This is a genomic window from Roseivirga sp. (assembly GCF_965216855.1).
In the GTDB taxonomy this organism is placed as follows: domain Bacteria; phylum Bacteroidota; class Bacteroidia; order Cytophagales; family Cyclobacteriaceae; genus Roseivirga.
The window spans coordinates 2176640-2291982 of the sequence record NZ_OZ244204.1 but is presented as its reverse complement, the minus strand read 5'-3'; the positions used below and the strand labels follow the sequence as shown (position 1 = coordinate 2291982).

The 115343-nt window shown below is 43.3% G+C and carries 85 protein-coding genes and 2 tRNA genes (2 of these 87 running past the window's edge); 40 read left to right on the top strand and 47 right to left on the bottom strand.

What is annotated here, in order from left to right; genetic code table 11:
* The 3 genes in view from ACOOEY_RS10250 to ACOOEY_RS10240 are tightly spaced (each overlapping or abutting the next) and all read left to right on the top strand, a layout consistent with a single transcriptional unit that may run on beyond the window.
* Positions 1-170, top strand: partial view of a DUF6702 family protein gene (locus ACOOEY_RS10250; RefSeq protein WP_420388584.1) — the 3' end only. It extends 322 nt beyond the left edge of the window; 170 of the gene's 492 nt are visible here — the last part of the coding sequence; its start codon lies off the left edge, out of view; the stop codon is at positions 168-170.
* Complete coding sequence (locus ACOOEY_RS10245; protein WP_420388583.1) at positions 170-1009, top strand: DUF3298 and DUF4163 domain-containing protein; 840 nt, start codon at positions 170-172, stop codon at positions 1007-1009. The genes ACOOEY_RS10250 and ACOOEY_RS10245 overlap by 1 nt, the downstream gene beginning before the upstream one ends.
* Positions 993-1505, top strand: a complete 513-nt coding sequence (locus ACOOEY_RS10240; RefSeq protein ID WP_420388582.1) for a YceI family protein — start codon at positions 993-995, stop codon at positions 1503-1505. The genes ACOOEY_RS10245 and ACOOEY_RS10240 overlap by 17 nt, the downstream gene beginning before the upstream one ends.
* Here ACOOEY_RS10240 and ACOOEY_RS10235 read toward each other — a convergent pair.
* Positions 1502-2053, bottom strand: coding sequence for a 2'-5' RNA ligase family protein (locus ACOOEY_RS10235; protein ID WP_420388581.1), 552 nt, complete (start codon positions 2051-2053; stop codon positions 1502-1504). The two genes, ACOOEY_RS10240 and ACOOEY_RS10235, sit on opposite strands and share 4 nt — an antisense overlap.
* Before the next feature lie 64 nt (positions 2054-2117).
* Here ACOOEY_RS10235 and ACOOEY_RS10230 point away from each other — a divergent pair, with 64 nt between their 5' ends.
* Positions 2118-3302, top strand: a complete 1185-nt coding sequence (locus ACOOEY_RS10230) for a hypothetical protein (protein WP_420388580.1) — start codon at positions 2118-2120, stop codon at positions 3300-3302.
* An 82-nt stretch (positions 3303-3384) separates the two neighbouring features.
* The gene (locus ACOOEY_RS10225; RefSeq protein ID WP_420388579.1) at positions 3385-5916 is read left to right on the top strand and encodes a M14 family metallopeptidase; all 2532 of its coding nucleotides are present in this window, start codon (positions 3385-3387) and stop codon (positions 5914-5916) included.
* Between the two features lie 83 nt (positions 5917-5999).
* Here the strand turns inward: ACOOEY_RS10225 and ACOOEY_RS10220 are convergent, their stop codons facing one another.
* From ACOOEY_RS10220 to ACOOEY_RS10185, 8 genes are all read right to left on the bottom strand, one after another.
* A complete protein-coding gene (locus ACOOEY_RS10220) occupies positions 6000-7922 on the bottom strand; it encodes an ATP-binding protein (RefSeq protein ID WP_420388578.1) in 1923 nt (640 codons plus the stop codon).
* Positions 7919-8401: a Rab family GTPase gene (locus ACOOEY_RS10215; protein WP_420388577.1), complete on the bottom strand. Its 483-nt coding sequence runs from the start codon at positions 8399-8401 to the stop codon at positions 7919-7921. The genes ACOOEY_RS10220 and ACOOEY_RS10215 overlap by 4 nt, the downstream gene beginning before the upstream one ends.
* Positions 8394-9236 carry a hypothetical protein gene (locus ACOOEY_RS10210; protein ID WP_420388576.1) on the bottom strand — a complete coding sequence of 281 codons (843 nt, stop codon included), beginning with the start codon at positions 9234-9236 and terminating at the stop codon, positions 8394-8396. Before ACOOEY_RS10210 ends, ACOOEY_RS10215 begins: the two co-directional genes overlap by 8 nt.
* A gap of 8 nt (positions 9237-9244) precedes the next feature.
* Complete coding sequence (locus ACOOEY_RS10205; RefSeq protein WP_420388575.1) at positions 9245-9628, bottom strand: hypothetical protein; 384 nt, start codon at positions 9626-9628, stop codon at positions 9245-9247.
* Positions 9629-9633: 5 nt separating this feature from the next.
* Complete coding sequence (locus ACOOEY_RS10200) at positions 9634-10263, bottom strand: peptidoglycan-binding domain-containing protein (protein ID WP_420388574.1); 630 nt, start codon at positions 10261-10263, stop codon at positions 9634-9636.
* 141 nt (positions 10264-10404) lie between these two features.
* Positions 10405-13251 carry a TonB-dependent receptor domain-containing protein gene (locus ACOOEY_RS10195; RefSeq protein ID WP_420388573.1) on the bottom strand — a complete coding sequence of 949 codons (2847 nt, stop codon included), beginning with the start codon at positions 13249-13251 and terminating at the stop codon, positions 10405-10407.
* Positions 13252-13334: 83 nt separating this feature from the next.
* On the bottom strand, positions 13335-15056 hold the full coding sequence (locus tag ACOOEY_RS10190; protein WP_420388572.1) for a hypothetical protein: 1722 nt from the start codon (positions 15054-15056) through the stop codon (positions 13335-13337).
* Positions 15057-15189: 133 nt separating this feature from the next.
* Positions 15190-16179 carry an AAA family ATPase gene (locus ACOOEY_RS10185; protein WP_420388571.1) on the bottom strand — a complete coding sequence of 330 codons (990 nt, stop codon included), beginning with the start codon at positions 16177-16179 and terminating at the stop codon, positions 15190-15192.
* Positions 16180-16628: 449 nt separating this feature from the next.
* Between ACOOEY_RS10185 and ACOOEY_RS10180 the strand changes: the two genes are divergently transcribed.
* From ACOOEY_RS10180 to ACOOEY_RS10160, 5 genes are read left to right on the top strand one after another with little or no spacing between them, the layout of a single operon-like run.
* A complete protein-coding gene (locus ACOOEY_RS10180) occupies positions 16629-25511 on the top strand; it encodes a PKD domain-containing protein (RefSeq protein WP_420388570.1) in 8883 nt (2960 codons plus the stop codon).
* 6 nt (positions 25512-25517) lie between these two features.
* The gene (locus ACOOEY_RS10175) at positions 25518-26546 is read left to right on the top strand and encodes a type IX secretion system membrane protein PorP/SprF (protein WP_420388569.1); all 1029 of its coding nucleotides are present in this window, start codon (positions 25518-25520) and stop codon (positions 26544-26546) included.
* 26 nt (positions 26547-26572) lie between these two features.
* Entirely contained in the window at positions 26573-27922 is a 1350-nt protein-coding gene (locus ACOOEY_RS10170) for a TlpA family protein disulfide reductase (protein WP_420388568.1), read from the top strand.
* Positions 27923-27948: 26 nt separating this feature from the next.
* Complete coding sequence (locus ACOOEY_RS10165; protein WP_420388567.1) at positions 27949-28437, top strand: asparaginase domain-containing protein; 489 nt, start codon at positions 27949-27951, stop codon at positions 28435-28437.
* 6 nt (positions 28438-28443) lie between these two features.
* The gene (locus ACOOEY_RS10160; protein ID WP_420388566.1) at positions 28444-30054 is read left to right on the top strand and encodes a S8 family serine peptidase; all 1611 of its coding nucleotides are present in this window, start codon (positions 28444-28446) and stop codon (positions 30052-30054) included.
* 156 nt (positions 30055-30210) lie between these two features.
* Here the strand turns inward: ACOOEY_RS10160 and ACOOEY_RS10155 are convergent, their stop codons facing one another.
* The 5 genes from ACOOEY_RS10155 to ACOOEY_RS10135 form a co-directional block, all read right to left on the bottom strand.
* Positions 30211-32382, bottom strand: coding sequence for a TonB-dependent receptor (locus ACOOEY_RS10155; protein WP_420388565.1), 2172 nt, complete (start codon positions 32380-32382; stop codon positions 30211-30213).
* A gap of 65 nt (positions 32383-32447) precedes the next feature.
* On the bottom strand, positions 32448-32756 hold the full coding sequence (locus ACOOEY_RS10150; protein ID WP_420388564.1) for a hypothetical protein: 309 nt from the start codon (positions 32754-32756) through the stop codon (positions 32448-32450).
* Between the two features lie 48 nt (positions 32757-32804).
* On the bottom strand, positions 32805-35192 hold the full coding sequence (locus ACOOEY_RS10145; protein WP_420388563.1) for an ABC transporter permease: 2388 nt from the start codon (positions 35190-35192) through the stop codon (positions 32805-32807).
* A 349-nt stretch (positions 35193-35541) separates the two neighbouring features.
* Complete coding sequence (locus tag ACOOEY_RS10140) at positions 35542-36597, bottom strand: WD40/YVTN/BNR-like repeat-containing protein (protein ID WP_420388562.1); 1056 nt, start codon at positions 36595-36597, stop codon at positions 35542-35544.
* The gene (locus tag ACOOEY_RS10135) at positions 36594-37397 is read right to left on the bottom strand and encodes a hypothetical protein (protein WP_420388561.1); all 804 of its coding nucleotides are present in this window, start codon (positions 37395-37397) and stop codon (positions 36594-36596) included. The genes ACOOEY_RS10140 and ACOOEY_RS10135 overlap by 4 nt, the downstream gene beginning before the upstream one ends.
* 178 nt (positions 37398-37575) lie before the next feature.
* Between ACOOEY_RS10135 and ACOOEY_RS10130 the strand changes: the two genes are divergently transcribed.
* The 6 genes from ACOOEY_RS10130 (at position 37576) to ACOOEY_RS10105 (ending at position 47527) form a co-directional block, all read left to right on the top strand.
* The gene (locus tag ACOOEY_RS10130; protein WP_420388560.1) at positions 37576-39951 is read left to right on the top strand and encodes an ABC transporter permease; all 2376 of its coding nucleotides are present in this window, start codon (positions 37576-37578) and stop codon (positions 39949-39951) included.
* A gap of 204 nt (positions 39952-40155) precedes the next feature.
* On the top strand, positions 40156-42615 hold the full coding sequence (locus ACOOEY_RS10125; protein ID WP_420388559.1) for an ABC transporter permease: 2460 nt from the start codon (positions 40156-40158) through the stop codon (positions 42613-42615).
* A gap of 327 nt (positions 42616-42942) precedes the next feature.
* Positions 42943-44514 (top strand): hypothetical protein, encoded by a 1572-nt coding sequence (locus ACOOEY_RS10120; RefSeq protein ID WP_420388558.1) that lies wholly within the window; start codon positions 42943-42945, stop codon positions 44512-44514.
* Positions 44515-44676: 162 nt separating this feature from the next.
* Positions 44677-45705 carry a sensor histidine kinase gene (locus tag ACOOEY_RS10115; RefSeq protein ID WP_420388557.1) on the top strand — a complete coding sequence of 343 codons (1029 nt, stop codon included), beginning with the start codon at positions 44677-44679 and terminating at the stop codon, positions 45703-45705.
* The gene (locus ACOOEY_RS10110; protein ID WP_420388556.1) at positions 45702-46748 is read left to right on the top strand and encodes a histidine kinase; all 1047 of its coding nucleotides are present in this window, start codon (positions 45702-45704) and stop codon (positions 46746-46748) included. The genes ACOOEY_RS10115 and ACOOEY_RS10110 overlap by 4 nt, the downstream gene beginning before the upstream one ends.
* Complete coding sequence (locus ACOOEY_RS10105; protein ID WP_420388555.1) at positions 46745-47527, top strand: LytR/AlgR family response regulator transcription factor; 783 nt, start codon at positions 46745-46747, stop codon at positions 47525-47527. Before ACOOEY_RS10110 ends, ACOOEY_RS10105 begins: the two co-directional genes overlap by 4 nt.
* A gap of 15 nt (positions 47528-47542) precedes the next feature.
* Here ACOOEY_RS10105 and ACOOEY_RS10100 read toward each other — a convergent pair whose 3' ends face one another.
* Positions 47543-48364: an MBL fold metallo-hydrolase gene (locus ACOOEY_RS10100; RefSeq protein WP_420388554.1), complete on the bottom strand. Its 822-nt coding sequence runs from the start codon at positions 48362-48364 to the stop codon at positions 47543-47545.
* 92 nt (positions 48365-48456) lie between these two features.
* Here ACOOEY_RS10100 and ACOOEY_RS10095 point away from each other — a divergent pair, with 92 nt between their 5' ends.
* The gene (locus tag ACOOEY_RS10095; RefSeq protein ID WP_420388553.1) at positions 48457-50613 is read left to right on the top strand and encodes a DUF5916 domain-containing protein; all 2157 of its coding nucleotides are present in this window, start codon (positions 48457-48459) and stop codon (positions 50611-50613) included.
* A gap of 16 nt (positions 50614-50629) precedes the next feature.
* Here ACOOEY_RS10095 and ACOOEY_RS10090 read toward each other — a convergent pair whose 3' ends face one another.
* The 6 genes from ACOOEY_RS10090 to mutY form a co-directional block, all read right to left on the bottom strand.
* Positions 50630-51172: a hypothetical protein gene (locus tag ACOOEY_RS10090; RefSeq protein ID WP_420388552.1), complete on the bottom strand. Its 543-nt coding sequence runs from the start codon at positions 51170-51172 to the stop codon at positions 50630-50632.
* Positions 51173-51283: 111 nt separating this feature from the next.
* Positions 51284-53377 carry an ATP-dependent DNA helicase RecG gene (recG, locus tag ACOOEY_RS10085; RefSeq protein ID WP_420388551.1) on the bottom strand — a complete coding sequence of 698 codons (2094 nt, stop codon included), beginning with the start codon at positions 53375-53377 and terminating at the stop codon, positions 51284-51286.
* A gap of 150 nt (positions 53378-53527) precedes the next feature.
* Positions 53528-54115, bottom strand: coding sequence for a gliding motility lipoprotein GldD (gene gldD / locus ACOOEY_RS10080; protein WP_420388550.1), 588 nt, complete (start codon positions 54113-54115; stop codon positions 53528-53530).
* Complete coding sequence (gene gldE / locus ACOOEY_RS10075) at positions 54112-55443, bottom strand: gliding motility-associated protein GldE (RefSeq protein ID WP_420388649.1); 1332 nt, start codon at positions 55441-55443, stop codon at positions 54112-54114. Before gldE ends, gldD begins: the two co-directional genes overlap by 4 nt.
* A gap of 27 nt (positions 55444-55470) precedes the next feature.
* Positions 55471-55896, bottom strand: coding sequence for a single-stranded DNA-binding protein (locus tag ACOOEY_RS10070; RefSeq protein WP_420388549.1), 426 nt, complete (start codon positions 55894-55896; stop codon positions 55471-55473).
* A gap of 38 nt (positions 55897-55934) precedes the next feature.
* Positions 55935-56993 carry an A/G-specific adenine glycosylase gene (gene mutY, locus ACOOEY_RS10065; protein WP_420388548.1) on the bottom strand — a complete coding sequence of 353 codons (1059 nt, stop codon included), beginning with the start codon at positions 56991-56993 and terminating at the stop codon, positions 55935-55937.
* A gap of 144 nt (positions 56994-57137) precedes the next feature.
* On the opposite strand from mutY, the gene ACOOEY_RS10060 reads away from it, so the two are divergent.
* The 3 genes from ACOOEY_RS10060 to ACOOEY_RS10050 all read left to right on the top strand — a co-directional run bounded on the left by ACOOEY_RS10060 (position 57138) and on the right by ACOOEY_RS10050 (position 60001).
* A complete protein-coding gene (locus ACOOEY_RS10060) occupies positions 57138-57440 on the top strand; it encodes an HU family DNA-binding protein (RefSeq protein WP_420388547.1) in 303 nt (100 codons plus the stop codon).
* A 17-nt stretch (positions 57441-57457) separates the two neighbouring features.
* Positions 57458-58273, top strand: coding sequence for a tetratricopeptide repeat protein (locus ACOOEY_RS10055; RefSeq protein WP_420388546.1), 816 nt, complete (start codon positions 57458-57460; stop codon positions 58271-58273).
* A gap of 171 nt (positions 58274-58444) precedes the next feature.
* Positions 58445-60001, top strand: a complete 1557-nt coding sequence (locus ACOOEY_RS10050; protein WP_420388545.1) for an Rne/Rng family ribonuclease — start codon at positions 58445-58447, stop codon at positions 59999-60001.
* A gap of 54 nt (positions 60002-60055) precedes the next feature.
* Here the strand turns inward: ACOOEY_RS10050 and ACOOEY_RS10045 are convergent, their stop codons facing one another.
* Positions 60056-60709 (bottom strand): outer membrane beta-barrel protein, encoded by a 654-nt coding sequence (locus tag ACOOEY_RS10045; protein ID WP_420388544.1) that lies wholly within the window; start codon positions 60707-60709, stop codon positions 60056-60058.
* Between the two features lie 44 nt (positions 60710-60753).
* Between ACOOEY_RS10045 and ACOOEY_RS10040 the strand changes: the two genes are divergently transcribed.
* Positions 60754-62040, top strand: a complete 1287-nt coding sequence (locus ACOOEY_RS10040) for a hypothetical protein (protein ID WP_420388543.1) — start codon at positions 60754-60756, stop codon at positions 62038-62040.
* On the opposite strand, the gene ACOOEY_RS10035 is transcribed toward ACOOEY_RS10040, so the two are convergent.
* The 4 genes from ACOOEY_RS10035 to ACOOEY_RS10020 all read right to left on the bottom strand — a co-directional run bounded on the left by ACOOEY_RS10035 (position 62006) and on the right by ACOOEY_RS10020 (position 64809).
* Entirely contained in the window at positions 62006-63235 is a 1230-nt protein-coding gene (locus ACOOEY_RS10035; RefSeq protein WP_420388542.1) for a glycosyltransferase family 4 protein, read from the bottom strand. The two genes, ACOOEY_RS10040 and ACOOEY_RS10035, sit on opposite strands and share 35 nt — an antisense overlap.
* A gap of 95 nt (positions 63236-63330) precedes the next feature.
* Entirely contained in the window at positions 63331-63984 is a 654-nt protein-coding gene (nth, locus tag ACOOEY_RS10030) for an endonuclease III (protein WP_420388541.1), read from the bottom strand.
* Between the two features lie 14 nt (positions 63985-63998).
* The gene (locus tag ACOOEY_RS10025) at positions 63999-64235 is read right to left on the bottom strand and encodes a hypothetical protein (protein ID WP_420388540.1); all 237 of its coding nucleotides are present in this window, start codon (positions 64233-64235) and stop codon (positions 63999-64001) included.
* Positions 64210-64809, bottom strand: coding sequence for an RNA polymerase sigma factor (locus ACOOEY_RS10020; protein ID WP_420388539.1), 600 nt, complete (start codon positions 64807-64809; stop codon positions 64210-64212). The genes ACOOEY_RS10025 and ACOOEY_RS10020 overlap by 26 nt, the downstream gene beginning before the upstream one ends.
* A 273-nt stretch (positions 64810-65082) precedes the next feature.
* Here ACOOEY_RS10020 and uvrA point away from each other — a divergent pair, with 273 nt between their 5' ends.
* Both uvrA and ACOOEY_RS10010 read left to right on the top strand, forming a co-directional pair.
* Entirely contained in the window at positions 65083-67899 is a 2817-nt protein-coding gene (gene uvrA / locus ACOOEY_RS10015) for an excinuclease ABC subunit UvrA (RefSeq protein WP_420388538.1), read from the top strand.
* Positions 67900-68103: 204 nt separating this feature from the next.
* Positions 68104-68217 (top strand): GIY-YIG nuclease family protein, encoded by a 114-nt coding sequence (locus ACOOEY_RS10010; protein WP_420388537.1) that lies wholly within the window; start codon positions 68104-68106, stop codon positions 68215-68217.
* A 412-nt stretch (positions 68218-68629) separates the two neighbouring features.
* Here the strand turns inward: ACOOEY_RS10010 and ACOOEY_RS10005 are convergent, their stop codons facing one another.
* The 4 genes from ACOOEY_RS10005 to ACOOEY_RS09990 all read right to left on the bottom strand — a co-directional run bounded on the left by ACOOEY_RS10005 (position 68630) and on the right by ACOOEY_RS09990 (position 75213).
* Entirely contained in the window at positions 68630-69751 is a 1122-nt protein-coding gene (locus ACOOEY_RS10005; RefSeq protein WP_420388536.1) for an ATP-binding protein, read from the bottom strand.
* Between the two features lie 134 nt (positions 69752-69885).
* Positions 69886-70830, bottom strand: a complete 945-nt coding sequence (locus ACOOEY_RS10000) for a threonine ammonia-lyase (protein WP_420388535.1) — start codon at positions 70828-70830, stop codon at positions 69886-69888.
* Between the two features lie 3 nt (positions 70831-70833).
* Positions 70834-73641, bottom strand: a complete 2808-nt coding sequence (polA, locus tag ACOOEY_RS09995) for a DNA polymerase I (protein WP_420388534.1) — start codon at positions 73639-73641, stop codon at positions 70834-70836.
* A 51-nt stretch (positions 73642-73692) separates the two neighbouring features.
* Entirely contained in the window at positions 73693-75213 is a 1521-nt protein-coding gene (locus ACOOEY_RS09990) for a S41 family peptidase (protein ID WP_420388533.1), read from the bottom strand.
* 605 nt (positions 75214-75818) lie between these two features.
* On the opposite strand from ACOOEY_RS09990, the gene ACOOEY_RS09985 reads away from it, so the two are divergent.
* Positions 75819-77258 carry a DUF5723 family protein gene (locus ACOOEY_RS09985; protein WP_420388532.1) on the top strand — a complete coding sequence of 480 codons (1440 nt, stop codon included), beginning with the start codon at positions 75819-75821 and terminating at the stop codon, positions 77256-77258.
* On the opposite strand, the gene ACOOEY_RS09980 is transcribed toward ACOOEY_RS09985, so the two are convergent.
* Positions 77255-77701: a DinB family protein gene (locus ACOOEY_RS09980; RefSeq protein WP_420388531.1), complete on the bottom strand. Its 447-nt coding sequence runs from the start codon at positions 77699-77701 to the stop codon at positions 77255-77257. The two genes, ACOOEY_RS09985 and ACOOEY_RS09980, sit on opposite strands and share 4 nt — an antisense overlap.
* A complete protein-coding gene (locus ACOOEY_RS09975) occupies positions 77698-78111 on the bottom strand; it encodes a hypothetical protein (RefSeq protein WP_420388530.1) in 414 nt (137 codons plus the stop codon). Before ACOOEY_RS09975 ends, ACOOEY_RS09980 begins: the two co-directional genes overlap by 4 nt.
* A 77-nt stretch (positions 78112-78188) precedes the next feature.
* On the opposite strand from ACOOEY_RS09975, the gene ACOOEY_RS09970 reads away from it, so the two are divergent.
* The 3 genes from ACOOEY_RS09970 (at position 78189) to ACOOEY_RS09960 (ending at position 80949) form a co-directional block, all read left to right on the top strand.
* On the top strand, positions 78189-79880 hold the full coding sequence (locus tag ACOOEY_RS09970; protein WP_420388529.1) for an amidase: 1692 nt from the start codon (positions 78189-78191) through the stop codon (positions 79878-79880).
* 87 nt (positions 79881-79967) lie between these two features.
* Complete coding sequence (locus ACOOEY_RS09965) at positions 79968-80738, top strand: type III pantothenate kinase (RefSeq protein WP_420388528.1); 771 nt, start codon at positions 79968-79970, stop codon at positions 80736-80738.
* Positions 80731-80949, top strand: coding sequence for a hypothetical protein (locus ACOOEY_RS09960; protein WP_420388527.1), 219 nt, complete (start codon positions 80731-80733; stop codon positions 80947-80949). The genes ACOOEY_RS09965 and ACOOEY_RS09960 overlap by 8 nt, the downstream gene beginning before the upstream one ends.
* Positions 80950-81161: 212 nt before the next feature.
* Here ACOOEY_RS09960 and ACOOEY_RS09955 read toward each other — a convergent pair whose 3' ends face one another.
* Positions 81162-82658, bottom strand: coding sequence for a M28 family peptidase (locus ACOOEY_RS09955; protein ID WP_420388526.1), 1497 nt, complete (start codon positions 82656-82658; stop codon positions 81162-81164).
* Positions 82659-82660: 2 nt separating this feature from the next.
* Positions 82661-84286 carry a M14 family metallopeptidase gene (locus ACOOEY_RS09950; protein ID WP_420388525.1) on the bottom strand — a complete coding sequence of 542 codons (1626 nt, stop codon included), beginning with the start codon at positions 84284-84286 and terminating at the stop codon, positions 82661-82663.
* A 123-nt stretch (positions 84287-84409) separates the two neighbouring features.
* On the opposite strand from ACOOEY_RS09950, the gene ACOOEY_RS09945 reads away from it, so the two are divergent.
* Positions 84410-85306, top strand: coding sequence for an MBL fold metallo-hydrolase (locus tag ACOOEY_RS09945; protein ID WP_420388524.1), 897 nt, complete (start codon positions 84410-84412; stop codon positions 85304-85306).
* Between the two features lie 292 nt (positions 85307-85598).
* Here the strand turns inward: ACOOEY_RS09945 and ACOOEY_RS09940 are convergent, their stop codons facing one another.
* The 10 genes from ACOOEY_RS09940 to ACOOEY_RS09895 form a co-directional block, all read right to left on the bottom strand.
* The gene (locus ACOOEY_RS09940; RefSeq protein ID WP_420388523.1) at positions 85599-86048 is read right to left on the bottom strand and encodes a hypothetical protein; all 450 of its coding nucleotides are present in this window, start codon (positions 86046-86048) and stop codon (positions 85599-85601) included.
* Between the two features lie 33 nt (positions 86049-86081).
* A complete protein-coding gene (locus ACOOEY_RS09935; RefSeq protein WP_420388522.1) occupies positions 86082-86624 on the bottom strand; it encodes an RNA methyltransferase in 543 nt (180 codons plus the stop codon).
* A gap of 1 nt (position 86625) precedes the next feature.
* Positions 86626-87753: an ATP-binding protein gene (locus tag ACOOEY_RS09930; RefSeq protein WP_420388521.1), complete on the bottom strand. Its 1128-nt coding sequence runs from the start codon at positions 87751-87753 to the stop codon at positions 86626-86628.
* Between the two features lie 165 nt (positions 87754-87918).
* Positions 87919-88830 carry a hypothetical protein gene (locus ACOOEY_RS09925; protein WP_420388520.1) on the bottom strand — a complete coding sequence of 304 codons (912 nt, stop codon included), beginning with the start codon at positions 88828-88830 and terminating at the stop codon, positions 87919-87921.
* A gap of 192 nt (positions 88831-89022) precedes the next feature.
* A complete protein-coding gene (locus tag ACOOEY_RS09920; protein ID WP_420388519.1) occupies positions 89023-89640 on the bottom strand; it encodes a porin family protein in 618 nt (205 codons plus the stop codon).
* 70 nt (positions 89641-89710) lie between these two features.
* Positions 89711-90628, bottom strand: coding sequence for a hypothetical protein (locus ACOOEY_RS09915; protein ID WP_420388518.1), 918 nt, complete (start codon positions 90626-90628; stop codon positions 89711-89713).
* A gap of 36 nt (positions 90629-90664) precedes the next feature.
* A complete protein-coding gene (locus ACOOEY_RS09910; protein WP_420388517.1) occupies positions 90665-91240 on the bottom strand; it encodes a hypothetical protein in 576 nt (191 codons plus the stop codon).
* 350 nt (positions 91241-91590) lie between these two features.
* Positions 91591-92937, bottom strand: a complete 1347-nt coding sequence (locus tag ACOOEY_RS09905) for a sigma-54-dependent transcriptional regulator (RefSeq protein WP_420388516.1) — start codon at positions 92935-92937, stop codon at positions 91591-91593.
* A 32-nt stretch (positions 92938-92969) separates the two neighbouring features.
* Positions 92970-95354 (bottom strand): hybrid sensor histidine kinase/response regulator, encoded by a 2385-nt coding sequence (locus ACOOEY_RS09900; RefSeq protein ID WP_420388515.1) that lies wholly within the window; start codon positions 95352-95354, stop codon positions 92970-92972.
* A gap of 126 nt (positions 95355-95480) precedes the next feature.
* Positions 95481-96395 (bottom strand): DUF4382 domain-containing protein, encoded by a 915-nt coding sequence (locus ACOOEY_RS09895; RefSeq protein WP_420388514.1) that lies wholly within the window; start codon positions 96393-96395, stop codon positions 95481-95483.
* A gap of 273 nt (positions 96396-96668) precedes the next feature.
* Between ACOOEY_RS09895 and mutS the strand changes: the two genes are divergently transcribed.
* From mutS to ACOOEY_RS09860, 7 genes are all read left to right on the top strand, one after another.
* Positions 96669-99275, top strand: a complete 2607-nt coding sequence (gene mutS, locus ACOOEY_RS09890; protein WP_420388513.1) for a DNA mismatch repair protein MutS — start codon at positions 96669-96671, stop codon at positions 99273-99275.
* A 92-nt stretch (positions 99276-99367) separates the two neighbouring features.
* Positions 99368-99440: transfer RNA gene (locus tag ACOOEY_RS09885), tRNA-Gly, on the top strand.
* Between the two features lie 175 nt (positions 99441-99615).
* Positions 99616-99699, top strand: a tRNA-Leu gene (locus ACOOEY_RS09880).
* Between the two features lie 187 nt (positions 99700-99886).
* On the top strand, positions 99887-101011 hold the full coding sequence (locus ACOOEY_RS09875; protein ID WP_420388512.1) for a helix-turn-helix domain-containing protein: 1125 nt from the start codon (positions 99887-99889) through the stop codon (positions 101009-101011).
* A 132-nt stretch (positions 101012-101143) separates the two neighbouring features.
* Positions 101144-102232, top strand: a complete 1089-nt coding sequence (locus ACOOEY_RS09870; RefSeq protein WP_420388511.1) for a serine hydrolase domain-containing protein — start codon at positions 101144-101146, stop codon at positions 102230-102232.
* Positions 102233-102342: 110 nt separating this feature from the next.
* Positions 102343-102873, top strand: coding sequence for a hypothetical protein (locus ACOOEY_RS09865; protein ID WP_420388510.1), 531 nt, complete (start codon positions 102343-102345; stop codon positions 102871-102873).
* A gap of 15 nt (positions 102874-102888) precedes the next feature.
* Entirely contained in the window at positions 102889-103884 is a 996-nt protein-coding gene (locus ACOOEY_RS09860; protein WP_420388509.1) for a family 43 glycosylhydrolase, read from the top strand.
* A 165-nt stretch (positions 103885-104049) separates the two neighbouring features.
* Here the strand turns inward: ACOOEY_RS09860 and ACOOEY_RS09855 are convergent, their stop codons facing one another.
* A complete protein-coding gene (locus ACOOEY_RS09855; protein ID WP_420388508.1) occupies positions 104050-105729 on the bottom strand; it encodes a serine hydrolase domain-containing protein in 1680 nt (559 codons plus the stop codon).
* A gap of 164 nt (positions 105730-105893) precedes the next feature.
* Positions 105894-107213: an alpha-L-fucosidase gene (locus ACOOEY_RS09850; protein WP_420388507.1), complete on the bottom strand. Its 1320-nt coding sequence runs from the start codon at positions 107211-107213 to the stop codon at positions 105894-105896.
* 141 nt (positions 107214-107354) lie between these two features.
* Here ACOOEY_RS09850 and ACOOEY_RS09845 point away from each other — a divergent pair, with 141 nt between their 5' ends.
* Both ACOOEY_RS09845 and ACOOEY_RS09840 read left to right on the top strand, forming a co-directional pair.
* Positions 107355-107945 carry a DUF4956 domain-containing protein gene (locus ACOOEY_RS09845; protein ID WP_420388506.1) on the top strand — a complete coding sequence of 197 codons (591 nt, stop codon included), beginning with the start codon at positions 107355-107357 and terminating at the stop codon, positions 107943-107945.
* On the top strand, positions 107942-108625 hold the full coding sequence (locus ACOOEY_RS09840; protein ID WP_420388505.1) for a DUF2490 domain-containing protein: 684 nt from the start codon (positions 107942-107944) through the stop codon (positions 108623-108625). Before ACOOEY_RS09845 ends, ACOOEY_RS09840 begins: the two co-directional genes overlap by 4 nt.
* A gap of 1 nt (position 108626) precedes the next feature.
* Here the strand turns inward: ACOOEY_RS09840 and ACOOEY_RS09835 are convergent, their stop codons facing one another.
* Positions 108627-110042: a CotH kinase family protein gene (locus ACOOEY_RS09835; protein WP_420388504.1), complete on the bottom strand. Its 1416-nt coding sequence runs from the start codon at positions 110040-110042 to the stop codon at positions 108627-108629.
* A 158-nt stretch (positions 110043-110200) separates the two neighbouring features.
* Here ACOOEY_RS09835 and tpiA point away from each other — a divergent pair, with 158 nt between their 5' ends.
* The 3 genes in view from tpiA to ACOOEY_RS09820 are tightly spaced (at most 59 nt apart) and all read left to right on the top strand, a layout consistent with a single transcriptional unit that may run on beyond the window.
* Positions 110201-110962 carry a triose-phosphate isomerase gene (gene tpiA / locus ACOOEY_RS09830; RefSeq protein ID WP_420388503.1) on the top strand — a complete coding sequence of 254 codons (762 nt, stop codon included), beginning with the start codon at positions 110201-110203 and terminating at the stop codon, positions 110960-110962.
* Entirely contained in the window at positions 110962-111792 is an 831-nt protein-coding gene (prmA, locus tag ACOOEY_RS09825; protein WP_420388502.1) for a 50S ribosomal protein L11 methyltransferase, read from the top strand. Before tpiA ends, prmA begins: the two co-directional genes overlap by 1 nt.
* Before the next feature lie 59 nt (positions 111793-111851).
* Positions 111852-115343 carry the 5' portion of a hypothetical protein gene (locus tag ACOOEY_RS09820; RefSeq protein WP_420388501.1) on the top strand. 1182 nt of this gene lie beyond the right edge of the window, so only the first 3492 of its 4674 coding nucleotides appear in the window; the start codon lies at positions 111852-111854; its stop codon lies off the right edge, out of view.

The following is a 115343-nucleotide window of genomic DNA, read 5'->3' as shown; positions in this document are numbered from 1 at the left end:
GTTACTATGAAATTGATTCACTGGCACAGTTGAAGGAAATAGAGGTCACCAATGTGGCGTTAATGGATGTGTTTGAAGACCAGCAGAACATAGTACACATTAAGGCCAATGATAAAATTCTGAGCTATAAGCTCGATAAGAGTATCAAGGTTAAAACATTTACATTTTAATGATCAGGCAAACTTACCTATTCCTACTCCTTTCAGTTTTGGTCATGAGCTGCTCTTTTGGCAGTAAAAAGGAAGAGAAAGCGACTATTCCCGAACCAGCAGCGATACCCCGTTATGTGGAATATGAGGTAGAAACCATCAATGAATACCTTGGCCCTTGTGCCAATGATTCAACTTCTAAGAAGTGCCTGATTATCCAGATAGAATATCCACAGATAACAGGAAAGGTAAGCCAGCCTGTGGCAGAATGCCTGAATGAAAACATTAAGAGGGACATCCTTGCGACAACTTTCCTTTCTGACCAGACTGAATCATTTCTCGATCTGAAAACGGAACTGGAAACAGACTATGAGAGTGTAATTGAGGAGTTTCCGGATTATGCCAATTCATGGACAGTTGAAATCACTTCAGATATCCTCTATCAGGATAGTCTGTTTATCAGTGTGGCCAGTACCGTTTATTCCTATACCGGAGGAGCACACCCGAACTCGGGACAGGTATACCGAAGCTATGACTTGAGAACAGGTGAGCCTATTGGGCTGGATGATTTACTGAAAGAAGGCTATGAGAGTAGCCTGAATGAAGCGGCTGAAATAGAGTTTAGAATGACGAAGGAAATTCCTCCGAATCAGTCATTGCAAGACCGGGGCTATTCATTTGAAAACGATCGGTTTGAGCTGAATAAGAATTTCGCCATTATTAATAAAAGCCTTGTATTCTACTTCAATCCTTATGAAATAGCTCCTTATTCTCTGGGGCCTACGGAACTGGAATTGAGACTAACAGATTATATTAACCTGATAAAAGAGGGAAGTGTCATCGATGATTATAAGAACTAGTCTTCTTGGTTTATTCTTTTTGATTCAGGCAGCTGCTTTTGGTCAGGTGCTCGAAGCAAGGTTTGAGGTGCTGTATTCAGGGGCTTCAGTAACAGGTATTTTTTCAGACACCTCTGTTGAATACCATTTCGATACAGATGACCTGGAGAATTCTTATTTCAATGCTACTATACAGGTGGTTTCTATGGACACAGAAATGCCTGCCCGCGATACGCAACTGATGAAGAAGAAATACTTTCACGCTGACAAGTATCCGACCATGACTTTCAAGTCAAACCGAATTTACAGACAGGGAGTAAGCTATTTTGTTGAAGGGGATTTGACAATTAAGGATGTCACTACCAAGATGCAGCTCCCGCTTCAGGTAAGCTTCAATCAGAGTGGTATATCAGTTCTCAAGACTGAATTCACCATAGACCGCAGAGACTACCATGTAGGGAAGAGCCATTTCCTCCTGGAAGATGAGGTCTCTATCTGGATAGAGTTGAAGCCCTAGTCTTTCTGAAACGTAAACTCCCTGTAAGCCATCCACTGTTTTCCATTATGCTTCAACAGCCAGAAGCTGTTGACTTCAAAAGAGCCCTGAAATGATCTGTGTTCGAACTCCGACCAGGCTTCATAAAAGAGGGGCTTTCTTAAATCCCGAAAGGCAACAGTAATATGTGGATTATACCCATTCTGATGAATGGCATGAAATAGATTGAGCTGTCTTTTAGTAGCCAGCAACAACTCCTGATTCATTTGCTCTAATTCTTCGTTGGCTTCAGGCTGAATAAAGATGGTTCTGGGAGCAAATGCCCCAAAGCCATTTAGCTCAACCAGAAACGATTTGAATTTAGTTGTTTGTGCAAGGACATGAAATAACCTTTCCTCTTTTGCCTCCTTCCATTGAAAGGGCATGTGTAAAGTAATGTGAGGGGGAGACCGAAAAGCAGCTTTTGAATTGAAGCGCTCTACAAACTCTTCCTTGATGGCATTGATTTCAGTAGTCAGTGGCTCAGGAGGAATGATCGCCAGAAAATATCTTTGTTCGCCTTTTTTCAATTTGTGCCCCTTGCTTTTGAAATAAGTGACTATCTGATTAGTTTGATCCTTAAGCTATAATCACATGCAATTATTCAAAAGTACTGTCTTCTTTTCAATATCCGCGTTCATTGTTTTTTCCTGCTCCGGTAACTCATCTGAAACAGTCTCTGACGGGGTAATGGCTAATTACAGACTGGAGATATTCGATTCGCTGCAGTTCGACATTTTGACCAGAAGCTTAATCGTGGCTGATGTTGATGAGAAAACGGGGAATCGGTTAATCATTCAATCTGGAACTCCAAAAGTCTGGATTTACAATGCAAATGGTGAAGTTCTGGCAGAGAAGGAGTTTCTTAAATCTGATCCTGAAGGCCCGGGTGATTATTTGATGTCCGGTACTTTTTTCGGAGATGGTGTGGCCTTACTGGGGAAATTTGCTGTGGTATTATTGGATGAAGAACTTCAGTTTGAGAAGGTATTGAGACCGCAATACTCTCCATCCCAAATGCACTTCATAGGCAAGAAACACATCTATCAATTTACAAAGAATGATAACCAACCTGCACTGATCACCTATTTTGGTGAAGCTCAAACGGATTTGTGGGGAGGGATAGAAGGCTACTTCGATGAATTCAATCTTGTAGATGTTGTTGAGCCAGAGCTTTATACCAATCCCCGGGACTCGGTCTTTTTACCATTTGGAGATCTTACACCGGACAGCAGATATCGGAATGGAAAAGCTCATTACTTTTTAAGACCTGTTTTCGACCTGAAGGATAACCTGCTGCATTATGTACTCAATACAGACACTACTTTTTTTAGAAGAAACCTTCCAGATGGTGACATAGTCGACAGTTACACCATACCCTATGATGAATTCGTGTTTTTTGATGGTTACTCTATGGGGTCGGCAGGAGAAGCAGAACAGTATAAACCTAGAAACCGAGAGGGGCGCGTTGAATCTGTCTTTCGAGTAGGCGAATTCGATCTAATTCTATACTATTCCGGAATGGAGTTATCTGCCATGGAGAAGTATAGAAATAGTCCTGATGCTTATGAACAAATAGAACGGTCAGACTATTTGAAATACCTGATAGTTAAGGATGGAAAACGGGTGAACAAAGAGTTGAAAATGAACCCCAAGGTTAATTACCTCGAGTATGCAGACCACAATGAAATAATCTATGGTATGCAAAACATCAGTATGCTAGATGAAGAACCTGAGCGATATACTATATACATGATGAGAATTGTTGCTGATGAATAAGCTGTTCATTACGCCAATCAACAATTTGACCTTTGCCTGCAATTCATTTTGAAGTATCTTCCACACCTTAAAGAAATTTGGAATGAAAAGACTCGCAATTGTCAATTTGTTGCTGTTGATGGCAGCTTCCCTGTTTGGTCAATCTCTGAAAAGTCCCGATGAGTTTCTGGGCTATGAGTTAGGCTCTCGTTTTACCCCCAACTATAAGGTGGTAGACTACTATGAATATGTAGCCTCCCAACTCTCCAATGTGACACATCATAAGTATGGAGAAACCAATGAGTTGAGACCCCTTATCGCTAATATGGTCTCTTCTCAGGAAAACATTGATAACTGGGAGCAAATCAGAACGGATAACCTGAAGAGAGCCAAATTGATGGAGGGCACTCCATCGGGCAATAAAATCGGTATCGTTTGGCTGAGCTACAACGTGCATGGCAATGAGGCGAATTCGACTGAAACAGCTATGAAAACGCTCTATGAGCTGGCCAGACCAGGAAATGCAGAAGCCAAAGAATGGTTGAAAAATACAGTAGTGGTCCTCGATCCATGTATTAACCCTGACGGTCGTGACAGGTATTCAAACTGGATCAACCAGGTGGCTGGTACTACCCCGAACCCACATCCCGAAGCCGCTGAGCACAATGAGCCCTGGCCCGGAGGAAGAGCAAACCACTACCTGTTCGACCTAAACAGAGACTGGGCCTGGCAAAAGCAGATAGAGTCGCAACAGCGCATCAAGTTCTATAACACCATTATGCCTCATATTCATGTAGATTTTCATGAGCAAGGCAGCAACAGTCCATATTACTTTGCTCCGGCCGCTGAGCCTATTCATGAGCAGGTAACTGACTGGCAAAGACAGTTTCAGGAAATTATTGGTAGAAACCATGCCAAGTACTTCGACAAGAATGGCTGGTTATTCTTTACCAAAGAAAGCTTTGATATTCTTTATCCGAGTTATGGAGACTCTTATCCGATGTACAATGGTGCTATAGGAATGACTTACGAGCAGGGAAGCTCTGACCTCGCCATTCTGACTGATGAAGGGGATACTCTGAAATTATCTGATGCTATCGCTCACCACTTCACCACGGGAATGTCTACCGTAGAAACAGCTTCCTCTTACAATGAGCGAATGGTTGATGAATTTACGGCTTACTTCGAGAAGGCGGTGAGCAACCCGAAGGCTAAGTACAAAACCTATATTGTGAAGGGCACTAACCACCCCGATAAGTTAAAGATGCTGGAGGCTTTTCTTCAGAAAAACATGATCGATTATGGTAAGTCTTCCACCAGAAAACCAATAAATGCTTTCAATTACATGACTGGAGAAAGCCAGAATGTATCAGTTCAGGAATCTGACATTGTGGTATCGGCCTATCAGCCTAAAGCAGTGATGGTTCAGGCACTTTTTGAACCAGAAACTTATGCCAGCATTAACGACACTTATGACATTACCGCCTGGGCCATTCCTTATATGATGGGTCTTGATGCTTATGCTACTACTGAAAGACTTTCTGTTTCAGAGGGTCAGCCGACTTATGCGGCTCGTGAAGTAAAAGTTGAGCAGGCACCAGCGGCCTATCTGGCCAAGTGGGAAACCCTGGAAGACGCAAAGTTCCTTGCAGAGATATTGAAATCAGGAATTAAGTTAAGATTTGCCACAGAACCCTTCTCTGTGAATGGAAAGTCTTATGAAAGAGGGTCACTTATCATTACCCGAAAAGGAAATATGCACATGGGTAGTGGTTTCGATCAAACCGTAAAGGCGGCTGCAGAGAAGTATGGCAGAAACCTCTATTCAACACCAACTACTTTTGTAGATAGCGGGAAAGACTTCGGTTCTAATAACATTCCTTTTCTGAAAGCTCCCAGAATTCTGGTGCTGAGAGGCGATGGTGTTTCATCTCTCGGCTTCGGTGAGTTCTGGTACTTTATGGAGCAGGAGCTTAATTACCCAATCACCATGGTAAATACTGACGATTTCGGTCGCGTAAACCTCGATGATTACGATGTAGTGGTGATGCCTTCCGGTTCTTATGGAAGTATGCTTACTGAAAGTAGAATGGAAGACTTCAATAGCTGGATCAGAAGTGGAGGTCGCGTTCTGGCGATTGAAAGAGCTATGAATACATTTATGGGTAAAGGCGGTTTCAGTCTGAAGCGATATGCCAGCGATGGAGATCAGAAAGAAGCGAACAAACAATCTGACGAAGAGAAAGAGGCTATTGCTCTGACACCATATGCTGAGCGTGGTGCCCGTTTCGAAAGCTCAAGATTACCGGGGGCTATCTTTAAACTCAAAGTAGACAATACACATCCACTAGGTTATGGATATTCAAATCACTACTTCACTATTAAAAATAATGGGTCGAGATATGCCTATTTACCAAATGGCTGGAATGTGGGAATCATAGAGTCTGAGGCTGCCTACATCAGTGGTGTTGCGGGTGAAGATGCTAAGAAGAACCTCGCAAAATCAATGGTGTTCGGTGTAGATAATGTGGGAAGAGGCGCTGTGGTTTATATGGCCGATAACCCCTTATTCAGGGCTTTCTGGGAAAACGGGAAGCTGTTTGTCGCTAATGCTCTGTTTTTAGTAGGTCAATAGACTTTTTGAAATAATTACATCAGGCCGGCTGAGGGCATCAGAAAATCGAATGATTGATGGTGTGCTGAGTCGGCCTGATTCTTTTAGGATGCTCTGAGCTCTTCTTTCTGTGCCGCAAGATCTTCCAGTGCCATATTGATTCTGGCCTTGAATGGACTTAGTTCTTTGACAATAGATTGTCCTTCAGCCACTTTATCGTGTAATGCCTTTCTCTCTTCTATCAGGCTATCAATGCCCAGATAACTGATACTGGGGTTCATTTTATGTAATAGTTTCCTGGCACTTTCTGCATCCTGATCGGCAAGGGCTTGTGAAAGCTTTTCCATATCTGCAGGCAAATGCTCCAGAATGGTATCAATGAGTTCTAACAAGAAGTCCGTATCGTTTTGAGCAGCGGCCTTGAGATGAGTCAGGTCTACCGGTTCAAGTGTATTATCGTCATTCAGGTTTAACATTTCTCTTATTTTTAAAGAAAGGCTTTTAGGATTTACAGGCTTGACCAGATAACCCCAATTAGTTAACTCATTTAACTGAGAATGTTCACTTTGCGCATCTCCTGAAAGAAAGAGCACCGGAATATCCTTGTTTTTCGAGTCACTGGTTCTGAGTGACTTAATTACCTCTATGGCATTGCCATCTCCCAGGTGAACATCAGTCACTAAGATATCATGTGTTGTGTAATTTAATTCATCTTTCAGCTCGATGATATTCGAAACGAAAGTTGATTTCAGGTTCCATTTTGTGGCCCGCTCTTTCATAATCAGCGCGCTCATGGCATCATCTTCAGCGAAAAGGAATGAATAGTTCTGAGGGTCGATATGGGCAGCCGGATCATAATGATCATCTACTGTATAATCGGCCTTTTGTGCAGCTTTGCAAGGAATTTCAAACAACATGCTGGTTCCTTTTCCTTTGGCGCTTTTAATGTCCAGTTGACCTCCCAGCGCCTGAATTAAGTGAAGAGCGATACCCATGCCAAGGCCGGTTCCCCCATATTCATAATAGCTTTGACCCTCTACCTGAGCATATGGTTCAAGGATTTTGTTGATACTTTCTTCAGACATTCCTATTCCGGTATCCGTCACTTCGAAAGCTAGGAAGTATTGCTCTTCGACTACTTTATTGAGCTTGATATTGAGACATATGCTGCCATCGTGAGTGAACTTCATGGCATTGCCCACAATATTGAAGAGGACTTGTGATAGTCTGATAGGATCGGTAAGGATGAGGTGCGGAATGTCTTTGTCAATGTTCGATCGCAGCCGTATGCGTTTCTCACCAGCCGCCATAGAAAAGCCTTTCAGAATAGCACTTGTAATTTCGTGCAGATTGAAACCGAGGTATTCGAGCTGTAGTTTGCCTTCTTCTACCTTGGACAGGTCGAGTACATCGTTAATGATATGGTTCAAATGTTCTGAAGTGGCTTTGAGGGCGTGTAGGTAGTCATAAATGGCTTTGGGCTCGCTCCATTCCAATAGTTTCACCAATCCGGTGATGCTATTCAAAGGTGTTCGCATTTCATGACTTACTTCAGCAAAGAAACGTTCTTTGAATTTCTGCACCCGGAGTAATTCTTCGTTTCTGTAGCCTAAAAGCTTTTTCTCTGTCTCCAGCAATTGCTGCTTCATTTCCAGTACTTCTTCGCTGATAGAAGCATTGTTTCTGGATTGCTGAACAGCCAGAATCTGATCTTTTTCAGCAGTCTTATCCAGGATAAACCATTGAATCAGGCCTTCAGCATTTCTATGGAACTTCATGCCGAATAGGGCTTCCTTTTGCTCGGTCCACTCAACCAGTTCGAAAACGAGGGGTTCATCAGGTTGTATCTCCATAATGACTTCCTGAATACCCATCAGGAAGTTGAATTGCTCATAGATGGAGACCTCCTTTTGAGTAGTAATGAGGGTATCGCAACTCTCAATGATTTGACCATCTGGTTCAAATAAAGTCACCTGGCACAAAGGTCCCAGTTCTGACAACTTCATCTGATTCAGGTCGTGTTTCATACCATCATGGATTGGGTCAGTTTTTCAAAAGCATCATCTACATGTTCACCGGTTTTGGCACTGGTGAGTGATGCTTTTAGAGGATGAATCTGTTGACTGACCTGATCGATTTCCTCTTTGGTTACCAGGTCGGCTTTGTTTCCCAGTATCTCGACAGGAATGTTGGGCAGAAGAGCCTTCAGGCTGTTGATTTCTTCTTCAATTTGCTGATAAGTAGACGGCCTGCTCAGATCAAATACGTATAGTGCTCCGTGGGCACCCAGTCTATAACTTTGAGGTACCTTTTGCTGCGAGCTTTCTCCGGCAATATCCCAAATCAGCAGGTTAACAGATGTTCCATTCACCGTGACTGTTTTCTTGTCAATTTTCACCCCTATGGTGGTGATGTATTCTTCAGAAAACATGCTGTGCACGAAGCGTTTAACCAGCGAGGTTTTGCCTACTCCGTAATGTCCGATAAGGATTACCTTTTTATTCATTCAACTCTTCGAAGTCCTGGAAATATTCTTCCAGACCCTCATTTATTAGTTCTTGTTCCAGCTCTTCTTTACCGGCTTTTCTGGCTTTTTCTAAGACCCTTTGCGCAAAGTTGAGTAGCTCATCATCGAGCTTGTCTTTGAATGAGGTGTTGAGTTTACCGGTGCAAACCACCGCGATAAAGAAGGACTGAAAGCTTTTGATAATGATTTTATAGTTCTGGTAGTCTATGCTTTCCAGTTCCTGTGTGTCTCCCTGAAAAGCATCTTCCACAAATGACTTAATAGCAGTCAGCATTCCTGCAACCATATCACGGTCCAGGTTCTCCTTTTTGCTATAGCTTCCCAGTAGGAGGCCGGAGTTCTTTTCAATCACATGGATTTCATCAATTCTGGGCTCGATGAGTTTGGAGAGCATCAGGTCTTTTTGTGGGGTACCCGATATCCAAGCCCTAATTCTAAGCTTCCACCCTTCCCAGCTAAAGGCCAGCTCCATTTGGGCATCTACTTTATCGGAAAGCTTCTGTATTTCATTGGTAATGTATTTTTTGATCATCCGCCCGATGATCGGGTAAAGCACTTCGACAACTTCATCCTGAGATTCCTTGATCTGCTTTTTGATAGACTCGGTAATTTGCGGACCAAAGAGTACGGGGAACTCACGTTGGATTCTGGCTTCCTGATCTTCCAGAATAGGGCTTATCCTCTGTTCAAGCTCCTCTCTGGTATTCAGTTGGCCGTCTAGTTGTTGTAATTTTTGGGCAAGCTCTTTCCTCTCTTCCCAATCTTGTTCGAGAAGAATTTTCCGAAGTTGTTGAAAGCCTAAGCCTTGCCCCATGCTTCAGTTTATTCTGCGATTTGTTTGCCCATTTCCTGTAACAGGCTACCCAAAAGTTTGCGGTTCAGTTTTCTGTCATCCAGGTCGGCTACAGCCTCGTCCATATCGGCTCTCAGCTGGGTTACCTTTTTATTCATATCGCTTCTCAGGTCTTGAATTTCGTTGGTGAGAGAGTCTTTGGTCTGATTGATCAGTTTATTGAGTGCATCGCGTGTTTCATTGAGTTCGGTCTCAATTTCAGTACGGGTCTTCTTAATGAGGGCTTTGATCTCATTGAACTCAGAATCGTACTGTTGCATGTTCTCTCCAAAAATGAGTTGCTTAACGGCTTCAATCTTTGGATCACCTGACAATCCCGGGATTGTTTTAGGCGCTTCTTCTTTTTTTGCCATAGTATCTATTTCAAAAGTGCTTTTAAGGTCTTTGTGTCTACTTCTCCACTAGGGAAAAGCTGATTGCTTTGTTGAAAAGTGCGTAATCTTTGACGGGTGAGGATATTAAAAATGCCGTCTTCAGGAATGCTGTCTCCCTGAGTATTCAGGAGCTTTTGTAGTTCCCATACACGGGCTCCGTTATCTCCTATTTTTAAACCGACAAGTTCAGAATGCATTTCAAATTTGATGTCATCGGGGGTAAGCCCCTGCTCGAAAACCACGCGAATCTGCTCTTTGGTAAGGCCCTGGTCTCTTAGGGTTTTTGAGTATTCCAGCTGGTCTTCCAGTTGTTTGGCTGCTGCCAAAAGTTTGTTATAGTAATCAGTGGCTTGTGTAGATTCATGGTTTTCCCGGTCCATCATGCGAACATCGATACCATCATTGAACCAGAGAGAGCGGGCGTAGCTTCCCGCATCATAGGCCAGTTTGTAGTATTGTTGGACGACAGTTTTGTCGTAGAAGTCTGTGTCTATTTCGGTAGAAATCACATAGTCGTAGCCTGAAGGAGGGTTGAATCTCCTGTCTTTCAAATATTGTACGGCAATGTAAGATCCAATTCCTATGAGCAAGACTATAAAAATGAGCCTTTTCATAATTGAGTCTGTTGATTCAGTCGATATAAATTTAGAAGAATTTCGACACTAAAGCATTTTATATCAAATAGTTTGCTGTATACATACAAAAAACCCCGACAACTATGCCGGGGCCTTTTCAAATCAAATGATATGAAAAACCTATTTGATAATATTGTAGCTATATCTGATTCTAAATGCTGTTCCAGGATCTCTTCTGGTTTCCAGAGCATTTGAGCTCAGATAAGATTCGAATTCTCTTTCTCTTAAGTCACCCAAAATGTTAGTCACTCTGAGAGACAGGGTGTGTTGACCTTCATCACCAAATCCTTTCTGAATATTAAGGTTCAGGCTGTTGAAAGGCACATCGTAAGTGTCTGGTGTTCTGTTGATACCAACCACTGCCAATGTTCTGCCCTGTACGTTATATGTTAAACTGGCTTCAATGAATCTCTCATAGTCAGTGTAATTTAAACCAGCATTGATGATGTGAGGAGGCTGACCTACAAAGCTTCTTGTGTTGTCGAAGTTTTCGCCAGTTCTCAATCCGTTCTGTCTGCCTTGAGCTTCGTTATCATCGATGTTCACCTTAGCATCAGTGAAGGTAAGGTTAGAGATCAATGATAGGTTTTCAAGTGCCGGAGACAGGAAGTTCAGGCTTTTTCTGATTTCTACCTCAACACCGGCAATGGTAGCATCACCTACGTTGTTGGGCTGAAGATCGTTTGGAGCCTGAGATTGTCTTACCATTTCAATAGGGTTAGTGAAGGTTTTGTAGAAAGCACCTACTGAAACTGTTTCACCTCTTCCGAAGAAGTACTCATATCTTAAATCGTAGTTGTTGATTTTGGTCTCAACAAGATCAATGTTACCAATGAATGTTCTGCCGGTCAGTACATCCTGAATCTCAGCAGTAGACTTTTCTTTGAAAGAAGGTCTTGCGATAGTCTGAGAGAATGAAGCTCTCAGGTTAGCATTTTCAACTACATTATAGATGAAGTTTACTGAAGGGAAGAAGTTCAAAGAACTAAGTACATTGTCATCTTCATAAACGATACCATTTGGATCTGCAGGGTTGGCACCAGCCTGGTTGACACCAGTATACCACTGATCGTACTGCTCAACTCTTAAACCAACGATACTTTTTAGTTTTTCGGTAAGGGCTAACTCACCCATTACATAACCGCCCAGGGTGTTAATTCTACCTTCATAAGCATTAGAAAGGTTGAAACCATTCTGAATATAAACACCGGTTCCTGACTCAGGAGTCCAGATATTCTCTTCGGCAAATAGTCTGTCTGCGTCTGAATTCAGATTCAGATTGTCCTGGTTACCACGAATGGACACGATGTAGTTCTGAATTTCGTAATCTCTTGTTTTGTAGATATTGCTGATACCGGCTTTCAGCTTAGACTCTCTACCCATCAAGGTGATGTTTCGGTTATAGTCTACTTTCGCTACATAGTTAGTCTCGTTCAATAATCTCCAGATTCTGTTAGGCTCTCCACCTTCCTGTGGGTTGATAGTTACATCTCCACTATCATCTGTGAATGGAGTAATTCTTACGTCTTTATCGTTAATGGTAGCGAATGTTGGAGATACTTTCCACTCCAGAGAACTCTCGTTACCGTTGAAGTAGTGCTCACCAGCAATTAGTACATTAGTCAGGAATCTTTCTGTGTATTCCAGGTTATCTACATAAGATGTGTTGAAGTTGTTATTTGATCTGACTCTTGTTCTGTAAGCAGCTCTTGAAGTACCGTTTTGAATGTGCATGGCTTGCACCCGGTATTTGTTTTTATCAGACTTCAGTGAAATCCCACCTAAACCACTTAGCTGAACATCACTAATACCCAGAGGTCCAATAAATCTTGTATCCGAGATCAACTCATATTCATCGGCCGGAGCAGGCTTAACATATGCGGCATCCAAAGCCTCTTCATAGAAGCTCGATGTATTTCTGTAGTTAATGGCGCCAATGTAACCCAGTTTCATGCCTTTGAAGTCTACCTGATTACCGGTAGAAAGGCCAATGCTGAAGTTAGCCAGGTTAGTTTGAGTTTGCGCAGCCATATTAGGTTCGAATGACCTTGTAACGCTTTCAGTTAAAGGATCTCTTCTCAATGGGTTAGGAATATCACCATTACGCCCATCGAAAGGCAGATCTCTTGTTCCATCATCAAAACCAAGGAAATCTGTTCCTCCTGTATTATAGGTCAGGAAGTTGTTGTTGAAGTGCATGCTAGGATTGTATTCCGTGCTGAATGAAAGAGAAGTAGTCTTTTCTTCAGGGAATTCTTTGGTTTCAATGTTTATAGTACCTCCTACAAAGTCTGCACTCAGGTCAGGAGTAAAGGTTTTATAGACAATCAGGTTGTCTATTAGAGAAGTTGGGAAAATATCAATCTGGATAGCATTTCTGTCCGGGTCCAAACCAGGAACTTCCATACCATTCAGAATAGTTTTGGTATACCTGTCACCAAGACCACGAACAAACACATATTGCCCGCCTTGGATAGATACACCGGGAACTCTTTTAATTGCTCCGGCTACATCACTGTCGCCAGATCTTTTGATTTGCTGAGATGAAATACCATCAATCAGGTTAGACGCCTTCTTCTTTACAGTGAGTAAGGCAATATCAGTTGTTTTAATAGCTTCGGCAGTTACAACTACTTCACCGATTTCAGACACAGACTCTTCCATCCAAATGGCATCGATCACTGTGTTTTCACCTGCTTTAACTACCACTTCGTTAATGGTTACTGTGTTGTAACCTACGAAAGAAGCTTGGATTGTATAAGTACCAGGAGCCACTTCGAGTTCGAATTTTCCATCGAAATCGGTAACAGCACCACCACCGGTACTAGGGATTACCACCTGTACGCCCCACATGCCTTCGCCATTGGAACGTTCGTAGGCAGTACCACGAATTTTACCATTTTGGGCCAGTAGAGCCGGTCCGCCAAGGGTAAAAAGGATTAGAAACAAGAATTTTAGGTTTTTCATTATAATTTGATGTTAGTCATTCATCTCTAAATAAAATGCCCGTGAGCAGTGCCCACGAGCATTTTATGGTTGTTAATTAGTTCTTATTGGAAGTCAGCTCCAGACAACAAGTTTAACATAGCCGTGTAAGACCATGAAAGAACTGATACATCAGCACCTTTAGTCTTATTGGCAGTAGTTACAACTGAGTTGTTTGCAGGGAACTTAACTGTTTCGTTATCAGTAATTTGATTAGCTTTTGCAGCTACAAGGCTAGCGCTCAACTTATCATTCAATACAGCATCGATAGTGAAGGCATTCGCCATATCAGAAGCATCTACATTGAACTCGTTACCTGAGAAGATAATGATGTCGTTAGCGTAGTTGTCTGAGTTAGTTGGATCGTCAGAAAGTGTTTCTTCGTTAGAAGTTCCTGGGTTAACAACAGTACCGTCAGCATCAAGCTCAAGATCAACACCTGAGTTGAAACCGAAGAAGTAAACATCTTGCATGTCGTACTGAGCACCATCTCTCAGGTCAGCAAAGTCTGAAGCAGATCTACCCCAGGCAGTACCACCTCTGAATTTACCGATTTCCGGGTCACCAGCGTCATCACCTTCAGGACCATCCAATTCGAATGGGTGATCTGAATCGAATCCTACACCGTTTTTCTGACCGATATATACAATGTTAGTAGCAGTACCAGACCATCCTTGGTCAGTATCGAATCCATCATCATCAGGGTTCAACACAATGAAGTTAGAGATGTTAACAGTACCACCGAAGATTTCAATACCATCATCAGCAGAGTTGATAGACTCAACGTGATCGATAGTTGTTCCTGAACCTACACCACCAAGAGTAAGGCCTTGAAGCTCGTTACCAGGTCCTAATTGCTGACCAGTGAAACGGATAGAGCAGTAAGTAAATGAACCTGAATTATCATCAGCAACTGAACCACCATAAAGACCTTCGCTCACAGAAGAAGGAATACCTTCGATTTGCTCTTCATCAGCACCTGCTACGATTGGAGCATTACCCAGGATCAATACACCACCCCAAAGGCCAAGGTCATTGTCAAGGTCAAGCGTAGATTCGAATTCACCTACGTTAATATCATCAAGAATAGAAGTAAATACGATTGGGCTGGAAGCCGTACCGTTAGCCTGGATGTTACCATCTCTTGCTACTAAAAGCACAGAAGCAAGAGCTCCCTGACCATTCTCACCTTTTACGATAGTACCAGCTTCGATAGTCAAAGTAGCACCAGCACCTACGATCACTCTACCATTAAGAATCCACGCAACATCGTTTGTCATGGTGAAGTCTTTGTTGATAATACCAGTGATTCTGGTTTGCTTGAACTCTACATCAGCACCACCGATGCTTCTGGTTTCAGTAATATCTTCAGTTGTCCAGGTAGGCTCAACAAAAGTACTGTTGATAGTCATTACAACTGTGTTGTTACCGGTTTTTCCGGCAGCATCTGTAACAGTTAAAGTAATAGAACCTGCAGCAGAACCACTCTGAGGAGCAGAACCAGCAGTGTACGATACTTCAATAGTACCAGTAGTTGCACCGGCAGAAGGTTGTGAAGTAATTTCAGCAGTACCACCAGTAGCAGTAGCAGCTGCAGAAGCATAACCACCCGGTACAGTTACGTTGAAAGATACAGTTTGTGAGGTGCCTTCATCCAAAGTAACAGCATCTGGCTGATTGACAGCTGGTGCATCCGGATCTGGCTCATCATCACCACATGCCGATACAGCTACAACTAGTGCCGTTGCTAAGAATAGGCTGAATAAACGTTTAACAGAGTTTTTCATGTTTTTGATTAGGTTTAAATTTTGACACAAAAAAACTCTATCGCTTTCAGAAAGCGTTTACCCCTTTGTTAAGAATAGTTGTCATTCCGTTTATTAAAAAGTTAATTGTATTAACGGAATGTTAACTCAGATTTTAATGGTTGATTGGGATCTTTTTGAGCAGCTTTTCGATGATTTGCTCGGTAGTAATGCCATCAGCTTCAGCCTCGTAGTTGAGGATAATTCTGTGGTTTAGTACATCGCTGGCAATTTCCTTGATGTCTTCAGGGAGTACATAGTCTCGCTCATTGAAGAAAGCAATGGCTTTAGCTGCGAGGTTCAGATTAATACTGGCTCTGGGTGAAGCTCCGAACTGCATATAGTAAGCTTCGTCATTCAAGCCATACTCTTTAGGATTACGAGTAGCGAAGACCAACTCTATTATATAGCGCTCCAGCGATTCAGAAATGCTCACCTGGTTGACTTCATCTCGAATAGAGAAAATATCTTCTTTGGTTAATAGTGTTTCCAATTCTGGTTGGAACTTCATGTTGGCCATTCTTCTCATTACTTCGAGCTCTTCCTCTTTAGAAGGATAGTCGACTTTTACTTTGAGCATGAAACGGTCAATCTGTGCTTCCGGTAAGCTATAGGTTCCTTCCTGGTCTACCGGGTTTTGAGTAGCCAATACAAGGAAAGGCCTGTCCAGCTTATAACTGGTTTCTCCGATAGTTACGGTTTTCTCTTGCATGGCCTCCAAAAGAGCAGACTGAACTTTAGCAGGAGCACGGTTTACCTCATCGGCCAGAATTACATTGGCGAAGATAGGTCCCTTCTTTACTTCGAACTCAGCTTTCTTTTGGTTATAGATCATGGTACCGATCAAATCGGCAGGGAGCAGGTCGGGTGTGAACTGGATTCTCTGGAAATCGAGGTGCAACACATTAGCCAGCGTATTTACGGTAAGTGTTTTCGCGATACCAGGAACACCTTCCAATAGAATATGTCCATTAGTGAATAAACCAACCATAAGTCGGTTCACCATATACTCCTGGCCAACCACTATTTTGCCTACTTCTGCGGCAACCCGGTTAATTTTTTCCTGATGTTCTTTTTTCAGTTCGTTAGAAACAACCTCTTCCATGATCTTTTCCTTAATGCGCGCTAAAATAAATAATTACCTCAAACCTCATACACTATACTTATGTAAGTGCGAAATGTTGCCACTTATAAGGTATGATTCAGGCAAATATGGTAAGAATGATACGTTACCCTCTTACCGTCAAATGCATTTAACAAGAATTAACAGGCAAAAAAGTTGAAAAAAATTTTAGCCAAAATGATTGAAATCCTTCAGTTGACTCAGTGTTAAATACAATTGGATTGAAGTATAGCCTTTTGTTGTTCACATTTTGATTTTTGTCGGGCGCCTGTCACACTTTAAAAGCCGTCATAAATGACTCTTATTATGTAAGTCTGAAATTGTACTATTCTAATAGAATTGATTAAACCCGACCCGTTGACTGGGAATCAAGAAAGCCTGATATTCAGTATCAATTTGTTGTTATTCAGCAAATAGGAATCTTAACTAAAATGTCAGTCACACCACCTAAACAGTCGCTTAGTAGGACTATTTCGCTATTCGTCATTCTTTTGGCGGCTGGTGGTGGCCAATTATATGCACAATGTACCAACCAATGTCCTGTAATCGCCAATGTGGAAATCAACAGTTGTGTTGGCGTGATCACGATAGGTGTGACTGGAGATGCACCATTCACTTACGAGTGGAAAGATAGTGGAGGTAACGTGGTAGGAAACAGCTTCATATTGAGTGGCCTTGCGGCAGATGACTATTCAGTAACCGTAACTGATGCGGATGGTGATACCGAGACCGCTACCTATACGGTAACTAATCCGCCAAACCTGGTTGGTTCTGTTGTAGTCAATGATGTTACCTGTCGTGGAGATTCAGATGCTCAGGTTGTCGTTACTATGACCAATGGTAGTCCGGATTATTCCTGGGAGCTATTCAACGGTGGAGGTAATTCCATTGGCACGGGAACTGCTCCTCCCTTTTCCAATATTATTACCCTGGGTGGGCTTGGTGTAGATAATTATACACTAACCGTAACAGATGATAATGGTTGTACCGGAGATATTACATTCACTATTACTGAGCCTGCCGATTTCCTGAATTATTCAATAGGTGCTTCTTCAGATGCTACCTGTTTCAACTCAAGTGACGGATCTCTTTCTGCTACCGGGACCGGAGGTTGGGGAAACTATGTCTATGAGTGGGTAAGGGTTTCTGATGGGGTAACAGTGGGTAATACTGCTACGGTAACCGGACTTGCTCCGGGAGATTACCAGTTGATATTGATGGATAGGAATGGTACCGGGTGTACGGTTACCTCACCTATACAAACCATTGGTTCTCCTCCGGAAATTGTTCCAAGTGCAAGCATAACAGATGCTCTGTGTAATGGCACTTCAACAGGGGCTATTAATCTGAGCGTGAGTGGAGGTGTGGCACCCTACTCATACAGTTGGTCTAATGGTGCCACAACACAAGATATTTCGGGCCTGGCGGCTGGCAGTTATACGGTCATTATTACTGATAATGCCGGTTGTACTGATGTAAGTTCTTATGTAGTTGATGAACCATCTGTATTAACCTTAAGCCCGAATGTTACCGATGTGGCATGCTTTGGCGATGCCACCGGTGTGATTGAGAGTAACGTCAGCGGAGGAACAGCTCCATATACTTACAGCTGGTCTACAGGAGCTACCTCGGCTGATATTTCATCTCTTGCAGCAGGTACCTATAACCTGACAGTAACAGATGCCAATGGCTGTTCAGTCACACAAAATAACATTGCGGTTTCAGAGCCGGCCATGGCCCTGTCAAAACTTAGTGAGGCAACCACCAATCCTTCCTGCGCTGGGGGTAATGATGGCTCGGTGACCATCAACATGCAGGGAGGAACGCGGCCTTACGCTTATTCATGGTCCAACGGAGATAATACGGCAACGGCTTCTAATCTTACCGCAGGGTTGCATACTGTGACTGTAACAGATAACAACGGTTGTACCTATTTTGAGACATTTACATTAACAGACCCTCCTTCAATTATTGTAACACCCACCCTGACGGAACCAACATGTAACGGAGCTGCTGATGGTGAAATCACAGTTTCTGCCTCAAACGGTACAGGGCCCTATGTATATAATTGGAGTCATGGTCCATCTGGGGCTACCATTAACGGTTTGACTGCTGGGACCTATACCGTTGAGGTGATCGATCAAAATGGTGCTGGATGTTCAGTAACAGAGATCATTACACTTGGTCAACCCGCGGTATTGAATGATAATGCTGTAGTCAATGATATCTCTTGTAATGGAGCTAATGATGGAAGTATTTCATTGGCAGTTACCGGAGGAACAGGACCTTACACCTATAGTTGGAGTACCGGAGCCACTACTAATAATATCTCAGGGCTAAGTGCAGGGCCCTACTCTGTCACCATTGAAGACGACAATGGATGCTCAATCGTGAGGAACTTCACCATTGTTGACCCTCCTGCCATAGGGGTATCACACACACAGGTCGATATTCTTTGTAAAGGAGCTTCAACAGGTGAAATAGATATTACCCCATCTGGCGGAACAGCTCCCTATACCTATTCCTGGTCGAATGGAAGTACGGCACAGGATCTGGTTAATGTAGTGGCAGGAAGTTACACCGTAACGGTGACTGATGATGAGGGTTGTTCTGTTGGACTTACGGTAACATTAACTGAACCGGCTACGGTTATGACCTTATCAGGCACAGAGACAGATGGTACTTGTGCCGGCTCAAATAACGGTTCCATTGACTTGACAGTAACAGGGGGTTCTGCTCCCTACACCTATTCATGGAATACCGGAGCTACTACTGAAGATGTAACCAATCTGGCACCGGGCAATTACTCGGTATCAGTGACAGACGCTGTGGGCTGTATAAAGTCCATAGGGTTTACCATCTCTGAACCGACACCAATTTCAGTCTCAGAGACCTTGTCAGATGTGACTTGTAATGGAGCGGCAGATGGAACAATTACCCTGAATGTAGGGGGAGGGAACGGCCCTTACACCTACAGCTGGGCAGACGATATTAGTATTACTACAAAAGACAGAACAGGATTAGGACCTGGCAATTACACCGTTACGGTGACCGATGCCAGTGGCTGTATTCAGGTTGAATCATTCAACATTTCAGAACCGGCCATCCTATCCTCAACGGCAACACAGCTGAATGTTAGTTGTTTTGGTGAAAGTACGGGGTCAATTAATCTTTCGATAAGCGGAGGATCGACCCCGTATACTTTTTTATGGTCTAATGGAGCACTTACAGAAGACCTCACTAACATTCCAGCAGGGAATTATTCCGTTACAATCACCGATGCGAATGGCTGTACAGATACACAGTCGTTTACCATCACAGAGCCTCCTTCAGCACTGGCGGTTGCCAGTTCGGTGAGTCAAATCACCTGTAACGGAGCAGCAGACGGAATCATTAATCTGACCGTTTCAGGAGGTTCAGCGCCCTATTCTTACAACTGGTCACATGGAAGCACTACCGAGGACTTGAGCAACCTGGCCGCGGGAAACTATACCGTGACAGTCACAGACAATAACGGCTGTTCATTCACTGATTCATTTACTATTACTGACCCTCCTGCTCTGACTTTGTCGGGGATTGTAACTGATGTTGATTGTAATGCAGCAGGAAATGGAGAAGTTGATATTACCGTGGGTGGAGGAGAAGCCCCCTATACTTTTTCCTGGTCGAATGGAGAGACTACTGAAGACATCAGTAACCTGGGGCCGGGTAATTACACCGTCAACATATCCGATGCCAGAGGCTGTACTACATCTGCCAGCTATGTTGTTACGGAACCTACTGCTATTGCTTTCTCTTACACCTCAACCAATGTTTCCTGTTTCGGTAATAATGATGGAGCCATAGACATATCTGTTTCTGGTGGTTCAGGACCATATACTTTCAATTGGTCGAATGGAGAAACCACCGAAGACATTAATACCCTGGCCGCGGGAAACTATACATTGACGGTGACAGATCTTAATGGCTGTACCTATAATGAAACAATTGCTGTGACTGAGCCAGTGGCTGCCCTTTCTACCACCGCCACGGTGAATGACATTTCTTGTTTTGGAGGAAGTGATGGGAGCATTCAATTAACTCCGGCAGGAGGTACGGCACCCTATACTTATGCCTGGAATACGGGGGCTACCACCAAGGATATCTTCGGTTTGGCAGATGGCACCTATCAGGTAACCATTACTGATGCGAATGGCTGCTTTATTCAGGAAAGCTATACCATCAATATGCCTACCGCTATGATTGCTTCCGGCACGCAAACAAATATTCTCTGTAATGGAGATGCCACAGGCGCTATTGACCTCACGGTTTCGGGTGGAACTACACCTTACACCTTTACATGGAGTAATGGCGACAATACGGAAGACCTGAGCAATATTACGGCTGGCAACTATCAGGTGACTATTGCTGATGCTTCTGGATGTAGCCTGGTCAGGTCATTCACTATTACCGAACCCTTAGCCCTTTTGGTAGGTGAGAATGTTCAGGATGTTTCCTGCTTTGGTGTTTCCGATGGGTTTATTGATTTGTCTGTTTCTGGAGGAATTACCCCTTACACCTACTCATGGAGTAATGGGGCCACCACCCAGGACTTATTCAATATTTCAGGAGGAAATTACTCAGTCACCATTACAGACGGCAATGGTTGTGTGACAACCAGAAGCTATACCATTAATGAACCAACCGCAGCATTGGCGGTGAGTGGAAGTGTCACTGACGAAATATGTTTTGGAGACAACCAGGGAGCCATTGCTTTGACAGTCACAGGAGGAACAGCTCCCTACACCTATAACTGGAACCAGGGATCAACCACAAAAGATATTGCTGGTTTGGGTCAGGGAGGTTATCAGGTAGTGGTGACTGATGCCAATGGCTGCTCGGTGACTTCTAATTATACTGTTTCGGGACCGGTACAATTATCAGTAAGTGCTGTACCCACCCAGATCGATTGTAATGGAGCAGCCAACGGGGCACTCGACTTGACTGCCAGTGGGGGAACGGCCCCTTATACCTATGCCTGGTCCAATGGAGAAACTACAGAAGACATTTCAGCCTTAGCACCCGGTAACTACTCTGTTACCATCACCGATGCCAATGGCTGTACACAAACAGGTTCATGGACGATTACTCAGCCACTCGCTGTCACTATTGGACAAAACATAACTGATGTAAGCTGTTTTGGAGCAGCAGATGGAGCCATTGACTTAACGGTTTCAGGAGGGATTGCTCCTTATACTTATTCCTGGTCCAATGGAGCGACCACCCAGGATATCTCAGGTATTTCGGGAGGTAACTATTCAGTCACCATTACCGATGCGAATGGCTGTGTTTCTACCGGAACTTATGCCGTGGCCGAGCCTTCAGCGGCCCTGGCAGCTGCAGCAACTGTGACTGATGAACAGTGTTTTGGAGATAGCCAGGGAGCCATTAGCCTGACGGTAACAGGAGGAACAGCTCCTTATACCTACAGCTGGAATCAGGGATCAACCACAAAAGACTTAACCGGATTATCACAAGGAACATATCAAGTGCTGATAACGGATGCCAACGGATGTTTTATACAGTCTGATTTGACCGTTGGCGGTCCGACAGCTTTAACAGTTACAGGTTCCACTACACAAATAAGTTGTAACGGAGCAGCTGATGGCGCTATTGATATTGAGGTTAACGGGGGTACTGCACCATACACTTTCGCGTGGGGCCATGGCGCTACCTCCGAAGACCTCTCTTCCCTGAACCCCGGTAATTACTCTGTGCTTATTACCGATGCCAATGGATGTAGTCTCACCAGAAGCTATACCATTTCGCAACCTGCTGCTATTGGTATTGCCTCATCAGTAACTGATGTTTCCTGTTTTGGTGCAGCTGATGGTGCAATTACTATTACCGTTAGCGGAGGAACCCTGCCTTATACCTATGCCTGGTCCAATGGAGAAACCACCAAGAATATCAGTACCCTTTCAGGAGGAAACTATGATATCACCGTAACTGATGGTAATGGCTGTACCTTCACCCAAACCATTGCTGTTACAGAACCTTCTGCTCCTCTTTCACTCAATGCCGTCATCACAGATGAACAGTGTTTTGGTGACAATCAGGGAGGAATAGACCTGACCGTTTCAGGTGGTACAGGACCATACACCTATAGCTGGAATAATGGATCATCCAGTGAGGACATTTTAGGGCTGGAAAGAGGAGATTACCAGGTAACGGTAATTGATAACAACGGCTGTTCAGTCTCGGCTACCTACAATGTTGCAGGACCGGATGTATTGGCCATCACCAGTAGCATCACTACCATTTCATGCAATGGAGCGGATGATGGAGAGCTCGATATCACTGTTTCAGGTGGTACTGGTCCTTATACCTATCAATGGAGTAATGGAGCCTCGGTTGAAGATATTAGTGGTTTGGCTCCGGGTAGCTACTCTCTCACCGTAATCGATGCCAATGGTTGTTCAGTCGGCAATAATTGGAACATGACAGAACCACTGCCTTTAACCATAAATAATCAGATCAATGATGTGACCTGTTTTGGCGCTGATGATGGCTCTGTTCAACTCACCGTATCAGGAGGAACATTGCCCTACTCCTACTCCTGGGATAATGGGGCAACGACCAGAGATATTTCAGGTCTGGCCGGAGGTACTTATGAAGTAACTGTAACCGATGCAAGAGGCTGCCAGCAGGTGAGACAAGTAGTTGTCGATGCTCCCTCGGCCCCATTAACTGCATCAGCCGGAATTATCGATGCCTTTTGTAATGGCCAGCCTACGGGGAAAGTTCAGCTTACTGTTACGGGAGGTACTGGTCCATTCAACTATGCCTGGTCCAATGGTTCCAACCAAAGAGATTTGGTTAATGTCTTTGCCGGAGATTACTCAGTCACCATCACAGATGCCAAAGGCTGTACGCTCATAGAGAACTATACAATAGGTGAGCCGGATGTACTGGATGTTACCTTCGATGTGACTAACTCCTCCTGTCTTGGAGATACAGATGGAGCGGTTACCGTAACTCCTACAGGAGGAACAGCACCCTATAACTTCGTTTGGTCGAACGGTAGTACCAGTAAAGACCTTAGCAATATTGCAGGCGGCACTTATAACCTTACCATTACAGATGCCAATGGTTGTTCAATCACTCGCAGTGTAGAGGTGGGTGATGCCAAAGACCTGAATGTCGACATGATGAAGTTCGATGTACTCTGTAAAGGAGAAGCCACAGGGGTAATTAATCTGGACGTCACGGGAGGTAGTGGCTCTTATACATTCGCCTGGAGCAATGGAGCGTCTACTGCCGATCTGAGTGGCCTGACAGCCGGAGTTTACTCAGCAGATATTACAGACTCGAATGGCTGCGGAACCTCCATTACCGTAGTGATTTCTGAACCTTCAGAAGCCCTTTCAGTCTTTTTGACAGATTACAATGACCTGCTTTGTTTTGGTGATGACTCTGGCACCATCACGGCTATAGCCCAGGGAGGTGTAGCCCCTTATACCTATTTGTGGAGTAATGGGTCAAGAACCAGCCAGATTTCTGGTCTGACTGCAGGAGATTACACCGTTTCGGTTACTGATGCCAATGGCTGTCTGGTACAATCTCAGGTGACCATAAGCCAACCAGACCAACCGATTACTATTAGCTCTCAGGGCAAATTCAACCTGAACTGCATGGGCGACAGTGATGGCCGAATTGTAATTGATGTAGAGGGAGGAACAGGCCTCTACGAATTCTTGTGGAGTACCGGAGCCACTACTTCATCCATTGAGAATCTGAGAGTCGGGGATTATACCGTCCGGGTAAAAGATGGCAATGGATGTGTTCAGGAAAGGGTATTTACTATCTCACAACCCGAGGCCCTGTCACTGGAAGATGCATTGGTGAATGAAAGTCAGTGTTATGATGATCGCAATGGATCAATTGACCTAAACTTAAAAGGAGGCGTTGAGCCTTACTCGTACCAATGGTCAACCGGGGCCACAACCAAAAACCTGATTGGTATTAGTTCAGGAAGTTATTCCGTGTTGGTGACAGATGCCAATGGCTGTCAGGTTCAGGGTAATTATAACCTGGCCGATCCTGCTCTGTTCAAGGTGGAGCCACAATTGCAGGAGATCAGCTGCATCGGAGCCAATGATGGTTCTATATCACTCAATATTGAGGGAGGCATTGAACCCTTGAGTATAAGATGGAGTAATGGTGCTTCTTCTGAAACCATCACAGGTCTTGGCCCGGGAGAGTATAATGTGCTAATCACGGACGATAAAGGTTGTACCATTCAGCAGACCTTCAACATTATTGAACCCTTAGACTTAACACTCGATGCATATATCGAAGAAGCGGCCAGGTGCAATGATCCTTTCAGTGGAAGAGTCAATGTGATTGTCAGCGGAGGAACTGCTCCATATACTTACAGATGGTCTAATGGAGCCACTACTTCAGAAATCAAAGACGTATTGCCAGGCACTTATGTAGTGACGGTACGGGACAGATATAACTGTGAAGTGCAGGGAACCTACACTGTATTGCAACCAGAGCCACTTCAAATAGGCTTAAGTACGGAGCCTTATATAGATTGTAATAACCGGATTGCCGGAGTAAGAGTCATGGCAGACGTGAAAGGTGGAGTAGGAAACTATACCTACAACTGGTCAAAAGGAAATAGTGCCAATAACGAAGTACTACTCACCGAGCCAGGCCGACTTAGCATTGAGGTATTAGATGATAGAGGTTGCTTCCAAACCAATGCGATCAGTATTGATATACCCGAACTGGGATTAGCAGACTTTATCTACACGGCAGAGTCGATAGACCGTACAGGAGACCTTTCTGCCAATGACCCGGTGAGCTTCTTCGATCAGTCTGTTGGAGAAGTAGTTGACTGGTACTGGGATTTCGGTGATGGCTTCGACTCTGATGAGATAGACCCAATTCATACCTATGATGCACCGGGTCAATACACTGTTAAGCTGGTAGTGACGGACCGAACCGGTTGTCAGACCGAGAAGATTTCTAACCTGGAAATCACAGAAGGCTATCGCATTATTATCCCGAATGCCTTTACCCCGAATGGAGATGGAAACAATGATTTCTTCAGGCCAAGAATGCTCGGTCTGGTCAAATCTCAACTCATTATTTACAATACCTGGGGTGAAGTGATCTTCAGCACTGATGATATTGACACCAAAGGATGGGATGGAACTATAAAAGGCCGTCAGGCAGAAAATGGAAACTATGTATACAAGATTATTGGCGTAAGCTTCAACGGACTGAAGGTGGAGCGGGAAGGCATATTCGCACTCATTAATTAGCGGCCTATGAAAAGACTTTTACTTACAATCACTTTTGTCTTTACACTATTGCATTCGGTAGACCTGAAAGCGCAGGATCCTCAGTTCTCACAGTTCTATGCATCACCCTTATACCTGAATCCTGCGCTGACAGGCTCTACTGATAGAGGCCGTGTGGGCGTTAATTACCGAAACCAGTGGCCATCGCTTTCCCACTCCTTTACAACCATTTCTGCTTATCTCGACTACTTTTCCAAAGCAGCGGAAAGTGGTTTTGGCTTTATAGTCACCGAGCATAAGGAAGGCTTTTTGAATTTCCGGTCCAATGAGATCGGAGGGCTCTATTCCTATAAAATGCAGGTTTCTTCAGATGTGGTTTTACGCACCGGAGTTCAGCTTTCCTACTTCCAGAAAGACCTGAACTTTGAAGACCTGGTCTTCGGTAATCAGATTGATATTGTCAATGGTCAGGTGATTGGACCAAGTGGTGAAATTTTTGAGAGAGGAGCAAAAGTAAACTTCCTGAGTGCTTCGGCAGGAGCGCTGTTATATACCAACCTCGCCTGGATAGGCTTCTCAACACACCATATCAATGAGCCCAATCAGTCATTCATTGATCAGGAAAGTAAGCTTGCCAGAAAGTACTCCTGGCATGCAGGGTATAAAATCATGTTTGCCAGAGGAAGGCGGCTCAGAACAGTGGCCTACCAGTTCCAGGAAAGGTCTGCTACCATAGCCATCAATTATAAAAAGCAGGGAGGCTTTAATCAGCTCGATGCCGGTGTACAACTCTATTTTCAGCCCCTTGTTATTGGAGGCTGGTATAGGGGAATACCTGTACAAAGCGTAAACAAAGTATTTAAGAATGAGTCTATTATCGGTTTGGTGGGGTTGGAGTTGAACAGTAATCTTTCTTTTGCTTACAGCTATGACTTCACCGTTTCCCGATTGGCAGGGGCTACAGGGGGAGCCCATGAATTCTCGCTAACCCTCAACTTTGGCAAAATAGTGAAGCGTACCAGACGCGATACCATATTACCCTGCTTCAAATATTGATTCTTAGAACTAATTTGTTAGTTTTAATGATGCGCAATACCATTCTTATTTTACTGTTGCTCTTCAATCCGCTCACTGAGCAGAAAAAGGCACGGTTCTCGGGAGCACTAGACAACTTCTATTCCAGCTACATCTTCTTTGACATACCCCATAAAGGTGGAGCCGTTGAAGCCAATCAGATTAAAGTGAGTGTTGAAGATGACGCCAGGTTCAGGCAGACCATTGATATGGCTGAACCCGGGTTCATAGGTATGCCTGACAGCCGATCAGGAATTTACCTTCGTTTTTGGCTTGAGCCAGGGGAAGAGCTGGGGTTCCAAACCGATTGGAATGATCTGGTTAATACCATCTCCTTTTCCGGAGAACTGGCTAAAGCAAATCAACTCGTGAGAGACTTTGATCTGGAAAGACAAAGCCTGCTTCAATCGGAGGATAAGCTCTCTGCCGAGGACCTGTTCCGCTTAATAAGTGCCGAGAAGAAAGAGCTGCAGCAGGCTTATGAAGAAGAGAGTGTATCAGATTCATTTTATGAATTGATGTTGTTAGACAGTAAGTATTTCTGGATAAGTCGGGGACTGGTATCGGCCAGCCTTAGCCCTGAAGCGGTCAGGGCAGAACTGGATATTTCAAGTGAACAGGGCCTGAAATCCCGTAACTACTTTGTCTTTCTTAGAAGCTACTTCAAGGCCATGAAAACAGCGACTCTTGAAGAGAAATATGCCAGGGCATCTGATCAACTGTCAGATGAAGTCTTGGAGCTCTTTTGGGTTTACGACATCCGACAGGAGTCCATGAGTGATCGGCTCAATTTCGATTTACTTCATGTGCTTGAGGCTTACAAAGAGCAGTTCAATGATCAGATATTGCTTACCTACCTACGCAAGTACCTGATTAAAATTGAAAATGAGCACTACAGAATGAACACTCCTATTACTGAAGAAATGGAGTTGGTAGTAGATAGCGATTTTACGATTCAGGATATTATTGAAAAGTTTAGGGGGACAGTTCTCTATTTCGACATGTGGGCTACCTGGTGTCATCCGTGTATCGATGAAATGAACACCGAATTCAAGAAGCCCTTCGATGAATTTTTGGAGGACAAGCCAGTGAAGGTAATTTACCTTTCCCTCGACATTGATCGGGTAGATGCCAAGTGGCGGCAGATGGTCAGAGACATGAGACTTAACTCCTTCAATATCAGAATGACTGATGAGCGTTATGATGAAGTACGGGAATACATTGGTGTAGATCCAAGGGCGCCATTTGCCATACCGAGATACTTTATCGTTAACAAAAAGGGACGCCTGGTTAATGCCGATGCTCCCAGACCAAGTGATGGCCAGCTCTTATATCGGGAGCTTTCAAAATACTTCTAACCAGACTTTCTTCTTATCTTCCCTTCGTGAAGATTCTGATCATTCAAACCGGAGGTACTATAGATAAAGACTATCCTAAAACCAATAAGGGATATGCTTTTGAAATAGATGAACCCGCAGTGGAGCGCATACTTCAGCAAGTAATGCCCTCTTTTGAGTATGAGGTGGTTAGCCTGATGAAAAAGGATTCACTGGAAATTACAGATCAGGATAGGGCTCAGCTGCTGACCTATATTAAACAATCTGAGGCCTCCAAAATATTGATTACACATGGCTCAGATACCATGCCGGAAACAGCAGCCTTTCTGAACAAAATTCCGGAAAAAACCATTGTTCTTACCGGTGCTTATAAGCCGGAAAGGTTCACTAATTCCGATGCTGCTTTCAACATTGGTGTAGCTATCGGGGCGCTCAATACTTTACATGAAGGCACGTTTATTGCCATGAATGGAATGGTTATGCCTGCCGGAGCTATTGTGAAGAATCCGGATACAGGTAAATTTGAAACGAAATAAATGAATATGAAGAAGATATTATTTGCTGCCTTATTTCTGGCAGCTTTCGCACTCAATGCACAAGACACTCCTCCTCCCAAAAACTGGTTTAATCTGGATCCACAGAAAGATTCAGTGAATGGAGTGAGTACCGAAAAGGCCTACGAATACCTACAGGGAAAGCCAAGTAAAAAGGTGCTGGTTGCTGTTATTGATTCAGGAATCGATATTGAGCATGAAGACCTGAAAGCAGTTATCTGGACTAATGAAGATGAAATTCCCGGCAATGGTATAGATGATGATAATAACGGTTACATCGATGATGTTCACGGATGGAACTTCATCGGAGGAAAAGATGGTACTAATGTGGGGAAAGAGACCCTGGAAATCACCCGTGAGTATAAGCGTCTGAAAGCTAAGTATGGCAATGTTTCGGCTGATGAAGTGGCCAAAAAGGACAGAGAAGAATTCGAATACTGGAAAGAGATTGAGGCATCATTCGAGAAGAGCTACTCAGAAGCCACCAGTCAGACCATGATGATGAGCAATATCAACAGTCAGTTGAAGCGATACAATCAGCTGTTTAAAGCCTATCTGGAAGTAGATGAAGTGAACTCGGAAAACATTGGTAAAATCAGCTCATCAGATCAGGTGATTGCCAGAGGAAAGCAGATTCTATCACAAATCTATACCATGACTGATCCTTCTCTTTCATTAGATACACTCATCTATTTTGTAGAGCAGGATATGCAGCATTTCAAAGATCAGGCTGAGTACAGCTATAGTCTTGATCTGGATACCAGACAAATTGTTGGAGATGATCCAGACAAACTCGATGAAGTAGGTTATGGTAATAATGATGTTATTGGTAAGGGCACAGATAACTTTCATGGTACCCATGTAGCCGGAATTATTGCTGCCAGCCGAGGCAATGGCCTGGGTATTGATGGCGTAGCCAACAATGTAGAAATCATGGCAGTACGCGCTGTTCCCGATGGTGACGAAAGAGATAAAGATGTAGCCAATGCTATTCGATATGCAGTAGATAATGGCGCTCAGGTCATCAACATGAGTTTTGGTAAAGGATACTCACCAAATACACAGTATGTTTATGATGCCATCGAATATGCCGCCAGCAAAGGAGTGCTGTTGGTTCATGCTGCAGGAAACTCAGCCCAGAATACAGATGAGACCAACAACTTCCCGAACGATAAATTCGGAAGAAAAGGAGACTGGGCGAATTGGATTGAAGTAGGGGCCTCGTCATGGGGTTCGGAGAATAACTATGTAGGTGTGTTCTCCAACTATGGTAAAAAGTCAGTTGATGTATTCGCTCCGGGTGTAGCTATTTACTCACTGGCTCCAGGCAATGAATATCAGGATGCTCAGGGAACCAGTATGGCGTCACCGGTAACAGCCGGAGTGGCAGCCATGCTGCTATCTTACTTCCCTGACCTGAAGCCGGAGCAGGTGAAAGATATTCTCATGAAGTCTGTGAGAGGAGTAGAGGTGAAAGTGAATGAGCCGGGAACAGGCGAAGAAGTGAAATTCTCTAACCTTTCTGTTTCAGGTGGTATTATCAATGCCTATGAAGCGGTGAAGATGGCAGAGTCAATGAGCCTGAAAGGCAAGAAATAAATAAAGAGGCTGTTTTAAGATTCCCTATACCTCATGCTGAATTTATTTCAGCATCTCGGGTTTAGAAGAAAACCTGAAACAAGTCTGTTGCCTTTTGGCAAAGACATGTTCAGGGTAATGTGGAAGAACCGGAACCTTAAAACAGCCTCTTGTGATTTACAACTCCAGAATAATTCCCCCATTAACAATAAACCCATCCATTGGAGCCCATATTTCCAGATTTTCCGGATTCATGGAATTACTAAGGTTGATTGATTCAAATCTTGACTGACGGGTATCAATGAAATTCTCAAAGTTCAGATACAGGCTGATGTTTTTAAACTTCCTCATGGCCATCAGACCGGTAATCCAATAATCTTCAGTTACTGAGTAATCGCTGCGAAACTGAGAGCCTGTATAATAAGCCTCCAGCCCAACCCTCCACTTCTCATGCTCTTCATAGACCAATACTGCACCAATATTGTCTTTGGCAGTAAGTGGTTTTTGCAGATCGCCAGAGTACCCCAGTTCAGTATCAATGAGAGCATAGTTGAAAAAGAGCTTAAAGTCATTATAAGTCAGCTTTAAATTCGTTTCCATCCCCTTGGTATTAAGGTCCCCACTCGCATTTCTAAAACGATAAGTTGTACCATTGTCGGGGCTATTCAGGATAACCGGATTGTTCAGTTGAGTGTAGAAAAACAAATGGTTGATGCTAAATGTCCAGTTGTCACCAATCGCAGTACTGTAATTGATATCGAAATTGCCGCCAAATGATTTTTCCGCATCCAGGTTATTGAGGTTTAGAGATTGTAAACCCCGGAAAGACAGTCGTTCAGTATCTTCCGTAAAGATGGTTGGCAACTTGTAACCTAAACCTCCTCCTATTCTGAAGGTCAGCTTCCTATTGGCCTTATGCATTACAGACAGGCGCGGAAGTGTCTGTAGCCCATAATTCCGGCTTTGGTCAACCCGAAGGCCTGTTTCAATAAACCATTGTTCGTTTAGCTGCCAATTTTGCTGAACAAATACCCCTGATGTAAACTGATTGTAGCTTCGGTCATTTGTGGAGATATCTCCTTCGCTAAACTGATCGGAGTAAATATTTAAACCGATTAACCAGCTACTTCGGGTACTGCCAAAGGAGTAAGAAGCCTCACTGAATGTAGCGGTCTGCTGGCCATTGAATCCATATTGAAATTGTTGGATGCTTCGGTCGAAGAAGAGCAGACTGTTCTTAATGTTTAGTTTTCTGTTGTCATCCCAGGTCTTAGTAAAACTCAGTTGATAAGACATTCTTCGTGTTTCATTTTCCTGCAGGTAAGCCTGACTGCTTGCTTCTCTGTTATCTACAGCACCTAAGTTACCACCCCAGCGATCTTCAAAGGTACCGTTCAGGGCCAGCCGGAATGTTGAAGATGCCGATGGTTTATAGAAAAGGGTTGGGTTGAAGGTCAGACTTCGTGTTTCAGGAATGTCTGAAAAGAAGTCGTCATTGGCATCATAGGCCTCTTGCCTGTGTGCTGAGGCAAATAAAGTGTATGACCACCTGGCCTCTTTTGAGGCATGAAATGCATTGAATGTTGTTCCTCCGGCAGAAGTCTGATCGAGCATGATTTTGCTCAGGCTTTCAGCTTCGGGCCTGATGCTCACCAGATTGACCAGGCCGGCAATGGCCCCTCCTCCGTAAAGGGTGGAATTACTTCCTTTAATCACTTCAACCTGTCGTAAATCGAGTGGAGGAATCTGCATAATGCTCAATCCACCTGAAAAGCCACCATACAATGGAAATCCATCTTTCATGAGTTGAGTATATCTTCCATCCAAACCCTGAATTCTAATGCTCTGATTAGCCGAGCTTGGGGAGGTTACCTGCATTTGAATTCCGGTACTTTCGCGAAGGAGCATGGCAATATTGGCTGAGCGCATGACGGATTTCTCCTGTAGCTCTTCTGATCCTAAAAACTCTATTCTGGTGGGAATGTCTTCTATACTTCTGCTTGTTCTGGTTGCCGTAACAATCATGGCTTCCATTTCTTCTTCATGGGGTTCCATGGCTACCAGAATGGGAGATTCACCGGTATAGGGAATATTGAAACTCAGGCTTTTGGCTTCATAACCAATGAATGAGATTTTTACCTTGACAACTCCTTCTGCCAGGTTTTCTAAAACGGCAATACCTTCCTCATTGGCTATTGCTCCAAGGTTTTCAGAAGCATAAACAGTAGCCCCTATCAGGGCCTCCTCTGAATCTGCATCTATAATTTTAAATGTAAGGTTGTTTTGACCACAAAGGACATGACTCAAAAGGAGACATGACGTAATCATCAATATTTTTAAGCTGTTCATATGTAAAGTTTAAATGCCGAAAATCGGATGCAACAGCACCCGTCAATTTGGAATATATGTGGCGGCTAAACTTTAGGCGGTTGCCAAATATCATAGACAGGAATCTGAAAAATACCAGGACTGCTTTGGTCATGGTGAATCATAAAAGTTTTTTCAGTAGCTATAAACAGAAGGTTGCTCTTAATGACTGGTAATTTACAGCAGGCACAACAGCAAGAGTCGGTACAGTCTTTTTGCGGACAGTCATCGGTATTATCCATGCTGAGACTTACCTGCGTCTGCTCTTTCTGGAAACAGTCTGGATCAGAGTCCAGACAGGGCATCAGGTGATGCAAGAGCATCAGTGTAATTAATATGACTACTGCCTGTTTCACTGTTCAAATATAGCAGATGAAGTAGTGCAACAGGCTTTCATCAATTAATTACTCCTGCCTCAGGGTATGAGCAGGGTTCTTCTGAGCCGAATTGAAAACCAAAGAACTGACCAGCACCAGGGTAATCAACAGAGAAGCTGCTACTCCGGCTATGATCAGTCCCACATTGATGCCGGTCTGATATTCAAAGTTCTGACTCCAACGATTGATACCCAGATAAGCCAGGGGAACAGCAATGACACTGGCTATGAGTAAGAGTTTAAAGGTTCCGGAGTAAATAATCGTTACAATTTGTGGCGACATGGCACCCAAGACCTTTCTGATTCCAATCTCTTTTCTGCGCTGGTCAATGTTAAAGGCTGTCAGTCCGATTAGACCAATCAGGGAAATAATCGCACAGAGAATGGTCATAAAGGTGATCAACTGGCCCTGAGTTCTGTCGGCCTCATACTGGGCATTCAGTCGGTCATTGAGGAAGCTGTATTCAAATGGATAATTAGGTAATTGTTCATTCCACACAGACTCCACAATTTTCAATGCTTCTCCCGATTGGTTCTGCTTGAAACGAACGATCAGGTTGTTACCCGGAGTTGGGTTAAACACAAAGACCAGAGGCTCAATAGGATTATGTAGTGAGAAGTGGTTGAAATCACGCATCACGCCAATCACCTGCCCCGGGTCGGCCTGATGGAAAAAGCCCATTTTCTTACCGATCGGATTGTCCCAGCCAATTTCTCTGGCTGCCGTTTCGTTGACCACAAATTTAGTGTTGCCACGGGTCTCTTCTCCTGTAAAAGATTCTCCCTCCGAAAGTGGTATACCGAATGCCTTCAAAAAGTCAGCATCTCCCTGCATGCTCTTAAACTCCATCTGCTTCATTTCACCATCTTTTTCAACCCTGAAAACTACCTGGCCAATATCAGTACCCACCAGTGAGTTCGATGAAGTGACATGCTCAATAATCGGGAATGATTCGAGACTGTTTTTAAATGCTCTGTATCGGTTTTGGGTCACTGAATCTCTGGTACTCACCAGTAGAACCTGATCCTTTTCAAAGCCCAGGTCTTTGGTTTGTAAAAAGGAAATCTGATCCTTCATTAAAAGGGTGGACAGTAATACCCCGATAGAAATAACGAATTGGAATAATACCAGACCCTGACGCATCAGTTGCCCTCCTTTTGAGGCTGACCAGGTTCCTTTTAGTGCTTTCACAGGTTTAATTTGTGAGAGATAGAAAGCGGGATATGTTCCTGCAAGGAGTCCGGTTAACAAAACAATGACCAGTGTACCCAACAATAAAGGGGTATTTTCGAAGAGCGTGAAGTCGAAATCTACGCCTAACCAGCTTTGAAAAGGAGATTGAGTAATGAGCAACCAAACGCAGCCGATGGCCAGCAGATAAGCCACAAGCACCTGCACCATTGACTCGGTAATCAGGGAAATTCTCAATCGGCTGACGTGTGTACCCAGAACCTTTCTGATACCGATTTCCTTTGCTCTCAGTCCTGCTCTGGCTGTAGCCAGGTTAATGTAATTGATACAGGCCAACAACAAAATGGCCAGCCCCACTGAAGAGAAGACCAAGAGGTTGGTGGGGTTGCCTTTGGCAAAGTCATCATCAATTTTTTCCTTATCGTAGTGAATGGAAGCAAGCTGTTGAAGTCTCAGCTTATGATTTCCATTAATCTGGTTGCCGAAAGGCATGTAATATTTTTCATTGAAAGGCTCAAACTTGCTAAGGATGTCTTCTTTAGTGGTGCCTTCTTCCAGTAATATATAATTCAGGCCGTCTGCATTCCATAAAACCTCTGAGTTGAATACGCCATCCTGAATGGCAAAATCTCTCGTCCTGACACCTGAGATCAATACATCGAAAATGAAATGTGAGTTTTTGGGAAGGTCTTCAAATACCCCCGTTACTTTCAGGTTCTGATCATTGATGCGAATGGTTTTGTCGATGCCCAATTGTTCTCCGAAGATTTTGTCATTGACTGATTTGGAAATGACAACAGTTGAGGGATTCTTCAATGCCGTTTGAGCGTCACCCATCAGAAAGTTCAGGCTGAAAATATCGAAGGCGGTCGGGTCGGTGTAATACATCCGTTCCTGACGAAAGACTTTATTGTTGTATTGGATTTCCTCTCTGCCTACAAAGCCAAATCGGGAATAACTTTCTATTCCCGGGAGTTCCTCCTTCATTTTAGGTGGCAACTCAGAAGCAGAAAAGGCAGTGTTGAATTCAACACCCGGAGCAGAAAGCACATGACTTACCCGGTAAATCCGTTCATGGTTATCGAAATGTTGATCGTATGTTAATTCGTTTTCGAGGAATAAAACCAGCCAAATGGTGGCAGAAAGGCCGAAAGTAAGGCCAATGATATTCAGAAAGCTGAACAGACGGTTTTTCCAGAGGACACGTATAGCAAACTTAACCATAACAATTACTTAAACTAAGAGTTTCGTTAAAGGTGTAAACAATCATCTACTTTTGCAAAGTCAACCGGAAAAAACAATGGCCTGTCTAGTCAGTGTCTAGTGAGAAGTTAATTAAGGTTAAAAGCTGTCACCTGATTAAACTTTTCACGTTAAGAAAGATCAGAAAGGTAGGGTATCAGGCAGTTGTTTGGTATGATAATTGAAAGAGTATTTAAAAGAAAAATTGAGAACTAGTCAGTAGTTCTCTTCATACAGTTAGTAGTTTATTTGTTTAGTGCACCCGAAGGAGTAGTTACCCTTCGGGTTTTTTTATGTCTTGCCAGGTAAAGTTCAGGCAGTAGTATCGTGTCTAATCTCTAAACCCTAATTTCCCAACCGCTCCTCTCGGGCCGCTTACCCAAACGGCTTCCTTATCTCTTGAAACATCTACGGCATAGTACTTTCCTTCCATAGGGATATAGGCTTTACCTCCATCGATATAGTAGTCGCAGCTTTCTCTGCCCACCACAAAGACGTAGTTTTTCCAGATAGCCACTCCTGACCGGTAGCCATGTGGTTTCATTCCGGCCATCACCGGAAACCAGTTGCGTCCGCCATCTGTAGTGTAGGCGGCATTGATCTTAGTCAGTGAATCGCCCCGGTAATCACCACCCACCATCAGGCCGGTCATTTCATCTTTAAAGTCGATAGAAAATATTCCTTCAGTAGATTCTCCCGATTGGATGGGTGTCATTGTCTTTTGCCAGCTTTCTCCTTTATCGAAGGAATAGAACAGACTGGCTTCTTTACCTCCCAGTCCTATATACACCTGACTTTCCCCAACAGTTCTCAGGCAGGTGCCACTGGCGGCAAAACCACCCTGACCTTCCAGGGCCTGAGGCCTCTGCTCAAAAGGCAATTCCTGCCAGGACTCTCCACCGTCTGATGTTCTCAGAATGAGCAGACGGCCATCAATGGCATCGCCAAAGGCAATACCTTCCTGTTCATTCCAGAAGTCCATGGCGTCATAAAAGGTGCCTTCTTTCATGCTAAAGTATTTTTGGTCCCAGGTCTGCCCGCCATCGGTGGTTTTATAGATCACTGCCGGAAGGCCGGCACTCAGCACTATGGCTGTATTGGCATCGAAGGCTTCAATATCTCTGAATTCAAGGGTGTCCGTTTCAGGAATAGAGACATCTTTCCAGGTGGCACCGCCATCTGTGGTACGAATGACGGTACCCCGGCTTCCACTGGCCCAGGCCACCTGATCAGATACAGCAGATAAACCCCTGAGACTGGCGCTGACTCCTGAATCCTGTGCTTGCCAGTAGGGCACAGCGCCTTTTTGTGTTTCTTCCTGCTTCTCTTCTTGTGAACAGGCGAAGAGAAACAAGAAAAGGCAGAGGGCTAGGGAAAGTCTTTTCATTGGGCTGTTTGCATTGAAGCCAGATCAGGCTTTTCAGGTGAATTGTAAACGGCAGCAGGCAGCTCTTTAAAAACCATAATGTTGCTCAGTTGTCTATCGCCTCTATTGCCGGAAATCAGGATTTCACCTTTCTTCTGATAGTCCTTAAATGGAACATTGAAGCCTTGAGCTGTGTCAGAAGCGTTGCGATAATAAGCCCATTGCTTAACGAGGTGATCTGATTGGTCAACCCAGACCCAATAACGGTTATTGGGTGTAACTCCGACTCCCTCGAAGGTAAGTTCCAGCTTTTCTGACGGAATGCTGTCCCTGGTCATTTCTTCACCCATATATTTCAGGGTAACACCTGAGTCTTTCAACTTGAAAGGCATCAACAACCAGTAAGAATCATTGATCCATGCCCGCTTACCACGCTGTACTAAATCCGCCAAAGAATCTGCGTCAGTTACTTCCCGGCCATCGATAAATACCTTACCTGAGTTGTCATTGATGTTAATCAGGTAGGTAGTATTTCTTGCGTCTACACGCACATCTCCTGTCCATTTATCCCAAACCAGATCTCTTGCACCGAAGAAATTCCAGGCAATATGTCTGGTATTATCCCAGGCTTTTCTGCCGCCCATAGCTTCCATAACTTCATCGGCAATAGCCATAGCTTTGGCATCTGAACCTTCCAGGTTAAAGCCTTCAGCCGGTGGATTTCCGTAGACCTCCTCGGCCTCATTGTTAGTGGTTTCTCCACAGCTTACCAGAAAAATGGCTAACAGGCAGGATAATGAGAATTGTAATAGAGTTTTCATGTTCAGTGGATTTGTGTTGAAATTACTGTTTTCATCAGGTACCGACAATACCTATCAAATAATCATTTCAATACAGCCTTTTGTTTATTCAGTGTAACCCTTTAACAACTGACCATGTCTTATTCTTAGGGAAAATGGTAATCACTTACCTTTAATCTTTAAACTCAAACCAAAGGTCATGTTCAAAAACTATCTTAAAGTAGCTCTTCGCAGTCTTCTGCGACATAAGGGCTATACATTCATCAATATTTTCGGGCTCACCGTAGGTCTCTGCGCTGCCTTGCTCATCTTGCTATACGCTGAAAGCGAACTCACTTACGATCGCTTTCATAGCAAAGCCGATAACATTTACATGGTGTACAAAGAGCGGGTAACACCCACCGGTACACAGGAAACTTTCGATACCTGGGCTCCCACGTGGGAAGCGCTGAAAGAGGATTATTCACAAATTGTCAATGGTGCCAGGGTATTGGAGCAGGGGCTTTGGGTAGAGGTTAACGGAGAGCGTTTCAATGAAAGTACTACACTAACTGATCCGAGTTACTTCGAGCTGTTCGACTTTGAGTTGAAAGAAGGAAACCAGGAAAGTATTCTGTCTGATCTCAATCAGGCAGTGGTTAGTCAGGAATTGGCTGACCGGTTATTCCCGGGAGCAAACGCCATGGGTAAGACCATAGAGATTCCTTCATTAGAGAATCAGTATATCATTTCAGGTATTCTGGCAGATGTACCTTATAACTCCTATCTGCAACCCAATCTGGTCATCAGGGTTCAGAGTCATCCGCAGTTTGAGGGTATTGCCGGAAACTGGGGAGGCTCGTTTCTGGAGTCTTACGTACAGCTGGAACCTCAGGCCAATGTGGCTCAGTTAGAATCATCTTTTGAAGACTTTATCACCAAGATCTGGGACGCTCAAACCGCTGAAACTACCAATTTCAAGCTGTTGAATATGTTGGATATCTATAATCGATTCAATGATAACCGACAGTACGCCTACATTTTGCTTTTCGTGGCGATTGGTATTCTGCTCATCGCTGCTATTAACTTCATGAATCTGGCAACAGCGCGTTCCATGGAAAGGTCTCGCGAAGCAGGTATGCGCAAAGTATTGGGCGCTTTAAGACCTCAGCTAATTGTTCAGTATCTCACTGAATCTATGGCCATTACTTTTATCTCTTTGATATTAGGTCTTTTTCTGGCCGTCTCTCTACTGCCCATGTTCAATGCCTATTACAGTGTAGGCTTAGATGTTAACTTCTGGCAAGAGCCAATGCATTTGTCTGCCATCATTGGCATCGGTGTGTTCATAGGTCTTTGCTCAGGGCTTTATCCTGCATTTTACCTCACCTCTCTGAAGAGTGTCGATACTTTAAAAGGGAAAGTAGTGAAGTCTAATGCTATGGGTAAATTCGTGAGAAACGGACTGGTGGTGCTACAGTTTATGTTTTCCACCCTTCTGATTGTAGGCACGCTGGTAGTAGGTAAGCAGGTGAATTACATGAAGAACAAAGACATGGCCTTCGATAAAGAGAATTTGCTGGTCTTACCCATTCGGGTAGATGACTTTCCGAGTGAGGAGCAAGGGGTCAATCAGCTGGCTGCATTGAGAAATACACTGAGAGATCATTCAGCCATCACTGACCTGACGGCCACAGCTTCTATTCCGGGTAATTTTCCGGGAAGATTCACCTTCGTGGTGCCTGATGGCTTTACTCCGGAAGAAAGGTTGCGCATGAGACTTACTTATGTAGATCATGACTTCTTCTCCAGTATGAAAATCGACTTGGTTGAAGGAAGAGACTTTATGCCGAATAGTGAGCAGGACCGAAATGAGTCGGCCATAGTCAATCAGGCTGCTTTTCAGGCCTATGGCTGGGAAGGCATTGAAGGCAAGTATCTGAACTTTGGCAGTACCAGAATCAAGGTGATTGGTGTGGTGGAAGACTACAACTTTGAGTCACTGGCCAATGAAGTAGCCCCGATTATTCACTTCTATCGCCCTTCTGAAAATGCGGTCCACGCCCTGACAGTAGCCAGAGTGGCACCGGGACGAACCACCGATGCGCTGGCCGTTGCCCGTGAGCAATGGGAGGCTGCATTGCCTTCCGTTCCTTTTGACTATTACTTCCTCGATGAGCGCTTTCAACAACAGTATGAATCTGAGGAACGCCTGACGGGAGCGATCAGCACCTTCTCTATCGTGGCCATTATCATCGCGACTATGGGCTTACTGGGGCTCTCTTCATTGATTACAGCTCAGCGAACCAAAGAAATTGGTATCCGAAAAGTACTGGGGGCTTCAGTCCTGTCTATTATGACCTTACTTTCTCAGCGTTTTGCGCTACTCATCGGGCTGGCTTTTGTATTGACAGTACCACTGGCTTCAATCTTATTGGGTAATTGGTTGTCTGACTTTGCCTACCGAATAAACCTCGGTGCGATGGTATTTTTAGTGGCTTTACTCGGGACACTCTTTGTGGCGATTGCTGCTATCAGCCTCCAGACTGCCAAAGCAGCACTGGCAAATCCTATTAAGTCCATGCGATATGAATAGATAAACTCAGGTAGAAATTACCAAATCTGATGGGGAAGACTTTTGCGCTCCTGGCTAACGTAGTTGTAGTGTGTTACAGCAGAGATGGCCAGGAGCGCAATTTTTTGATATCAAAAAAAGCAATTTCCACTACTCTATTCATGTAAAGGACCTTTCAGAGTACCTGCTCTTTGCTCAAGTTGTAGGTATTTAAATTGTTCGGCTATGTTCAAAAGCTATTTTAAGGTTGCCTTCAGAAATCTCTTCAAACACAAGGGATACTCTTTCATTAACATCTTTGGACTTACATTAGGTCTATGTACCAGCATGCTCATATTCCTGTATGTTCAGGATGAGCTTAGCTATGATAAAATGCATGAGGATTCCAGCCTGATTTTCCGCCTGGAAAACTGGTCCAGATATGAAGAGAATGAAACTCATTGGGCAGCCACACAGGGGTTCCTAATTCCCGATGTAGTCAGCCGTTATCCTGAAATCAAAAGTGCCACCCGGGTTTATGCAGCCAATACCCCTGAAACCTTTAATACGGATGTGAATTTCTATAATGAGAAAGACGTCTATTACGCAGACTCGACCTTCTTTGATGTCTTTTCTTTCAAACCTCTTTATGGCGATATCAACACCGCGCTGGATGACCCTGGCAACATTGTACTCACAGAGTCTACAGCAATGAAATACTTTGGCAGGCCAGATCCTATTGGTGATATTATTAAACGTGGCAGCACTCCTTTCCGGGTAACCGCCATCATTGAAGACATTCCATACAATTCTCATTTAAGGTTCGATTTGATGATCCCAATGTCAGAGTTTGCACGAAGGGCTCCTCAATATGTCAATGGCAGATCCGGTTCGGCCTTTTATTCCTATGTAAGAACCATTAATGAAGGGGCTGCTAAAACACTAAGATCCAAACTGGATCATGATGTGTTAGAGATCATGAATATTCGCAATGAGAATGATGAAATTGCTGCCGTTGAGGGGCTGAGCGTTCAAATCCTTATGATGCCTTTGACCGATATTCACCTTCATGGTCATGCCGAAAAAGAGATATCTGCCAATGGAGATGCTCAGTATATCTACATTTTCTCCACGGTTGCCCTATTTATACTGGTTATTGCAAGTTTCAACTATATGAACCTTGCTACTGCCCGCTCAACCAAAAGATCTAAAGAAGTGGGAATGAGAAAGGTACTCGGAGCCAGGAAAAAGCAGGTTTTCTGGCAGTTTTTGAGTGAGTCGTTTTTCTTCACCGGTATTTCAATTGTGCTCTCTCTGATGGCCGTTGTGGTATTGATTCCCTCATTTAATGACTTTACAGGCAAGCGAATATCTACTAACCTTTGGGCTAACCCGGAACTGCTGTTGACCATCGCGCTTGTGTATGTGCTGGTTAGCCTGCTTTCAGGTTTATACCCTTCCATTTTCCTTTCCAGCTTTCAGCCACTGAAGGCTTTGAAATCCAATGTATTGTCTGGAAAAACCCAGAGTACTACGGTATACCTGAGGAGGGGGCTGGTAATTCTTCAGTTCGGTATATCCATACTCCTGATTATTGGAGCAAGTACTATTTACAGGCAGCTCAGCTATATTGAAAACAAAGATGTGGGCTTCAATAAAGAGCAGGTTTTGGTGTTGAAGCTTCCGGGAAGGGGTACGGTTGGAAATTTAGAAACGATAAAGCAGGAGTTTGTGTCGGATCCTTCGGTTGTGGCAGCAGCTCCATCTTCAGTGATTCCTGGTGAAAGAGTACACATAATGAGTGTCAGGGTTCCCGATCTGGTTACTTCCGATGCCGGGAATGAGGGGCAGCAAGAAGATAATGGTTACAGGGGAATGCGTATTCTGTCTGGAGATGAGGATCTGGCAGAAGTCTTTGGTTTCCAAATCGTTGACGGACGCGACCTCTCCTCTGAAATGGTAACGGATGAGAGCCAGGGCTTTTTACTGAATGAGGCCGCTATCCGCGAATTTGGTCTGGAAGAAAATCCGGTGGGTAGAAGGTTTGAATATGTGTACGGACTGCCCGAGCCTAAAGCCGGCCATATTGTGGGAGTAATAAAGGACTTCAATTATGCATCGCTTCACAGCGAAGTAGAGCCGCTTATGATTCATGTCTTTCCAGATCATGCCGCATATCTCAATGTGCGTATCAATACCGATGAAGTCTCCGAGACCGTTGCCAGACTGGAACAGAAGTGGACTTCGTTACAACCATCAGCTCCGTTTGAATATTTCTTTTTGGATAACCTCTATGATGCTCAGTATGAAACGGAAATGAGCATGGGTAAAACCATTGCCTTCTTTACTTTTCTTGCCATAGTCATTGCCTGTATGGGTCTCTTCGGTTTGGCCTCATTCATTACGGAGCAACGCACAAAAGAAATAGGGGTACGAAAGGTTCTGGGAGCATCCATCAGCTCTATTATGTTGGCCCTATCCAGGGAGTTTGTGTTGCTGGTATTACTTGCCAGTTTGTTGGCTGTCTACCCCGCTTACTATTTGCTCAACAGCTGGCTCGATGGGTTTGCCTACCGTGTCAACATCAGCCCTTTTACATTTGTAATTGCTTCCGTTTCTGCCCTTCTTATCGCTTTTTTAACCATCAGCTTTAAAACATATATGGCGGCCAGAAATAACCCTGTTAAATCCTTGAGGCACGAATAAAGCATATTTTACCTGGCAGGCACTAAATTCCGGAACAAGCGCTCCTGACGTTTTTGGCAGTTAAGTCTGCCGGATTCGTTAGGAGCGCAAAGTCTTTTAAGAGCTTCAATACAGCATTCTACGGTTCACTCCAAAAAGCTTACAGTTCATTGCAGATGGGTTTTTTGTTGTATGTAAACTTAAGATCATTGTAATGTCAATACTGTTCAACAACAAGCAGTATTTGCCAAAGGTCAAAAACAACAAAGCTCTGTATAGTGGGATTGGTCTCCCACGCAAAGGGGCTTAAAAAAGGACCCCTGCAGGTCAACTCAAAATGTTAAGAAAATGAAAACTCAAAAAATGAAAAACAGAAGCCTGATCATGGGAGTAGCGATAGCCGCTTTAGCCTTGCTATCATTTACCCATGAATTGAAGTCGCAAGACAATAGAACATCAACCTCTACTTCCTATTCAATTAACAGAGGTGTTCATACCATAACACACAAGAATTCTCAAGGCAGATTCCAACTGGAATATGAAGGAGAGATTGAGCTGACTGATGACGACAAGTCAATCAAGTCAATCTCAAGAGGCGGTTATTTCTGGATTAGAAAAACCACTTTTGGTGACAGACGGGAAGTAATGGCCGAGCCTAATAGTGACGGAACCATCAACTTTGAATACAGAGTAGGTCGCAGCCGTCAGGAGTGGGGAAAAGAAGGTCAGGATTTCCTTGCCAATGTATTGCTCGAAGTAATCAGAACCACCGGAATGGGTGCAGAGGGTCGTGTAGAGCGATTCTACAAAAGTGGTGGCGTAAAAGCCGTTATGCAGGAACTGGGTAATATTAGAAGCGATAATGTATCCAGAATTTACCTCGATGTATTGATGGACAACCATGAGCTAACCAGCAAAGAATTGGTTGAGGTAGCCTCTTACATTACCAAGGCGATGGATTCCGATTACTACATCGCTGAGCTGTTCAAAAACCATGGCGATAAGTTCCTGAAAAACTCCGAAGCTACTTCGGCTTTCCTCGATGCCATTGGCCGTATGGATTCAGATCACTATATCAGCACTATTCTTGGCAGAATGCTGAAAGAAGACCTCGATTCAGAATCTGTAGCTAAGGTGCTTAAAGCAGCTTCTCGCATGGATTCAGACCACTACAAGACAGAGGTGTTAAAGGAATTGCTCGACAGAAGAGATTTAGATAATACTGCAGTAGATCAGATCATTACAGCAGCAGCTGACATCGATTCAGATCATTATGCTACCATCATCCTGAGAGATGCATTGGACAGACCGAACCTGACTGATGAGGCTTTCAATAACCTGATGAATGCAGTTTCAAGAATTGATTCCGATCACTATGTAACAGAGACTTTCCGCTCTATGTTGAGAAACAGAGATGTATCAGACAAAGTGGTGGAGGCCATTATGGACAGATTGGAGTACATGGACTCAGATCACTATAGAACAGTGATTCTGACCGATCTTTTCGAGAACCAAAAAATCTCCGAGAAGTACTTCGAGTCTTTACTGAGAACAGTAACAGACATGGATTCGGATCACTATGCCAGCCAGATTTTGGTCAAGCTGCTCAAAAACAAAGACCTGTCAGATGCTACTTATACTAAAGTATTGTCTAAAGTGGCTGATATTGATTCAGACCACTACAAAGTAACCATCATGAAAGATGTGATGAGAGGAAACCTCTCTAAAACACACATGATGAGCCTTTTGAAAGTAGCAGCTAACATCGATTCAGATTACTACAAATCAGAAGTACTGAGAGGTGCCTGTGATGCAGTAAGAGAACTGAATGATGATGAAATTAAAGACGAATTCCGCTCTGTAGCCAGAAGCATTCGTTCAGACACTTACTATGGTCGGGTTGCGAGATGCATCGACTAATGTTTTCTATCCTGAGGGTGGGCTTTAAATTGCTTTAACCTGTCATGCTGAACCAGTATCAGCACCTATTTTAAGAATAGACCCTGAAATAAATTCGGGGTGACGGTGACAAGATTTGAAGCTCACCCTCTTTTTTCCCTATCTTCAGTCAAATCCTGATACATGTCTAAGCTGTTCAGACTGCTTTTCTTTGTAGTGATTGGAGTCCTTTTCCTCTTCTATCTCTACTATGCTGAGAATAATTTTCTGCCCCATGTGGTAGAAGACTTTAATCTCTATGCCTTTACTGTTCTGGCAGCAGCAGGGATTGGGTTTGGAATAGGCTATATCAATGGTTGGCTAAACCGGCAAATGCCATGGCGCAGCAATGTGCTGGGGCGTTTTCTCGCGGGTCTTTCTATAGACTTTGTCTTTCTTGGCCTTGTACTGCTACTCTTTGGTTGGTTGGCCAATACCCTCGGACTTATCGACTATCAGATGTTTCCCGAAGATATGTTCATCAGGCAGATTGAGTTGAAGCTTATCGTACTTTCGCTGATTACCATGTTCATCGTCACGCTGGTAGAATTCAATCGCTTCAGCTATAATGAGTACACCGTGGGTCAGATCAGAAAGCTCAAATCGGAACGTAAGCAGCTGGAACTTCAGTTTGAAGCCTTGAAGAGCCAGTTGAGCCCTCATTACCTGTTCAACTCCATGAATACCATTTCTTCTTTAGTATATCGGGACCCCAATACAGCTGAAAATTTTATCCGTAACCTCGCTGAGACTTTCAATTATGTGCTTAATACCAGGGAGGTTCAGCTGGTTAGCCTAGAAGAAGAAATTGAAGCACTAAAAGACTATGCTTATCTATTGACCATTCGTTATGCCGATGCCATTACACTGAATATTGAAGTAGACCAGAGCCTGATGAAAAGGCCTGTACCTCCACTTACCCTTCAGTTGCTGGTTGAAAATGCCGTGAAGCATAATGTGGTGAGCCTCGATCAGCCCTTGAAAATCCATGTCAGAGCCAGTGAGGAGCAGCTAATTGTGCTGAATAACAAAACAGGAACTCCCGGACAGACGGCCAGTCACCGGGTGGGGCTTGACAATATTAAAAATCGCTATGCCTTCTTCACAGCGCAGGAAATTGTGGTAGAAGACAGCGATTACTTCGAAGTACGTTTACCCATGTTGAACCGATGAAAAAGAACCTGATACATCAGCCCATTTTTCGTCTGGTAGTGCCTCCGGTCTACGGAGTCATGATGTATATGCTCATTCTGTTGCTCAACAACAATCTGGGACAACTCAGTGAAACAGTCTTTACGGTTGAGCTTTTGGTTTGTGTAATACTCGCTTACCTCGTTTCAGAGCCACTTCGTTTAATCATCAGGGCTTTTGAGAAAAAGGCTGAAGATGATCTGAGAAAGTCAACCACGATAGGCGCCTTGCTGCTCACTAACCTTTTGGTGGGTTCGGCCATTATTCTGTTGGCGGCATATGCCTACTTCAACTATTATGAAGGCTATATCTACCAATCGGTGTTGATCAAAATGGTAGTGGTGTATGGTATCAGTGGTTTATTATTCACCATCTTCTTTCTCAGCACCCATTTCCTCTCTGTGAAGAATGAGTCAGAATTGAAAAAGGAAGACCTAAAGCGTCAGAATCTGGAGCATCAGCTGGAGATATTCAACAATGAGATTAACCCGGATCTGCTTTTTCAGAGCCTGGAGACATTGATTACTCTCGTCCATCATAATCAGGATCAGGCGGAGGATTTTGTAGACAGACTGGCTATAGTTTACCGCTATATTCTCGAGAACAGAAAGAAAGAATTGGTCACTGTAATGGATGAAATCAAAGCCGCAAAAAACATGATTTACCTTTTTCAGGAAAGGTATCCCGATCAGCTGCACTTTGAATTAAAGAATGAACTGAAGCATGCCGAAAAACTGTTGGTGCCCAATGCACTACCGACCATGCTCGACTGTATTATCAATAATAGCATCATCAATATGCACCAGCCATTGAGCATTTCAATTGATGGGGATGGTGATGAAAACTACCTGATTCTGCAGTACACGGATAATCAGAAACTCAGTCAGAATAAGTATATCAAAAAGCGATGCAAGAATGTGCACAATGCTTTTGCTTTCTTCTCTGACCGACCGGTAATAGAAATAAAGGCTTATGGAAGTGGTTTTGTGAAGCTTCCTTTGCTGGATATAAATGATAGGATATGAGGATTTATATAATTGAAGACGAAATACCAGCCGCTGAAAAGGTGGAAAGACTACTCAAGCGCTATGACGACAGCATAGAAATTGTTGGCAGGGCCATGAGTGTGAAACAGGCGGTGGAATGGGTGAGAAGTGATGGTGAAGCGGATTTGCTATTTATGGATATTCAGCTAACCGATGGCCTGAGCTTCGATATTTTCAAAGAAGTAAACCTCGAGATCCCTGTAGTCTTTACAACAGCTTATAATGAATATGCCATAGAGGCTTTCAAAGCCAATGGTATAGATTATTTGCTAAAGCCTATCTCTTATGAAGCCATTGAAGAGAGCATGGAGAAATTCAAGGCCCTGAAAAACAGGTTGCAAGATCAGGGTCAGACAGAGGTGAATTCTATTATTGACCTGCAAAGTGCCTTGCAAATGCTCAGCAAGCGAGACTACAAAACGCGCTTTATGGTGAAGATTGGTGAGCATATAAAATCAGTAACTACTGATACCATCGACCTCTTTTATGCCGAAGGTCGTAATGCCTATATCGTCACCAATGAAGGCCGCAGACTGATCATCGACTATAAGCTGGAAACCCTGGAAGAAATGCTCGATCCAAAGAAGTTCTTCCGGGTCAATCGCACCTTTATTGTAGAGATAGATGCCATCAAAGATGTGTTGGTCTACTCCAATAGCCGTCTGAAAATTATCCTCAAGCAGAATTTCGATCGCGAAATCATTGTCAGCCGCGAAAAGGTGCAAACCTTTAAAATCTGGTTCGATGGGGAAGGTTAATGTGGCTGAATTAACCTAAAACCCAACCTTCTGCCTGGGTGTCTGAAAGACCGTGGCCTCCGGGAATTGCTTTTCTATTTCCTCCAGGGCCATTGCTGAAGGCGCCTTTGGGAAGTGTATACCGATATGCTGATCTGCCTGAATCAGGTCCCTCACAATCTGCTGACCAGTAGCATCCGATAAATACCAGTAAGGAATCAGGGCCACATCAATATTATACTGAGAGAGGTTGAGCGACCTGAATCTTTCCACATCCATATCTGAATCACCCACATGCAAGAGTCTTTTTCCATTTACCTCGATCAGAAAGGCCATATTGTGGATGCTGCTCATGCGCTCTCCTCCGGCATGATTGATAAAGAAGCCATAAACCGTAATGCCATTCACCTCATGCCTGGTGGTAATGGTGTTCTTTTCCACCGCAATGATCTGCCCCTTAATCTTAGCATAGCCATCGAATTTCTCTTTTAACTCACCTTCTGTTTGTTGTGAACTCAGCAATTTTGATTCCTCATGCATAGAGAGAAACTTACCTGCTATATTGGCCTCAAAATGATCCCTGTGAATATGAGTTACCAGTACAGCCTCAACAGATTCGAAGGGTTTTTCACCATGGTTCATCTGGTTAATTGTGGCCTCATCAGGACTCAGATAATCCTCGTAGAAGTCATCAAACAAAGCATCAATCAATATCTGTTTGTCCCCCGAGCTAATCATTAATCCCTCGTTGGCCAGATAGATGATTTCGTTGGTTTGTTTTTGCGCATTTGCTGAGTTGGTGAGGGTAATAATGCCCAGGATTGTTAAAATGCTGAATAGGTGGTGAGAACGTGACATTTGCTTTCCGTTTTAATAGAGAACGGAACAAAATACATAAGTGGTTACATAATTTTTATCGTTAGTCTTATACTTGCTTAAATTTTTTAAGGTTGAAACTCAAACACTACATTACGCTGGCACTTGGTCTGGTGCTCAGTTACTCCTATGCTCAGGGACCTATTGTCTCTGCTAAAGCAACTACAGCCCCGCAGATTGATGGTGTGTTGGACGATGAAGTCTGGCAGGAAAGCCCCCAGGTAACAGGCTACAAAACCTTTGTTCCAGACTTTGCCAAAGACATGCCCTACAAGACCATTGCCTATGTAGCGCATGATGAAGAGAACCTCTATTTCGCCTTCAAATGTTATGATGATCCCCGGCAGATAAAAACTTCCATTGCTGCTCGCGATAAGATTGCGGCTGATGACTGGATCTGTATCAACCTGGACTCGTTCAACAGCGGGCAATCGCTCTATGGTCTCTATGTGAACCCTAATGGTATTCAAATGGACACCCGTTTTGCTGCCGGAAGTGAAGATATTGGACTGGACCTGATCTGGTACAGTGCGGCAAAGATTGTGGAAGACGGTTATGTGGTGGAAGCCAAAATTCCATTTAAGAGTATTCGCTATGCTGCGGAAGATGGAGACGTAGAAATGGGTGTTATTTTCGAGAGAAAAATTAGCCGCTTTTCCACTCAGGGTTCGTTTCCTGCCCTCGATCCGGAAAAGGGATTTGCATTCCTGACCCAGATGATGCCGCTTAAATACAGTGGTGTAAAGAAATCTAAGCTGGTGGAAATTCTACCTGCTATCACTTATGGAGCCAACAAGGAACATGTGAATGGTGAGCAGGTAACCGAAAGTAACTTTGAGCCCAGCCTCACTACCAAGATTGGTATTACCTCAGATCTGGTTTTTGATGCTACCATTAACCCTGATTTCAGCCAGGTAGAATCTGACGCACAACAGGTGGAGGTCAATCAGCGCTTTCCGGTAAACTATCCTGAAAGACGTCCTTTCTTCCTGGAGGGGAATGAGAACTTCAACTTTGCCGGAACGGGTGGTTTTGCTCCAGTACAAATGGTGGTGAATTCGCGCTCGATTGTGTCTCCCAAGTTTGCCACCAAGCTGACCGGGAAAGTGGGCGATAAGAATATTATTTCAGCCATTTATGCTGTAGACAGGGCAGATGAAGGCCTGGCAGATTATGCTGATGATAAAACAGCCGATGTGACGGTATTTCGCTATATGCGATCTCTGAGTCAGGATAGCTACGTTGGCCTGATTGGTACGGACCGAACCCGAAATGGTTTTGCCAATACCGTCTATGGTTTCGATGGACAGTATCGCTTTAAAGAATCGTATCAGGTTTCGGGGCACTACCTCAGTTCAGCCCTTCGCATGACATCCGGTGGAGGGGTACTGCAAAACAGAGGATCGGGCTCTATTAGTATTTCTAAGAATACCAGAAGCTTTAATGGTACCATAACTGCCTTAGACATTGGCGAAGACTTTCGTTCAGATGTAGGCTATGTTACCCGAACAGGAATTAGCCGGGTCACCGTGAGCCTTAACCCTAAGATTTTCCCTAAAATTGACGGTCTCATTAAGCGGATAGATCCTGTGCTTTATACTTCTTTGACCAAGGACAAGCCCAGCGGACTGAATGAGCATGTGATTTATGTTCAGCTCGCGGCTACCCTGCCCAGGAATACTCGTCTGGCAGTTTCAGCAGACAGGTCTTCAGAGATTTACCTGGGACAGGAGTTTAAGGATGGCAGTATCAGCCTGAACGCTTCTTCACAGATTACGAAGAGAATCTATTTCCGTCTCAATTATGACTGGGACAATGGTACCTATTATCCAACTGCTGAACAGGGCTATGGTAAGCGCATTGGCGCTACGCTCAATATTCAGGCTTCAGATAAATTCAGCCTCGATTTCACTCATCGTTTTGTCTCATTATACAATGAAGAGACAGACCTGAAATATTATGACATTCATATTGCCCGTGGCCGTCTGATCTACCAGATGAATAAGTATCTGTTCTTTAGAGGAATTGCTCAATACAATAGCCTGAGCAAGGTTTTTAGTCCTAATCTGCTGGTTTCATTTACCTATATACCCGGAACGGTGGTACACCTGGGCTGGGGCTCGGTGTATGAAAAAGTTCGTTGGGATGGTACCGACTATGTGCCGGCCAATGATTACCTGAATACCGCTCAGGGCTTCTTCTTTAAGGCCAGTTATTTGTGGAGGTGGTAGGAAAGAGCATTAAGTCTTAATCCTTCAGAATCTTCATAGACTGAATGATATCGCGCATATTGGCCTTATGTGTTTCTTCCTTGCTCTTGAGCGTCCAGGTGATGACCTGATAGAAGTTTTCCTCACCTTCAAAGATGCCCAGGTAGTAGAATAGCTCCAGATCATCAATTCCTCCTGAAATGGTGGTGAGCTTTGCCCGATGCCCATTAATCATGGTGTCCTGCACATCGGATTGTTCAGCATTGTTAAGGGCTCTGTTCATATTGCCGATGATCAGGTCGGAATAACCATCAATATTGTTCTCATACAGGCCAGCCAGGTTATTACTTTCCAGGGCTATCCTTAGTTCTTCTTTGGGTTCGTCAATGGTAACCAGGTAGAACTCCTTCCATACATTCTGGTACTGAAGGGAAGCATCTTCATTCAGGTTGGAAGATTCTGTTAGTGAGTTGGGTATGGTCAGTGAGTAGAGGCCTTCGTGGTTCACTTCAATTTTCTTCACTTTCGACCCACAGGCACACAAGGTGACAATAAGGAGTAGCAGTAGGGGCTTTTTCATGCGTTTCAAGTTTGGAGGGAGATCGGTATGACTAAAATAGTGATTTTCAATTCGCAACTTTCGCCACTGGTCAGAAATTGAAAGTGAGGAAGGAATATCGGAGAGATAATATTAGCTAATTCTCCCCCAATTAACAGTTGTCTTCTTCAGTGATTTGATGTGTCTCAAAATGTTACGGTTCGCATCAGAGTTTAGCTCGGGATCAACTTCCAGTATATCACTGGCGGCATTTCTTGCGGCCTGAAGAATCTTATTGTCTTTAGACAGGTCAGCAATCAGGAGGTCGAGTACCCCGCTTTGCTGAGTACCGGTAATGTCACCAGGTCCGCGCAGCTGCAGATCGACATCTGCTATTTCGAATCCGTTATTGGTCTTCACCATAGTATCGATACGAATGCGGGCTTCTTTGCTCAGTTTATAATCCGTCATGAGAATACAGTAAGATTGGTCGGCTCCACGGCCAACCCGTCCCCTCAGCTGATGCAATTGTGCCAAACCGAAACGTTCTGCATTTTCGATGACCATTACGGAAGCATTGGGCACGTTAACCCCAACTTCAATCACCGTGGTGGCGACCATGATCTGCGTTTCGTGTTTCACAAATCGCTGCATTTCAAAGTCCTTGTCCTGCGGCTTCATTTTGCCATGCACTATACTGATATGATTCTCGGGAAAGGCTCGGGCAATACTTTCATAGCCATCCATCAGATCCTTCAGCTCCATTTTCTGCGACTCTTCAATCAATGGATAAACCACATAGATTTGTCTTCCTTTGGCGATCTCCTTTTTCAGAAAACCAAAAACCTGCAGTCGCTTGCCATCATATTCGTGAATGGTTTTAATGGGCTTTCTTCCTGCCGGCAATTCATCAATAACCGATACATCCAGATCTCCATAGAGTGTCATGGCCAGCGTACGGGGAATTGGTGTGGCCGTCATCACCAGGATATGTGGGAATTGGGTAGCATTCTTGCTCCAGAGCTTGGCTCTTTGCGCCACGCCAAAGCGGTGCTGTTCATCAATGATGGCCAGACCGAGGTTTTTGAATTGCACCTTATCCTCAATCAAGGCATGAGTACCAACCAGTATTTGCAGAGAACCATCTTGCAAAGCTTCATGAATCACCCTTCTTTCAGCAGCCTTGGATGAGCCGGTTAGCTTGGCAATTTTGATTCCCAGTAAGTCGGCATATTCCTTCAGTCCCTGATAATGTTGATCTGCCAGAATTTCTGTAGGCGCCATCATGGAGGCCTGGGCGCCTGAGCTGACAACCAGAAGCATGCAGATAAAGGCGACAATGGTTTTACCGGAACCTACATCCCCCTGCAGCAGGCGATTCATTTGCCTACCGGACTTCATATCCTGATAAATCTCCCGAATTACCCGCTTCTGCGCTCCCGTAAGATCGAAGGGCAGGTGCTCGTTGTAAAAAGCAGTGAGCAGTGTTGAATCATTGAAAATCTGTCCTTTGAATTTATCAATCCGGGTAACCTTCATTTTGAGCAACTTCAACTGAATAAAGAAGAACTCCTCAAACTTTAGCCTGAACTGAGCCTTCTGTAGTAGCTCTGTATTGGAAGGAAAATGGATGTGCCAGAGGGCATATTTCTTTTCAATCAGGCTGAACTGTTGCAGTAGATTTTCAGGAAGTGTCTCGTGTATGTATCCCTCTGCCTGCACCATCACCTGACGGATCATTTTAAAGAGTGCCTTCGAGTCGATGTATTTGGCCTTCATCTTCTCAGAAGTATGATAGACCGGTTGAAGAAAAGCGGCCTTCTCATTCTGAGTGGTGAGTATCTCTATCTCGGGATGGGCGATGTTCACCTTTCGACCATAAACGGAGGGCTTACCAAAGACAACATAATCAACCCCCAGCTTCAGTTTTTTAGTGACCCAGGGAATGCCCTTAAACCAGACCAGCTCCATGGTATCTGTATCATCCTCGAAACGAGCTACCAGACGCTTTTTTCTGCCGGCACCTACCGTTTCCATTTTAGTGATTCGTCCTTTGATCTGCACAAAAGGCATATCGCCATGGACACTCTCTATCTGATGGAATTGGGTACGGTCTTCATACCGAAAGGGGTAGTGCTGTATGAGATCGCCATAGGAGAATATACCCAGCTCTTTCCCTATGAGGGCAGCTTTCTGCGGACCAACTCCTTTTAAGAACTCTATGCTTGTATCGAAGAATGCAGGCATAGGATGAAATTAATAGAGTTTTCTTAAGGCTGACTAATAAAAGTGAGAATAAAGCAGCTTTCTATGCTGAGCACAGGGGAAGCATACGCGATTGTCTGAGTTTGGCAGATTCCTCGTTACCTCGGAATGGAAAAGAAAGGAGGGACGGAATCAATATTTCCACTCAAAGCTATTGAGCAGATGCATCATGTCTTTCTTGATGTACTCAATGACCGGAGCCAGTGAATCATTCTTAGTCGCTGTATTAAAGTAAAGCGCTCCACGGAAGAAATGTCGCGTACTATCTGAGGTAAAAAACTGAAACTGTGTAGGTACTTCTCCTTCCAGTTCGGTGACACTGGCCACCTGACCATTTGGAATTCGAACCAGGCTTTCTTCAATGCCATAAGCCTTTACCTTGTGTTTCATGGCCAGTTCAAAGGCTTCATTGAGCAATACTTCCGGTTTGTTTCGAGGGTCTACGAGGTTCTTGTAGGTGATTTGAACAACCGCATCAAATTGCGGATAGTTGAGGTTCACCCAATAGCGTTCAGCATTTTTGGAGCTATCACGACTTAACACCGAATGATCCGAGAACTGGAATTTATAAGGAAAGGTATCAGGCAGAATCTGGTACCTCGGTTCAGGTAAGTCAATTCGGTTATAACCTTTAGGCTTAGGCAAGTAAACTTCTTCACAGCTCAGAACGGCACAGCTCAGCAGGATGATAGCAAATATGAAATGAAGGGGTTTTCTCACGAAGCTTGTGGTCTTATCAGTACCCTAACGCGCTTGATGCGTCTTAAGTCTACGGCCACAATAGTAAATAAGAATCTCTGGAATTCCAGTTTTTCACCCGCCCGAGGGAGTTTTCCTCCAATTTCCAGCAGAAGACCACCGAGAGATTCACTTTCTCCTTTTACATTGTCGAACTCGGATGTTTCTACACCAATGATTTTGCAGAAGTCGTTGAGGCTGGTTTTGCCTTCGAATACATAGGTAGAATTATCGAGTTTGTTGAAGGCGATATCCTCATCGTCATACTCATCATTAATTTCACCTACAATTTCTTCAATAATGTCTTCGAGGGTAATCAGTCCGGAAGTACCACCATATTCATCTACTACAATGGCCATGTGTACCCTTTGCTCCTGGAAGTCTTTTAAGAGAGAGTCAACCTTCTTATTCTCCGGCACGAAGAACCCGGGTCTTAACAGGGTTTGCCAGGCAAAAGTATCGTCTTTGTCAATGTGGGCAATCAGATCTTTGATATAGAGAACTCCTTCAATTTTATCGATGGTCTCATTGTAAACCGGAATTCTGGAGAATCCACTCTTATTGATCTTATCCATGAGTTCATGGAAGTCGAGCTCAATATCGGCAGCGGTAATATCCATTCTGGATTTCATGACTTGCCGAACGGATAGGGTGCTGAAGTTTACAATTCCTTTTAGGATGCCCTTTTCTTCTTCAGTGGTGTCATCACCTGTGGTGATTTCCAAAGCCTGATTAAGCTCATCTACCGTCAGATCGACTCCCTTCTTCTCCACATTTCTTTCTATAATGTTAGTGACTGAAATCAGTACCCATGAAAGGGAGTGCAGAATTTTTTCCATGAAAACGAGAGCTCTTGCCGTAAAGCGGGCAAATTTCTCATTGTTCTGAGTAGCAAAGTTCTTGGGAACAACCTCTCCAAAGAAGAGGATTACAAACGTGACAACAGCAGAGAGTGTAACGACTATCTTACCTTCAGTGGTTTTGGAGCCAACTAAGGTCCAGGTAAAGAAGGTAGATATGGTCACTATGGCAATATTGACCGTATTGTTCAGAATAAGAATAGTCGCGAGCAAATAGCGCTTGCGATGCAAGAGCTTTAATATGGCATTGCTCGTAGGAGACTGTTCTTTTTCTAAGTTGGAGACCTGATTACTATCAAGTGAAAAGAATGCTACTTCTGAACCTGAAATCAGGGCCGATGCAAGAATGAGCAAGATAAAAACAAGCACATTGATGACCAGATATGGAGTGCTCAACTCGGAGAGTTGTAAAAGTAGCGCCAAACTCGGCTCAGGTTCGTCTGGTGTTATGTCCAAAATATATTTTTTAGTCCCACATTAGAATGGCAGATCGTCCGTATCGTCTTCAGGAATGTTCGATACCGGGCTCTCAGCCATATTATTTCCACTATCTCCGGAACTGCTTCCGTCAGCACGGCTTCCCAAGAGAGTCATTTCACGACCTACTACTTCTGTAGTGTATCTCTTGTTGCCATCCTGATCGTCCCAGGAACGTGTTGTTAACTTACCTTCAATATACACCTGACCGCCTTTTTTTAAAAACTTCTCAGCGATTTCAGCAAGTGGTGTCCAGAGTACTACGTTATGCCACTCGGTATTGGTTACCCTTTCTCCCTGTTTATTTTTATAAGTTTCACTGGTGGCTAATGAGAAATTGGCTACTGCTCTGCCATTATCAAGGTGTCTTACTTCAGGGTCTTTGCCCAGGTTACCTACAAGAATTACTTTATTAACGCCTGCCATAGTATCGATTTTTTAAAGATTGAATTGAATAAATATAATTAATAAATAGTTTTTTCCAAATAGTTCTCAATGAGAATTGGCTTCGGAAGCTCTTTTATTTCTTCAGGCAAATAGGCCTTCAGATTCAATTCATCCTGAATATGGGCAAAGGTATTCAAATCATTTACCCTAAGCCTAAAAAATCTGCTTAAAATCAGGCGATGGGTTAAAACGTGTTTTACCTCACTAGAAATGTCGGTTAATTCTATATTCTTGCTGATAACCACCTGATTGAGTATATCCTCTTCCGTTAATTTTTGGTCAGATTGAATCAAATGAAACTGATGCAGCCCCTGCCAGATGTCCTTACCTTTTCTTTCATGCATCAGAATCTTATTTTCATATTCAAACAGAATATAATTGAAGAAAAGCTTCTTCACTTTCACCTTTTTGGTCTTTACGGGCAGGGTTTCTATCTCTCCTTTATTAAAGGCATGGCAATAGGTATGGAAAGGGCAGATGGCACAAGAGGGACTTTTAGGGGTACACTGAATGGCACCAAAATCCATGATAGCCTGGTTATACTCTCCGGGGTTTTCTTTTGGAATCAACTCGTTGGCCAGTTGCTCAAAGACTCTGGCCGATTTGGTATCGGCAATATCATCATAGATGCCAAAGACCCGAGACAGTACGCGGTATACATTACCATCTACCACGGCATTCACCTCATTAAAGGCCATGGAAGAGATGGCTGCTGCTGTATACCTGCCGATACCTTTTAGTTTGAGTAGCTCTTCGAATTGTTGTGGAAACTCTCCATTATAGTTACTCACTACCATTTGAGCACAGGCATGCAGGTTCCTGGCCCGGGAGTAGTACCCTAATCCCTGCCAGAGTCTGAGTACTTCCTGCTCAGAAGCATTGGCTAAATCGTAAACTGTAGGAAATGTTTCTATAAATCTCAGATAATAAGGCATTCCCTGACTGACCCGGGTCTGCTGAAGGATGATTTCAGACAACCATATATTATATGGGTTTTGTGTATGTCGCCATGGTAAATCGCGCTTTTGATAGCGATACCACTTAATTAATTGATTTACAAATATTTCTCTTTCCAAATCCCTTCCTTTTGTTCAGGCAGACAGTATTACACAATTTTTACGGAATAGGTTTTATTATTAGACCTGATCCCTTAATTTTGCAGGCCAAAATAACTGGGAATAAGTTTTTTATAAAGTTTTATCAACTAAAAGAAGTATACAGTGACTAAAGCAGATGTTATCAATCAGATTGCGGACAAAACCGGTATAGACAGATCTGATGTTACTACAACTGTTGAGACTCTTTTTGCTGTGGTGAAAGATTCGATGGCTGAGGGTGAGAACATTTATGTAAGAGGGTTTGGTAGCTTTGTGAATAAGAAAAGAGCGAAGAAAATTGCGCGTAACATTTCTAAAAACACAGCTATAGTAATTGACGAGCACTTTGTGCCGAGCTTTAAGCCGTCAAAGGTTTTTATTGAGCAGGTTAAATCCAGCTCTAAAGTAAAAGCTGCAAATAGTTAAAAAGGCCTTTGGGCTTTATGAATAAAAATCAGGTCATTCTCCTTGTTGTCGCCATTGCGGCTGTTGTGGGCTTATATAGTTTGCCTCGGGTCGTTGTTGACAATGATAATGAGAAGCCAGCAGAGTTTTTGGACGAGTCTGCTCCGGGAGGAGTGGTAGATCATAGCTCTGAAATACCTGAGGAAATTCAACCTAAAATTGACTACTGGAAGAGTCAATTAATAGTCAATCAGAACATGCAGCCAAACAATGAGGCATTAGATTCATTGATGGCGGTGTTCATGGAAATTAACCAATACGACAGTGCCGCCTATTTTGCCGGCCAGTTCGCAGAAAGGTTTAACAACATTAAAGACTGGCAAAAGGCCGGTGATGCTTATTTCGAGGCATTTACATTTGCCCTGGATGAGCAAAAAGTAGTTTTATTGGGACGTAAAGCGAGAGGAGCTTACGAAATAGTGCTCCAAGCCGAACCTGATAATCTGGATGTTAAGCACAATGTTGCACTGACTTATATTACAGGTCAGAGTCCGATGCAGGGAATTATGATGTTGAGGGAAATCATAGATGAGGATCCTAAAAACGAAAAGGCATTGATGAGCATGGGAAGAATGTCAATTCAAACCGGTCAGTTTGAAAATGGTATTGAGCGTTTCCAGTCTCTTGTAGAATACTATCCCAACCATATAGAAGGAAACTTCTTTTTGGGCGTGTGCTATTTTGAAGCCGGACAAATGGTGAAGGCTAAAGCACAGTTCGAGAAAATATTAACATTAGATGCTGGTGAGCAGGTTCTGACCGCTGCTAACGAGTATCTGGAAAGAATTAATTGAAAACATTAAAACATTAAGATTATGCCTTGCGGTAAAAAAAGAAAAAGACATAAGATTTCTACTCACAAGAGAAAGAAGAGGCTAAGAAAGAACAGACACAAGAAGAAGTAATCTTCTAACAGGGCTCCCAAGCCCTTTTTGTTCTATTTATTAACCTAAACCTCTACCAAATTGAGTAATGAATTAATCATTAATTCAACTCAGAACGGTAGTCGTATAGCCCTTCTTAAGGATAAAAATTTAACGGAGTTCCATCATGATAATGATGAGAACAAGTTTAAAGTAGGTGATATTTATCTGGGAACAGTGAAGAAAATTGTTCCCGGTTTAAATGCCGCGTTCATTGATATAGGTTATGAGAAAGATGCTTTTCTGCATTATCTGGACTTAGGTCCGCAGATCAGGTCGCTGAATAAGTACACCAAAAAAGCACTTTCCAACAAGCATACATCAGGTTCTTTAGCAAATTTCAAGAACGAACCTGATATTAATAAGCTTGGAAAAATGAACCAGGTGCTGACCAAAGGACAGCAGATTCTGGTTCAGGTTGTCAAAGAACCAATTTCTACAAAAGGGCCTCGACTTACCTGTGAGTTGTCGATTGCTGGGCGCTATATGGTTTTAGTGCCATTCTCCAATTCCATCAATATCTCTAAAAAGATCACTGATGGGGAGGAAAGGAAACGCTTGTTGCGTTTGATCTCATCTATTAAACCAGAGAACTTTGGCTGTATTATTCGCACCGTAGCCAAGGGGAAAAATGTAACCGAACTAGACAAAGACTTAAGGAACCTCGAAGAAACCTGGAAAGCAGGAATGAAGAAGGTCCACGCTGCCAAACCTCGTGAGAAGGTGATTGGTGAAATGAGCAGGGCTTCCTCTTTGCTGAGAGATATCCTGAATGAGTCTTTCGATAGTCTTGTTACAGACGATAAAGAAATACACGATGAGATTAAGGAGTATATCAGAAAGATTGCTCCCGATAAAGAAAAGATAGTAAAGCTCTACAATGGAAAGGCCAAGATATTCGAAGCCTTTAACATTGAAAGACAGCTAAAGTCTCTCTTCGGAAAATCTGTAAGTCTGCCTAAAGGCGGATACCTGATTATCGAGCATACGGAAGCCCTTCACGTGATTGATGTGAATAGTGGGAATAAGTCTAATGCTGGTGAAGATCAGGAATCTACTGCGCTTACGGTTAACCTCGAAGCTGCCCGCGAAATTGCGCGTCAGTTGAGGCTGCGCGATATGGGTGGAATCATAGTGATTGACTTTATCGATATGCGTAGGCCGGATAATAAGAAGAAGCTTTACGCAGAGATGAAAAATCTCATGGAGTCGGATCGTGCTAAAAATACGATTCTACCTCTGACCAAATTCGGATTGATGCAAATCACCCGTCAGAGGGTTCGACCAGAGCTGAACATTACTACCAGAGAGGTTTGTCCTACCTGTAATGGAACCGGAAAAGTAAGTGCTACTATTTTGGTATCAGATCAGCTGGAGAAAAACCTGGAGTATGTACTGTCTACTCAGAATGAGAAGAACGTTACGGTAACTCTCCATCCTTATTTACATGCTTACTTTACTAAAGGAGTGTTCTCTAAGAGATGGCAGTGGTACAGAAAATTCCATACCTGGGTAAAACTCGAGAAAGACAGCTCACTGGGTTTAAACCAGTATGTCTTCTACAATAAAATGGGAGAAGAAATTGAGCTGAAAGCCTAATGGCTTCAAAAGAGAAAAAAAGCCCCGATTCTGAAAAGAGTCGGGGCTTTTTCATTAGAATTTTATTCCCAGCTCAAGGGCGAACATATTGTTCTTCACTTTGATATCGTCATAAATGGGGTTCTGTTCGCTAACCTGATTCAGAAAACCCACATTGAAGTTGAGTGCTGCAAAGACATTGGTATTTACACCAATAGCTCTCTCAATTCCTCCTCCAAAATTACCAGCCAGGTCAACACTTTGAAACTTACTGATGAATCGGACTCCGGCATCTTCGGCACTGGTGTTGAGCCTGATTTCAGGGATTACGCCAAAGTTGAAAAACAGTCTGGTGTCCAAAAGTACTTCGTTGGTGTAAAGCTTAACCAACAAGGGAAGTTGCAGGTACTCATGATCGTATCTTTCGCTTACAGCCTGACCACCCATTACAGCAGGGTCAGTAACCGTAATTTTTGTGACCTTGGTAGAGTAGTTGATCCCTCCATGGAAATAGTAGTTTTCTTTAAAAGGAACGTCTACAAAGGCACCGAGCAGGAATTTCACTGCTGAACCATCTTTTTCTACAGAGGTACTGTTTCCGTCAGAAGGGCTTCTGTTGTAAGAGACTGTAGGTCCCAAAGTAATTCCGATTCTGTAGTCGCCAACTTGAGCTTTTGCAGTGTTAATGAAAAAGAAGGCAATAAGAGCAGAGAAAAGGTGTTTTTTCATGTGGGATAAAATAAATGAATAGTTTTGTCATTTAAAAAATGAGGATGTTCAAACGCTTGTCTTTTTTGCTTATCACGTTGTTTTTTGTCGCTTGTTCTACGGATAAGGACTGTAACGAAGAGGTTGATCTTAGTCAGGTGGATATTGATCTTGACTTTGAGGATCTGACACACGCCATCTATCAGATAGAAACGAAGGAACAGTTAGAGAGTTTTTTTGTGCAAAACCCTGTGATCAGGGATTACTTTTTCGGCTATGCTGATCTGGTCCCCCGTCAGAGCTTTCTCAATGAAGTGCTGAGGTTCACTCAGGTACCTAAGGTAAAATCTATTTTCAAGGCCAGGTCTTATCAAAACTTCCAGGAGCAGTTAGATGAGAACAGGGAGATAAGAGAGTACCTGAGTTTTGAATATCTGAATGCCAATAGAGATAAAGGCCTTGAAGATGTTTACAGTCTGATTTCAAACTCACGTATTGAAGACTTAACCTCTACCTCTGCCATTGATGTCTATTTGCAGGCTAATCCATCAGAGTTTGACTACTTCAAGTTTGTATTCAACTTTCAAACCCCTGAAGGGCTGACCAAGGAAAATCTGGCATTACTGAGCAATCCTTATGTAGATACCCTCTATCAGGAAACGATACGCCTGATCAATGCTCAGGAAATAGCTTATGAACTGGATCAGGCTTTTGCCCGGATCAAAAGCTTCTATCCCGACTTTGAAGCTCCGAAAGTCAAGACTGTGTATTCTGCTTTTGGAAAGGATATCTACATGTCCGATTCGTTGATCGTTATTGGATTGGACTATTATTTAGGAGAAGAGGCATCCTACAGGCCCAATGTTTACGATTACATTTTGAAAAGGCTTACACCAGACCATCTGGTTCCGCAGCTGATGCAGTTTATGTCGCAGGCTTACAACGAGATTAAAGAAGGAAAGCATTCTGTATTAGACGAAATGATCTACTACGGAAAGGCATTCGCATTTGCTAAACAAATGTTGCCTTGTACGGCAGATAGCCTTATTGTGGGCTACTCAAGACAGGACCTGGCCAATGCCACAGTAAGCGAGGCAGTGATCTGGAATCACTTTCTTGAGGAAAAACTCCTCTACAGCGAACAGCCAGTGCACGTAACTCGCTACATAGATGAAAGACCCAATGTATTGGAGATTGACAGACAATGTCCGGGAAGAATTGGTCAATGGTTGGGTTGGCAAATTGTGCAGGCCTACCAGGAAGAAACAGAAGAGGATTTTGTCAATCTGATGAAGATGACGGATGCTCAGCAATTACTTACGCGGTCAAAATATAGACCTCGTTCCCGTTAGTCTTCATTTGACTTTCGTTATTTAAAACCCTGGTTAGCTTTTCAACCTGCAACTTTCTGGAATAGAGATTCTCAGCAATTTGTCGTGCGTTGTTTTTAAAGGTTTCCAACAGGTCTTTTTGCTCCATAAAGGGAAGCAATTGCTCTATAAACTCAGCTGGTTTTTCAGGATTAGCATAAAAACCACATTTATACTGTTCTACTAAATCCTTTGTCCAGCCAGTCGAATTCACAATAGTCAGCTTACCTGAAGCCAGGCTATCGAACATTTTATTAGGGCTATTGGTGGCCAATACCGGATAATTGGCAAATGACACGTAGGTGGCATCAGTAACGTTCAATATGCGTCTTACTCCTTCTTTATTCTGGTGGCCAATGAACTCTACATTCGAAAGCTTTCTCAGATAGGCCGAAAGCTTAATATGACTCAGCCTTGAACCCTGACCTACTATTTTAAAGTCAATGTTCAGCCCTCTTTTTTTACTTTCTTCAGCAATGTCCAGGAAGTATTCGAGATGGTTGGTGACTCCAATACTACCCAGGTAGGTAATTACAAAGGGTTTATTGGCATGATAGAACTCCACCAGTTTAGGATCCTTTAATTCCTTTTTAAAGAATTGACAATCGGCCATATTGGGAATCATAAAGACCTCCTTCTCCGGAGCTACTTTTTTGATCCAGTCGCGCATTCCCGGAGAGAGTGCCACAATTTTCTCTGCTTCCTGATAGATTCGTTTTTCCAGCCTGTACAGGTAATTCTTTAGGGGCTTACCCTTAATGGCACCTAGTTCAATGGGAGCGGTAGGCCACAAATCTCTTACTTCAAAGATGTAGGGAATCTGGCGCTTCCTCTTCAACCATAAACCAATCAGTCCAACGGTTAAGGGGGTGCTGGTGATGTAGGCTTTATCTATATCCTCGATGTTACGGGCATATCGTTTAGCCAGCCGAACAAATTTCAGGAAGGACCAGACTCTCTTCAGGAAGCCCATTTCATTGGAGTAATTGACAGGCAGATAGTGTACTTTGAAGCCATCAATCTCAGCTTTGGTATAGATAGCCTCATTGTGAGTGGTTAGCATCTCTACTTCAAAACCATTTTCAACTAAGCCTTTGGCTAAATAATAAGAACGGATAGCCCCGCCTTCCTGAGGGGTTTTAAAGTATTGGTGAATGTATAAAATGCGTTGGCCCACTCGATTCTATCAATTTACTTCTAATCATAATCTTTCAGTTACAAAACCAAATGCCTGATTAAAAGGGATATACACTTCTAACTTACGAAAAATTGTTATCGCAAGATTTTTTCCTGCTTCTCAAAATAACGGCAAAAATGGGTCAGATTGCATTCTTCGCATTTTGGTTTTCTGGCGAGGCAAACATATCGGCCATGTAAGATGAGCCAATGGTGTGCCTTTGGTATTACCTCTTTATCGAGGTGTTTCACCAATTGTTTTTCTACAGCTAATGGAGTCGAGGCGTTCTGGTTAACCAGCCCCAGGCGTTTGGATACTCTGTAAACATGAGTGTCTACAGCCATCGAAGGCTGATTCCAGATTACGGAAGTAATCACATTGGCGGTTTTTCTTCCAACTCCCGGTAGCTTTTGAAGGTCTTCTATAGTCTCAGGAATCTCAGAGTTGAAGTCTTCGACCAACATTTTACCCAGGCCTAAAAGGTGCTTGGTTTTGTTATTGGGATAAGAAACGGATTTGATGTAGGGGAATAACTCATCGAAGTTTGAAGTAGCCAGATGTTCCGGTGTTGGGAAATCGGCAAACAGTTGAGGAGTTACTTTATTAATGCGCACATCAGTGCATTGGGCGGATAAAACTACAGCAACCAGTAATTCAAACGGGTTGCTGTAGTTTAATTCTGTCTCAGCCTCTGGCTGATTTTCCTTAAAGTAGGTTACAAATGCTTCGTACCTTTCTTTTCTTGTCATGCCGCTAAAATAAACTATTCAACGGAATGCAGATGGTATGATTTGGAATAACTGAGGATTGAGTCAATCGTTTTGTCAGATGGTTCTTTCATGGAGGCATCTAAACCAGAAATAACGTCTTTCAGGCTTGTATAGTTTTTCTCCAACTCTTCATCGAACAGCATAGCGCTGACCAATTCAGCATTTTCCTCTTCTGAGGTTTCTTTGTAAATGTAACGTACTAAGTCATCTTGGGTAAAGGTTTTGATCATAGGCAATGTTCTTTTTGTCCATCTTTTTTCTAAGGTTGATAAGAGCATAACGCATACGACCTAAAGCAGTATTGATGCTAACACCGGTGGTGTCGGCAATTTCCTGAAAGCTCATTTGCATATAATGCCTCATCATAAGCACCTCCCGCTGTGCATCCGGCAATTCTTTGATTAAATCGCGGAGTAAGGCGTGAGTATCTTCTTTTATTTGTCGGGACTCAATTGAGTCCTCTGAAAATTCCAATGTGTTGAAAACGCTGCTACCATCCTCCATTACTATGGTGGGGTAACGTTTCGCTTTCCGGAAATTATCAATGGCTAAATTGTGCGCTATGCGGCTTACCCATGGCAGGAACTTACCTTCCTCGTTGTATCGACCACTTTTCACGGTCTTTACCACTTTAACAAACACCTCCTGCATCAGGTCTTCGGCCAAATACTGATCTCTGACGATCATGTATATGGTGGTGTAGATTTTCTTTTTGTGACGGTTTACCAGCGTAGCGAACGCCTCTTCGTTACCATTTTTATACTGCGATATCAGTTGACTATCGCTTACAGTATATTTCCTCATGTTATTTAATGTTAGGTTAACGTAGAGGTTTATATCATATTGTGCTGGTTAGGGTTAGACAAATGTTTTTAAGAAGTAGCCTCAAATGTATTAAAAGTTGAAAACAAAGCAAATTTGTTAACTAATTCTTCCGTTTTCTTTTTTGGGATTAATTCTCTCTGAGATGCCAAAGATAAAACAATCATTGTGCCAAAAGGCCTTTATATTCTTCGGTCTAAAAGACTTTCTTGAAGTATAACATTTAGCAATCAGCTCTGTTATCTTTGCAATCTCATGTCTACAACAACTGCTTTAGCCCATACCCCTATTGATCAGCTTGACCCTAAGGAGTTTATCATCATTAAGGGGGCACGAGTAAACAACCTTAAGAACCTTAGCGTGGCCATTCCACGCAACAAATTAGTGGTAGTTACCGGACTATCAGGTTCTGGTAAATCTTCGCTGGCTTTCGATACCCTTTTTGCAGAGGGGCAAAGGATGTACGTGGAGAGCTTAAGTAGTTATGCCCGACAGTTCTTGGGTAGAATGGAAAAGCCGGAAGTAGACTATATAAAAGGGGTTTCCCCTGCCATAGCCATTGAGCAAAAGGTGAGTACAAGAAATCCCAGGTCTACCGTTGGAACAACCACAGAAATCTATGATTACCTGAAGTTGCTTTTTGCACGTATAGGGAAGACTTACTCCCCTATAAGTGGTAAAGAAGTTCAAAGAGATAGTGTTACGAGCATTGTAGAATTTATTCTGGCTAAGGAGGAAGGAACAAGACTCATGATCCTTTGTCCTCTCATTACTAAAGAGGACAGAACTCTGGAAGAAGAGTTGAATATTCTGTTGCAGAAAGGTTACACAAGAGTAATATACTCCGGAGACCCTCATTTCATTGAAGAATTGCTTGAGAAGCCAGACGAACTCAATGAAGAGGAAATAGAGATTCTGGTTGACAGGGGTGTGGTTCAACATGATGAAGATACACAGTTCCGCTTCAGTGACTCCGTTCAGACAGCCTTGTTTGAAGGTCAGGGAGACTGTATTATTGAGGTTCCCGGAGAAGGAAGAACGAACTTCTCTGATCGGTTTGAGGCTGACGGGATGCTCTTTGAAGAGCCAAGTGTGAACCTGTTTACCTTTAATAACCCCTACGGTGCCTGTAAGAGATGTGAAGGCTTCGGCAAGATTCTGGGAATTGATCCTGACCTGGTTATTCCAGATAAGACATTATCAGTTTATGACGGTGCTATTGCTCCCTGGAGAAGTGAGACCATGAAAAAATGGCTTCAACCACTATTGAAGCATGGTATAGAGTTCGACTTTCCTATTCACAGGAGCTATCACGAACTGAGTGCCGAAGAGAAGGAACTACTATGGACTGGGAATAAGTACTTCAAAGGCCTGAATAAATTCTTTCAGTATCTCGAGTCTAAGACGCATAAGATTCAATACAGAGTGATGCTTTCAAGGTATCGCGGAAGAACCGACTGTCCGGAATGTAAGGGGACTCGTTTGAGAGGAGATGCTGCTTATGTTAAGATCGGCCAAAAATCTATCACTGACCTGGTGTTGATGCCTATTGGTAAGCTCACAGCCTTTTTTGAAGAGCTTTCACTTTCTCAACACGAAGAGAAAGTAGCCGGACGACTACTCAAAGAGATCAAGAACCGCATCGACTACTTGCAAAGAGTAGGATTGAGCTATCTGACCCTCAACCGACTGACCAATACCCTTTCAGGGGGAGAGTATCAGCGGATCAAACTGGCTACCTCTTTGGGTAGCGCTTTGGTGGGATCCATGTATATTTTAGATGAACCAAGTATTGGTTTGCATCCCAGAGATACCGATCGATTGATCTCAGTACTTAAGTCCTTAAGAGATCTGGGAAACACAGTCGTTGTAGTAGAGCATGAGGAGAAAGTAATGCAGGCGGCTGATGAGATTATTGATATTGGACCTGATGCTGGTTCTCATGGTGGCGAACTTGTCTTTCAGGGAAGTCTTCCTGATCTGATTGTTCAGGGCAATACACATACTGCCCGTTTCCTGAATGGGACAGACCGTATGCCAGTTCCGGAACAAAGAAGAAAATGGAATGACAAACTCATCATTAAGGGAGCAAGGGAAAACAACCTGAGAAACATTGATGCAGAAATTCCACTAGGGGTTTTGACAGTGGTTACCGGGGTAAGTGGTTCCGGAAAGTCGACCTTAATTAAAAGAATACTCTATCCGGCTCTGGGTAAAATGCTGGGCACTGTTGGAGAACAGACTGGTAAGATGGAAGGGCTTGAAGGAAGCCTGAAGAAAGTAAGTCAGATAGAGTTTGTTGATCAGAACCCGATAGGAAAATCCTCTCGTTCAAACCCTGTCACTTATGTCAAGGCTTATGATGCCATCAGGGCATTGTTTACAGACCAACCTTTGGCCAAGCAGCGGAATTATAAACCGGCATTCTTCTCTTTCAACGTAGATGGTGGGCGATGTGAGACCTGCCAGGGAGAGGGTGTTGTAAAGATTGAGATGCAGTTTATGGCTGACATCCACCTGACCTGCGAAAGCTGTAAAGGACAACGCTTCAAGCAAGAGATTCTCGAAGTAAAATACAATGAGAAGAATATTGCTGAAGTGCTGGATATGACAATTGATGATGCCATGGATTTCTTTCAGGATGAAAGATCTATTATTAACAAGCTGGCACCATTACAGGAAGTGGGTTTGGGATATATCCGATTGGGGCAATCATCAAATTCCCTCAGTGGTGGTGAAGCACAAAGAGTGAAGCTGGCCTATTTCCTGGGCAAAGGAAAAGGTACCAGCAAAGATCATATCCTTTTTATTTTCGATGAGCCTACCACCGGCTTGCATTTTCATGACATCAGCAAGCTGATGCATTCCATCAATGCTCTGATTGAACAAGGAAACTCAGTTTTAATCATTGAGCACAACACAGAAGTGATTAAATGTGCGGACTGGATTGTGGATTTAGGCCCTGAAGGAGGTGAAGAAGGTGGTAAGGTTTGCTTTGCCGGAACGCCCGAAGATATGGTAGAGCTAAAAGACGAGAATCATACAGCCAGGTACTTGGCGGAGGTTTTGTAATTCAGTATCGGTTACCCGTCATTCCGAACTTGTTTCGGAATCCCTACTGGTAAGTGCCTGAACCAAGTTATACTGCCATTCCTGACCTTTTTTTGGTTATGCTGATCAATATATTTCGTGCAGATCCTGAAATAAATTCAGGATGACGGTGCCGTTATTTTTGACGATACTTCGAACTTGTTTCGGAACACCTAATTTAGTGCTATGGCCAAAGGAGGAAGCACATACATAATGTCCAATAAGAACAGAACCGTTCTTTATATAGGGGTCACCTCGGGTTTAATATCGAGAGTCTTAGAACATAAATCAGGCAATTGATCTAAGTTTTCAAAAAAGTATAACTGTACTGATTTAGTCTATTACGAGTCTTTCGCTTTCATTGAAGAAGCAATATCCAGAGAAAAGCAACTGAAGAATTGGCATAAGGACTGGAAATGGAACCTCATTAAGGATTTTAACCCCACACTTATTGATCTTTCTGAGTCCATTGGAATCGACCTTGAGCATGATTTGTGAGAATCAAAGAACTCGACACTTCTAGGTACGCCCAAACACACTATCAGACTCCATCTTGTTTCAATATCCTTCCAACAGATCCTGAAATAAATTCAGGATGACGGTAATCTTACTGTAGACGTCATTACGAACTTGTTTCGTAATCATTCATATTATAATTGAGTTAGGCTACAACATCGAAAGACACTAAAACAAGTTCAGCGTGACTTCATCTCTATTTTTGTATAAACTCCAGATAATTTTCACGATTCACAGTAAGTAATTCATGATTCGGGTATGCCTGGGTGAATGATTTACTGAAACGTCCTTGCTTCTTCTGACTCCATTTGAATTCGAAAGCGTGTAAGGTGCCATTATAGTCTTCAATGAAATCAATCTCCTGTTGAGCATGAGTTCTCCAGAAATAGTCATTGGAGAAGACAGAATGGTAAGATTTGTACTTAAGGCGTTCCACAATCAGGAAGTTCTCCCAAAGACTACCCACGTCTTGTCTTAAACTGATGGGATTCCAGTTCTTAATGACAGCGTTTCGAATACCCACATCGTAGAAATAGATTTTTCTACTTTTTTTCAATTCATTGCGGAGGTTCCTGCTGAGAGAGGGAAGCCTGAAAATGATGAAGGCTTTTTCAAGCAGTGAGATATAGCGCTCTACCGTCTCATTGTCCAATCCTGTAATTTGACCCAGTTCATGATAAGATACTTCTTGCCCGATTTGAAATGCCAGGGCTTGAACCAGTAGTTCCAGCTTTTGTGGTTTTTTTATATGCTCCCAGGTTAAAATATCTTTGTACAAGTAGCTGTCGGACAGCGTATTCAGTATTTCCTTTTCGTCTCCGGGGTTATTGATTACATCGGGGTACCAACCATAGACTAAGCGATGTTCCAATAACCGAGTTTCTTCCAATAAGGAGTGATGACTTATCATTTCTGAAGAGCTTATGGGCCAAAGCCTGAATTCCCACTTGCGGCCTGTCAGGGGCTCGTTGATTCGATTGGCCAATTCAAATGAGGATGAACCCGTTGCGATCACCTTGATCTCTGGAAGATTGTCGTGTATGAGCTTGAGGGTTATTCCAATATTTTCAATGCGCTGTGCTTCGTCTATAATTAGCCTGTCATGACCTGTCAAAAGCTGTTTTATCCAAGTAGCAGACTGATTGGAAAGCTGATTTCTTGTATCGGCATCATCACCGTTTAGCCAAAGTGTTTTTTTTGTTGTGAATCGCTGCTTTAACAAGGTAGTCTTTCCTACTTGTCTTGGACCAAGTAGAACAATCACTTTTTGATCTCCAAGACGCTTTTCAATAAGACCTGCTATTTCACGATTGATCATAATATTGCGTATACAATCGCAAAAATAATACAAAATTTGCGATTTGAATCGCAGATTTTATAAGATTCTTCCGGTGTTGGACTTTAATGCTCTCTAATTAAGTTTAGAAAATGGCGGATAAGCGCAGTTTTATACTAAAAAGGCAGCTTAGCCAAATCTACATTCCCGCCAGTAAGAATTACCCCAACTTTTTTACCTTGGAAGACTTCTTTATTCTTCAGAATGGCAGCGAATGGCACGGCACATGAAGGTTCAATCACAATCTTCATGCGTTCCCAGATAATGCGCATGGCTTCGACAATCTCTTTATCATTGACCAGAAAGATATCCTTAACTAATGCTTTGATGATCTCGAAGTTCTTATCGCCCATACTGGCCAAAAGACCGTCAGCAATACTCAATGGCTTATCTACCTTAGTAATGATACCGGCCTGCATAGATAAGTAGCTGTCTTTGGCTCCCTCTGGTTCTCCAGCATAGACTATCATCTCCGGCTTATAGTAATGAGCCGAAAGTGCGGTTCCTGCCATAAGCCCACCACCGCCAACCGGTGCTATGATGATTTCCAGTTCTGGCTGTTCATCTATCAGTTCCTTGGCACAGGTAGCCTGACCGGTAATGACAGAATAGTCATTGTAAGGGGAAATAAATGTGGCACCTGTTTCCTCCTGAATTCTGGCACAGGTTTCTTCTCTGGACTGCTGAGTGGGCTCGCAGAGAGTAATGTTAGCACCATAGCCGGCTACTGCCTTTTTCTTTACTTCCGGTGCAGTCTCGGGCATTACGATATAGGCTGGAATTCCGGCCATCTTTGCGGCCAGAGCGATGGCCTGAGCATGATTACCTGAACTATGTGTAGTTACTCCATTCTTTCTTTCTGCTTCAGGTAATGAAAGGACGGCATTGATTCCCCCTCTGGCCTTAAAGGCCCCAATTTTCTGGAAGTTCTCACACTTAAAGTATAGCTCAGCACCGACCATTTCATTGATGCTTTGACTGCTCATTACTGGTGTGTGGTGGATAAAAGGACGGATCCTTTCATGGGCAGCTTCTATATCTGCCTGTGTAACTTTAAACATATTCTAATGCGCTATTAGCCAGTTTTCTCCTACTCCTACTTCAACTTCCATAGGTACGTCAAGTTCTATGGCATTCTTCATCAGTTCAGGTATTTTCTTTTTCATCAGTTCCAGCTCAGAGTTGTGGACATCAAATACCAATTCATCATGAACCTGCATAATCATTTTAGACTTTAACTTTTCTTCTTTCATCCAGGCATGAATATTAATCATGGCAATCTTGATCATATCGGCAGCACTTCCCTGTATAGGGGCATTGATAGCGTTTCGCTCGGCATGACCTCTGACGGTCATGTTTTTGGAGTGAATGTCTCTTAAGTATCGTCTTCTTCCCAGGATAGTTTCGACATAAGTGTACTCCCGTGCTTTATTTACCTGAGCGTCCATATACTCCTTCACGCCAGGGAACTCATTGAAATAGGACGTTATGATCTGCTGTGCTTCGGTTCTGGAAATTCCGATATTCTGTGCCAGTCCGAAGGCTGAAATACCATAGATCAAACCGAAGTTTACCTCTTTGGCCTTACGCCTCATGTCACGATCTACTTCATCAATTGGCACTCCAAATACTTTACTGGCCGTAGTGGAGTGAATGTCCTTTCCTGAGCGGAAGGCTTCAATCATGCTCTCATCCTTGGCAAAAGCAGCCACAATACGAAGTTCTATTTGAGAGTAATCAGCAGCTAATAAGGTAAACTCTTCTGACCGGGGAATGAATGCTTTTCTGATTTCCCTTCCTTTCTCAGTTCGGATAGGAATGTTTTGAAGGTTCGGATTATTCGAGCTCAGACGACCTGTAGCGGCTACTGCCTGACGGTAATCTGTGTGGACCAAGCCATCAATCGGGCTGATCATATTGGGCAGTGCATCTACATAAGTTGATTTCAGTTTTTGATACTCTCTGAATTCGAGAATTCTTCTGGCTATGTCATGCTCTACGGCCAGTTTGGATAGAATATCTTCCCCTGTTGCATACTGACCGGTTTTTGTCTTTTTAGGCTTGTCGACCAGTTTAAGCTTGTCGAATAAAATAACTCCAAGCTGTTTTGGAGAGGCTACATTGAACTCTTCTCCGGCCAGTTCATAAATTTCCTTTTCTGCTATCGCGCTGGCCTCTTCCAGTTCTTTAGACATGGTAGACAAGGTCTCGGTGTCAATTTTAACACCATTGTATTCCACCTCGGCCAACACATGCATAAGGGGCATTTCAACCTCATCAAAAAGCTTCTGAATTCGACCCTCATTTAGTTGTGGAGCAAATTCATTTTTAAGCTGCAATGTAATGTCAGCATCTTCAGCAGCATATTCTACCACCTTGTGTACAGGCACATCTTTCATATTACCCTGCTTGCCACCACTCTTTTTACCGATGAGCTCAGTGATGGATATGGGCGTATAATTGAGATAGTTTTCTGCCAGTACATCCATATTATGTCGGGTATCCGGATCGATAAGATAGTGCGCAATCATGGTATCGAAAATTGGCCCTTTGACATCGATGTTATAGTTCTTTAAGACCTGTACATCATATTTGGCATTCTGAGCAATCTTTCCGATTTGGGCATTTTCGAAAACAGGCCTGAATTCCTCCAGAATTTTCTGTGTCTCTTCCCTATCCTCTGGTGTTGGTACATAATAGGCTTCACCCGTTACATAGCTGAACGCCAGACCGACCAGATTCGCTTCTATAGGTTCCAGGCTATCGGTCTCGGTGTCGAAACAGAATTCCTTTTGAGCAGAGAGGTACTTAATGAGTCGTTTTCTAAGCGCTGGGCTATCAATGAGATGGTATTTGTGCTTTGTGTTGGAAACGTTGAGTTTCTCATCAATCACTACCTCCTCTTTTTCTATCAAAGCAGGTGTATCGCCAAATAAAGCCATTTGTTCTGAGGCGACAGGTTTCGGTTTAGCGCTTGGTGTTGGTGAAGTAGATTCACCCAGAATTCTTTTCAGTGTGGTTCTGAATTCTAGCTCTTCAAATATCCCTGTAAGCTTTTCTACATTGGGGCCGGTATACTCTAAGGCCTTTTCATCGAATTCTACCGGTACTTCAATATTGATTCGGGCGAGTTTTTTAGAAAGTAGACCCTGCTCCGCGTTGTTGGCAATTTTCTCACCCAACTTGCCTTTAATTTCATGGGCATGTTCAAGAATAGCTTCCATACTGCCATATTCTTTGAGCAACTTGGAAGCTGTTTTGGGCCCTACTCCCGGAATACCCGGAATATTATCTACAGAGTCGCCCTGAAGGCCTAGCATGTCAACTACCTGGTCAATTCGCTCAATATCCCATTTGTCCAGAACCTGTTGAACACCCATAATGTCTACGCCATTTCCCATAAAGGCAGGCTTATAGAGGTAAACATGCTCTTCAACCAGCTGACCATAATCTTTATCCGGGGTCATCATAAATACCTCAAATCCGGCACGGGCCGCTTTCTTGGCTAGTGTTCCAATGACATCATCAGCTTCAAAGCCATCCATTTCCAATACAGGAATATTAAAGGCACGGACGATGTCTTTTACGATTGGTGTCCCGATTTTAATGTCTTCCGGAGTTTCTTCACGCTGAGCCTTGTATTCGCTGTATTCTTCATGCCTGAATGTTGGGGCACTGGTATCGAAAGCTACTCCAATGTGTGTAGGTTTTCTTTTATCTATGATTTCATAGAGGCTATTGGTAAAACCAAATGGTGCGCCTGTATTGAGACCTTTGGAATTGATTCGTGGGTTTTTGCTGAATGCGAAATGGGCTCTGTAGATAAGGGCCATCGCATCGAGCAGGAAGAGGGTCTTCTCTGGTTTACTCATTCCATAAAGGTAAATCTTTCGGGGAAAGTCAGAAAAAGGTTTTGCTGCTAATTAGTGACTTCCAAACTGACCGTTTTGGTTAATCAGTTTCAGGGTGAATTCGAAAGCAGTGTCTTTCTTATTTAGCAGGTCGGTATAACTCTGAGTAACCAGATAATCGGGGAAAGTACCACGTCCTTCAGAACTGTTGCTTACGTTGATAAACTCTTCATAGATAACAGGCACCTGAAGCATGGTTTGGGTATTAGGAAGGCTGTAGATCAACAACATATTAGCTGTTCTTCCATTATGTCCTCCTCCGGTTTCCTCACCCACCAAAGTAACATTAGACATTTCGCTAAGGATTCTGGCCAGGTCAGCGGCAGCAGAGAAAGTCTTTCCTGAAGTCAGTACATAGATGTTGCCTTTAAAGGCGGTACCTTCCCAGTGAATGCCCAGGTCAAATTGGTCGTGCCAGTTCTCGATGTCACTTCCAAAACCTTCTGCGTTTTGCAGGCTAAAATGCTGTTTCAGATAGTCACTAGCATTCTGTACTACTTCTGTTGAGCTGTTGGCACCATTAATAGCTACCAAATAGTCGGTCAGTGCGATATTTCGGTTTCTAACCGATGTTTTAGAAGGATCGACCAGTTTTCCTCCACCTAAAAACTCATACAGGAAGTTCAATATTCTGCGATCGCCCCCTTCATTCAATCTCAAATCGATTACAAGGTTGTCAAAGTCGAACTCTTTGCTTTCCTCATTATAACGCGATGCCAATTGCTTGAAGAACCAGTCAGGGTTAGCCTGGAATGTATTCAAGGTAAGCACCAGTGTTTGAAGGGAGTCGATCGCATCTAAATGTGTAAAATGATAATATCTTTCATTCAGTTTATATACAGGTCTGTAGTAGTTGTTGGCAAGCATTTTATTACCCTCAATCCCGTTTACATCTGAGGTTAATTTCTCTCCGGCCGCGGTTTCATAAGTCACTTTGAAAGTATTGGCTGCGCCATATTTCAGGAAGTAGTAGTAGCCAAATCGGCTTTCGATTTCACGAATCGGTTTGGAGGCACTGTAACCATCGGTTACTGTTAAGGCAGTAAGTGCCTGTGTCATTTGGTCAACGCTATTTCCATTGATGCTGATGAGTCTGGAACCTAATGGAAGAGAGCCGTCCTCGAAGTCGATGTAATAAGCGTCATCAATAATTCTTACGGGATATGGAAAAAACTGAGCTACATCTGTGACCGATTTAAGAAAATCTGTGTCTAGGCTTATAACAGTGTGGCCACATCTGATCTTATTGTTCAGCTGGCTTAAGAGGAGATCGAACTCTTTGTAAGTAATTGTTTCGGGTAGATTGGCAATGGTCTCATTAATAAGAGACTTAAACTCTGCCCTGGAAATGTATTGATAAGGATTACCATGCTGCTGATCTATGATATTGAAGTAAACTTCTATATCCTCAGCAGCATCTTGTTTAGAAAGTAATCGTTCGTAGTTGTTGTTGGCAAAAAGGGAATGTGTCGCTACCAGCATTACGCTGAAGAGTGTAGATAGGAATACGCTATTTAGCAACTTCTTGTACATCGATAACCCTGTTGACTGATCATCAGGGCGATGTTCAAAGCACCGTGTAAGAATTTCTTTCACGGTATGAAGTTCCTGGTAACTGCCCTTGTTCGTTAGAGGGAATTACCGATCCTTACACTTTAGGTACTTTACTTAGTTCGATCGTAAATTACCTTTCACCCTGATAGCAGGGTGTAGAAATAATACTATTGAGCACACGACTTAAATTAGTCGCTAGTTCGATTCAGGTTGTTTGGTAAAGTAGTCTTGGGGAAAGTTTTAAGATGAGGAGGTGACCTCGAGGTGTTAAGCGAAAGTGATACAAATATACAGAAAACCGCGGTTCATACAATGAATGATGTTTTTCACATACAAAAAAACGTATTTCAGAAAATAAAATATAAGTAGATACAAACGTTATAATTTTGTGGTGTTGAAATTTTCAGAATATAATTCCGTTTCAAATGACTAAATGGTTGAAAACAGTGGTCTTTAATCGTTTATGCCTAATCTTAGCTGAGTGAAAATTTTTTCAAAAATCCTTATGTAAATTGCCATTGCAAGTGACATTTCTAAGAAAATCCGCTGTTTTTATAAGTCTTTGGCTATCAATTGGTTGCTCAATGGGTGTCTGGGCACAGCAATTTAACGGGTTTATTAACTCCGACTTTTCAGGGGTAATTGGTCTCAGAGATCAACCTGCCCTGGTGGCCAAGTCACCCTATAAGTTTGACTTCAATCTGGTCAATGCAAATCTTTATCTATCGAATGATATTGCCGTGTTGACAAATGATAGCGAAGGAAACAGTGTATTCATCAGGCAAGACGGACTCGAAGAGAGGTACCTAAGTGCTAATGCAAGTCTTGGTGGATTTTCAGCCTTATTGTCCCTCTCAAGAAACAGAGGTTTTGGTTTTAGCTATCGAATGAGAGCTATGGCCAATGGTACAGATATCTCTCCCAATTTTATCATACAGATCAATCGGTTTGCTTCTCCGGCTTTCACAGACCGAAGCTATGCCAATGAAACCCTGAGACTATCGACCGCTACCTGGCAGGAATATGCATTTACCTATGGAGGTGTTTTGAAAGACGATGGCTATCACCGGTGGAAAATGGGTGTCACGCTCAAGGCGGCTAATCCCTCTGGTCATGTATGGATGGACCTTTCCGATGCTGATTATGATATTGATAATTCAGGCATTGTTGATTTCAGCACTTTTAATATCTCAGCAGGATATTCAGCCAATCTCGATCGTTATGAACAATTCGACGGCACTGAAGCCATGCAATTACCCCCTAAAGGCACAGGACTGACTTTTGGAGGAGCTGATATTGGATTGGTCTATGAACGAGTGGCTTACAGGCCTGACCCAAAAACAGCTGCCGGAACTAGTCTCAACCGAGACCTTGACTATGAATTCAGAGTAAGCGCCTCTATTACCGACATCGGCACCCTGAAGTTTGAGCAAGGGGCTGCTTCATTTATCTCAACCGGACTTGATCCTGGTGCGAATACAGCCAATCTCGACAATGTTTTGGATGGAATTGGTAGTTTCAGAGAGTTCCGAGATTCACTCAATACGCTTCTTCAGCTTCAAGATGTTTCCGGAGCTTATTCTGTCAGTTTACCCACTGCCTTCCGTTTGAATTACGATTATAACTTCGGCAATAACCTCTTCTTCAATGTGGCTGCCGTAGCAGACTTAAGTTGGGTGATGCCTACCGATTATCGGCTTAGCTACATTAATAGCATAACGGTAACGCCAAGGTACGAGACAGGACTTTATGGACTCTATCTGCCCGTTTTCCACAACTTCGAAGGAGATACGCAGCTAGGACTCGCTGGCCGATACGGACCATTGACCATTGGCACCCATGCATTGGGTACCCTGTTTGCTCCGGAAAAGAAATCGGTCGGATTCTTCTTTAGTATCAACTTAAACCAGCTGAAGGCCAATTCCCGCAAACCATATTGTTTTGGTAGTTCAAGAACCGGATCAGCCCTAGTGAGGAAGGAGAGAACACCTCTTTACAAGAGAAAGAAGTTCATCTTCTTCTAATTCCTTACATAAAAGATGAAATCTGAAGCGGGAGGGTCTATGTCCTCTTCTCTTAACATATAGGCAATTTGACCTCTGTGATGTGTGCCGTGGTTAATGACATGGGTGAGAATATCCGTAACCCGGCTCTCAAAAGACTGTCCTTTTGAATTTTTGTAATTGATTGAGTCTTGTTCCAGGTCTCCTGAATAGATGAAGTCTAGCCAATCCTGACTTGTAGAGGATAAAAGCTCCAGTGCTTCTTTGAGATCATACTCATCCCAAACCCCAACACCTGGTGTCTCGTCTTTGATTCGGCTTAGCCAAATGGCCTGGGCATTGGCCACATGCGAGATCAGTTTCAGAATTTTGGAATTATCGAATGGCTTGGCCCTTAAGATTTCTGAGAATTCGTTGTTGGCCCATAAATTATACTCGAATAGTCTGGTGTAATGTTCTTTCATGCTTTTAGTTTTTTGTACTGATATGCCTGCCAGGCGATCCACAGTAAAATTGGAACCCAAATGAGGTCGTTCATTAGTAAATGAAAGAGACCTCTTTTACCTACTTCCTGTTTCAAAATGACCTGATAAAACCAAATAGCTCCTGCTACTTTGGTTATTGCTCCGAAGAGAATGAAGAACCAGAGCTTACCCGGGTGTATGGCGCTCATCAAATAAATAGCAGCCATAACTAGTACTCCCCGACCTTGCCAGGTAATAATGGATGGCGCGGCAGCCTCTGTTTCAGTGATCCATTGATAAAAGGTTTCCGGAAACCAGCCAATTAAGACACCCCATAAAACATTGTAGGCAGCGGCTACCAAAAGAAATCCTCTCATCCACTGTGGAAATAAACTTTGCGGTGTCTCCATCGATTATATAACTTATGTCAATTCTTATTGTTGAGTAAAATTCTACCCTGCAATATTAAAGTTTAACCTTAAGCAAGATGAAAAAACTACTACCTTTTAATAGCCACCCTAAGCTTTTAGCAGCAGGGGGTATGCTGGCTTTGACATTTTTTGCAGGACTCAATTGGGTCCAGGATGATAGTGTCAGTGCTGAAGAGATCATGGCAGCGCAAAAGGTGTTGGATCTTAACTTCAACCAGAATGAGGTGGATCAACTTTTGAGGAATGTGAATCAGACCCTGAATGGTATCAAGGAACTTCATGGATACGAAATAGATAATAGTGTTCCTCCTGCCTTCACTTTCAGACCTCAACATACAGGAAAGGCTATTCCAACTACTCAACAAGCCCAACGTTGGGAATTACCCCAGAGCGTTGAAATGCCGGCCAACAGAAATGAACTGGCATTTTATACCGTAGCAGAACTTTCAGTATTGATCAGAGAAAGAAAGATTACTTCTGTTGAATTAACGGAGTTTTTCATCGAGCGCCTGAGAACATATGGTGATACGCTTCAATCGGTCATTACCATTACAGAAGAACGTGCCATGGCACAAGCCAGAAGGGCTGATGATTTGCTGAAGAATGGTACATATCTGGGTCCTCTTCATGGTATTCCTTATGGAGCTAAAGACTTATTTTCCGTGCCTGACTATAAAACAACCTGGGGAGCAGGACCATATAAAGAACAAAACAGAGGAGACGAGCTGGCCACAGTAATTAAAAAACTGGATAATGCCGGTGCGGTGTTGGTGGCCAAACTCACTCTGGGAGCACTGGCCATGGGAGATGTATGGTATGGAGGAACAACCAAAAACCCATGGAATTTACAGCAAGGTTCCAGTGGGTCTAGTGCCGGATCTGGCTCATCGACCGCAGCCGGACTGGTTCCTTTCGCCTTGGGTACAGAAACTTTGGGATCAATAGTATCTCCGTCCACCAGAAACGGGGTCACAGGCCTCAGACCTACCTTTGGCAGAGTTAGCAGAGCAGGTGCAATGGCCTTGAGCTGGACCATGGATAAAATCGGCCCGATGACAAGGTCTGCCCTGGATTGCGCCATCGTTTTCGATGTGATTCGTGGAGAAGATCAGAAAGACCTGACGGTGCAGAATCATCCGTTCAATTATCAGGGGAAAGCCGATTTGTCAAAGTTGAAAATCGGGTATCTGAAAGATTATTTTGATGGTGGAAGAGGCACCCAGAAAACCAATGACTCTATCTCTCTGGAGGTTTTAAAAAGCCTGGGAGCCAATCTCGAACCGGTAGAATGGGTATCGGATATGCCTTTTGGTGCCATGCAGGCCATTCTGACGGCAGAAGCTTCAGCTGCATTCGATGCTCTGACCCGATCTGACAGAGATACACTACTGGTTCGCCAGAATGCCGGAGCATGGCCAAATCTTTTCCGGGCAGCCAGATTTACCTCTGCAGTCGACTACATTAATGCCAACCGAGCCAGATACCAACTGGTAGAAAAGGTGAACGCGCTGATGAAAGAGTATGATGTGATCGTAACCCCGAGCTTTGGAGGTTCTCAATTGCTGACGACTAATCTCACCGGACATCCATGTGTTGTATTGAAAAATGGCTATAACAATCAGGGAAGTCCAACCAGTATTTCATTTATCGGTAACCTGTTCGATGAGGCCACTATTTTGAGTGTGGCAAGAGCTTATCAGGAAGCGACCGAGTTCGATGAGCAACATCCTCCAAGGTTTATTGATTAATCAGTCTCCGGAGAGAGGTCAATAAAACAGTTCAAAGTTTCTGTTGTGACTGATGAAACTTTGAACTTTAAACATTAAACTAGCCACATGCTTTTAGCCATAGATGCCGGTAATACAAATATCGTTTTTGGAATACACCAGAACGGTCAATGGATTCACGAATGGCGATTCGATACAATGCCCGTCAAAAGCCAGGTAGAGTATGAGAAGTTTCTCCGACTGAATTTCCTGGAAGCCAATCTTAAACTGGAGGAAGTAGAAGGGATCGTTATCTCCTCCGTAGTGCCTCAGCTCAATGATGTTCTACAGGAATTTTCGGCTTCATTGATAGAAAAAGACCCCTTGTTTGTTGGCCCGAAAATCTATGATCGGTTGCCGGTCAGAACCAAAAGGCCGTATCAGATTGGCACGGACCTGGTGGCCAACGCTGTAGCGGGGCATCAGATTTATCAGGAGGACATTATTATTGTCGATTTTGGTACGGCACTCACTTTTACAATTGTGGGCAAAGACGGTCTCATTCAGGGAGTGAACATAGCTCCCGGACTCAAGACAGCCATTAAAGCACTAGTGGGCAATACAGCTCAATTACCTGAGGTTCCTTTGGAGTTGCCTGACTCAATTCTTGGAACCGATACTATCCATGCCATTCAGGCCGGAGTACTTTGGGGCTATGTGAGTATGGTGGAGGGTATGCTGGATAAGATTCATGCTGAACTGGGAAAGAAAACCAAAGTTGTTGCTACGGGTGGGCTTTCTTCGATTCTGCATCCGCTGCATGAAAGATTTGATGAGGTGAAAAGACATTTGACCTTAGATGGATTAAGGCTAATACATGAAATAGCAGGCAATGACTAAATATAACTGGGCCCTTAAGGGCATTATCTACATGATTGTGATCTGGCTGATCATCTACATTGGAATTCCTTTGGTGGATGAAGAAAAGCCAATGGAACCTGAGAAGAACCTGCTCAACCTGGTCATTGCCATTCCAGCCGGAGTTGCTTTTGGCTGGTATAGATTCAAGTTCCTGAAGGAGAAACTTGAAAGAAAACAGGGTAAAAAGTGACGTTCCATTTTTTGCTCCTGAGTCTTGGTTTCGACAGCTCTTTCCGTAGTAGAGACACCTGCCTCAAGTAAGAATTTGGCATATCCTTCCTTCGTCAGGATGAAAATCAGATACATTGGTCTGGTGTCTCTGGTGTGAGATTAAAACAAATAGCTTAAGATTAAAAAAGCCCTCCTAAGAGGGCTTTATTATTCATTCTCAATTTCTAACTCTTAATCTTCTTTCCCATACAGTTCCATGCCTGTTTCATAGTACTTGTCACCCGGTAACCAGAAAGGTGTTTCTGCGGCATTACCGATCAGTCTTGAGGCATAGACATAACTCTTGAAGAACTTCTCCAGATAGTCATAGTCAACTGTATTAGGGTTGTCTCCCGCCTGATGATAATACTTGGTAACATCACCGCTGAACGATCGGAAGCCGAGACTGTAAGTGGGAGCCGGGATTCCTTTTCTGGCAAAGCTGACATTATCAGATCGGTCGAAGAGCCCCTGTTCCCCCGCAGGGTCATCAATGGCGGTTAAGCCAAAGGCTTCATTGGCTTCTTTGATCATACCTGAAGCAGTTGTGCGTTCCAAACCAATGATGGTAGAAACAGTCGTATCGTTATATCCGGCATTGTCACTGTTCCAGCAAAAGACAATTTCATCGTTAGGAATAACAGGATGATCGGCCAGATAGCGGCTTCCTAAAAGTCCTTTTTCCTCTCCGGTAAAGAGCACAAACAAGGCACTCCTTTTCATCGGGTACTTAGCAATATTTTCAGCGGCCGAAAGCACCGTAACCGAACCAATGGCATTGTCTCGGGTACCATTATAGATGGAGTCTCCTTCTTCATTAGGCCTGCCGATGCCCACATGGTCATAATGGGCAGAGAACATAATGAATTCATCTTTCAAATCAGGGTCAGTTCCTTCTACCATAGCCACCACATTCCTGTCTTTAGTGAGCTCGTTTTGCATGCCTTCAATTTCAATACTGGCCCTTTTGATACTTCGGGTCATCATATAGCGCTGATTGGCATTATCCAGATCTTTCAACCAAAGGTGAGGAATGATTTCACCTTTTTCTTCGAAAGAATCCAGCGAGATATTCACCCTGTTAAAGAGAAAACCCAACTGATTCCAGGGGGTTGCCGGTGAATTGTAAAACTCTACCAATCCGGTAGCACCCTTAGATCTGGCCAGTTCATATTTCTCGCGGCTCAATTGAAGAATTTCTCTTCTGTCAGACACCTCACCATTTCCGGCTTTGGCAAATACCATTTTGCCAGAAACATCGGCATTGGTATAATCATCTTCCAGTCCATAGTTCAGGTAAACAACCTCACCCTCATAGTTGCCGGTCTTCCCTTCAACCACCAGAAAGTCTTCATTGAGGTCAAACGCTCTGCCGCCATATTCAAAGTGGCCTGCAGTGGCAGGCGTTTTCTTTCTTAATGGTATTGCCTGAAAGTAGCCGTCCTGTCCCGCTATCGGCTGAGCTCCGTATTTTTCCAGCTGATTGGCCAGATAATTTGCAGCAATAAGGATTTCTTCCGAACCCGTATTTCTTCCCTTCAGCTCATCTGAAGCCAGGTAATAGATGTGATCTTTGATGGTGTGCTGGCTTACAGTGTCCATCGTTTTTTCCAGATCAGTTTTCTGTTCGCAAGCTGCTATGGTCAGTAGTAGCAATGCGAGTATTCCGTTGAAGACGTTTTTTTTCATGACTATTTCAATTCAAAGTATTTGAAAACAGGATACTCGACAGGCTTTTCGCTGATGTTGTTCTGCTCGAAATATTGATCGAAGAAGTTCCAGTTCACCAATCCATCATCTGACTGTGGTTCTAACATGTAGAAGATGAGATTAGCCAATGGCTGAGCCAGGTCAACATAGAAATCGCCTTTTTTAAATCTTTTAGTGGCCTCAGAAAACTCGCCCTGAACGGTAACCATATTGTGTCCCTCGAAAGGTCTCTGCGATTTTTCCAATTGAGTTACCGTGAAAGCTTCACCGGAAGCTCTCGTATTCCTGCTCAACGTGTCTACCTTAACACCCAGAATCTGAAGGTGCTTTGCGATATCACTCATTTCGGCAGGGATCACATAACCTCTTGGTAGTGTAGAAGAAACTGTGGCATCAAAGGCACTGTAGTTGGTCACATTTTCTAGTTCAATGATCTCTCTCGATCTGATATATCTTTCCTGACCATTTTCATTGGTAGTTTTAATGTGGTTGTAAAGTCTGTAGTTTTCAACCGGATCTGGTAATGGTACCATTTCAAAGCGAACTCCCTTCTTCACTTTTCCTGCCTGCTCTTTAACCAGGCTGATGGCAGCCTCCTCGGCTTGCTTATTTACGGCCATCATTTCTTTGCCATGTTCGTTGGTGTACTCCAGAATTTCGCGAACAAAGGCGTAAGTACTGGCCATACGCTGATACAATCTCTCATGAGCGAAGGCCTCACTCAAAATTGCCATGCGGTTTCTAAGTCCAAACTGGTTTACCAGATAACGCGGATGGTGATTATAGGTGTAAATCGATTTGATTGGCCAGCCTTCTCTTCTTTCATAGAAATAGCCATAAGGTCCCAGGTGAATCTCATCTTTAGTCAATACCTCGTCTGTTACTGTTGGCAAAATCTTGTCCCATGTGTAGTCAAAAGGAGCCTTCTCTCCCGCTGTATGATAACTTGGAGCCCAGGTAAGAGAGTAGCCATGCCAAACACCATTAGTAGTATGGAGATCAACGAAAAGTGTAGGATCCCAGGGAACAATGATATTCTGGAAAAGCCCCTTGGTTTCTAGTGCTTCGGCTTTTATACCATCGCGATTGAGGTCCCATCCCTGACTATTAGATCTGATTCCCACTTTAATAGGACTATCCTCCTGTGAGGGTCTTCTGCCTTGCTCAAGTTTGTCATTGCTGTCTGTGTTGTAGATAGGAGCAAAAAGGATAATCTGATTGTCCAGCAGATATGATTTATCTCCTTTCAGGATTTCGCGAAGCAAAACCTGAAGAGCTTCTTTACCCTCTACTTCACCAGAGTGAATATTACCTTGTACGTAAATGATTGGCTTACCTGAGGCTTTGGCTTCTTCAGCTGTTTCCACTTTTGGATTCGCCATAACCACCACTGGAATTTCTTTCCCTTCTTTGGATTGCCCCATAGAAATGAGGTGCGCGTAAGGGCTGTCTTTAATGGCTGCATTGACAACATCCATCACCTGCTTGTAGGTAGAGGTTTCTCTGAATGAAGTTTTCTCCGGATGCGTGAGCAATTCCATTGGCCACTCCTGAGCATGAATGCCCAGAGTGAAAGTTAATAGCAACAGTATAAGTGATTTCTTCATGAGCTGAGTTTTAGTCGGCCAAAATACCAAAAAGGGCCAACAAGCGCTTTATCTAAACTTTCAATTACATAAGTGGTTGGTACTTGGAGTACTAACCATGTAATTTCAGGTAAAATCAAACCCATGCTCAACAGACGTCACTTTATTCAGAAATCAATCATTGGCACTGCAGGCTTAAGTCTGTCTTCTCCATTGATGAAACTCCTGTTTCAAAACTCGTATCAGATGGAAATGCTACGTAATAACGTGGGCATCTTTACAGAAAGAGGAGGCACTATTGCCTATATGATTACCAATGAGGGAATTGCAGTGGTTGACTCTCAGTTTCCAGATCAGTCTCAACACTTGATTGATGAGATTAAAAAGCAGTCGGAGAGAAAGATTGACCTGTTGGTTAATACCCATCACCATGGTGACCACACTGCCGGAAATATTTCCTTCAAGGGAATAGTGAATAAGGTAATGGCCCACGAAAACTCTATGCTGAATCAGAAGCGAGGGGCTGAAGCCAGAGGAGGTCTTGACAGTCAATTGTTGCCAGATACAACTTATAGAAGTGGATCGTTCAGAGAGAAAGTGGGTGGCGAGCGTATTGCCATGCACTACTTTGGACCTGGCCATACCAATGGTGATTCTTTTGTGCACTTTGAAAATGCGAATATTGTCCATTGTGGTGACATGTTGTTCAATCGTAGAGTGCCTTTTATCGACAAAACCGCTGGGGCTAATATCACCAACTGGCAGGAGGCACTGGAGAAAGCCTATAACACCTTTGATGGAGATACCCTCTTTGTGTATGGACATTCGGGAGATGGCTATGAAGTGAAAGGAGGCAGAGAAGACTTGAAGGCTTTTCAAAACTACCTGGCCAAGGTCATGGAATTTGTGAAGAAGGGACAAGCCGATGGAAAGTCTAAAGAACAATTGGCCGAGGCCACTGAGATTCCTGGAGCTCCTGAGTGGAAAGGAGGACAGTCAAGAGCTGTTGCCGCTGCCTGGACCGAGTTGTTTGAGGAGTAACCCCTCCGCCCTAAAGGGCATCTCTCCTAGGAGGGAGGGGTAGTAGTGAGTATCTAGTACCTAGTATTGAGACTTGATTCAAGAAGCGTTCATTAAGTACCAGTAAATAGCATTATTCTCAAAAGAATTAATCACAGGCTTAATGCTATACCTTTTGTGTTGAATAACCAGGATGAATGCTTGTAGGGTTTTATAAATATTTTAGCGCCTATAGCTAATCCTAATATGTAGCTTATAATTCCCGCTACTATTCCGGCCATTAGTCTAGGTACTATGTACTCCATACTCCATACTATTTCACCGGTGCATACGGATTAATCTCTTTCAGCTTTTCTTCCAGCGCTCGAAGGTCTTTGAGTCGCATCCAGCTTACTTTGATTCGGTGTTTTCTCAGCTTGTCATCCTCGTCTAACACATTCAGGCCAATGTGAAAGTGGTCTGTCTCGAAATAGCTGTCGAAGTTATATTTAGTGATTAAAAGGGAGTGCTGTTTTTTAGAAAATAATTTCTGAGTGTTGATGACCATTCCACCATCTGCTTCCGCAGCATGAATATAGATGGGCCAGTTTACAAAAGAAGACATAAAACCAAAGAGCGGTGCAAAGGCTGCCAGTAGTACCAGGTTGGGAAGGTCAGGGGCAATAATGAACTTGTAGATGAACATGAATACCACAAAGAAACCATAGAAATACAGCAGATACTTGAATCTGTTGACTTTGCCTTTATTGTTAATGTCTTTCATTGATATTTGAGTTATGGGCTGAAAATACAGGAATTATACTTCTGAACCGAATTTCAGCTTACTCAGAATATCCCATAAAACCACTCCCATGCTTACGCTGACATTGATAGAATGTTTGGTGCCAAATTGCGGGATTTCAAGGCATAGATCAGCCGATTTTACGATGTCTTCCTCAACCCCAAAAACTTCGTTGCCAAAGACCAGGGCGAGTTTTTCTTCTGGCTGAGGCTCAAAGGTCTCCAGAGAAATGCTCTTATCGGCCTGCTCTACTGCGGCAATTTTATAGCCTGCCTCTTTCAGTGATTGGCAAGCGTCTGAAGTAGTTTCAAAATACTGCCAGTAGACAGAGTCTGTGGCGCCAAGTGCTGTTTTATGGATTTCCCGGTGCGGGGGCTGAGCCGTAATACCACAGAGATAAATGCCTTCAATGGCAAAGGCGTCAGCTGTGCGAAAAGCAGACCCAACATTGTGCATGCTTCTTATATTATCCAGTACCAGAATGATGGGGTTCTTCTCCTGTTCTTTAAAAGTTTCCAGGTCGGGGCGGTTAAGCTCTTCGTTGCTGATTTTACGCATCTTATTTGGCGTTTAGTAGTTGACAAATTTGGCCGATTGACATAACCTCTACATCATGAGCAAGTTTATAGTTATCATTTCCCGGGTATATGATCAATTTTCTTTCAGCTTGTACATCCTCAGCACCTGAATAAAAACCCTTTTCCACTTTAGGCGTTAGACTGCGTTTTACTTCCAGAGCCCATACTTTCTTTGGGCTGAACTCTATGACAAAATCAATCTCAGCTCCACCACCTGCCCGATAAAAATAGTAACGACAACCTTCAGGTAATGAAACTATGAGGTTCTCTATAACAAAGCCTTCCCAACTGGCTCCTAAAATCGGATTGCTCAGCAGCATTTCCATATTTTTGATCTGTAGAAGAGCATGCATTATGCCTGAGTCTCTAATATATATTTTAGGGCTTTTAACGAGACGTTTACCTTCATTTTTATGCCAGGCAGGTAGCCTTCGAACAAGCAGTAAATCGACCAGTAAGTCGATATAGTTGGCAATTGTTTTGGAGTCAACGCCTAAAGACCTGGCAAGCTTTGATGCATTGAGTATTCCACTTTGTTCATAGGCAAGCATCGTCCAGAAACGTCTTAGTGTTTCCGAAGGTATTTTTGGTCCTAAGAGAGGGATATCTCTCTCAATGTATGTTTTAATAAAGTTCTCTCTCCATTTGAAACTATTATAATCATTGCTGGCCAAAAAGCTTTCTGGAAAACCACCCCTCAGCCAAAGTTTATCCAATTCTGAAGCTTCTACTTCGGCATAGTTTAAAGGATTGAGATTGACATAGGCAATTCTGCCTGCCAGACTTTCTCCGCTTTGTTTCAATAGGTCTAAAGAGGCGGAACCAAGTAGAAGATAAGACCCGGCTTTCTTTCCCTGTCGTCTGTTTTCATCAATTAAGCCTCTTAGAATACTGAATAGGCCCGGTGCCCGGTGAATCTCATCTAGTATAACCAGCTTGTCTGAGTGTCTCGAGAGGTAGTCTTCCGGTTCAGAGATTTTAGCCTTGTCTCTTGGCGATTCCAGATCTAAATAAATAGAATCTTGCTCTTTGGCCAATTCAATAGCCAAAGTAGTTTTGCCTACCTGTCGCGGCCCAAGAATGGCAATAGCCGGAAAAATAGATAACATTTTCTGTATATTCTGATATTCAGATCTTAGAATCATCCTTGCAAATTCGGAATTCAATTCCAAATTTGCAAGGTTAAATGAGCCGAGGTTATATAAAAAAGAAGCCCGACTCTCCAGCCGGGCCTCCGTCCCGAAGGGCTTCGGGACTCCTCAACACCAATCAACTCATATCTTTTTAGAGATCACCAGGTACTTTGAAATTTTCCAGAAGGCCTCCGGATCGGTGATTTCCAATACTTTTTCTGATTCGCTTTCGCCAGGTACAATCTGATAAGATCCCTGAGGGTGGTTGCTTACCAGACTCAATGAGGCAGCTTCAATTCTCAGGGTTTGCATGTTTCTGCGATCAACAGTCATGAATGCTTTTTCGTCAGCTTCTTCCTGCAGAGCTACTCTTTTTCCAAAAAGGCCCAGGAAACCACCTTCTTTGGCTACTACTCCCTTAGACTCCAGGTCCTCGAAGGTTCCAATGGCCAGGAAGCTTTTGTTCAACTCACTATTCTGAGCAGTCAGTTGCTGCACTTCAAGGGCTCTCAATTCCAGATTTTCCAATTGTGCGTTGATGGTTCTGTTCAAAGAGTCTTGCTCAGTAATCATCATGGCTAAGGTTTCATCCTTTTTGCTTAATTCAGCCTTTAAAGTGCTGATCACTTCTGCGCGCTCTTTCAAGTCAGCTTGCAGTCCGTTAATGCGTTTCTCAAATACACCCAATTTCAGGTTGGAGCTTTTGGCCTCATCTTCCAGTCTCAACAAGTCCTGCTTGCTGCGAAAAATCAAATCATCTATCATACTGATCTCCTTAAAAATTTTCTCATTATTTCTTCTGTCAAGTCGATCATTACCCTGGTGTTGAATCAGGTTTTCTCTTTCCAGAATGTCACCGATTTGATCTTCGACTTTATCGTACAGTGAGAGCATGTCTTCAAATGCCGATTCTTTTTGGATCATCTGGCTTTCCAGTTGATTGTACTGGCTGCTGAGTACTTCTTTTTTTTTGGTTACAGAAGAGATTCCGAACCACATGGCGATGGTGAGCGCTCCGAGCAAAACCATGCCTACTTTCATTGTTTGTTTCATCTTACTTATGTTTAAAAGGGTTGCTAAAAAATTTCAATTCAATTCCCCGTGGGAAAAAGTGATGAAACTCTCGTATGGGCTGGTTGGTGGCTTGTGGTTCGGCCTTTCGACACACATATAACGAAAAGCTTAGTTATTAGTATGTCTGAGACCTTAGGTTCGAGGAAAAAGTGGCCTTTCGACCACTTTTATCTAGTTCAAACCTAAACCTAAACTCAGGGTCAAAGCCGAGTTTTTGGCATTTTCAGTCGCCTGACCTGCAAAAGATCCATCACGACCGATTTCTCTCATACCGTAGTTGTATCTGAGACCTATGTGTCCACCGGTAAAACCGAGTGAAAGACCCACTGCCGCACCATAGTCTACAGTATTGAAATCGTCTCTATCTAGTTCGGCAATCTGATTAATGTTGCCGTCACTGTCTACATCTTTGACATTAGCTCCTACAAGCAGGCCTAAGTAAGGACCGCCATGTATTTCCAGCGGACCGGCTTTGATACTCAACATGACAGGCATTTTGATGTAGTTCAGATTAAACCTGTAATGTCCGCTTCCCTGAAGGAAGTTATCGTATTGAGCTGCGGCACCTTTCTGGCTATACAGTAGCTCATGTCTGATGCCTAGTCCGCCTGGAGCACCCCATCGGTTATAAATACCAATGTTGAGCCCTAGCTTTGAATTCTCATCGTCTACATTGTCGATGTAAAGGTTCGACATATTAGCACCGATGATCAGTCCTCCCTGTGCTTTTGCTGAGCTTACACCAAGCAGCAGCAGTGGAAGTATTAGTATAATTAGTCGCTTTTTCATGATTGATATGTTTTGGTTTTAGTTGGTGCGGCCTGCACTAATGGAGGCCGCACCGATCTATGTTTAGGAATTATCCTTTGGTTGTAACCACCAGATAATTCGAGATTTCCCAGAACTTCTTAGGGTCAGTTACTTTCAGGTACTTTACCCCTTCTTCAATTTCGTCTTGCACAATGGTATAAGAACCTTCAGGGTGCTCAGTGACCAGTTCGAACTTGTCAGCCTCAATTTTGAGTTCTGAAAAGTCTCTCATGTCGGTTTCCACGAACTTGTCTGCTTCTACAGTTGCCTTCAGGTCAATTGTTCTACCTATCCAAAGGAAACCACCCTCTTTGTCTACAAGTCCCTGCTCTTTCAATTGCTTATAGCTTCCGACAGCATAGTGCACCTTATTCAGGTTGTCGTTATTGTTGACCAGAATGTCGATCTCTTTATCTTTTTCTGTAATCAATTGCTTTTGATTGGCCGCCTGGATTTTAACCGAGTCATACTTGACAGCAAAGACTTCCAGCTCTTTGTTCTTCTGGTCTACCTCAGCTTTTAGCGTTGTTATTGTCTCGCGTTGTTCGTCCAGCATGGTCGATAGCTTATCAATTCTGTTCTTAAAGGCACCCATTTCTATATTGCTCTTTTTGAGTTGGGCCTTCAGGTTTTGAATGGATTGATTGGACTCTTTCACAAGGCCGTCAATCAATTTTAATTCAGCGATCAACTGGTCTTCTGTCTTATTGCCTTCATTAGAGGTGCTTACAACCAGGTTTTCACGTCTGGTGATTTCTGCTACCTGCTCTTCGGCATTGTTGAGCATGTTGATTAGCTCATTGTAGGTAGAGTCTCTGCGCGCCATCTCGTTTTCCATATTTTGAATGGTTTGAGATTGAGCGGCTATCTTCTCTTCGTCTTTTTTATTACAGCTGCTCAGGATCACTGTTGCTCCAAGCATCAGGGCCACAGGCAGTTTAATTCGGGTTAATAATTGCTTTTTCATGGTTCAATTTTTTAGGTATGGTTTATACTTTGGTTTCTAAAAGAATACTTTGACGCCAAATCCCGGGTCGATACCGAAGTAGGCATTTCCGGTTGTGGCTACTTCAAAGAAAGGTTTGACATCGAGGCTTAATGCCAGAGGTGTATCAGGAATCATCATTTCCAGACCGAGAATAAAGTCTACACCCAGTCCAAATGCATCATCATCATTATCAAATCTGTTTCGGTCTACACCCAGATTGGAGTCTGACTGGAACACGGCATGTCCACCGAAACCATAGTAGAGATCTACATAATCTGAATCGAATGGTGAAGCGTATTTTTCAGAGAGTCCGGTAATACTAAATGAGTTATATCCGAATCCGAGAATTGCTTCAAAAGCATTGCCTTTTGGGTTGAAGTGTTTGTAGGTAATTCCTGTTGTACCAATTGCTCTTATACCCAGTGCATTGATGCCATAATTATTGGCGATTTGCAGCTTTGGGTCACTTACACCTGTAGTATCTCCTTCAGGTGTTCCGTTTAATGTTGAGGCTTGAACTTTGTTAGCCGTACTCATCAAGGCTATTACCATGATGGCTACTCCTAAAATTGTTATGGCTGATTTTTTCATGTTTTCTGGTTTTCGATTTTGTACTTGTTTAAATGCCAAAATGAAACCAAAACGAAAAAAAGATGTAAACAACTGACTTACAGCAGTTTGAACAATGATGAAATAAAAAAGCCTCTACTTTTGAGAGGCTTTTTTTCAGTTTGACAAGATTTGTGCGGGGTCCAAAAATGAGCTGGTGCTGTGTGCTTTAGCGCTTTTCACTTTTGCATTGGAGATCCTTAAAGATGTTTACGATATACGAAGTCTGATTGACATCAAGCATAAATCTATAATCATACATTATCTCATTAATGATTTCAGCCTACGTTTGCTTGATTACTATCAGGTAGCGACTACACACAAGACTTTAGTTACATCTCTTTGAGCATTCTATAAATCGTAGACTGCCCGATGTCCAGCTTTTGAGCGACCAGCTTAATATCATCATCATAGGTCTTAAGATATTGCTTAACAATACGCTGATTATATTCTTTGAGGGTCATTTCTTCACCGGAGAACTCTGCAACAATATCCTTGGTACCGAACGAGATGTCATTTGCCTGGATAGTGTCTTCTTCTGACATGACAACCGCTAGTTCTACCACTGATTTAAGCTCTCTGATATTGCCCGGGTAGCCATAGCCCATCAGCTTTTTGTTGGCTTCGGAACTCAGTTTCTTTTCAGGCATTCCATTCTCCTTGCAGAACAGGCTCATGAAGTGACGGGCAAGCAGTAAGATATCTTTCCCTCTTTCTCTCAGTGGTGGCAGATTGATGGTAAGTCCGAATAGTCTGAAATATAAATCTTCTCTGAAATTCCCTTCTTTCACCTCACTGAGCAGGTCTTTATGAGTGGCCGCTATAATTCTGCAGTCGATCTTGATGGTGTCTTTTCCTCCTACCCGAACGATTTCCTTTTCCTGAAGTGCGCGAAGGATTTTGGCCTGGAGTGTTTTATCCATTTCCCCCATTTCATCCAGAAAGAGGGTACCCCCCTTAGCCTGTTCGAACTTTCCGATATGACGACTGGCAGCACCGGTAAAAGCTCCTTTTTCGTGACCAAAAAGCTCACTCTCGGCCAACTCCTTCGGTATGGCACTCATGTTCACGGCCACAAAGGGGTTATCCTTTCTATTGGAATTGTAATGTATAGCCTTAGCCACTACTTCCTTACCAGTCCCTGTCTCTCCATTAATAATGACTGAGATATTGGTGGTAGTGGCTTTTTTCAGTAGATGGAATACTTTTTTGAGGGGGTCACTCTGGCCGATGATCGACTTTTGAAAGTCATACTTCTCCTGTACCTCAGTTTGTAGAACTTCGATACGTTCTTCAAGGTCTGAACGCTCACGAATGTGCTTGATCACATTGTGGAGGCGCTCTTTAATGTCTTTTGTCTTGGCGATATAATCGAAAGCGCCTGATTTCAACAGGCTCACAGCCGTTTCAATCTCGCTCTGTTCACTGATTACTATTACCGCAGTACCTGGTGAAATAGCCAGTACCTTCTTAAGTAACTCTTCACCATTCGTATCAGGAAGCCGGTAGTCAAGGGTTAAGACATTAGGCTTCTCTTTCTTGACCGCTTCTAAAAGCGAATTCCCGTCTTCAAAAGCCTGCACTTTAAAGTCGGGATTTAATTCCAGTGTATACACTAAAAGCTTTCTGTACCAGTCGTCATCATCGACAACAAAAATGGAGTAAGAACTACTGTTCATTGAAAGGTGGTTTGGTTGTTGAATTTAGGTACTTATGACTGAGTTTCTAAGTCATTTTTGATCAAGGAGTAAATTTCATTGACTACATCTATTTGCTGGTTAATGTCATCAAATGATGATCGGTCTGCCATTTTCTGAAGCTTCTCCAATGCACTGACCAGCGAATTGGCACTTAGGTGTCTGGCCGGAGGTAGCATCTTATGGGCTTCCTCCTTAATGCCGGATCTTATTTTGAGCTCGGTTGCTTTTCTTAAATTCTTCAGACTTTTAGAAGCACTGATTCTAAACGTGTTGATCATGTCATCGACAAAATCCTTGTCGCCAATCGATTTCAGTGTACTTAAGTCGTATAGAGATTCTCCGTTCATAAAGGATGAATGGTTTTTTGTTAATGGATTCGGTTTTGAGGTTAGCCTGACGATGGTCTCTAAGAATTCCTGCTCATCGAAAGGCTTGCGCATGATTTCATTAAAGCCTGAGTCTTTGCTCAGCTCCGCTTCATGAGTTGAAATGGTGGCGGTTAAAGCCAGCATCGGAATTTTCGCATTTTGCGATTTGGAATCGCGCATAATCTCTACGATTTCGAAACCACTATAGCCTGGCATTTTAACATCCAGTATGGCCAGATCAAAGCTTTCCTCTTGTAGCGCCTTGAGCGCTCTGGTACCGTCATTGGCTGCAGTGAGTTGAACATCGTGGCCTTTGAAGACCGCTTCCAGTAACTTCAGGTTGAAGGGTTCATCATCGGCAATAAGGATTTTCAGGTCTTTTAAATGTATTTCTTCGGATTTAGAGTCCTGATGCCTGATGTCTTCTTCTTTTCCTATCTCATAAGGGATGTAAAGGATAATTTCCGTGCCTACTCCTGTTTCGCTGTTAATCTTTAGCCTTCCGTCATGAAGGTTGAGGATCATGCTTGTAATGGCCAGCCCCAGACCGGTTCCTTTTCTCTGGTCTGAGGTACTTGCCTGCTCGAACTCTTCGAAGATTTTCTGCTGCTTATCTTCAGCAATACCTACTCCGGTATCTTTTACAGAGATTTTGAGGGTTACTTTCGATCCTTTTTTCTGCTCAATACCTGCGCTCAGGGTGATGGATCCCTCATCTGTGTATTTCAATGCATTGTGGACGAGGTTGGTGATCATCTGACGCAGTCGGTGCGGATCCCCATTGACATATTTAGGTACTGATTCAAATTCAGTTTTAAGCTTAATGCCTTTGGTAGAAGCCTTCTCCTCGAATATTCGGATAACCTCAAAGAGTGTTCCCCTGACATCGAAAATCTCTTTATCGAGAGTCACCTTATTGGCCTGAAGCTTAGACAGGTCGAGGATATCATTGAGTAAATGTATGAGGTGGTCAGAAGAGTTTTTCACTACTTCCAGCTGATCGCGTTGCTCAGCAGACATGTCTGATTTGAGTAATTGATTGGTGAACCCGGCAATCGCATTCATTGGGGTTCTTATTTCATGACTCATATTAGCCAGAAAGCGTTCTTTGGCGTGGGCTAAGTCTTCTGCGTTTCGCTTGGCTGCCCTCAGTGCCTGTTGATATTTTTTGTTACGGGCCAGATAGTTAATCTGTGTGATGATTGTAATCAGTAACAGTATGCTTGTCAGGGTGGAAAAGACTACAATTTCATTGTTGGTGTCACGGGCCATCGTCTCTGCGCCTCGCACATTCATTTGGTCATTTTCCAACTCAAATGCTTCCAGTTGATTAATGAGTAAGACAATATCGTCTTGTAAACCGGCTGCTTCATCATTGAGCTGGGCTAGCCTGGTTCTTAAAACATTATCCTGTCGGTTACTTTCAGACCTGGCATTGGCCAATTCATCCAGAATTTCTTTCTGAACTCTTTCAGATTGACTTGGAGTAGTGGTTGTGTCTTTCTTTCTGCGGGTAAATATTCTGCCGAGAAATCCTTTTTTCTCTTCTTCGACCGTGTCTTCTTCTATGGTTTGAGGAATGCTTTCGATCTTTTTGGCCAGATCGTCCAGGGTGCTTTCCAGTATGTCGGAGTTGAGTGCTCCAATTTGAGTTTGAACTTTGGCCCATTGGTTTACCAGGGTAGAAAGGGAATCATAGAGCCCAACGACTCTATCGTCTGTCATGGCATTTTTGAGCGAATCAATGAGATAAATACTTTCATCAAGGGCATTATTGAAGGATTTCATTAATCCCGGCTTTGGCTCATTTCTGTAGGTGTCAATGCTTCTTTCCATTTCGTTAATGTAGAAGGACACTTCATTGAGTATCAATAAATTGTAGTTAGGTTGAACACTCTCTTCCAACTCTACAACCATCTTATCCAGTTTTGTATATGCCTTATATCCCATGATGAGGATAATGATGGTAGTTATTGGCAGAGCAATGTTGATCGTCCAGGCGAGCGTCCTTCTGTTAACAATTTTCATGGAGTTCTTTGAGATGACAGCGCAAATTAAAAAATGACACTTACATCAAGATAACCTCCAAACCTGTACGATTGTTGTTTTTTAAAAAAAGCCCGATCCAAATTCAGACCGGGCTTTATTTATTTTCTAGAATATGTCGATCAAAAGGTTGGTAATGGCTCTCGCTTCTACGCTGAATACAGACATTACTTCTCCATTAATTTCTACTTCTACCGTAGTGGCAGATTCAAACTGCATGTCATTTGTAATAGCATCTTCCTGATACTTGGCTACTACCAGCTCATATTCACCTTCTGGCATAAAAGCCAGCGTGAAATTACCTGTAGAAGAAGCTACTGCACTGTTGATAGAACCTTCAAATCTTGATTCACCTTCGGCTGGTTCGTCCATTTCCGATTCATTATAAGTTCCTTCGAGGTATGCATATACTACTACTTTGTCAGCGTCTTGCATATCACTCATGTCTACAGTACCCTGAATTGAACCGGATTCTGCTTTAGAGATCAATCTGGCCGTAGGTCTTAAGTTAAAGTCACCGTTGCCTTGTTGAACGAGTGCTTTTCTCAAATCTACATCTAGTACTACTTCTGAGATACCATTGGCCATTACTTCAAAATCACCGAAGATTTTATATCCTGAGCTTGAACCGCTTGGTACGTCAATTTGCTGTGTGGTATTATCAGTAAACTCTACCCAGGCTTCTGATCCACTGGTAAGAATCAATCTTACCTCATCATAGGCACCAGCATCAAGTTCAGTTTGTCCTAAGAACTTGGTCTGTCCGTTTTGGTAAGCCATTAAGTCGAAGGTTTCAGGCTCTTCAAACATGATAGAATTTTCAACTGATCCGTTAGCGATAATTTGGAGCTCGTCTACTGATAGATAAACTCCTGAAATATTTTCAGCATCTACTGCGGCATCTGTTGCTTCAAAACTGGCTGTACCAGTTCCATTCATCTCGCTGTCATTATCGTCACAACTTGTAAAAGCGAAACCTGTGGTAATGACTAGTGCTGCAATTAATGTTTTTATAGTCTTCATTGTTCTGGAATTTAGTTTTTCAATTTTGATGTGCCATTCTATGTTCCAAAGCAATGCCATTGAATTAATCATACTGTAAATCAGTGTGTTATAGATTTAAGGAGGTGCTTTTTTCTATCAATGAGAGAAATTCACTTTCATTTTGACAAGAATTGATAGAGACAGGAACGCGATCTTAGGAAGGCGCGAATAATTGAGCCTTTCAACATTAGATTGGCTCTGGGAATTTTCTATTTTTGACCTTCGAACTGGTCAACAATCATCATTTTTTGCATGGCAAAGGCTAAATCTCCGAGCGAAACTCCTTTAATGAAACAGTACAACGCCATCAAGGCGAAGTACCCTGGTGCTCTATTACTCTTCAGGGTTGGAGACTTCTATGAAACCTTTGGTGAAGATGCCATTAAGGCCAGCAAAGTGCTGGATATAGTTTTGACCAAAAGGGCCAATGGAGCGGCAAGTCATATTGAACTGGCTGGCTTCCCTCACCATTCCCTCGACTCTTACCTGCCCAGGCTGGTGCGTGCGGGGAATAGGGTGGCTATCTGCGATCAGTTAGAAGACCCTAAGTCAGTTAAAGGAATAGTTAAGAGAGGTGTTACTGAATTGGTAACTCCGGGCCTTTCTTTCAACGATAATGTGCTGGAGCAGAAGCGCAACAATTATTTATGCTCTCTCTATTTTGACAAAGACAGTATTGGTGCTGCTTTTCTCGATTTGTCGACTGGTGAGTTTATGACCGCTGAAGGTGCTCCCGGCTATATTGACAAGCTTATTCAGGGACTAACACCTTCCGAGTTTATTTTTTCAAAAGCACAGAGGAGCCAGTTTGAGAGTCATTTCAGAGATAACTTCAATACTTATCATATTGATGACTGGGTTTATGCCTTTGACTTTGCCTATGAAAAACTGACCGGACATTTTGCTACTTCTTCCCTCAAAGGTTTTGGTATCGAGGAAATGAAATTAGGTATTGTGGCTGCGGGAGGTATTCTGCATTATCTCGAAGATACTGAGCATAAGGAAGTGAGCCACATCGCCAATATCAGCCGCATTGAGGAAGATAAGTACGTTTGGCTAGATAAGTTCACCATTAGAAACCTGGAGCTGATTCATCCACAACATCAGGGCGGTGTTCCGCTCATCGATATTCTGGATAGAACACTTACACCGATGGGTTCCCGACTGATGAAGCGCTGGATGGTATTGCCTTTAAAGGAACTCAAAAGAATTGAAGACAGACTTTCTGTGGTTGACGCTTTCTCGGAGAATACAGATTTGAGAGAGTTGGTGGCTGAGCACCTTGAACAGATTAACGACCTGGAGAGACTTATTTCAAAAGTGGCGGTGGGGCGAATTAATCCTAAGGAACTGCTACAGTTGAGAAGGTCGCTTGAACATATAGAGCCCATTAGGAAATCACTGGAGGAAACGGGTTTCGAAGCTCTTCAGCATTTAGCCAGGCAACTGGATGTGTGTACTGATTTGATCGACCGTATTACCAATGAATTGAAGGATGATGCTCCCATGCTCACTAATCAGGGAGGCATTATTAAAGAGGGAATCGATAAAGAGCTGGACGAACTACGGGCTATTGCTTTCAGTGGGAAGGATTACCTGATTCAAATTCAGCAAAGAGAGATTGAGAATACAGGCATAACTTCCTTGAAAATTGCCTACAATAAGGTCTTTGGTTATTATCTCGAAGTAAGCAATACGCATAAGGATAAGGTGCCTGAAAACTGGATCCGAAAGCAGACGCTGGTCAATGCGGAGCGCTATATTACTGAAGAGCTGAAGACCTACGAAGAGAAAATCATAGGAGCTGAAGACCAATATAAGGTCATTGAGCAGCGCCTATTTGCAGAACTGGTTGCGTTTGCCGGTGATTATGTAGCACAGATTCAACAGAATGCCCGCTACATAGCTATGATCGACTGCCTTATTTCCTTCGCTATCGTTGCTAAACAAAATAACTACTGCCGTCCTCAGCTCAACGATAAAATGGTGATCGACATTCATGAAGGCAGACACCCTGTTATCGAGAAGCAATTACCGGTGGGGGAATCGTACGTGCCTAATGATGTTTCTCTCGATGATCACAATCATCAGATTTTGATTATTACAGGGCCTAATATGGCCGGTAAGTCGGCATTGCTGAGACAAACTGCACTTATCATTCTCATGGCTCAGATGGGGAGTTATGTGCCGGCTTCCAAAGCGATTCTCGGTATTACAGATAAGGTATTTACCCGGGTAGGAGCAAGCGATAATCTCTCTAAAGGAGAGTCAACCTTTATGGTGGAGATGACAGAAACTGCCAGTATTCTCAATAACCTATCCAACAGATCTCTGGTGTTGATGGATGAAATTGGCCGTGGTACCAGTACTTACGATGGTATTTCCATTGCCTGGTCCATTGTAGAATACCTCCATAATCATGATAAGTTTAAGCCGAAGACCCTTTTCGCGACTCATTATCATGAACTGAATCAGCTGGAAGAAGATTTTCCGGCCATCAAGAACTACAATGTTTCGGTGAAAGAGGTAGGGGATAAGGTCATTTTCATGCGTAAGCTGAAAAAGGGAGGAAGCGAGCACAGTTTTGGTATTCACGTGGCCCAAATGGCCGGCATGCCTAATCAGGTTGTTATTCGCGCGGCAGAGATTATGCAGCACCTGGAAAAAGATAAGATCCGAAATAAGAGTGATGAAAAGATCAAGTCTATTCCTAAGAACAATTACCAGATGACTCTTTTTGAGGCTGACCCGGCATTCAAGGAAATTAAGGAGCTGTTGGAGAATCTGGACATTAATACCATATCTCCGGTTGAGGCTTTATTGAAGCTAAATGAGATTAAAGGGAAACTGAAGAAGTAAATTTTTTTCAATACCCGTTGCAAATTCAAACCCCTTAGTTAAATTTGCACTCCCATTCGCAATAAGAGCGAAATAAAGGGTTGAAATTATAAGCGAGAGTAGCTCAGCTGGTAGAGCACGACCTTGCCAAGGTCGGGGTCGCGGGTTCGAATCCCGTCTCTCGCTCAATAGCTCAAAAGCGTGTTCATCACGCTTTTTTAGTTTTAAACCAGCCGTAAGATTCCATGCCATATGGCGGAAAGTAAAGGTGAGACTCGAACAGAGCTAATGTAAACAAGTATTTAAAGTCTGGTTCAGGCAGAGAATACATCAAAAATATTACAACTACCAAGTAGTTGAAGCCGGAGTGGTGGAATTGGTAGACACGCAAGACTTAAAATCTTGTGACCCTCGGGTCGTGCGGGTTCAAGTCCCGCCTCTGGTACAGAAGCCTCGTCAGTTTGATGGGGCTTTTGTTTTTGCCCTAATTCTGTTTTCTGCCCGTCCTATTACAGTCCCCTTTTGCCTTGACAGAGTATCACTTTATTAAATGGTAATAGAATCCGTTATCTATAGGTAGTGGTATTAGTAGTTAGTTGAGTCTTTTCAGAACTTTGGTAAATTCAAACCCTATGGGTCAACAAGACATCTGGACTATCTTACTGACTTACAGTTTTGTGCAAGGCTTTGTGCTAAGTGTCTATACTTACCTAAGGCTGAAGAAACCCTTTTTGAGCCTGCTGCTTTTTGCTGTTTCTGTACTCATATTGATTCATCTTTATTATCACTTTGAATGGTTCAGGATCAATGCCAGTTTCATCTTTGTCGATGGTATTGTCTGGTACTTAATTGGTCCTTTTCTCTATTTCTTTGTGAGAAGGCTTTTCCGGCAGAAAATACCCCGGTGGGAGTTTATCCTGCATCTGATACCGGCTATTGCTTTTGCTGCTTATATCTTCCCTTTTGTATTCTGGACCAAGGCAGAGAAGATCTCCATTTTCCTGTCGGTCTTTTCTATTGAAACCTATTCGGTAGATATCAATCACTATTTATTTTCTGCCCATATCTTTATTTATGTGGTTTTGGCCTATCGTCTTTTTCAAAAGCAAAGTCGTCTTCAATATGAAATCAGTGCTGAACCGGGACTTATACACGATACCCTGGCCAAAAGAATATTGAGTTATTACCTGGCGCTCTCGGTTTTCGCTTTCTTTTTTTACGCAGTCACCGATATTTTCTACACACAGCTTTATGGTACTTTTCAGGTCATTTATCTGCTCTATTCAGTACTTACCCACCTTATCTTTTATTTCATACTGGTAAGAGGAGGTGAGTCTGGGGAAGAGAAAGCGGTAAATGAGAGCCCTTCCGATGAAAACGATAAGTATTCTTCAAGTTCTCTTTCGGCTGACGAGATGAAGGCCATTGTAGAGAAAGTGAACACCCATGTAGGTCAGTTTGAGGTTTATCGTAATCCTGATCTCAGATTGCGCAATGTGGCGGAAGCGCTTGAAATACCGTCACATCACATTTCTCAGTCTATCAATCAACAGAAAGGAGAAAACTTTTTCGACTTGGTGAACAAGTTCAGGGTGCATGGCATTCAGGAGAACTTATCAGACCCTAAATATGCCAACTACACTTTGGTTGGCATAGCGAATGAGTACGGGTTTAAGAGTGCTTCCTCTTTCTACAGGATCTTTAAGAAGTACACTGGCAAGACTCCAAAGGAATATGTTGATTCTGCTTCACGTTAGATTGAGTATAATGACTCTTATTTAATTGCCAGGCATTAGGACTGGTATTTAGCACTGAAAAAATCATTATCTATGCAAGGTAAGGTGTCATGAATAGTCAAGTGTCATTTTTACGGAAATCGGGGAGTGTTGATGATTAAGTTCAAAGTTGTGAGTTTTCTATCCGTTTGTCTTTTTGCCCTATTGGTCTCTTGCCAAAATGAGGAACCTCAATTGCATGAAACATTCTTTGAAAGAGGTACTCCTGAGGAATTAGGCTTAAGTAATTCCGTATTTGTCTCCCTGGCTACCAAGGCTCAGGAGTTACCCAATCTTTACAGCTATCTGGTCATTAAAGACAGAACCATAGTTGCCGAGAGCTATGCCAATGGTGCAGATAGTGAGTCCCTTTTACATATCAGATCTATTACTAAAAGTATCTCTTCCATTCTGATAGGTATTGCTCTGGACGAAGGAAGTATTTCATCGACTGACATTCGACTGGAGACACTTTACCCTGAATACATTGAACAGGATAGAGATGATAAGATTTCTCAGGTAACACTGGAGCATATTCTCGATATGCAGAGTGGGTTTCAGTGGAATGAAAACAGAGAAGCCATTGCCTGGTATACCTCTGTACCTGACAGCTGGTCATACATTTTTTCGAAGCCAGTCAATACTGCGCCCGGTACAGTCTTTAATTACAATTCCGGAGCTGCTTCATTACTTACCCGCTTCCTTGAGTCGAATCAGAGCTTAGGTTATGAGGCTTTTGCTGCCGCAAGGCTATTCAACCGACTGGGGATCAATAACTATGCCTGGGAGACGGATCGCCTGGGAAGAACCCGTCCCGATGCCGGCTTGCAAATGCGGGCTATTGACCTGGCCAAGATTGGCTATCTGATGATGCATGATGGATTCATAGGGGATTCATCTATTATACCCTCAGACTGGATAGATACCTCCTGGCAGTTCGAGATTGACCTAAAAGGTAATTATATCACCATGAACAAATTGCATTACAACAACCTATGGTGGATGGCCGAATACAAAGGAGTGAAAGTTTACTTCGCTGTGGGGTATGGTGGCCAGTTAATGCTTTGCGTTCCCCGATATGATCTTATGGTCATTACTCACCATGAATTCAGGTTAGATGCCAACGTGGTTGGCGAACATACTTCCCGCTTTATCACCCAAATCTTCACTCCATTAATGGAAGAGATTATTGCCAGCGAATAATTAAGCCACTGACTTATCTAGTCTCACTTAATTAATGGCGATGCTCTGACTCGTATTTCTTCCCTCTCCAACATCAGCTAGCACGTAATTGCTCCAAAGATTACCTGCTTATGAAACGATTAAACAAAGGCCTGTTAATGGCCATGCTGGTTGTTATGGTTCATTCAGGCCATGCTCAGCAAGAAGGATTGACACACATTTCTTTCTTCATTGGGACCTGGGACATAGAAACCATAGACAGAACTCCTCAGGGAGGTATGATTAAAGGCCGGGCAAGGTCGGTGGTTGAATATATCCTCGATGGAAAAGCTATGAAAGACGATTTCTATGGGCTGGACCCTGCCGGTAATGTCATCTTCCGTGGAACCAGCATCAGGAGCTTCAATGCCACAACGGGTAAATTCCAGATTGTATGGATCATGCCTGGCATAACCGGAATCACAGATATTTCAGCAGAATGGAAGGATGGTAAGTTGGTTAGCACCGGAAAGGGCTATGATAGTATGGGCGAGTTTCTCGAGCGATTCGAGTATTATAACATCACTTCAGATTCCTATTCTTTCCGTATGGATCGATCTTATGATGGTGGTAAAACCTGGATTAAGAACTTTGGTCAGATGCACGCAAAACGAGTCAAATAATCAACCCCACTCATCATGAAAAGTATATTTCGAATTATCACCATTACGTTTCTGTTTGCGGCAAATGTCAATGGTCAGGAGATTAAGTTTATTCCGCAATCGAGTACCCAAGGCTCACTTATTCCTAAACCAATTGCGCCCTTCCATGGAAAATATACCAGTGTGACTGAGGCTTTTGAAGACGATGGTAAGTACTACATGCTGGTGAATGATCTGGTAAATGGATGGCCTACTGAACTGATTAACATTAGTCTGCTCGAGTCCGAAGACTTGAAGACCTGGAAATGGCATGAAAAACCATTATTAACCAGCAAAGACCTGCCGTATAATCTGAAAGTACCCAATGCCTACGCTACCAGCATAATCAAAATGCCCGGGGGGGAGTATTATATGTACATGGACATTCTGGATAGTGACAAGAGCAAGGGCATAGGGCTTGCTGTTTCCAACAATCTCAAAGGGCCCTGGCGCGTTCGTGAAGATTTTATGCTGCTGCCGAACAAAAAGGGTTGGGATAAGGAGTCATTGGCGGGAGCGGATGTAATCAGGTCAAAGGAAGGCGAATATCTGATGTACTATATGGGCGTTCCCGATTCCATTGCCAATGGCGAAACGGCCGTATGTCTTGCTACATCGAAAGATGGTATTAACTGGCAGAGGAGATCTCAGCCCATTGTTACTAAATCCAGCAGCGGTTTCGATAGTCATAAGGTAGGAGTGCCTAAAGTGATTTACGACCGTGGCATGTATTATATGCTTTACCGATCAGATAGTGGAGATGGTAGCTGGGGAGCAGATTCTGCTTATGGACTGATGCAAAGTAAAGATGGACTAGAGTGGGAAAGGATGCAGTCAGAACCAGTTTTAACAGAATATGATGTATCGAACTGGAGAACCATTTGGGCCTGTGGCTTTTTAGCCATCAATAATGAATTTCACCTTCTCCTGGAATATGATGGTCCTCCGGTTTATGGTACCCGAATTAATCATGCGGTGTATAAAAGAAAGTAGTGTCATTTCATCTTCATGGTTGAATAAAAAAGTCTGCCGCTAATTGACCTTATCAGTCAATAGTCTGGCAGACTTTTCACATAACACAAACACGTGAAATGCCAGGTATCCGGCCTGAAAAACAAAGCCGGAGTACCTGGCGATGGATTGCACAACTATGATGTTTTACTGATCAAGTTTTTTGAGTTCACCAACCACTTCATTCTCTCTCATTACTTTAATTCCTTCAATATCTCCCTGGCTATTTCGCTGAAAAATGAGCTTCATGCCTATATCATCGATCAGGAAGAACTTATCGCGCTCAAAGGGCTTAAAGAGCATGGCATTATCAATTAACAGGCCACCGTTATCTACTTTGATGTTAGGCTGATGACCAGCCATCATTCCCCCTTCCTGAAACTGATAGCTGCCCAGATACTCTTCCAAAAGCTCATCAGGAACTTGCAGAGCCTGAACGCTTTTCACTTCTGAAGGGTCAATTTTTCTGGCTTTTTGTAGAAACCCGATGTCGTCTTTTCTCTCGAACTCAATAACCTCTCCCTGAGCATCTTTAATGAAAGTGAGTGTGAAATGATCATTATCAATGTCGAAGAAGCTGTTTTCCCCAATCGGAAAGAAGTCCAGGTTCTGGTCGAATTTAAGCCTGTCTTCCAGGGCCTCAACTTTAATCTGCCGGCCCTGCATCATTCCTTCATAGACCTCATAATGTCCTTCGAAAGATTTGATTGCAGCAGCTTCCATCGTTACAGGACTAAATGGTTTGAATCCATTCAACAAGTCAGCAAACCGGTCGAAAACAGGCTGTGCTCCAAAGTCCGTATTGGTAAGGCTGATGAAGGTATACCCATCATCTGGCAGATAGAAAACCATGGTGCTCACCCCATAAAATCCTCCTGAATGACCAATCACTTTTCGACCCCGATGTTCATAGCTTTGAAAACCCATGGCATAACCACCCTGTACTTCGGTAGTCATTAGCTGAAAAGTTTCGGAAGAAAGGAGCTTTCCTTTAATCAGAGAGTCTATGAACCTGTGCAGGTCTTCCGCGGTGGAGAAGGCTCCGCCTGCGGGCATGCCGCGTACTGCTTTAATGGCTCTGTTATTGCGTAGACGGCCATCGTTTGGAATGCCAAATTCAGTCGATGCCTGTGGATCGATAAAATAGCCTTCGGCCAGGTTTTTTACCGGGATGTCTGATTCAAAGAAGCCGGTATTTTGCATACCAGCCTTTTGAAAAACAGCCCGGTCCATAAACTCATAATAAGACAGGCCTGTGATCTTTTCAATCAGTCTGCCCAGAATAACGTAGTTCGAGTTAGAATAGAGAATCTGGTTTTCCGGTACCTGCCCCAAACGGAGGGTAGCGTAGAACCGATCATAATCTTCAAGATTTCTAAGCCGGTTTTTGTCTGATTCCAGATAGGCAGACTCAAAGAAGAAATCTGATAATCCACTGGTGTGGGAAAGCAATTGCCTTACGGTCACCTGCTGTGCTATGGTTTTATTTGGGAAGTCCGGAAAATACTGAAAGATGGTCTCGTCAAGGGCTATCTTCCCTTCGTCCAGAAGCATCCCAATACCGGTAGCCGTAAACATTTTGGTTACTGATGCCAGATTAAACTTTGTGTTGTATTGATTTGGGATATCCCAGATCTGATTGGCTAAACCTTCTACCTGCTGAAAGATTTGCTTTTCTTTTTGAAATACGGCTGTGACACCACTATATCGGTTATGTGCTGCCCTGAATCGAATATAATCTGACAGGTTCTTTTCAAAGCCACCGTTACTTTGTGCCGCTGCACAGCTGGTAATGATGACCATAAGGAATATAATACTTCGTTTCATTGAATTCTTTTTCCATAAAGATCAATGACGAAACTAATTTTCTAGTTGAATACGGTACTTTCCTTGTCTCATTTAATCGTATGAGAGCTTGAAAAGGAAAAAGTGGTCTGTAGTTATGGTTAGATTGGATTCACGCAAAGTATGAACGGGAGTTGAGGGAGATATTATCTTTCTTCCATCTCAATTTCGCTATCCAGTAGCAAGGCAATTACTGTGACCTGCTCATCCAGAACCGATTCAGGCACATCTATGTAGAGTAAGCCAGGCTTGGCACTCCAGTAAGGCTTGTTGTGAATTTGTTGACTCAGTTTGGTGCCGTTGCCTACTACTCTAATTCGGTTGACCTTGTTCTTCAGTCCTCTTACCACTAAAGGGCCATTGGGTTTATGTGGCACAAAAAGGTACAGTGTTTTTCTATCGGCACTGAGGGTGGTAGGGCCATAGTAGTAATCGGTGGAAATACCTGCCTGACTGCCATATATGGCTTCCTGATGTTTTTCGGTCCATCGGCCTAATTCCTTCAGCACCTGCTTCTGTTCTTCCGGGATAGTTCCATCAGCTCTTGGTCCGATATCGAGTAGGAGGTTGCCTCCCATTTTCAGGCAGTCAATGAAAATTCTAATGATCTGGTTGGCCGTTTTGTAGTTATGGTCATTGTGTTGGAAACCCCAGGAGTCGTTCATGGTCATGCATAGCTCCCAAAAGGTATCTTTAGGTTTAGTCAAAGGCACTCCCTGTTCAGGCGTTCCATAATCTCCATGGTCTTTGAGCCTTGAATTGATAATTGTTTTGGGATTATCGGCCAGCAGGCTGGCTCTCACTTTGGCTGCTTCCCATTCTTCTGCCGAGTGCTCCCAGTCACCATCGAACCACCAAAGGTCAGGGCGGTAGGCTTTGGAAAGTTCATTGAGCTGGCTTTGATAGTAAGTCTTGAACTTTGCCCACCTTTCAGGGTCATCTTCCACCTTATATCTGATTTCTGAATTGGTAAAGTGTGTATAGAGCTCGCTCGACCAGTCGGGAAGAGAGTAATACATGCCCAGCTTCAGGCCTTCTTTTCTTACCGCTTTCACAAACGGAGAAAGCAGGTCTCTTCCTACCTTGGCATTGTTGACCGCATTCAGGTTACCATATTCGGTATCCCAAAGGGCGAATCCGTCATGGTGTTTTGAGGTAATTACGGCATACCTGGCCCCACTTTCCTTAATGAGTTTGGCCCATTCCTTTGGGTTATAGTTTTCAGCACCGAAACCTTCGGTCTGTTTTAGATAGTCTTCATGGGAGATGTAACCATTGTAAAAGGACCATGATTCGTCAATACCATTGACGGCATATATACCCCAATGAATGAAGATGCCGAGTTTGGCATTGGAGAACCACTCCATCTTGGTCAGGCTGTCGGCTTCGTTTTGGCTAAAGGCCGGGTTTACATTGGCTAAGAGAAGGCAGCATGTCAGCAGAGATAGTTTCAGGGTCCGTTCCATGGCTGAATTTATTCAATTCAGTTCTACCAGCCAGTGATTTCCAAAAATTTAGCTGGCTGAAAGAGATAGTTGCTGCAAAGAATACTTTACTCAAGATAAAACCTATCTTGTAGGTTGACTACTTCAAGATTAATACACGACATGAAATTATATAGTGGTGACTTGCTGGACATGTTGATTTACTTCGGTATCAATATGGTCTTCATCAGTGTAATTATCAGATTACTTTATTACCGATATACCCAAAGAACTGAGTATGTATTTACCTACTACATGGTGAGTATCGTCCTCTTCTTTCTTTGCTTCACGCTGAAGAAATTCAGCCTTGACATTGGTATGGCACTCGGCCTCTTCGCTATTTTCGGTATCATCCGATACAGGACACAGACCGTAGAAATCAAGGAAATGACTTACCTCTTCGTGGTGATAGGGGTTTCCGTAATCAATGCACTGGTGAATGAAACCATGAGTCTGGCTGAATTATTGGGGGCCAACCTGTCCATTGTGGGTGCTATTTATTTCATCGAAAAGCTGGTATTGTCAAAAGGCAAGATTGAACAAAGAACAATTGTCTACAGCGAGCTGGAGAATATCAAGCCTGAGCATTACGATCAGTTGCTGGCCGACCTCAATCAAAAGACGGGTCTGGATGTTACAGAAGTGAATGTTCAGAAAGTGGACTTTGCCAACCAAATGGCCACCATTACCATCTTCTACCGAGTAACCCAATGAAGAAGTTTTTAATCCTGTTTTGTCTGTTTACAGGCTGGCAAAGTATCAGTCAGGCGCAGAGTACTTCTGACTTTGAATTGTGGCTGAAGTTGGGAGGAAAGGCTGATTTGAGCGAAAAGTGGAGACTCAATATGGAACAGCAGATTCGATTCGATGAGAATGTTGGTGCTGTCAAGAACTATCATACCGAGTTGGAATTGGTTTATCGGGCCAATTCAAAGGTCGATCTGTTCTTTGTCCCTCGTTTTATCAGACGTAATGATAATTCAGGAGATACTCAAGGGTATGAGAACCTCTTTCGCTTTCAGCTGGGAGGGGCCTATGAACATGAAAGCGGGCAATTTGAATTCAAGCACCGACTGCTTTTTCAGCATAGAAATGAGTTGGGGATTAAAAAGGATGAGGGAGATGTGCCTGAGCTGTTTGTCAGGTATAAAATAAATACGGAGTACAAGATTAAAGACTGGAAATACGATCCTGAATTTTCTGTAGAGTACTTTCAGGCTATCGATCAGGAATTTGCAGATAATAATAATTCCATCCGATTTGCCATTGGGACTGAAAGAGACTACGACCGGTTTGGTGAGTTAGGGATAGACTATATGATTGACCTTTCTTTGGGACTGGCCATCAGGGAAGTTGCACACATTCTCTCCTTCAAATACACCTACGTATTTTAGATTACCAGGAAGCCATTTCTGAATCCATCCAGTTCATTCTGTCAGTAATCCAGCTCTTCACATAATCTACTTCAGCCTGGTATGAATCTCCAACAAAGCTATTGAACGGTAGTGTTTCGCCAATAACATCCCAGCGTTCAAAGTTCCGGTCTATGGCCTGATTAGAGGCCAGGTAAGTTACCCAGGTATCTACCTTCTGATGGATGTTATCTGTTCTTAAGACTGAGGCACGCAAGGTATTCCATCGCTGTTTGACAGTACTTCTGAATTTAGGATCCTGCAGCAGTTTTGTCCACCAGAAATGTACCAGCCACAGGTCGCTGGGGTTAGATTGGTTGTATTGATAAATCCAGGTGTTGGTGCTACTTCGGTTATCATTGCCAAAGGCGATATTAAAGTCCCAAATAGGTCCCATCTTCAGCTTTTGATCTCTGTCTTTGTGCATAAAGGTGCTTAGTCTGTAGGCATCTGGGTTAGCACTTAATTCATTCAGAATAAAGAAATCGGCAAAGCTCTGAACATCAATATAGTCTTCATAAGCGCGGGTAGAAGAAGAAAAATCTTCGTTGATTAAAGCATCCTCAAAGTCAGCAATGTACTGCTGAATGTAGCTTTTTTGAGCATTGTTGATTTCATCATTATCAGGCTCTTCATAGAGAAAGTAGGTTTCCTCCCCCTGCTTATCGCCATAAGGGTCATAGTGCAGTTCATTGCCATAGGCTCCATATTTAGACCTGAAACCCAGGCTCGCAGTATATTGAGAGTCGCCTGCCCAGTCAGGGTTGTTGGTGTCTCCGCTGGTCTTATCAATTTTAATAATATAGCCTCCGGAAATCACACTGCTGGCAGTCATTGAAGGCTCCAGTTTTTCAAGGTCCAGTCTGTCACCATCGCGCTTAATCTTTTCCATGAAGACAAAGACCCCGGCATAATTGCCATTCATGCTGAGTTCCACTATTTCTGTTTCTGTTGCATATTGACCAATTTCATTAGAAAGGTCATAGATCAGTACATTTCTCAAAAGAGTCTTATCACTGTAAGGGCCATAAAGAATCCAGTCCTCTTCAGTTCCCATATTGAAGATATCAGCAGAGTAATCGGCTCCGTTTTCATCCCACAGTTCGATGCCATAAGATTTCTTGGGAAACAGGCGTTGCGAGGTTGAACCACGAAATTCAATACCAATACCACTAGAGAAAATGGCTGCCTGATTTCGGAAGATAGTCATTTGTGCAGCCACCTTAGGTTCATCTACCACTGTATTTCCCAGCGTATTAATGCTGACATAGGGAATGGTACTTCCGTCAGGTCCGGAATCTGTTTCTGTGGGTATATCAGGCCCTCCATCCTTATTGCAGGAAATGATAAGAAGACCGGTAAGACACCAGAGCCCAAAGCGAGTGACAGCCTTTTTCATGCGAGAATATTTGTTCTAATGTAAGGATAATGCGACAGTTGATAATTACTCAGGACTGAATTATCAGCTTTGTTTATGCAATCGTGGCCCTAATTTTCGTCTGGGGTATCCTGCATATTTTTTTAACTCCGCTATCTTTGGGCTCAAACTGAAAAATCATGAGAAAAAAGATAATTGCCGGTAACTGGAAAATGAATAAAACCCTTTCAGAAGGAATTGCTCTGGCTTCTGAAGTAGCCAACATGGCTAATGACGAGGTATCTTCAGATGTAAATTTAATTTTATGTACTCCGGCTATCCATCTTGCTCCGGTTTCTTCAGTGATTAAAGATGTGGCGAACGTATCTGCTGCTGCTCAAAACATCAGTGAGCATGAATCAGGAGCATATACAGGAGATATTTCCGCTGACATGGTATTATCTACTGGTGCTAAGTATGTGATCCTTGGACACAGTGAAAGAAGAGAGTATCATAATGAAACCAATGCGCAATTGGCTGATCGTGTGAAACTTGCTCTTGATAAAGGATTAACCCCGATTTTCTGTTGTGGTGAGAGCCTTGAAACACGTGAGTCAGGTGAGCATGTGAACTTCGTAAATAACCAATTGAAGGAGAGTCTTCATCACCTTTCGGCAGAAGAAATGAGTAAGGTGGTAATTGCCTATGAGCCCATCTGGGCGATTGGTACAGGTGTAACGGCTTCTTCAGATCAGGCGCAGGAAATGCACAAGAGCATCAGAACCGCATTGGCAGATCAATTTGGAGCAGAAGTCGCTGATGGTATCTCTATTTTATATGGTGGATCAATGAAGCCGGCCAATGCGCAGGAACTATTGACTCAGCCAGATGTAGACGGTGGTCTCATTGGTGGTGCTTCACTGAAGGCACGTGACTTTATTGACATTGCCAAGTCATACTAATGGACTTTATCCAGATCAATGTACACTGTGATCAGCCTTTCAGGGAAATCCTGATTGCAGAAATGGGCGAGCTCGACTTCGAAACCTTTATGGATACCGAAGTGGGTTTCGAAGCTTATATCAGTGAAGAACAGTTTAGTCATCCGGCACTTCAAACTCTTTTCAACCGCTACAGAAAGCAAACCCGGATCTGGTACGAACTCAAGAAGATTCCCAGAGAAAACTGGAATGAGGAATGGGAAAAGAACTATAGTCCCATAGCCGTTGGTGATAAGATTTTTGTGAGGGCTACTTTTCATCCCGCCAGACCGGAAGTGCCTTATGAGATCATTATCAATCCGCAAATGTCTTTCGGTACGGGGCACCATGAAACTACTCACCAATTACTCGCCCTTCAACTTGAATTGGATCACCAGGGAAAGAAGGTGCTCGATGTTGGTTCAGGTACAGGAATTCTGGCCATCATGGCGGCTAAACTGGGAGCAAAATCTGTAGCAGCCACCGATATTGATGACTGGTGTATTGAAAATGCATTAGAGAATCTGGCCCTCAATCAGGTGGAAGCAGAGTTTGTGAAGCAGGGCACCATTCATGAACTGCAGTTAAACGGTACCTACGAAATAATACTGGCCAATATCAATACCCATGTCTTATTGGATGAGATGGAGGCTTATACCAAACTTTTGGCCGATCAGGGGCATCTTTTCCTTAGTGGCTTTTACGAATCAGACAAACCTCAAATCATGGAACTGGCTGGTTCTTTGGGCTTAAAAGAGGTTAAATTCACAACAGAGAAAAACTGGGTAGCGTTACTATTGGAGAAAGTCTGACGATTATACAGGATTCTACCTTTTTATTCGTTTTTTAATATTGCCAAATGCAAACTCATATGCTTCAAAGCATCAGGTTGACTGTTCTGCTAGTACTCTTGTCTGTTCAGTCGGTTTATGCACAAACCGAAGCAGAGGTGGATTCTCTGGTGATTCCACCTAATGTGAAAATGCTGGTAGAAGCGGAAGACCCCTCTATTTTTCCTCAGGAGTATCAGTTCTTTATAGAAGGGTATCAAAACAATCAGTTGACAAGTGTTACAAAAGACAGGTTGCTTAGAGCTCTCATTGCTCTGGATCAGAAGAAAGTCCGAATCCGGTATGATATCAAAGAACTACTCGATGGTCTGAAGTATGCTGCTGAAGAGCGTAACTTTTCTGCCGAGGCCATGGAAAACCTGGCTTATTCCATCCAAAAGGCCGCTGAAGACTATGACCGAATCAAACTCGACTATTACATAGAAACCCTTTACACTTTTTTGAAAGATGAGGCCATTTATAAAGACCGGTATCAGTCGGTAAGCTTCAGAAATGCAGAGTATGAGGTCAAATTCGCTGAAGATAATTATACGGAAGGTGATGTTGTGGTTTATCAGCCGGCCCAGGAAGTCGATATTGAGACCCTGAAGGCTCAGGCAAGCGGTGAGTATGTAGAACCTGAAAAGGAAGTCGCTAATCCATTCACCTCCCCTATGATGGAAATGTATCAGGAATTAGGATCCATCATTCACCTGAAAAGAGGAGATATCATTTTAGCCAGCCAGACCGATACCTTTGAAATTATTGGTGCAGAGGGATTTTTCTTGTTCGATCAGAAGCTTTTCAGAGGTCAGGATGGTTATGTAGACTGGTCTGATTTCGGTCAGCCACGAGAAGCTATGCAGGTTCGGCTCAGCCAGTATGAGTTTCCTGTCAATGCGTATGAATTCAGGTTTGAAAACGTACTTTTCAATCAGCCGGCCAAGATAGACCAACCTATTTCCGGAGTGCTCGACCTTAATCTCAGACCTGCGAGGAGCGAGCGAGGGACTTACCCGAGATTCATCTCTTACAATGCCGATACCCCTATTAAAGGATTAGGATCTGAAAAACTCACTTTCAAAGGAGGAGTGAACTACCGCGGAATGAATTTCTACTCGAAAACGGCTTATGATGAAGCGTCAACCCTTTTGGGGACCGTGAACGGTGAAGTGAAATTCAGGGCTTTGAGTAAAGACTTTGTCTTCAATAATGAAGACTCAATTGTGTCGGCTACTCAGGCAGATGTTACCCTTTATCATCAGAGTGATTCAATTTTTCACCCCGCTGTTGAATTTATCTACGATTATGAGAAGGATCACCTGGAAATGGAAACCAGTGTGGAAGGGTATAAAACAACACCATTCCGATCCTCTTACTACAATATGGACCTGACAGGTGATGAATTGACCTGGGACCTGAACAGCGATTCGCTTAACATTTCCATCAATTCTGCCCGGGCAGATGTACCCCTGACCCTTGAATCCAAAGACTTTTATAGTGCAGATCGTTTCTTCGATTTGTCTCAGATCTTCAGTTTCCATCCACTGATTGCTGCCATCAATATGGCTAAGAAAAATGGGGGAACCTTCTACACCAGTTCTATGGCTAACCAGTATCGTCTGGATGAAGGACTCATCAAAAAAGCCATGGAGTTGTTGATGTCCAGAGGGCTGGTGAAATATGATGAAGTAACCGGGGGGGTTGAGGTTTTGGAAAAAGGCTATCACTACCTGGAGTCGAGTAAAGGAAATCGCGACTATGATGACCTCATTATTTCTTCGGTTATCGCTAATGCTCCCAATGCTACTTTTAGCTTTAAAGACTCTGTACTCACCGTGAGAGGTGTCGATAAGTTCCTGGTAAGTGATTCTCTCGATGTGATCATTACGCCTACCAACAAGGAGATCAGGGTTTTGAAGAACCGCGATATTGAATTCGATGGTGCCATGGACGCTGGTAACTTCCAGTTCAACGGAGAGCAGTTCACTTTTAAATACGACAGCTTTCTGGTCAACCTGGCCAAGATTGATTCCATCGAATTAAGGGTTGAAATGGATGCCGGAAAACGACAGGCATTAAGCAACCAGTTGGTGAAGACATCAGGAGTGCTGAGAATTAACGATCCCGGCAACAAGTCGGCACTCAAGTCTATGCCTGAGTTTCCTATTTTCAGTTCTACGGAAAGTGCCAGTGTGATTTTCGATAAGTCAGATGTACTGAAAGGGGCCTACGATAGTACTGTCTATTTTGATGTACCACCATTTCAGCTAGACAGTGTGGCTGATGCTGATCCTTCTCAGTATGCTTTTCAGGGGACCTTCTACTCCAACGGAATTCTACCAGACTTTAAAGAAAACCTGAAGGTGATGGAAGACCGAAGTTTCGGGTTTGTGCACGCAATTCCCGATAGTGGTTATGACCTCTACAGTACAGGGGGCAGACTGTTTGGAGAAGTTCAGCTCGACAAAAATGGCATAACCTCCCCGGGAGTAATTGAATACCTGACAGGGACTTTTGACAATGAAAGAGCCACCATGTTCCTGGACTCAATGGTGGTCAAAAAAGGAATTAAAGGAGGTCTGCAAGCCGGTTTTATCGATACGGTGTCTTATCCGGCCATGTCTATTGAGGCCTACGATATGAACTGGCTGGCCAAGAAAGACAGCATGATCCTCCACAACCTGGAGAAAGAAAAACCTTTCAGCATTTTTGAAGACCAGGCTAAGTTAAGAGGTGAAATGATATTGAAGAAGAAGGGTCTCTTTGGCAGTGGTGAAATGCAGATTTCAGGATCCACGCTTAACTCTGATTCTATTGCTTATTCAATGAATTCTTTTGAGGCCAGGAATAGTGAGTTTTTGCTCAATGCCGACAATTCTGTTAAACCTATTTTAAGTGCAGAGGAGGTAAGAATCAATTTCGATGTAGAGAACCAACAAGCTACTATTGAGCCGGAAGTAGCCGGTGCAGCTGCTGTAGAGTTTCCTTTTGCTCAGTTCAAGACATCAATCCCTTCTGCAGTTTGGGATGTGAACAACAAGATGGTGACCATGAGTAAGCCGGAAGAAACGCCATTGGAGCAATCCTTCTTTTACTCCACCAACAAGCGATTAGATTCCCTGGCTTTTTATGGTACAGACGCCCTGTACAACATAGATACTAAAGAATTAAAGGTAACAGGTATCCCATACATTAAGGTGGCTGATGCTTTGATTACCCCTGAAGGTGAGCAGCTGACCATTCTCGAAAACTCTAAAATAGAAAGGTTGACCAATGCAGTGATCCTGATGGATACGGCTGGTGCTTACCACAGATTATATGATGCTGAGATTGATATCCTTTCCAGAACAAGCTTTAAAGGACGGGGAACTTATCAGTTGGTGAATGCCGTGCAAGATACCTTCGCTATTCAATTCGATGACTTCCAGTTTATTGCCAAAGACAAAGAACACGGTCCTCATACCCGTTCGAGTGGAACCGTAAAAGCAGAAGAAGGGATTAGAATCTCTCCCGGCTTTATCTATGAAGGT

Excerpts from the sequence above, each read along its gene's own strand:
- ACOOEY_RS10245 (WP_420388583.1), top strand. The coding sequence starts at position 170 with ATGATCAGGCAAACTTACCTATTCCTACTCCTTTCAGTTTTGGTCATG.
- ACOOEY_RS10240 (WP_420388582.1), top strand. The coding sequence starts at position 993 with ATGATTATAAGAACTAGTCTTCTTGGTTTATTCTTTTTGATTCAGGCA.
- ACOOEY_RS10230 (WP_420388580.1), top strand. The coding sequence starts at position 2,118 with ATGCAATTATTCAAAAGTACTGTCTTCTTTTCAATATCCGCGTTCATT.
- ACOOEY_RS10225 (WP_420388579.1), top strand. The coding sequence starts at position 3,385 with ATGAAAAGACTCGCAATTGTCAATTTGTTGCTGTTGATGGCAGCTTCC.
- ACOOEY_RS10220 (WP_420388578.1), bottom strand. The coding sequence starts at position 7,922 with ATGAAACACGACCTGAATCAGATGAAGTTGTCAGAACTGGGACCTTTG.
- ACOOEY_RS10215 (WP_420388577.1), bottom strand. The coding sequence starts at position 8,401 with ATGAATAAAAAGGTAATCCTTATCGGACATTACGGAGTAGGCAAAACC.
- ACOOEY_RS10210 (WP_420388576.1), bottom strand. The coding sequence starts at position 9,236 with ATGGGGCAAGGCTTAGGCTTTCAACAACTTCGGAAAATTCTTCTCGAA.
- ACOOEY_RS10205 (WP_420388575.1), bottom strand. The coding sequence starts at position 9,628 with ATGGCAAAAAAAGAAGAAGCGCCTAAAACAATCCCGGGATTGTCAGGT.
- ACOOEY_RS10200 (WP_420388574.1), bottom strand. The coding sequence starts at position 10,263 with ATGAAAAGGCTCATTTTTATAGTCTTGCTCATAGGAATTGGATCTTAC.
- ACOOEY_RS10195 (WP_420388573.1), bottom strand. The coding sequence starts at position 13,251 with ATGAAAAACCTAAAATTCTTGTTTCTAATCCTTTTTACCCTTGGCGGA.
- ACOOEY_RS10190 (WP_420388572.1), bottom strand. The coding sequence starts at position 15,056 with ATGAAAAACTCTGTTAAACGTTTATTCAGCCTATTCTTAGCAACGGCA.
- ACOOEY_RS10185 (WP_420388571.1), bottom strand. The coding sequence starts at position 16,179 with ATGGAAGAGGTTGTTTCTAACGAACTGAAAAAAGAACATCAGGAAAAA.
- ACOOEY_RS10180 (WP_420388570.1), top strand. The coding sequence starts at position 16,629 with ATGTCAGTCACACCACCTAAACAGTCGCTTAGTAGGACTATTTCGCTA.
- ACOOEY_RS10175 (WP_420388569.1), top strand. The coding sequence starts at position 25,518 with ATGAAAAGACTTTTACTTACAATCACTTTTGTCTTTACACTATTGCAT.
- ACOOEY_RS10170 (WP_420388568.1), top strand. The coding sequence starts at position 26,573 with ATGATGCGCAATACCATTCTTATTTTACTGTTGCTCTTCAATCCGCTC.
- ACOOEY_RS10160 (WP_420388566.1), top strand. The coding sequence starts at position 28,444 with ATGAAGAAGATATTATTTGCTGCCTTATTTCTGGCAGCTTTCGCACTC.
- ACOOEY_RS10155 (WP_420388565.1), bottom strand. The coding sequence starts at position 32,382 with ATGAACAGCTTAAAAATATTGATGATTACGTCATGTCTCCTTTTGAGT.
- ACOOEY_RS10145 (WP_420388563.1), bottom strand. The coding sequence starts at position 35,192 with ATGGTTAAGTTTGCTATACGTGTCCTCTGGAAAAACCGTCTGTTCAGC.
- ACOOEY_RS10140 (WP_420388562.1), bottom strand. The coding sequence starts at position 36,597 with ATGAAAAGACTTTCCCTAGCCCTCTGCCTTTTCTTGTTTCTCTTCGCC.
- ACOOEY_RS10135 (WP_420388561.1), bottom strand. The coding sequence starts at position 37,397 with ATGAAAACTCTATTACAATTCTCATTATCCTGCCTGTTAGCCATTTTT.
- ACOOEY_RS10130 (WP_420388560.1), top strand. The coding sequence starts at position 37,576 with ATGTTCAAAAACTATCTTAAAGTAGCTCTTCGCAGTCTTCTGCGACAT.
- ACOOEY_RS10125 (WP_420388559.1), top strand. The coding sequence starts at position 40,156 with ATGTTCAAAAGCTATTTTAAGGTTGCCTTCAGAAATCTCTTCAAACAC.
- ACOOEY_RS10120 (WP_420388558.1), top strand. The coding sequence starts at position 42,943 with ATGAAAACTCAAAAAATGAAAAACAGAAGCCTGATCATGGGAGTAGCG.
- ACOOEY_RS10115 (WP_420388557.1), top strand. The coding sequence starts at position 44,677 with ATGTCTAAGCTGTTCAGACTGCTTTTCTTTGTAGTGATTGGAGTCCTT.
- ACOOEY_RS10110 (WP_420388556.1), top strand. The coding sequence starts at position 45,702 with ATGAAAAAGAACCTGATACATCAGCCCATTTTTCGTCTGGTAGTGCCT.
- ACOOEY_RS10105 (WP_420388555.1), top strand. The coding sequence starts at position 46,745 with ATGAGGATTTATATAATTGAAGACGAAATACCAGCCGCTGAAAAGGTG.
- ACOOEY_RS10100 (WP_420388554.1), bottom strand. The coding sequence starts at position 48,364 with ATGTCACGTTCTCACCACCTATTCAGCATTTTAACAATCCTGGGCATT.
- ACOOEY_RS10090 (WP_420388552.1), bottom strand. The coding sequence starts at position 51,172 with ATGAAAAAGCCCCTACTGCTACTCCTTATTGTCACCTTGTGTGCCTGT.
- recG (WP_420388551.1), bottom strand. The coding sequence starts at position 53,377 with ATGCCTGCATTCTTCGATACAAGCATAGAGTTCTTAAAAGGAGTTGGT.
- ACOOEY_RS10070 (WP_420388549.1), bottom strand. The coding sequence starts at position 55,896 with ATGGCAGGCGTTAATAAAGTAATTCTTGTAGGTAACCTGGGCAAAGAC.
- ACOOEY_RS10055 (WP_420388546.1), top strand. The coding sequence starts at position 57,458 with ATGAATAAAAATCAGGTCATTCTCCTTGTTGTCGCCATTGCGGCTGTT.
- ACOOEY_RS10045 (WP_420388544.1), bottom strand. The coding sequence starts at position 60,709 with ATGAAAAAACACCTTTTCTCTGCTCTTATTGCCTTCTTTTTCATTAAC.
- ACOOEY_RS10040 (WP_420388543.1), top strand. The coding sequence starts at position 60,754 with ATGTTCAAACGCTTGTCTTTTTTGCTTATCACGTTGTTTTTTGTCGCT.
- nth (WP_420388541.1), bottom strand. The coding sequence starts at position 63,984 with ATGACAAGAAAAGAAAGGTACGAAGCATTTGTAACCTACTTTAAGGAA.
- ACOOEY_RS10025 (WP_420388540.1), bottom strand. The coding sequence starts at position 64,235 with ATGATCAAAACCTTTACCCAAGATGACTTAGTACGTTACATTTACAAA.
- ACOOEY_RS10020 (WP_420388539.1), bottom strand. The coding sequence starts at position 64,809 with ATGAGGAAATATACTGTAAGCGATAGTCAACTGATATCGCAGTATAAA.
- uvrA (WP_420388538.1), top strand. The coding sequence starts at position 65,083 with ATGTCTACAACAACTGCTTTAGCCCATACCCCTATTGATCAGCTTGAC.
- ACOOEY_RS10010 (WP_420388537.1), top strand. The coding sequence starts at position 68,104 with ATGGCCAAAGGAGGAAGCACATACATAATGTCCAATAAGAACAGAACC.
- ACOOEY_RS10005 (WP_420388536.1), bottom strand. The coding sequence starts at position 69,751 with ATGATCAATCGTGAAATAGCAGGTCTTATTGAAAAGCGTCTTGGAGAT.
- ACOOEY_RS10000 (WP_420388535.1), bottom strand. The coding sequence starts at position 70,830 with ATGTTTAAAGTTACACAGGCAGATATAGAAGCTGCCCATGAAAGGATC.
- polA (WP_420388534.1), bottom strand. The coding sequence starts at position 73,641 with ATGAGTAAACCAGAGAAGACCCTCTTCCTGCTCGATGCGATGGCCCTT.
- ACOOEY_RS09990 (WP_420388533.1), bottom strand. The coding sequence starts at position 75,213 with ATGTACAAGAAGTTGCTAAATAGCGTATTCCTATCTACACTCTTCAGC.
- ACOOEY_RS09985 (WP_420388532.1), top strand. The coding sequence starts at position 75,819 with ATGGGTGTCTGGGCACAGCAATTTAACGGGTTTATTAACTCCGACTTT.
- ACOOEY_RS09980 (WP_420388531.1), bottom strand. The coding sequence starts at position 77,701 with ATGAAAGAACATTACACCAGACTATTCGAGTATAATTTATGGGCCAAC.
- ACOOEY_RS09975 (WP_420388530.1), bottom strand. The coding sequence starts at position 78,111 with ATGGAGACACCGCAAAGTTTATTTCCACAGTGGATGAGAGGATTTCTT.
- ACOOEY_RS09970 (WP_420388529.1), top strand. The coding sequence starts at position 78,189 with ATGAAAAAACTACTACCTTTTAATAGCCACCCTAAGCTTTTAGCAGCA.
- ACOOEY_RS09965 (WP_420388528.1), top strand. The coding sequence starts at position 79,968 with ATGCTTTTAGCCATAGATGCCGGTAATACAAATATCGTTTTTGGAATA.
- ACOOEY_RS09960 (WP_420388527.1), top strand. The coding sequence starts at position 80,731 with ATGACTAAATATAACTGGGCCCTTAAGGGCATTATCTACATGATTGTG.
- ACOOEY_RS09955 (WP_420388526.1), bottom strand. The coding sequence starts at position 82,658 with ATGAAAAAAAACGTCTTCAACGGAATACTCGCATTGCTACTACTGACC.
- ACOOEY_RS09950 (WP_420388525.1), bottom strand. The coding sequence starts at position 84,286 with ATGAAGAAATCACTTATACTGTTGCTATTAACTTTCACTCTGGGCATT.
- ACOOEY_RS09945 (WP_420388524.1), top strand. The coding sequence starts at position 84,410 with ATGCTCAACAGACGTCACTTTATTCAGAAATCAATCATTGGCACTGCA.
- ACOOEY_RS09940 (WP_420388523.1), bottom strand. The coding sequence starts at position 86,048 with ATGAAAGACATTAACAATAAAGGCAAAGTCAACAGATTCAAGTATCTG.
- ACOOEY_RS09935 (WP_420388522.1), bottom strand. The coding sequence starts at position 86,624 with ATGCGTAAAATCAGCAACGAAGAGCTTAACCGCCCCGACCTGGAAACT.
- ACOOEY_RS09930 (WP_420388521.1), bottom strand. The coding sequence starts at position 87,753 with ATGTTATCTATTTTTCCGGCTATTGCCATTCTTGGGCCGCGACAGGTA.
- ACOOEY_RS09925 (WP_420388520.1), bottom strand. The coding sequence starts at position 88,830 with ATGAAACAAACAATGAAAGTAGGCATGGTTTTGCTCGGAGCGCTCACC.
- ACOOEY_RS09920 (WP_420388519.1), bottom strand. The coding sequence starts at position 89,640 with ATGAAAAAGCGACTAATTATACTAATACTTCCACTGCTGCTGCTTGGT.
- ACOOEY_RS09915 (WP_420388518.1), bottom strand. The coding sequence starts at position 90,628 with ATGAAAAAGCAATTATTAACCCGAATTAAACTGCCTGTGGCCCTGATG.
- ACOOEY_RS09910 (WP_420388517.1), bottom strand. The coding sequence starts at position 91,240 with ATGAAAAAATCAGCCATAACAATTTTAGGAGTAGCCATCATGGTAATA.
- ACOOEY_RS09905 (WP_420388516.1), bottom strand. The coding sequence starts at position 92,937 with ATGAACAGTAGTTCTTACTCCATTTTTGTTGTCGATGATGACGACTGG.
- ACOOEY_RS09900 (WP_420388515.1), bottom strand. The coding sequence starts at position 95,354 with ATGAAAATTGTTAACAGAAGGACGCTCGCCTGGACGATCAACATTGCT.
- ACOOEY_RS09895 (WP_420388514.1), bottom strand. The coding sequence starts at position 96,395 with ATGAAGACTATAAAAACATTAATTGCAGCACTAGTCATTACCACAGGT.
- mutS (WP_420388513.1), top strand. The coding sequence starts at position 96,669 with ATGGCAAAGGCTAAATCTCCGAGCGAAACTCCTTTAATGAAACAGTAC.
- ACOOEY_RS09875 (WP_420388512.1), top strand. The coding sequence starts at position 99,887 with ATGGGTCAACAAGACATCTGGACTATCTTACTGACTTACAGTTTTGTG.
- ACOOEY_RS09870 (WP_420388511.1), top strand. The coding sequence starts at position 101,144 with ATGATTAAGTTCAAAGTTGTGAGTTTTCTATCCGTTTGTCTTTTTGCC.
- ACOOEY_RS09865 (WP_420388510.1), top strand. The coding sequence starts at position 102,343 with ATGAAACGATTAAACAAAGGCCTGTTAATGGCCATGCTGGTTGTTATG.
- ACOOEY_RS09860 (WP_420388509.1), top strand. The coding sequence starts at position 102,889 with ATGAAAAGTATATTTCGAATTATCACCATTACGTTTCTGTTTGCGGCA.
- ACOOEY_RS09855 (WP_420388508.1), bottom strand. The coding sequence starts at position 105,729 with ATGAAACGAAGTATTATATTCCTTATGGTCATCATTACCAGCTGTGCA.
- ACOOEY_RS09850 (WP_420388507.1), bottom strand. The coding sequence starts at position 107,213 with ATGGAACGGACCCTGAAACTATCTCTGCTGACATGCTGCCTTCTCTTA.
- ACOOEY_RS09845 (WP_420388506.1), top strand. The coding sequence starts at position 107,355 with ATGAAATTATATAGTGGTGACTTGCTGGACATGTTGATTTACTTCGGT.
- ACOOEY_RS09840 (WP_420388505.1), top strand. The coding sequence starts at position 107,942 with ATGAAGAAGTTTTTAATCCTGTTTTGTCTGTTTACAGGCTGGCAAAGT.
- ACOOEY_RS09835 (WP_420388504.1), bottom strand. The coding sequence starts at position 110,042 with ATGAAAAAGGCTGTCACTCGCTTTGGGCTCTGGTGTCTTACCGGTCTT.
- tpiA (WP_420388503.1), top strand. The coding sequence starts at position 110,201 with ATGAGAAAAAAGATAATTGCCGGTAACTGGAAAATGAATAAAACCCTT.
- prmA (WP_420388502.1), top strand. The coding sequence starts at position 110,962 with ATGGACTTTATCCAGATCAATGTACACTGTGATCAGCCTTTCAGGGAA.